Annotated in this window: 104 protein-coding genes, 1 other RNA gene and 1 pseudogene (1 of these 106 cut by a window edge); 37 read left to right on the top strand and 69 right to left on the bottom strand. The window is 70.6% G+C overall.

Translation table 11 applies throughout. The annotated features are described in order from the left end of the window. The 3 genes from FV234_RS01345 to FV234_RS01335 form a co-directional block, all read left to right on the top strand. Positions 1–550: the 3' portion of a 50S ribosomal protein L11 methyltransferase gene (locus FV234_RS01345; RefSeq protein WP_147752448.1), read on the top strand. It extends 386 nt beyond the left edge of the window; 550 of the gene's 936 nt are visible here — the last part of the coding sequence; the start codon falls outside the window, past its left edge; it ends in the stop codon at positions 548–550. A gap of 67 nt (positions 551–617) precedes the next feature. Beyond that, positions 618–2423, top strand: coding sequence for an aminopeptidase P family protein (locus FV234_RS01340; RefSeq protein ID WP_147827880.1), 1806 nt, complete (start codon positions 618–620; stop codon positions 2421–2423). A gap of 120 nt (positions 2424–2543) precedes the next feature. Beyond that, positions 2544–4703, top strand: a complete 2160-nt coding sequence (locus FV234_RS01335) for a protein-disulfide reductase DsbD domain-containing protein (protein WP_147827879.1) — start codon at positions 2544–2546, stop codon at positions 4701–4703. Here the strand turns inward: FV234_RS01335 and phoB are convergent. The 6 genes from phoB to pstS all read right to left on the bottom strand — a co-directional run bounded on the left by phoB (position 4700) and on the right by pstS (position 10208). After that, positions 4700–5401, bottom strand: a complete 702-nt coding sequence (gene phoB, locus FV234_RS01330; protein ID WP_147752451.1) for a phosphate regulon transcriptional regulator PhoB — start codon at positions 5399–5401, stop codon at positions 4700–4702. The two genes, FV234_RS01335 and phoB, sit on opposite strands and share 4 nt — an antisense overlap. A gap of 62 nt (positions 5402–5463) precedes the next feature. Beyond that, on the bottom strand, positions 5464–6177 hold the full coding sequence (gene phoU, locus FV234_RS01325) for a phosphate signaling complex protein PhoU (protein WP_147752452.1): 714 nt from the start codon (positions 6175–6177) through the stop codon (positions 5464–5466). A 31-nt stretch (positions 6178–6208) separates the two neighbouring features. Next, positions 6209–7027 (bottom strand): phosphate ABC transporter ATP-binding protein PstB, encoded by an 819-nt coding sequence (gene pstB / locus FV234_RS01320; RefSeq protein ID WP_147752453.1) that lies wholly within the window; start codon positions 7025–7027, stop codon positions 6209–6211. A gap of 50 nt (positions 7028–7077) precedes the next feature. After that, complete coding sequence (pstA, locus tag FV234_RS01315; protein ID WP_147827878.1) at positions 7078–7968, bottom strand: phosphate ABC transporter permease PstA; 891 nt, start codon at positions 7966–7968, stop codon at positions 7078–7080. A gap of 11 nt (positions 7969–7979) precedes the next feature. Then, complete coding sequence (pstC, locus tag FV234_RS01310; RefSeq protein ID WP_147827877.1) at positions 7980–8960, bottom strand: phosphate ABC transporter permease subunit PstC; 981 nt, start codon at positions 8958–8960, stop codon at positions 7980–7982. A 207-nt stretch (positions 8961–9167) separates the two neighbouring features. Continuing rightward, complete coding sequence (gene pstS, locus FV234_RS01305; RefSeq protein WP_147827910.1) at positions 9168–10208, bottom strand: phosphate ABC transporter substrate-binding protein PstS; 1041 nt, start codon at positions 10206–10208, stop codon at positions 9168–9170. Positions 10209–10520: 312 nt separating this feature from the next. Between pstS and FV234_RS01300 the strand changes: the two genes are divergently transcribed. Then, on the top strand, positions 10521–10778 hold the full coding sequence (locus tag FV234_RS01300) for a hypothetical protein (RefSeq protein WP_147752456.1): 258 nt from the start codon (positions 10521–10523) through the stop codon (positions 10776–10778). A gap of 90 nt (positions 10779–10868) precedes the next feature. Here the strand turns inward: FV234_RS01300 and FV234_RS01295 are convergent, their stop codons facing one another. The 12 genes from FV234_RS01295 to FV234_RS01240 form a co-directional block, all read right to left on the bottom strand. Further along, the gene (locus FV234_RS01295; RefSeq protein WP_147752457.1) at positions 10869–11081 is read right to left on the bottom strand and encodes a hypothetical protein; all 213 of its coding nucleotides are present in this window, start codon (positions 11079–11081) and stop codon (positions 10869–10871) included. A 133-nt stretch (positions 11082–11214) separates the two neighbouring features. Then, a complete protein-coding gene (recN, locus tag FV234_RS01290; protein ID WP_147752458.1) occupies positions 11215–12888 on the bottom strand; it encodes a DNA repair protein RecN in 1674 nt (557 codons plus the stop codon). 179 nt (positions 12889–13067) lie between these two features. After that, positions 13068–13946 (bottom strand): outer membrane protein assembly factor BamD, encoded by an 879-nt coding sequence (locus FV234_RS01285; protein WP_147752459.1) that lies wholly within the window; start codon positions 13944–13946, stop codon positions 13068–13070. Positions 13947–14196: 250 nt separating this feature from the next. After that, positions 14197–15144, bottom strand: coding sequence for a UDP-3-O-acyl-N-acetylglucosamine deacetylase (gene lpxC / locus FV234_RS01280; protein WP_147827876.1), 948 nt, complete (start codon positions 15142–15144; stop codon positions 14197–14199). Between the two features lie 489 nt (positions 15145–15633). Next, entirely contained in the window at positions 15634–17343 is a 1710-nt protein-coding gene (gene ftsZ / locus FV234_RS01275; RefSeq protein ID WP_147827875.1) for a cell division protein FtsZ, read from the bottom strand. 103 nt (positions 17344–17446) lie between these two features. Next, a complete protein-coding gene (gene ftsA, locus FV234_RS01270; RefSeq protein WP_147753368.1) occupies positions 17447–18769 on the bottom strand; it encodes a cell division protein FtsA in 1323 nt (440 codons plus the stop codon). A 70-nt stretch (positions 18770–18839) separates the two neighbouring features. Further along, a complete protein-coding gene (locus tag FV234_RS01265) occupies positions 18840–19826 on the bottom strand; it encodes a cell division protein FtsQ/DivIB (protein ID WP_147753367.1) in 987 nt (328 codons plus the stop codon). Then, entirely contained in the window at positions 19793–20716 is a 924-nt protein-coding gene (locus FV234_RS01260) for a D-alanine--D-alanine ligase (RefSeq protein WP_147753366.1), read from the bottom strand. Before FV234_RS01260 ends, FV234_RS01265 begins: the two co-directional genes overlap by 34 nt. Positions 20717–20757: 41 nt before the next feature. Further along, positions 20758–21708, bottom strand: coding sequence for a UDP-N-acetylmuramate dehydrogenase (murB, locus tag FV234_RS01255; protein ID WP_238270188.1), 951 nt, complete (start codon positions 21706–21708; stop codon positions 20758–20760). Continuing rightward, the gene (murC, locus tag FV234_RS01250; protein WP_147827874.1) at positions 21705–23111 is read right to left on the bottom strand and encodes a UDP-N-acetylmuramate--L-alanine ligase; all 1407 of its coding nucleotides are present in this window, start codon (positions 23109–23111) and stop codon (positions 21705–21707) included. Before murC ends, murB begins: the two co-directional genes overlap by 4 nt. 69 nt (positions 23112–23180) lie before the next feature. Continuing rightward, positions 23181–24290: an undecaprenyldiphospho-muramoylpentapeptide beta-N-acetylglucosaminyltransferase gene (gene murG, locus FV234_RS01245; RefSeq protein WP_147753364.1), complete on the bottom strand. Its 1110-nt coding sequence runs from the start codon at positions 24288–24290 to the stop codon at positions 23181–23183. Then, entirely contained in the window at positions 24287–25453 is a 1167-nt protein-coding gene (locus FV234_RS01240) for a putative peptidoglycan glycosyltransferase FtsW (RefSeq protein WP_147753363.1), read from the bottom strand. The genes murG and FV234_RS01240 overlap by 4 nt, the downstream gene beginning before the upstream one ends. 217 nt (positions 25454–25670) lie before the next feature. Between FV234_RS01240 and FV234_RS01235 the strand changes: the two genes are divergently transcribed. Then, positions 25671–27146: a PAS domain-containing methyl-accepting chemotaxis protein gene (locus FV234_RS01235; protein WP_147827873.1), complete on the top strand. Its 1476-nt coding sequence runs from the start codon at positions 25671–25673 to the stop codon at positions 27144–27146. 55 nt (positions 27147–27201) lie between these two features. Here FV234_RS01235 and murD read toward each other — a convergent pair whose 3' ends face one another. From murD to gloA, 9 genes are all read right to left on the bottom strand, one after another. Continuing rightward, complete coding sequence (murD, locus tag FV234_RS01230; RefSeq protein ID WP_147827872.1) at positions 27202–28578, bottom strand: UDP-N-acetylmuramoyl-L-alanine--D-glutamate ligase; 1377 nt, start codon at positions 28576–28578, stop codon at positions 27202–27204. Between the two features lie 204 nt (positions 28579–28782). Continuing rightward, positions 28783–29868: a phospho-N-acetylmuramoyl-pentapeptide-transferase gene (gene mraY, locus FV234_RS01220; RefSeq protein WP_147753360.1), complete on the bottom strand. Its 1086-nt coding sequence runs from the start codon at positions 29866–29868 to the stop codon at positions 28783–28785. 89 nt (positions 29869–29957) lie between these two features. After that, positions 29958–31424, bottom strand: coding sequence for a UDP-N-acetylmuramoylalanyl-D-glutamyl-2,6-diaminopimelate--D-alanyl-D-alanine ligase (locus FV234_RS01215; RefSeq protein ID WP_147827871.1), 1467 nt, complete (start codon positions 31422–31424; stop codon positions 29958–29960). Positions 31425–31521: 97 nt separating this feature from the next. Beyond that, a complete protein-coding gene (locus FV234_RS01210; RefSeq protein ID WP_147827870.1) occupies positions 31522–32985 on the bottom strand; it encodes a UDP-N-acetylmuramoyl-L-alanyl-D-glutamate--2,6-diaminopimelate ligase in 1464 nt (487 codons plus the stop codon). Continuing rightward, positions 32982–34757, bottom strand: a complete 1776-nt coding sequence (locus FV234_RS01205) for a penicillin-binding protein 2 (RefSeq protein ID WP_238270260.1) — start codon at positions 34755–34757, stop codon at positions 32982–32984. The genes FV234_RS01210 and FV234_RS01205 overlap by 4 nt, the downstream gene beginning before the upstream one ends. 173 nt (positions 34758–34930) lie before the next feature. Beyond that, positions 34931–35347, bottom strand: a complete 417-nt coding sequence (locus tag FV234_RS01200) for a hypothetical protein (RefSeq protein WP_147753936.1) — start codon at positions 35345–35347, stop codon at positions 34931–34933. Further along, a complete protein-coding gene (gene rsmH / locus FV234_RS01195; RefSeq protein WP_147753935.1) occupies positions 35344–36390 on the bottom strand; it encodes a 16S rRNA (cytosine(1402)-N(4))-methyltransferase RsmH in 1047 nt (348 codons plus the stop codon). The genes FV234_RS01200 and rsmH overlap by 4 nt, the downstream gene beginning before the upstream one ends. A gap of 537 nt (positions 36391–36927) precedes the next feature. Further along, an RNA gene (gene rnpB, locus FV234_RS01190) (RNase P RNA component class A) lies at positions 36928–37337 on the bottom strand. A gap of 133 nt (positions 37338–37470) precedes the next feature. Continuing rightward, positions 37471–37911 (bottom strand): lactoylglutathione lyase, encoded by a 441-nt coding sequence (gene gloA, locus FV234_RS01185; protein ID WP_147753934.1) that lies wholly within the window; start codon positions 37909–37911, stop codon positions 37471–37473. 154 nt (positions 37912–38065) lie between these two features. On the opposite strand from gloA, the gene pepN reads away from it, so the two are divergent. Next, the gene (gene pepN, locus FV234_RS01180) at positions 38066–40681 is read left to right on the top strand and encodes an aminopeptidase N (protein WP_147827869.1); all 2616 of its coding nucleotides are present in this window, start codon (positions 38066–38068) and stop codon (positions 40679–40681) included. Between the two features lie 172 nt (positions 40682–40853). Next, on the top strand, positions 40854–43226 hold the full coding sequence (locus tag FV234_RS01175) for a PAS domain-containing sensor histidine kinase (RefSeq protein WP_147827868.1): 2373 nt from the start codon (positions 40854–40856) through the stop codon (positions 43224–43226). Between the two features lie 40 nt (positions 43227–43266). Here the strand turns inward: FV234_RS01175 and FV234_RS01170 are convergent, their stop codons facing one another. The 3 genes from FV234_RS01170 to FV234_RS01160 all read right to left on the bottom strand — a co-directional run bounded on the left by FV234_RS01170 (position 43267) and on the right by FV234_RS01160 (position 45290). Beyond that, entirely contained in the window at positions 43267–44052 is a 786-nt protein-coding gene (locus FV234_RS01170; RefSeq protein WP_147827867.1) for a creatininase family protein, read from the bottom strand. Between the two features lie 291 nt (positions 44053–44343). Next, a complete protein-coding gene (locus tag FV234_RS01165; protein WP_246686097.1) occupies positions 44344–44868 on the bottom strand; it encodes a protein phosphatase CheZ in 525 nt (174 codons plus the stop codon). Positions 44869–44906: 38 nt separating this feature from the next. Beyond that, a complete protein-coding gene (locus tag FV234_RS01160; protein ID WP_147729619.1) occupies positions 44907–45290 on the bottom strand; it encodes a response regulator in 384 nt (127 codons plus the stop codon). A 368-nt stretch (positions 45291–45658) separates the two neighbouring features. Here FV234_RS01160 and FV234_RS01155 point away from each other — a divergent pair, with 368 nt between their 5' ends. Continuing rightward, positions 45659–46597, top strand: a complete 939-nt coding sequence (locus tag FV234_RS01155) for a hydroxyacid dehydrogenase (protein ID WP_147827866.1) — start codon at positions 45659–45661, stop codon at positions 46595–46597. Positions 46598–46760: 163 nt separating this feature from the next. Next, positions 46761–47492, top strand: a complete 732-nt coding sequence (gene lexA / locus FV234_RS01150) for a transcriptional repressor LexA (protein ID WP_147827865.1) — start codon at positions 46761–46763, stop codon at positions 47490–47492. On the opposite strand, the gene FV234_RS01145 is transcribed toward lexA, so the two are convergent. Then, complete coding sequence (locus tag FV234_RS01145; protein WP_147827864.1) at positions 47486–49819, bottom strand: ComEC/Rec2 family competence protein; 2334 nt, start codon at positions 49817–49819, stop codon at positions 47486–47488. The two genes, lexA and FV234_RS01145, sit on opposite strands and share 7 nt — an antisense overlap. Before the next feature lie 243 nt (positions 49820–50062). On the opposite strand from FV234_RS01145, the gene gltX reads away from it, so the two are divergent. Both gltX and gltA read left to right on the top strand, forming a co-directional pair. After that, positions 50063–51490, top strand: a complete 1428-nt coding sequence (gene gltX, locus FV234_RS01140) for a glutamate--tRNA ligase (RefSeq protein WP_147827863.1) — start codon at positions 50063–50065, stop codon at positions 51488–51490. Positions 51491–51698: 208 nt separating this feature from the next. Continuing rightward, positions 51699–52988 (top strand): citrate synthase, encoded by a 1290-nt coding sequence (gene gltA, locus FV234_RS01135; protein WP_147750515.1) that lies wholly within the window; start codon positions 51699–51701, stop codon positions 52986–52988. A 44-nt stretch (positions 52989–53032) separates the two neighbouring features. Here the strand turns inward: gltA and lpxB are convergent, their stop codons facing one another. The 9 genes from lpxB to FV234_RS01090 all read right to left on the bottom strand — a co-directional run bounded on the left by lpxB (position 53033) and on the right by FV234_RS01090 (position 64822). Further along, a complete protein-coding gene (gene lpxB / locus FV234_RS01130) occupies positions 53033–54181 on the bottom strand; it encodes a lipid-A-disaccharide synthase (RefSeq protein WP_147827862.1) in 1149 nt (382 codons plus the stop codon). Beyond that, positions 54178–55059 (bottom strand): UDP-2,3-diacylglucosamine diphosphatase LpxI, encoded by an 882-nt coding sequence (gene lpxI, locus FV234_RS01125; protein ID WP_147827861.1) that lies wholly within the window; start codon positions 55057–55059, stop codon positions 54178–54180. The genes lpxB and lpxI overlap by 4 nt, the downstream gene beginning before the upstream one ends. 8 nt (positions 55060–55067) lie before the next feature. Then, positions 55068–55886: an acyl-ACP--UDP-N-acetylglucosamine O-acyltransferase gene (lpxA, locus tag FV234_RS01120; protein ID WP_147827860.1), complete on the bottom strand. Its 819-nt coding sequence runs from the start codon at positions 55884–55886 to the stop codon at positions 55068–55070. After that, positions 55883–56347, bottom strand: coding sequence for a 3-hydroxyacyl-ACP dehydratase FabZ (gene fabZ / locus FV234_RS01115; RefSeq protein ID WP_147750511.1), 465 nt, complete (start codon positions 56345–56347; stop codon positions 55883–55885). The genes lpxA and fabZ overlap by 4 nt, the downstream gene beginning before the upstream one ends. 153 nt (positions 56348–56500) lie before the next feature. Further along, positions 56501–57559, bottom strand: a complete 1059-nt coding sequence (gene lpxD, locus FV234_RS01110; protein WP_147827859.1) for a UDP-3-O-(3-hydroxymyristoyl)glucosamine N-acyltransferase — start codon at positions 57557–57559, stop codon at positions 56501–56503. Between the two features lie 57 nt (positions 57560–57616). Beyond that, positions 57617–60196 (bottom strand): outer membrane protein assembly factor BamA, encoded by a 2580-nt coding sequence (bamA, locus tag FV234_RS01105; protein WP_147827858.1) that lies wholly within the window; start codon positions 60194–60196, stop codon positions 57617–57619. A 417-nt stretch (positions 60197–60613) separates the two neighbouring features. After that, positions 60614–61768, bottom strand: coding sequence for an RIP metalloprotease RseP (rseP, locus tag FV234_RS01100; protein ID WP_147762661.1), 1155 nt, complete (start codon positions 61766–61768; stop codon positions 60614–60616). Positions 61769–61997: 229 nt separating this feature from the next. Beyond that, entirely contained in the window at positions 61998–63596 is a 1599-nt protein-coding gene (locus FV234_RS01095; protein ID WP_147827857.1) for a DHA2 family efflux MFS transporter permease subunit, read from the bottom strand. 5 nt (positions 63597–63601) lie between these two features. Then, a complete protein-coding gene (locus FV234_RS01090; RefSeq protein ID WP_147827856.1) occupies positions 63602–64822 on the bottom strand; it encodes an HlyD family secretion protein in 1221 nt (406 codons plus the stop codon). 128 nt (positions 64823–64950) lie between these two features. On the opposite strand from FV234_RS01090, the gene FV234_RS01085 reads away from it, so the two are divergent. Further along, positions 64951–65592 (top strand): TetR/AcrR family transcriptional regulator, encoded by a 642-nt coding sequence (locus tag FV234_RS01085; RefSeq protein WP_147750505.1) that lies wholly within the window; start codon positions 64951–64953, stop codon positions 65590–65592. A gap of 173 nt (positions 65593–65765) precedes the next feature. On the opposite strand, the gene dxr is transcribed toward FV234_RS01085, so the two are convergent. From dxr to pyrH, 5 genes are all read right to left on the bottom strand, one after another. Continuing rightward, on the bottom strand, positions 65766–66944 hold the full coding sequence (dxr, locus tag FV234_RS01080) for a 1-deoxy-D-xylulose-5-phosphate reductoisomerase (RefSeq protein ID WP_147827855.1): 1179 nt from the start codon (positions 66942–66944) through the stop codon (positions 65766–65768). 14 nt (positions 66945–66958) lie between these two features. Continuing rightward, positions 66959–67819 carry a phosphatidate cytidylyltransferase gene (locus FV234_RS01075; RefSeq protein ID WP_147827854.1) on the bottom strand — a complete coding sequence of 287 codons (861 nt, stop codon included), beginning with the start codon at positions 67817–67819 and terminating at the stop codon, positions 66959–66961. Between the two features lie 174 nt (positions 67820–67993). After that, positions 67994–68560 (bottom strand): ribosome recycling factor, encoded by a 567-nt coding sequence (frr, locus tag FV234_RS01070; protein ID WP_147750502.1) that lies wholly within the window; start codon positions 68558–68560, stop codon positions 67994–67996. A gap of 153 nt (positions 68561–68713) precedes the next feature. Continuing rightward, positions 68714–69271 carry a BLUF domain-containing protein gene (locus FV234_RS01065; RefSeq protein WP_147762656.1) on the bottom strand — a complete coding sequence of 186 codons (558 nt, stop codon included), beginning with the start codon at positions 69269–69271 and terminating at the stop codon, positions 68714–68716. 80 nt (positions 69272–69351) lie between these two features. Then, positions 69352–70074 (bottom strand): UMP kinase, encoded by a 723-nt coding sequence (gene pyrH, locus FV234_RS01060; RefSeq protein ID WP_147750500.1) that lies wholly within the window; start codon positions 70072–70074, stop codon positions 69352–69354. A gap of 183 nt (positions 70075–70257) precedes the next feature. On the opposite strand from pyrH, the gene FV234_RS01055 reads away from it, so the two are divergent. Next, positions 70258–70530 (top strand): BrnT family toxin, encoded by a 273-nt coding sequence (locus FV234_RS01055; protein WP_147827908.1) that lies wholly within the window; start codon positions 70258–70260, stop codon positions 70528–70530. Next, positions 70499–70777, top strand: a complete 279-nt coding sequence (locus tag FV234_RS01050; protein WP_147827853.1) for a helix-turn-helix domain-containing protein — start codon at positions 70499–70501, stop codon at positions 70775–70777. The genes FV234_RS01055 and FV234_RS01050 overlap by 32 nt, the downstream gene beginning before the upstream one ends. 90 nt (positions 70778–70867) lie before the next feature. Here FV234_RS01050 and tsf read toward each other — a convergent pair whose 3' ends face one another. The 11 genes and pseudogenes from tsf to FV234_RS00995 all read right to left on the bottom strand — a co-directional run bounded on the left by tsf (position 70868) and on the right by FV234_RS00995 (position 80853). After that, positions 70868–71788 carry a translation elongation factor Ts gene (gene tsf / locus FV234_RS01045; RefSeq protein ID WP_147762654.1) on the bottom strand — a complete coding sequence of 307 codons (921 nt, stop codon included), beginning with the start codon at positions 71786–71788 and terminating at the stop codon, positions 70868–70870. Positions 71789–71909: 121 nt separating this feature from the next. Further along, a complete protein-coding gene (locus FV234_RS01040) occupies positions 71910–72977 on the bottom strand; it encodes a 30S ribosomal protein S2 (protein ID WP_147750497.1) in 1068 nt (355 codons plus the stop codon). Positions 72978–73101: 124 nt separating this feature from the next. Then, a complete protein-coding gene (locus tag FV234_RS01035) occupies positions 73102–74364 on the bottom strand; it encodes a diguanylate cyclase (protein WP_187273543.1) in 1263 nt (420 codons plus the stop codon). Positions 74365–74554: 190 nt separating this feature from the next. Beyond that, positions 74555–75256: pseudogene (locus tag FV234_RS01030) on the bottom strand (pseudouridine synthase); the annotation flags it as partial. Between the two features lie 28 nt (positions 75257–75284). Continuing rightward, positions 75285–76205, bottom strand: a complete 921-nt coding sequence (locus FV234_RS01025) for a methyltransferase (RefSeq protein WP_147827850.1) — start codon at positions 76203–76205, stop codon at positions 75285–75287. 221 nt (positions 76206–76426) lie between these two features. Further along, positions 76427–77425, bottom strand: coding sequence for a GTPase Era (gene era, locus FV234_RS01020; protein ID WP_147750522.1), 999 nt, complete (start codon positions 77423–77425; stop codon positions 76427–76429). 5 nt (positions 77426–77430) lie between these two features. Then, positions 77431–78225, bottom strand: a complete 795-nt coding sequence (gene rnc, locus FV234_RS01015; protein WP_147827849.1) for a ribonuclease III — start codon at positions 78223–78225, stop codon at positions 77431–77433. A gap of 8 nt (positions 78226–78233) precedes the next feature. Further along, positions 78234–79031 carry a signal peptidase I gene (gene lepB, locus FV234_RS01010; protein ID WP_147750492.1) on the bottom strand — a complete coding sequence of 266 codons (798 nt, stop codon included), beginning with the start codon at positions 79029–79031 and terminating at the stop codon, positions 78234–78236. A 139-nt stretch (positions 79032–79170) separates the two neighbouring features. Continuing rightward, complete coding sequence (acpS, locus tag FV234_RS01005; RefSeq protein WP_147750491.1) at positions 79171–79584, bottom strand: holo-ACP synthase; 414 nt, start codon at positions 79582–79584, stop codon at positions 79171–79173. After that, a complete protein-coding gene (locus tag FV234_RS01000) occupies positions 79581–80342 on the bottom strand; it encodes a pyridoxine 5'-phosphate synthase (RefSeq protein WP_147827848.1) in 762 nt (253 codons plus the stop codon). The genes acpS and FV234_RS01000 overlap by 4 nt, the downstream gene beginning before the upstream one ends. Before the next feature lie 235 nt (positions 80343–80577). Then, on the bottom strand, positions 80578–80853 hold the full coding sequence (locus FV234_RS00995; RefSeq protein ID WP_238272603.1) for a hypothetical protein: 276 nt from the start codon (positions 80851–80853) through the stop codon (positions 80578–80580). Between the two features lie 518 nt (positions 80854–81371). Between FV234_RS00995 and rpsF the strand changes: the two genes are divergently transcribed. The 6 genes from rpsF to FV234_RS00965 all read left to right on the top strand — a co-directional run bounded on the left by rpsF (position 81372) and on the right by FV234_RS00965 (position 86197). Continuing rightward, positions 81372–81845: a 30S ribosomal protein S6 gene (gene rpsF / locus FV234_RS00990; protein WP_147762646.1), complete on the top strand. Its 474-nt coding sequence runs from the start codon at positions 81372–81374 to the stop codon at positions 81843–81845. A gap of 3 nt (positions 81846–81848) precedes the next feature. After that, positions 81849–82115, top strand: coding sequence for a 30S ribosomal protein S18 (gene rpsR, locus FV234_RS00985; protein ID WP_147725733.1), 267 nt, complete (start codon positions 81849–81851; stop codon positions 82113–82115). A gap of 146 nt (positions 82116–82261) precedes the next feature. Continuing rightward, positions 82262–83296 (top strand): hypothetical protein, encoded by a 1035-nt coding sequence (locus FV234_RS00980; RefSeq protein WP_147762645.1) that lies wholly within the window; start codon positions 82262–82264, stop codon positions 83294–83296. Between the two features lie 50 nt (positions 83297–83346). Beyond that, complete coding sequence (gene rplI / locus FV234_RS00975) at positions 83347–83919, top strand: 50S ribosomal protein L9 (RefSeq protein WP_147750486.1); 573 nt, start codon at positions 83347–83349, stop codon at positions 83917–83919. A 273-nt stretch (positions 83920–84192) separates the two neighbouring features. Further along, positions 84193–85680 (top strand): replicative DNA helicase, encoded by a 1488-nt coding sequence (locus FV234_RS00970; protein ID WP_147750485.1) that lies wholly within the window; start codon positions 84193–84195, stop codon positions 85678–85680. 34 nt (positions 85681–85714) lie between these two features. Then, entirely contained in the window at positions 85715–86197 is a 483-nt protein-coding gene (locus FV234_RS00965; RefSeq protein ID WP_147827846.1) for a DUF29 domain-containing protein, read from the top strand. 9 nt (positions 86198–86206) lie between these two features. Here the strand turns inward: FV234_RS00965 and FV234_RS00960 are convergent, their stop codons facing one another. Next, positions 86207–86524, bottom strand: coding sequence for a cupin domain-containing protein (locus FV234_RS00960; RefSeq protein WP_147762643.1), 318 nt, complete (start codon positions 86522–86524; stop codon positions 86207–86209). Positions 86525–86718: 194 nt separating this feature from the next. On the opposite strand from FV234_RS00960, the gene alr reads away from it, so the two are divergent. The 8 genes from alr to FV234_RS00920 all read left to right on the top strand — a co-directional run bounded on the left by alr (position 86719) and on the right by FV234_RS00920 (position 95273). Next, on the top strand, positions 86719–87804 hold the full coding sequence (gene alr, locus FV234_RS00955; RefSeq protein WP_246686096.1) for an alanine racemase: 1086 nt from the start codon (positions 86719–86721) through the stop codon (positions 87802–87804). 47 nt (positions 87805–87851) lie between these two features. Beyond that, positions 87852–89291: a DNA repair protein RadA gene (gene radA, locus FV234_RS00950; RefSeq protein ID WP_147827844.1), complete on the top strand. Its 1440-nt coding sequence runs from the start codon at positions 87852–87854 to the stop codon at positions 89289–89291. 219 nt (positions 89292–89510) lie between these two features. Further along, a complete protein-coding gene (locus FV234_RS00945) occupies positions 89511–90119 on the top strand; it encodes a CvpA family protein (RefSeq protein ID WP_147750480.1) in 609 nt (202 codons plus the stop codon). Positions 90120–90303: 184 nt separating this feature from the next. Further along, positions 90304–91782: an amidophosphoribosyltransferase gene (gene purF, locus FV234_RS00940; RefSeq protein WP_147827843.1), complete on the top strand. Its 1479-nt coding sequence runs from the start codon at positions 90304–90306 to the stop codon at positions 91780–91782. A gap of 10 nt (positions 91783–91792) precedes the next feature. Continuing rightward, positions 91793–92539, top strand: coding sequence for an SDR family NAD(P)-dependent oxidoreductase (locus FV234_RS00935; protein WP_147827842.1), 747 nt, complete (start codon positions 91793–91795; stop codon positions 92537–92539). Positions 92540–92576: 37 nt separating this feature from the next. Next, a complete protein-coding gene (locus tag FV234_RS00930; RefSeq protein WP_147750477.1) occupies positions 92577–92984 on the top strand; it encodes a dihydrofolate reductase in 408 nt (135 codons plus the stop codon). A 58-nt stretch (positions 92985–93042) separates the two neighbouring features. Next, positions 93043–94167 (top strand): carboxylate-amine ligase, encoded by a 1125-nt coding sequence (locus FV234_RS00925; protein WP_147827841.1) that lies wholly within the window; start codon positions 93043–93045, stop codon positions 94165–94167. Positions 94168–94202: 35 nt separating this feature from the next. Further along, on the top strand, positions 94203–95273 hold the full coding sequence (locus FV234_RS00920) for an SGNH/GDSL hydrolase family protein (protein ID WP_147827840.1): 1071 nt from the start codon (positions 94203–94205) through the stop codon (positions 95271–95273). A gap of 1 nt (position 95274) precedes the next feature. On the opposite strand, the gene der is transcribed toward FV234_RS00920, so the two are convergent. From der to FV234_RS00905, 3 genes are all read right to left on the bottom strand, one after another. After that, the gene (gene der, locus FV234_RS00915; RefSeq protein WP_147827839.1) at positions 95275–96618 is read right to left on the bottom strand and encodes a ribosome biogenesis GTPase Der; all 1344 of its coding nucleotides are present in this window, start codon (positions 96616–96618) and stop codon (positions 95275–95277) included. 124 nt (positions 96619–96742) lie between these two features. Next, positions 96743–97453, bottom strand: a complete 711-nt coding sequence (locus FV234_RS00910; protein ID WP_147827838.1) for a tetratricopeptide repeat protein — start codon at positions 97451–97453, stop codon at positions 96743–96745. Between the two features lie 94 nt (positions 97454–97547). Then, entirely contained in the window at positions 97548–98153 is a 606-nt protein-coding gene (locus FV234_RS00905) for an NnrU family protein (protein ID WP_147827837.1), read from the bottom strand. Between the two features lie 165 nt (positions 98154–98318). Between FV234_RS00905 and FV234_RS00900 the strand changes: the two genes are divergently transcribed. After that, complete coding sequence (locus tag FV234_RS00900; protein WP_147827836.1) at positions 98319–99521, top strand: hypothetical protein; 1203 nt, start codon at positions 98319–98321, stop codon at positions 99519–99521. 62 nt (positions 99522–99583) lie between these two features. Continuing rightward, entirely contained in the window at positions 99584–99895 is a 312-nt protein-coding gene (locus FV234_RS00895; RefSeq protein ID WP_147827835.1) for a cupin domain-containing protein, read from the top strand. A 60-nt stretch (positions 99896–99955) separates the two neighbouring features. Here FV234_RS00895 and FV234_RS00890 read toward each other — a convergent pair whose 3' ends face one another. Together FV234_RS00890 and FV234_RS00885 are read right to left on the bottom strand one after the other, a co-directional pair. Then, complete coding sequence (locus FV234_RS00890; protein WP_147750469.1) at positions 99956–100405, bottom strand: hypothetical protein; 450 nt, start codon at positions 100403–100405, stop codon at positions 99956–99958. Between the two features lie 2 nt (positions 100406–100407). Continuing rightward, the gene (locus tag FV234_RS00885) at positions 100408–100995 is read right to left on the bottom strand and encodes a hypothetical protein (RefSeq protein ID WP_147827834.1); all 588 of its coding nucleotides are present in this window, start codon (positions 100993–100995) and stop codon (positions 100408–100410) included. Positions 100996–101345: 350 nt separating this feature from the next. On the opposite strand from FV234_RS00885, the gene glyA reads away from it, so the two are divergent. The 5 genes from glyA to FV234_RS00860 all read left to right on the top strand — a co-directional run bounded on the left by glyA (position 101346) and on the right by FV234_RS00860 (position 105273). Beyond that, a complete protein-coding gene (glyA, locus tag FV234_RS00880; protein WP_147750467.1) occupies positions 101346–102650 on the top strand; it encodes a serine hydroxymethyltransferase in 1305 nt (434 codons plus the stop codon). 135 nt (positions 102651–102785) lie between these two features. Then, positions 102786–103298, top strand: a complete 513-nt coding sequence (nrdR, locus tag FV234_RS00875) for a transcriptional regulator NrdR (RefSeq protein WP_147750466.1) — start codon at positions 102786–102788, stop codon at positions 103296–103298. Positions 103299–103315: 17 nt separating this feature from the next. Continuing rightward, positions 103316–104410, top strand: a complete 1095-nt coding sequence (gene ribD / locus FV234_RS00870) for a bifunctional diaminohydroxyphosphoribosylaminopyrimidine deaminase/5-amino-6-(5-phosphoribosylamino)uracil reductase RibD (protein WP_147827907.1) — start codon at positions 103316–103318, stop codon at positions 104408–104410. Between the two features lie 3 nt (positions 104411–104413). Continuing rightward, positions 104414–105043, top strand: coding sequence for a riboflavin synthase (locus FV234_RS00865; protein ID WP_147750465.1), 630 nt, complete (start codon positions 104414–104416; stop codon positions 105041–105043). After that, positions 105040–105273, top strand: a complete 234-nt coding sequence (locus FV234_RS00860) for a hypothetical protein (RefSeq protein WP_147827833.1) — start codon at positions 105040–105042, stop codon at positions 105271–105273. The genes FV234_RS00865 and FV234_RS00860 overlap by 4 nt, the downstream gene beginning before the upstream one ends. 100 nt (positions 105274–105373) lie before the next feature. Here the strand turns inward: FV234_RS00860 and FV234_RS00855 are convergent, their stop codons facing one another. The 4 genes from FV234_RS00855 to FV234_RS00840 all read right to left on the bottom strand — a co-directional run bounded on the left by FV234_RS00855 (position 105374) and on the right by FV234_RS00840 (position 108921). Then, a complete protein-coding gene (locus FV234_RS00855; protein WP_187273545.1) occupies positions 105374–105787 on the bottom strand; it encodes a PaaI family thioesterase in 414 nt (137 codons plus the stop codon). Between the two features lie 91 nt (positions 105788–105878). Further along, positions 105879–106823, bottom strand: coding sequence for a prephenate/arogenate dehydrogenase family protein (locus FV234_RS00850; RefSeq protein WP_147750462.1), 945 nt, complete (start codon positions 106821–106823; stop codon positions 105879–105881). Then, a complete protein-coding gene (locus tag FV234_RS00845; RefSeq protein ID WP_147750461.1) occupies positions 106816–107931 on the bottom strand; it encodes a histidinol-phosphate transaminase in 1116 nt (371 codons plus the stop codon). The genes FV234_RS00850 and FV234_RS00845 overlap by 8 nt, the downstream gene beginning before the upstream one ends. 99 nt (positions 107932–108030) lie before the next feature. Further along, positions 108031–108921, bottom strand: coding sequence for a chorismate mutase (locus tag FV234_RS00840; RefSeq protein ID WP_147827832.1), 891 nt, complete (start codon positions 108919–108921; stop codon positions 108031–108033). 239 nt (positions 108922–109160) lie between these two features. On the opposite strand from FV234_RS00840, the gene FV234_RS00835 reads away from it, so the two are divergent. Further along, positions 109161–110366 carry a homoserine O-acetyltransferase gene (locus FV234_RS00835; RefSeq protein ID WP_147827831.1) on the top strand — a complete coding sequence of 402 codons (1206 nt, stop codon included), beginning with the start codon at positions 109161–109163 and terminating at the stop codon, positions 110364–110366. A gap of 65 nt (positions 110367–110431) precedes the next feature. After that, on the top strand, positions 110432–111073 hold the full coding sequence (metW, locus tag FV234_RS00830; RefSeq protein WP_147750519.1) for a methionine biosynthesis protein MetW: 642 nt from the start codon (positions 110432–110434) through the stop codon (positions 111071–111073). 83 nt (positions 111074–111156) lie between these two features. On the opposite strand, the gene FV234_RS00825 is transcribed toward metW, so the two are convergent. The 3 genes from FV234_RS00825 to FV234_RS00815 all read right to left on the bottom strand — a co-directional run bounded on the left by FV234_RS00825 (position 111157) and on the right by FV234_RS00815 (position 113192). Next, positions 111157–111612 carry an RES domain-containing protein gene (locus tag FV234_RS00825; protein ID WP_147827906.1) on the bottom strand — a complete coding sequence of 152 codons (456 nt, stop codon included), beginning with the start codon at positions 111610–111612 and terminating at the stop codon, positions 111157–111159. 45 nt (positions 111613–111657) lie between these two features. Continuing rightward, positions 111658–112083, bottom strand: a complete 426-nt coding sequence (locus tag FV234_RS00820) for an antitoxin Xre-like helix-turn-helix domain-containing protein (RefSeq protein ID WP_147827830.1) — start codon at positions 112081–112083, stop codon at positions 111658–111660. A gap of 104 nt (positions 112084–112187) precedes the next feature. After that, entirely contained in the window at positions 112188–113192 is a 1005-nt protein-coding gene (locus tag FV234_RS00815; RefSeq protein ID WP_147750457.1) for an alpha/beta fold hydrolase, read from the bottom strand. Between the last annotated feature and the right edge of the window lie 293 nt (positions 113193–113485).

The raw sequence follows: 113485 nt of genomic DNA, 5'->3' as shown, positions 1-113485 counted from the left end.
GGCGGCGCTGGCCTTCGGCACCGGCCACCACGGCACGACGCTCGGCTGCCTCAAGGCCCTGGTGGACGTGCTCAAGCGTGGCCGCCCCGGCCGGGTGCTCGACGTCGGCACCGGCACCGGCATCCTCGCTTTCGCCGCCGCCAAGGCCCTGCGCCGCCCGGTGATCGCCGGCGATCTCGACGGCGAGGCGGTGCGCACCGCCCGCGCCAACGCCCGCGCCAACGGGCTCGGACCCTACCTCAAGCTCTACGAGGGCCCGGGGGTGCGCAACGCCATGGCCGCGCGGACGCGCCACTTCGACGTCGTCTTCGCCAACATCCTCGCCCGCCCCCTGCGCGGCCTGGCGCCGACGCTCTCGGCGGTGGTGGCCGAGGGCGGCGTGCTGGTGCTCTCGGGGCTGATCGAGCGCGACGTGGCCGGCGTGCTCTCGGCCTACCGCCACCAGGGCTTCCACCTCGCCTCGCGGGGGACGATCGAGGGTTGGGTCGCCCTGGTGCTGCGCCGCGGCGGGGCGGCGCAGCGGCCGCTGGCCGGGTCCGCCCGGCGCTGAGCCCGATCCGAGGCGGACGGCCCGCGTTCGGTTGCCCGCGGGGTGCCGCCGGCGATACCGTGGGCGCATGAACCGCACCCGATTCCAGACCTTCGACGACCCGAGCCACCGCAAGGGGCCTGAGCGCGTCGCCGCCCTTCGCGCCGCCTTGCGCGAGGCCGGAATCGACGGCTTCGTCGTGCCCCGCGCCGACGAGCACCAATCCGAATACGTCCCGGCCAACGCCGAGCGGCTCGCCTGGCTCACCGGCTTCACCGGCTCGGCCGGCACCGCCGTGATCCTGGCCGAGGCCGCAGCACTCATGGTCGATGGGCGCTACACCATCCAGGCGCCGGAACAGGTCGATCCGGGCGTCGTCACGGTCGTGCCCCTCGCCGAGAGCACCGCCGAGGCCTGGATCGGCCGGACCCTGCGGCGCGGCGCAGTGCTCGGCTACGACCCGTGGCTGCACACCCCCGACGGGGTCGCCCGCCTCGAGCATGCCGCCGCCAAGGCCGGCGCCTCGGTGAAGGCGCTATCGGAGAACCCGGTGGACGCGGTCTGGGCCGGCCGCCCGAAGCCGCCATCGGGCCGCGTGATCGCGCATCCGCTCGACTTCGCCGGCGAAACCGCGAGCGACAAGATCGCGCGCATCCGCGTGGAGCTGGAGGCCGGCCAGTGCGACGCGCTGGTGATCTCCGATCCCCACAACCTCGCCTGGGCGTTCAACCTGCGCGGCGGCGACGTCGGGCACACGCCGCTGGCGCTGGGCTACGCCATCCTGCCGCGCGAGGGCCGGCCGCGGCTATTCCTGGTGTCGCACGACGTGACGGAGGAGGCGCGGGCGGCGCTCGCCCCGGTCGCCGACATCGCCTCGCGGGACGACTTCGAGCCGGCGCTCGGCGAGCTCGCCGGCAAGCGCGTGCGCCTCGACGCCGCCACCGGCGCCGCCGCCCTGAAGGAGCGCGTCGCGACGGTGGGCGGCACCCCCGATGTCGGCCCGGACCCGATCACCGCGATGAAGGCGGTGAAGAACGCCGCCGAGATCGCCGGCGCCCGCGCCGCACACCGGCGCGACGGGGCGAGCGTGGTGCGTTTCCTCGCCTGGCTCGACGGGCAGAGCCACGTCACCGAGGTCGCCGCGGTGGAGGCGCTGGAGGACTTTCGCGCGGACGGCGGCGACCTGCGCGACGTCTCGTTCCCGACGATCTCCGGCTCCGGGCCGAACGGCGCGATCGTGCATTACCGCGTCACCCGCGCCACCGACCGGCGGGCGGAGCCGGGCGAGCTGTTCCTGATCGATTCCGGCGCGCAATACCCCGACGGCACCACCGACATCACCCGCACGGTCGCGGTGGGCGCGCCGAGCGCGGAGATGCGTGATCGCTACACCCGCGTGCTGCGGGGCCACGTCGCCATCAGCCGCGCGGTCTTCCCCAAGGGCACCACAGGCGCGCAGATCGACACCCTTGCGCGCCTGCCGTTGTGGGAGGCCGGCCTCGATTTCGACCACGGCACCGGCCACGGCGTCGGCGCCTTCCTCTCGGTGCACGAGGGCCCGCAGCGCATCGCCAAGACCGGAACCGTCGCCCTGGAGGCGGGGATGATCCTCTCCAACGAGCCGGGCTACTACCGCGCCGGGGGCTACGGCATCCGCATCGAGAACCTCGTCCTCGTCGAGCCCCGCGAGGTGCCCGGCGGCGAACGCCCGGTGCTCGGCTTCGAGACCCTGACGCTGGTCCCCTACGACCGCCGCCTGATCGTGCCGGAGATGCTGAGCCCCGCCGAGCGCGCCTGGATCGACGCCTACCACGCCCACGTCCGCGACGTGCTCGACCCGGACCTCGACCCGGAGACGCGAGCCTGGCTGGAGCGGGCGACGGCGGCACTCTGAACCCAGGATCGATCCTCCGCGCGGCACCCGGACGCGCCGTCGCGATTTTACCCTCCGCCGGTTCGCGCCTATGACCAGAGCAGCGTGAAACCGTCGTGGACGGTCGCGCGAAGGGACCGCATGCTCCGTCTTCTCGCCCTCCTCCTATCGCTGCTCGCCGGGCCCGTCGCGGCCCAAGGCTTCAAGCCGCCGGCCGACCTCGTGCGGGCGAGCCTCGTGGCGGAGCCTGCGGCAATGGCCGGCGCCACGCCGTTCACCGTGGCCATCCGCATGGCGATGAAGCCGGGCTGGCACGTCTACTGGCGCAACCCCGGCGATTCGGGCCTGCCGCCGGAGGTGACCTGGACGCTGCCGGCCGGCTTCTCGGCCTCGGCGATCCAGTGGCCGGCACCGCACCGCATCCCGATCGCGACGCTGATGAACTTCGGCTACGAGGGCGAGGCGATCCTGCTCGTGCGGGTGACGCCGCCGCCAAGCCTCGACCCGGCAGCCCCCGTGACGCTTGCGGGCAAGCTCACCTATCTCGTGTGCGAGAAGGAATGCATCCCCGGCTCGGCCGACCTCACCCTGACCCTGCCGGTCGCCCGCGAGGCCGCGGCCGATCCGGCCAACGCCGCGCTGTTCGTGCGTGCCCGCGCCGCCCTGCCCAAGGCCTCGCCGTGGCCGGTGCGGCTGTCGAGCCAGGGCGACCGCCTCGCCCTGGACCTCGACGCGCCGGGCCTCGCCGCGGACAGGCTCCGCGCGGTGGCGTTCTTTCCCTATTCCGAGACGGCGATCGAGAACGCCGCGCCGCAGCCCTTCACCGTGGACGCGGCCGGCCTCCACCTGACGCTGACCCGCGCGACGCCCACCGACGCCGCGCCCGAGAGCCTGCCCGGCGTGCTGGCGATCGAGGAGGAGACCGGCGACGGTCTCGTCCGCCAGGCCTTCGCGCTGGGCGACGAGGCGCCGCTCGCGGCCGGCAGCGCGATGCCGAGCGTGGCGCCGGCGATCCCGCGCACCGAGCCGGCCGAGACCCTGACGCTCTGGACCGCGGCCGGCCTCGCGCTGCTGGGCGGCCTGATCCTCAACCTGATGCCCTGCGTCTTCCCGGTGCTGTCGATCAAGGTGCTCAGCTTGGTGAAGCATTCCGGCGAGGCGCCGGGGCGGGTCCGCCTGCACGGGCTCGCCTACACGGCGGGCGTGCTGGCGGCGTTCCTGGCGCTGGCCTCGCTGCTGATCGCGCTGAAGGCCGGGGGAGCCGGGATCGGCTGGGGCTTCCAGCTGCAATCGCCCACCGTGGTGGCCGCCCTGGCCTACCTGCTCTTCGCCATGGGCCTGAGCCTGTCGGGCATGCTCCACCTCGGCGGGCGGCTCGCCGGGCTCGGCGACGGGCTGACCCGGCGGGCCGGACTCGAAGGCTCGTTCTTCACCGGCGTGCTCGCGACCGTGGTGGCGACGCCCTGCACCGCCCCCTTCATGGGCTCGGCGGTGGGCTTCGCGCTGACGCAGTCGACGGCCGCCGGCCTCGTGGTGTTCGCGAGCCTCGGCTTCGGCCTCGCCCTGCCCTTCCTGGCGTTGACCCTGTGGCCGGCGGCGCTCCGCGCCCTGCCCCGCCCGGGTGCCTGGATGGACGTGCTGAAGCAGGCGCTGGCCTTCCCGATCTACGCCACGGTCGCGTGGCTGGTCTGGGTGCTGGCCCAGCAGGTCGGGCCGCAGGGCCTGCTCGCCGCGCTGATCGGACTGGTGCTGCTCGGCTTCTCCGCCTGGGCGTGGGAACTCGGCCGCGACGCGCGCCCGGTGCGGGCGCAGCTCGCCCGCGGCCTCGCGGTGCTCGCCGTCGTCGGCGTGGCGGCGCTCGCCCTCACCCTCGACCGCGACCGGATCGCGCCGGGCGCCCAGACCAGGGCCGAGGGCGTCGAGCCGTTCACGCAGGCGCGCCTCGACGCGCTGCTGGCCGGCGGCCGGCCGGTCTTCGTCGACATGACCGCGGCGTGGTGCATCACCTGTCAGGTCAACGAGCGCACCTCGCTCGGGACGGCGGCGGTCGGCGCAGCGATGCGCGCCCGCGACGTCACCTACCTCAAGGGCGACTGGACCAACCAGAATCCGGAGATCACCCGCCTGCTCGAGCGCCACGGCCGCAGCGGCGTGCCGCTCTACCTGCTCTACGCAGGGCCAGGCGAGCCGACGGTGCTGCCGCAGATCCTCACCGAGGGCACGGTGCTGAGCGCGCTGGACGCCGTGACGGCGACGGGCCGCAGCGCGGGGCTCGCGGGCGCGGGAACGAAGGTGCCCTAATCCTCGCCCGAAAACGTCTCGTCGAAGGCGTAGCCCGAGCCGCGGACGGTGCGGATCGGGTCGGTCTCGCCGGTGCGGTTCAGGGCCTTGCGCAGGCGGCCGACATGCACGTCGACGGTGCGTTCGTCGATGTAGACGTCGTGGCCCCAGACGCCGTCGAGGAGCTGCTCGCGGGAATAGACCCGGCCGGGGCTCTGCATCAGGAATTCGAGCAGCTTGAACTCGGTCGGCCCGAGGTGGATCTCGCTGCCCGCCCGGCGCAGGCGGTGGCTGTCGCGGTCGAGCTCGATGTCGCCGGCCTCCAGGAGGTTCGCGACATGGGTCGGCTTGGCCCGGCGCAGCAGCGCGCGGACCCGGGCCAGGAGCTCCGGCACGGAGAACGGTTTGACGATGTAGTCGTCGGCCCCAGTCCCGAGGCCGCGGATGCGGTCGCCCTCCTCGCCGCGCGCCGTCAGCATGATGACCGGCAGGGACGCCGTCTCGCGCCGCGCCCGCACCCGGCGGCACAGCTCGATCCCCGAGAGGCCGGGCAGCATCCAGTCGAGCAGGATCAGGTCCGGCACCTGCTCCTGCAGGCGCAGCTCGGCCTCGTCGCCGCGGGCGGCGGAATCGACCTCGAAGCCCTCGGCTTCGAGGTTGTAGCGCAGGAGGGTGGTGAGCGCCTCCTCGTCCTCGACGATCAGGATCCGCGTACGCATGCAGGGCACTCCCGGGCGGGCCGCCCGACTTCCTTGGCCGCCGTGAGACGCCGACAGGCGTCTCAGGCGCCGGGCGTCACCGTCGCGTAGTTCGACGCGTCGTTCTTCGGGCGGTCACCGGCGAGGTTCTCGCCGGTGGCGAGATAATGGATCGTCTCGGCGATGTTGGTGGTGTGGTCGCCGATGCGCTCGACGTTCTTGGCGCAGAACAGCAGGTGCGTGCAGAACGAGATGTTGCGCGGATCTTCCATCATGTACGTCAACAACTCGCGGAACAGCGAGTTGTAGAGCGCGTCGATCTCGCCGTCCCGCTCCCAGACGTTGTGCGCCGCCGAGACGTCGCGGCTGGCATAGGCGTCGAGCACGTCCTTGAGCTGCTCCTGCACCAGGTCGCTCATGTGCTGCACGCCGAGCACGATCTTCTGCGCCTGGGCCTGGTCGCTGATCGCGACGACGCGCTTGGCGATGTTCTTGGCGAGGTCGCCGATGCGCTCGAGGTCGCCCGAGACGCGGATCGCCGAGATCGTCTCGCGCAGGTCGATCGCCATCGGCTGGCGCCGGGCGATGAGCAGCACCGAGCGCTCCTCGATCTCGCGCTGAAGGGTGTCGAGGCGCTTGTCGGCGAGGATCACCGCCTGAGCGAGCTGGGTGTCGCGGCGAACGAGGGCGTCGGTCGCCTCGGTCATCATCTTCTCGGCGACGCCGCCCATCTCGGAGATCGAGCGGCGCAGGTCCTCGAGGTCGGTGTCGTAGGACGTGACGATGTGGCCGGGCATGGGCTTGGTCCTCGATCGATCCGTATGCGGCTCAGCCGAAGCGGCCGGTGATGTAGTCCTGGGTCTGACGCACGGTCGGGTTCATGAAGATGCGGTTGGTCGGACCGACCTCGATGACCTCGCCGAGATACATGAAGGCGGTGAATTGCGAGATGCGCGCGGCCTGCTGCATGTTGTGGGTCACGATGACGATCGTGAACTCGCTGCGCAGCTGCTCGATCAGCTCCTCGATGCGCCCGGTCGAGATCGGGTCGAGGGCCGAGGTCGGCTCGTCGAACAGGATCACCTCGGGGCTCTGGGCCACCGTGCGGGCGATGCACAGGCGCTGCTGCTGGCCGCCGGAGAGGCCCATGCCGGACTGCTTGAGCTTGTCCTTCACCTCGTCCCACAGGGCGGCCTTGCGCAGGGCCGACTCGACGCGGCCGTCGAGCTCGGATTTCGGCAGCTTCTCGTAGAGGCGCAGGCCGAAGGCGACGTTGTCGTAGATCGACATCGGGAACGGCGTCGGCTTCTGGAACACCATGCCGATGCGCGAGCGCAGCTCGTTCAGGTCGACGTTGGCGTCGAGCACGTTCTGGCCGTCGAGCAGCACCTGCCCCTCGGCGCGCTGCTCCGGGTAGAGGCTGTAGATCCGGTTGAAGGTGCGCAGCAGGGTCGACTTCCCGCAGCCGGACGGGCCGATCAGGGCGGTGACCTGGCGGTCGTGGAAGTCGAGGTTGATGTTCTTCAGGCTATGGAACTGCCCGTAATAGAAGTTCAGCTCCCTGGCGGCGATGCGGATGGGCGCGTGCTCGTCGGCCGGGTTCCGGCCGTCGAACTGGGAAGCGCTGATCGCGGGGGCGGCGTTCATCGTCGTGTTCCTCGTGGGTGCCGGCGGCGGGTTCTGGGTCCCCATGGACATCAGCGCGCGGTCTGCGGCTTGATGACGACGCGGGCGACGACCGAAAGCAGCAGGATCGTCATGGTGATCAGGAGCGCGCCGGCCCAGGCGAGCTGCTGCCAGTTCGGATAGGGCGAGAGCGCGAACTGGTAGATCATCACCGGCAGGTTCGCGACGCCGCCCATCAGGTCGCGGCTGAACCACGAGTTGTTGTTGAGCGCCGTGAACAGCAGCGGCGCGGTCTCGCCGGCGATGCGGGCGAGCGCCAGGATGATGCCGGTGACGATGCCGGCCGACGCCGCCCGCCACGTCACGCTGCGGATCACCGTCGACATCGGGGCGCCGAGCGCGACGCCGGCCTCGCGCAGCGTCCCGGGGACGAGGCGCAACATGTCCTCGGTGGTGCGCACGATCACCGGCGTCGCGATGATCGCCAGCGCCACGCCGCCGGCCCAGCCCGAATAGCTCCCCATCGGCCGCACCATCAGGGTGTATACGAACAGGCCGATCAGGATCGAGGGCGCGGAGAGCAGGATGTCGTTGAGGAAACGGATCACCTCGGCGAGCTTCGAGCCGCGGCCGTACTCGGCGAGGTAGGTGCCGGCCATCAGGCCGATCGGCGTGGCGACGAGGATGCCGATGCCGGTGAGCACCAGGCTGCCGAGGATGGCGTTGGCGATGCCGCCGCCTTCCGAGCCCGGGCCGGGCGTCGGCTGGGTGAACAGCAGCGGCGAGAACCCGCGCGCGCCCTCGATGATCAGCATCAGGAGGATCGAGCCGAGGACGACAGCGCCGAGCACGGTGGCAAGGAGGCAGGCGAGGCGCAGGGTGCGGTCGGCGACCCGGCGGCTGCCGCGGATGCGGGTCGGCTTGAGGGCCGGCGCGGGACGGATCGTGTTGTTGGCGTCCACGACGGGCTCCCTCAGGCGACCTTGACGCGGCGCGTCAGGAAGCGGGCGATGATCAGGACGACAAAGGTGATCGCGAACAGGATGCAGCCCAAAGCCATCAGCGAGTTCAGCTGCAGGCCGTCGGCCTCGTTGAACTCGTTGGCGATGCGCGAGGCAATGGTCGAGCCGGGGTCGAACACCGAGGCCGAGAGCCGGTTGGCGTTGCCGACCACGAAGGTCACCGCCATGGTCTCGCCGAGCGCGCGGCCGAGGCCGAGCATGATCGCGCCGATGATCGAGACGGAGGCCTGCGGGAGCAGGACGTGGCGGACCACCTCCCAGGTGGTGCAGCCGATGCCGTAGGCGCTCTCGCGCAGGATCGTCGGGATCTGGTCGAGCATGTCGCGGGCGATCGAGGCCACGAACGGCACGATCATGATCGCCAGGATGATGCCGGCGGTGAGCACGCCGACGCCCGAGGGCACGCGGGCGTAGAGCAGCGTGCCGACGATCGGCAGGCCCTCGACGACGTTCGAGACCGGCATCTGCACGAAGCGGGCGAAGAACGGGGCGAAGATGAACAGGCCCCACATGCCGTAGATGATGCTCGGCACCGCCGCGAGCAGCTCGATCGTCATGCCGACGGGCTTGCGCGCCCAGCCGGGGCAGAGTTGCGTCAGGTAGATCGCGATGCCGAGCGAGATCGGCACGCCGATCACCAGGGCCAGCAGCGCCGAGGCGAGGGTTCCGGTGACGGCGACGAGGGCGCCGTACTGCTCCGTGCCGATGTTCCAGGCGCTGGAGGTGAGGAAGCCGAAGCCGAACTCGCGGAAGGCGGGCCAGCCGCCGTAGAGGATCGACCCAAGGATGCCGGCGAGCACCACCAGCACCAGCAGGGCCGAACCGTAGGAGGCGGCGCGGAACAGGGCGTCGAGGCCCTTGCTCGGCCCCTTTCGCGAGCGCGTGCTCGTGCCGGAGCGCGTCAGGGCGATCTGTTCGGTCAAGGCGGTCATCCGCGGTTCTTTTCACCGTCTGGGGTGGTAGCGCGCCGTGCGGCCGGGCGCGAGGGCGAGACCGGATGCGAGTGAGACCGGATGGGAGTGAGACCGGATGGGAGGAAGCCGGTCCGCTCGGGGGTCGGGCGGCCACCGTGGTCCCGGTGGCCGCCCGACGAGTCGACGATCGAGGCGCGCGGTGGAGTCCGCCCCGCGCCGTCGGCCTCACATGCCGAGGACGGGCTTCCCGTCCTTGCCCTTCACCTGGTTCCACTCCTCGTGGATCAGGCCGACGACGGCGTCCGGCAGCGGAACGTAGTCGAGGTCGGAGGCGAGCTTGTCGCCGTTCTTGTAGGCCCAGTCGAAGAACTTCAGCACGTCGGCGGACTTCGCCGGGTCGGCGGCCTCCTTGTGGACGAGGATGAAGGTCGCGGCCGTGATCGGCCACGCATCCTCGCCCGCCTGGTCGGTGAGCGTGATGCCGAAGCCGGGCTGGCTCTTCCAGTCGGCGCTGGCGGCGGCGGCCTGGAACGCCTTGTCGTCCGGCTGCGGGAACTTGCCGGCCTTGTTGCGGATCAGCGCGTAACTGAGCTTGTTCTGCTTGGCGTAGGCCGACTCGACGTAGCCGATGGCGTTCGGGACCTGCTTGACGGTGGCGGTGACGCCCTCGTTGCCCTTGCCGCCCTGGCCGGCGGGCCAGCTCACGGTGGTGGCGGCGCCGAACTCCTTCTTCCAGCCCTCCGAGACCTGGCTGAGGTAGGTGGTGAAGATGTTCGTCGTGCCCGACGCGTCCGAGCGGTAGACCGGGGTGATGTTGGCGTCGGGCAGCTTCAGCCCGTCGTTCAGCGCGGCGATCTTCGGGTCGGACCACTTGGTGATCTTGTTGGCGTAGATGTCGGCGATCACGTCGCCGGTGAGCTTGAGCTTGCCCGGCTCGATGCCGGGGATGTTCACGACGGCGACGACACCGCCCATCACGGTCGGGAACTGGACGAGGCCGTCCTTCTCCAGGGCCGGACCTTTCAGCGGCGCGTCGGTGGCGCCGAAGTCGACCGTCTTGGCCTGGATCTGCTTGATGCCGCCGCCCGAGCCGATCGACTGGTAGTTCAGGCCGGTGCCGGTGTCCTTGCGGTAGGCTTCCGCCCACTTGGAATAGACCGGGAACGGGAAGGTCGCACCGGCGCCGGTGATGTCGGCGGCGAGCGCCGGGAAGGCGAGCTGGGCCGTCGCGAGGCCGAGGGCGAGCGCGTAGGTGAAGGGTTTCACATCGATCTCCGTCATCCGTCGAGCGCGTCCGAGGGGCGCGGATCCGCAGGTGCGGAATCGCGCCGGCCGTCCGGCAGTCCGGCGGCCGCAGCCGCCTGGCTCGACACCGCCGCGGTTAGGACACGCAGATGACAGCCGCATGACATGGGCGGCTTCGGCGCCGCGGCGACCGGGATCGCCGCGAAATCAGCTTGGGATCTGTTCGGGATCGCTTGGCGATGGCACGCTTTGCCGGGTTCGCGCGTTCTCCGTTCGATCCGGGCTCGGTCGTCGGCATTCCGCCGCGGCTCGCCCGGTCGGAAAGACGTTCCCGTGCCCCACGATTCGCCTGCGGCGCCGACGCGTGCGCCGCGTCCCGACGACGGCGCCTTCCAGGCCCTCCACGCCGAGCGCGAGGCCTTGGAGCGCGACTTGGCCCTGGCGAAGGCGCGGCAGAACTTCAGCACCGAGCCCGGCGAGGCCGAGCGCGCCCGAGCCGACGAGGCTTCGATGCTGATGAGCCTGGACCGCTTGCTGACGCGCATCCGCGCCGCCGAGTATCAGCGGCGCCCGGGCGCCAAGCGCTGGTAGATGGCTTGAGGCGTCCTTACGGCTCGCTGCGATGAGCCAGAAAGGTTGCGTCGGATCGCCTTGCGGCCCGGACTTTGCCCCCTGCCCGCTTCAGGCGCTGCGGCGCAGGTCGCGTTCTTTCTGGCGCAGGCGCAGCAGCAGGTCGACCTGGGAGTCCGGAATCGGCTGCTTGTCGACGCTGCCCTCATAGACGGTGCGTAGGGTCTGCCCGAGATGATGGGTGTCGACGCTGGCAGCGCCGCGATGCGACGCGAGGCCCTCGCGCGACGGGAGGACTTCGAACTTGGCTGCGGCCTGATGCATGGTCCCCCCCGAAGTAGGACGTTGCCGGCGTACGCGAATCGCTGTCGCCACCGGATCGCATCAGTGTCGGTCCCGATGGTTAAGAAGGTGTTAACCTTAACCGACGGTTTGCGGGGATCGTCGGAGCGTCCCCCTAGACGGCCGCGCCTTCGAGCAGGCGGGCCGCCGCGGCGCGGGCCTCGTCGGTGACGGTGGCACCCGCGAGCATGCGGGCGATCTCCTCGCGCCGCGCGGCGACGGGGAGCGAGGCGACGCGGGTGGCGACGCGGCCGGCGCCCTTCACCGCATCCTTAGCGATGAGGAAGTGCGTGACGGCGCGCGCCGCGACCTGGGGCGCGTGGGTCACCGCCACGACCTGCACGTCCCGCGACAGGCGCGAGAGCCGCGCGCCGATCGCGTCCGCCACCGCGCCGCCGACGCCGGTGTCGATCTCGTCGAAGATCAGCGTCGGCGCCGAACCCTTGTCGGCGAGCACCACCTTCAGGGCGAGCATGAAGCGGGACAGCTCGCCGCCCGAGGCCACCTTCATCATCGGGCCGGCCTTGGTGCCGGGGTTGGTCTGCGCCCAGAACGCGACGCGGTCGATCCCGGCGGGGTCGCGCGATTCGGGATCGGTGACGATCTCGGTGATGAAGCGCGCGCGCTCGAGCTTGAGCGGCGGCAGCTCGGCCTGCACCGCCGCGTCAAGCGCCTTGGCCGCCCGGCGGCGCCCGGCGCTGAGCTTTTCCGAGGCCTTGGCGTAGGCCGATTCGGCCGTGGCCAGCGTCGCCTCGAGACCGGCCAACGCCTCTTCGCCGGCATCGATCGCCGCCACGTCCGCCTCGTAGCGCTCACGCAGGGCCGCGAGGTCGTCCGCGGCGACGTCGTACTTGCGGGAGGCCGCGCGCAGGGCGAACAGGCGCTCCTCGACCCGCTCCAGCTCGCGCGGATCGAACTCGGCCTCGGACACCGCGGCGTCGAGGACGGCGCGGGCTTCGTCGAGGGCGACGAGGGCGGCGTCCAGCGCCGCGACGCAGGGCTCGACCAGCGCCGGCAGCTGCGCGGCGCGGCGCTCGAGCTTGCGGATGGCAGAGGAGAGCTGTGGCACGCTCGAATGCGAGCCGCCGACGGCGGCCAAAGCGTCGTTCAGCTCGCGCGCGACCTTCTCGCTCTGCTGCATCACCGTGCGGCGCTCGGCCAGCGTCGCCTCCTCGCCTGGCTTCGGATCGAGGGCCGCCAGCTCCTCGACCGCATGGCGTAGGAAGTCGGCTTCGCGGCGAGCGGTCTCGACCCGGGCGCGGTGCTCGGCGAGCGTCGTGCGGGCGGTCTTCACCGTCTTGGCCGCCTTCGCCACCGCGTCGAGCGGGCCGCTCAGGCCTCCGAAGGCGTCGAGGATGGCGCGGTGGGTGGTGACGTCGGCGAGCGCCCGGTCGTCATGCTGGCCATGGATCTCGACCAGGGCCGCGCCGATCGCGCGCAGGACCTGCACGCCGACGGGCTGGTCGTTGACGAAGGCACGGGTGCGCCCGTCGGCCATCTGCGTGCGCCGCAGGATCAGGTCGCCCTCGGTGTCGATCTCGGATTCCGCGGCGATCCGCCGGGCTGGGTGGTCGAGGCCGACGTCGAACACCGCGGTGATGCCGCCCTGCGCCTCGCCGTGGCGCACGAGGGAGCCGTCGCCGCGCCCGCCCAGCGCCAGGCTGAACGCGTCGAGAAGGATCGACTTGCCCGCGCCGGTCTCGCCGGTGAGCACGCTGAGCCCGCTGGCGAAGTTCAGGTCGAGCTTGTCGATCAGGACGATGTCGCGGATCGCGAGCTGCACCAGCATGCCGCGCCTTCGTGCCTCCGGCTCCCCGTCCGTCGATCCGGACGGGTGCCCTAAACTTTACGGGAAATACGAAGCCGTCATGTAGGCCGATGCCGGGCCGATCGCACCCCCGAAATGCGAAACGGGCGGAGCCGAAGCCCCGCCCGCGCTTTCGCGTCCCGTCGTGATGCGCGGGCGGCCTACTGGGCGGCCGCGGTCCGGCCCATCACCGAGGTGTAGATCTTGCTGAGGAACGAGCCCTTCTCCTCGCGCGGCTCGAGGCCGCCGTTCTGCAGGAGGGCGTGCGCGTCCTTGTACCAGGGGCTGTCGGGGAAGTTGTGCCCGAGCACGGCGGCCGAGTTCTGCGCCTCGGCGACGATGCCGAGCGCCATGTACGCCTCGGTCAGCCGCTCCAGCGCCTCCTCGGCGTGGCGGGTCGTCTGATACTTGCTGACCACGTCGCGGAAGCGGTTGATCGCGGCGGGGAAGTTGCGGCGCTCGAGGTAGTAGCGCCCGACCTCCATCTCCTTGCCGGCGAGCTGGTCGCGGGTGATCTGGATCTTGGCCTTGGCGTCGGTGGAGTATTCCGAGGTCGGATACTTCTGGACGAGCTCCTGCAGCGCGACGAGCGCCTTCTCGGACCGGTCCTGGTCGCGGGTGACGTCGGGGATCTGCTTGTACTGCGACATCGCCATCAAGTACTGGGCGTAGGCCGCGTCCTTGCTCGCCGGATGCCGCTGCAGGTAGCGCTTCGAGGCGGTGATCGCGTCGTCGTACTTCTGGCCCTCGTAGTTCGCGTAGGCCGTCATCAGCAGCGCGCGGCGCGACCAGTCGGAATAGGCGTACTGCTTGTCGAGCGAATCGAACTTCTTGACCGCGCCCTCGTAGTCGCTGTCCTCGATCTTCGCCAAGCCCTCGCTGTAGAGTTTGTCGGCCGGCGTGTCCTGCACGACCTCGGGCTTGTACTTCTCGGCGAACAGGTTGGTCGGGTCGAGGGCGTCGCAACCGCCGAGACCGAGGCCGAAGGCGGTGATGAGCACGGCCGCCGCCGCTCCGCGGGTCCGAAGGGTCACAGGCATTGGCGGTTCTTCCCCCGAACGGGCGCGTCCTCGCTTCGGAGCGCCGTTGAGCCATCATGGGTTCATGTCGGCGCCGGCACTCTACCGGGTCCGGGCGGCCACCGCATCCCGGACTGCCGCGCACTTCACGGACGATTCACCGTGGCGGCAGATTCGGGCATGAAAGCGGCGGTTCCGCGCCCGCGCGGATCGGCGGGCGGCTGTGTCTTGCAGGCCACATCGCCCGGAGGCGGCAGGCCGGAAGGGTCTCTCAGAGGTCGCCGGCGAAGGCGGCGATGCCGAGCCCGGCGCCGAATTCGGCGAGCGCGGTCTCGCGGCGGGTCCCCTGCGCCTCGACGATCGCGTAGTTCGCGCGGTCGGCGAAGAGGGCTTCGAGGATGCCGACGTTCATGCGGTGGCCGCCGCAATAGGAGCGGTAGGCCCCCTGGAGCGGCAGCCCGGCGAGCGCCAGGTCGCCGACGGCGTCGAGGAACTTGTGACGGACGAACTCGTCGGCGAAGCGCAGGCCCTCGGGGTTGACCACGTCGGTCTCGCCGACGGCGACGGTGTTCTCGAGGGACGCGCCGAGGGCGAAGCCCGCCTTCCAGTAGCGCTCCACGTCCTTCATCATGCCGAAGGTGCGGGCGGGCGCGATCTCGCGGCGGTAGGCGGCTGCGGTGAGGTCCATCGCCTTGCGCGAGCGGCCGATCACCGGGCTTTCGAAATCGATCTCGACGTCGAGGCGGAAGCCCCGGTCGATCGGGCGGAGTTCGGCGAAGGCGGCGCCGGCCTCGATGCGGACGTGGCGGAGGACCTTGATCCAGCGGCGGGCGGTGCCGGTCTGGGCGATGCCGACGGCGTCGATCGCCTTGACGAAAGGAAGCGCGCTGCCGTCGAGGATCGGCATCTCGGGCCCGTCGATCTCGACGAGCGCGTTGTCGACGCCCAATCCGTAGAAGGCGGACATCAGGTGCTCGATCGTGGCGACCGCCCCGGAATCGACGTCGCCGATCACGGTGCAGAGCTCGGTCGCGGAGACGCAGGCGTGGTGGGCCTTGATGAGTCGGTCGTTGCCGGAGGCCATTCCGGTGCGGAGGAAAGCGATACCGTGGTTCGCGGAAGCCGGGCGCAGCGTGATCGCAACCGGGTTTCCGGAATGGACGCCGATGCCGCTCAGCACGGCCGCGCCCTTGAGTGTTGTTTGTTGGTTCGTCCGCATTCCTTAGCCCTCGGCCGCGATCCGGCCACGCCACCGCGCGTATCGCGTTGTGACGACGCCTTCCGATCCGTCCGCTGCTTGAAGCCCCTGCGTGCGGCGTCGGTCCGAAAACCGCGCCGCTATTCGTTCGTTCGAGATTTTTATAGCTGCGGCGCACAGCCCGGCCAAATCACGCTTTCTTACGCTGTGTTACAGACACGCTCGCGCCGCGATCTCCGGAATATCGTTCCAGTTCAACACGTTAAGGAATGGTTAACACGCCTACAACCAAGCGCTCGCGCTGTGTCCTGCGCGCACCACGCCCCCCGCCCGAACGCCGGGACGGGGCCGCGCCGAGCGGTTTTGCGACGAAAATCACCGGCGGCGCCCGGAAAATAGGCCACTCCATGTTGCAACGCAAAACGCCCCGGCACGGGTGCCGGGGCGGAAATCGCGTCGCGCGATGAGGTCCGCGGGCGTTGGCCCGCGGGGCTTCGGGGGATCGCCGGATCAGTTGGCCTGGCGGCGCAGGAAGGCCGGGATCTCGAGCTGGTCGTCGTCCATCATCCGCGGCTGGGGCGCCATGCGGCCTTGCGCGTCGAGGTTGCCCTGCGCCGGGCGGTAGGTCGGGGCGACCGGAGCCTGGACCCGCGGGGCCGGCGGCATCGGAGCCTGGACCTGCGGCTGGGCGCGGGGCGCCGGCGCCGGCTCGGCTTCCTCGCGGCGGCCGCCGAAGCCGACGGTCGCGAGGCGGCGGAGCAGGCTGGTGCGCTTGGTGTCGCCGTGGTTCTCGACATGCTCTCCGCGGCTTGCCGCGATCTGGGTCTGGGCGATCGGCGGCAGCTCGTGGATCTGCGGCATCCGCGGGGCGCGGGCGAGCGGGGCGGCCGGGCGCGGCGGCATGAACGGGCCGGCATGGGCCTGCGAGACCGGCTCGGGCGCGGGCGCCGGGACGGGCACGAACGGGGCGGCGGCGCGGGGCTGGGCCTGGGTCAGCATGATGTCGTCGCGCATCACGGGCGCCGGCTCCATCCGCATCTCGGGCTGATGCACCGGCTCGGGCGCCACCTGGCGCACGGGCTGGACGGGGGCCGCCTGAACCTGGGTCACGGCCGGCTCGGCCGCGGCGCGAAAGCTCGGGGCGTTCTGCGCGGCGCGCGAGCGGGCCTCGGAGCGAAGGCGCTCGGCGACCTCGGCGATGCGCTGCTCGGTCTCGGCGATCTCCTTGTTGTTCGGGGAGTTGGCCGAGATCAGCGCCGGCTCGATGCCGGTGGCGACCACCGAGACGCGGATGATGCCGTCGAGGCTCTCGTCGAAGGTGGCGCCGAGGATGATGTTGGCTTCCTGGTCGACCTCCTCGCGGATGCGGGTGGCGGCTTCGTCCAGCTCGTACAGGGTCAGGTCGGCGCCGCCGGTGATCGAGATCAGCAGGCCGCGGGCGCCCTTCATCGAGACGTCGTCGAGGAGCGGGTTGGCGATGGCGGCCTCGGCCGCGCGGCTGGCGCGCTTCTCGCCGCTCGCTTCGCCGGTGCCCATCATCGCCTTGCCCATGCCGCGCATGATCGCGCGCACGTCGGCGAAGTCGAGGTTGATCAAGCCTTCCTTGACCATCAGGTCGGTGATGCAGGCGACGCCCGAGTAGAGCACCTGGTCGGCCATCGCGAAGGCGTCGGCGAAGGTGGTCTTCTCGTTGGCGACCCGGAACAGGTTCTGGTTCGGGATCACGATCAGGGTGTCGACGGCGGCCTGGAGCTCCTGGATGCCGGCTTCCGCCGTGCGCATGCGGCGCAGGCCCTCGAACTGGAACGGCTTCGTCACGACGCCGACGGTGAGGATGCCCATGTCGCGCGCCGCCCGGGCGATGACGGGGGCGGCACCCGTGCCGGTGCCGCCGCCCATGCCGGCGGTGATGAAGCACATGTGCGCGCCCGAGAGCTGGTCGCGGATCTCGTCGATCACCTCGTCGGCGGCGGCCGAGCCGACCTCGGGGTGCGAGCCGGCGCCGAGCCCTTGCGTCACGCCGAGGCCCATCTGGATCACGCGCTCGGCCTTCGAGGAGGTCAGCGCCTGGGCGTCGGTGTTGGCGACGACGAACTCGCAGCCCAGCAGGCCCGACTCGATCATGTTGTTGACGGCGTTGCCGCCGGCGCCGCCGACACCGAACACGGTGATGCGGGGCTTGAGTTCGCGGATGTCAGGCGCCTGGAGAGAGATGGCCATGGTGTCGAGCCCTTCGTGACCTTTAACGCGTTGTCCGGAGCGCCTCCGTCGAGGAGACGCCGATTCGTCGAGGCCGGGCGCGAGAGGGCGCCCGGGAAAACGCCTAGAAACCCTGCTTCAGCCACTCGTAGACGCGGCCGATGTACCCGTCGGTCCCCGTGCCGGCGAAGGCGCGCTGGCCCCGCGGCTCGAAGTGCTCGGCATGCGCCACCTGCGGGTAGACCAGCAGGCCGACCGCGGCCGAGAAGGCCGGACCCTTGGCCGCCTCGGGCAGGCCGCGGATGCCGAGCGGACGCCCGATCCGGACCTGGCCCTGCATCACCCGGCGGGTAACCTCGGGCAGGCCGACGAGCTGGCTCGCGCCGCCCGTCAGCACCACACGGCGCCCCGCCTGGGCGGCGAAGCCCGCGGCGCGCAGGCGGTCGCGGACGAGTTCGACCACCTCCTCGACCCGCGGCTTGATGATCCGCACCAGCTGCGAGCGCGGAACGTGGTTCGGGGTCTCGCCCTCGTCCTCGCCGACGCCGTGGACCGCGATCATGTCGCGCTCGTCCGAGGGGGTGGCGATGGCCGAGCCGTAGAGCGTCTTCAGCCGCTCGGCCGCAGCGACCCGGGTGGAGAGCCCGCGGGCGATGTCCATGGTGACGTGGTGGCCGCCGACGGCGATCGCGTCGGTGTGGACGAGGTGCCCGCCGGAGAACACGCCGAAGCTCGTGGTGCCGCCGCCCATGTCGACGACGCAGACGCCCATCTCGGCCTCGTCGTCGACGAGCGCCGAGAGGCCGGCGGCGTAGGGGGTGGCGATCACCGCCTCGACGCCGAGATGGCAATGCTCGATCGCCAGCATGACGTTGCGGGCGGCGGCGGCCTCCGCGGTGACCACGTGGAGGTCGACCCCGAGGGCCTCGCCGATCATGCCCGAGGGGTCGATCACCGCACCCTGGCCGTCCAGCGCGTAGCCGGTCGGCAGCGCATGGAGCACGGCGCGGCCGGGGCTGACGCCGTGGGCGCTTGCGGCCTCGAGGACGCGCTCCACGTCGGCGCCGGTGACCGTGCCGGTGCGGACGTTGACCCGCGCCTGGAAGTGCTGCGAGGCGAGGCGCCCGCCGCTCATGTTGACGATGACCGACTGGACCTCGACCTTGGCCATCCGCTCGGCGGCGTGCACCGCCTGCCGGATCGCGCCCTCGGCGGCTTCGAGGTCGACGATCGCGCCGCCCTTCAGCCCGTGCGAGCGCTGGTGGCCGATGCCGATGATGCGGGCGAGGTGCGTGCGGCCCTTCAGCGTCGAAAGGGCCTCGGCCGGCTGCAGCTCGGCGATGAGGCAGACCACCTTGCTCGTGCCGATGTCGAGCACCGACAGCGTGGTGCTGCGACGCGCCGAGAGCGGTTTCAGGCGGGGCGTGAGGCCGTGTTGGGAATGCATCAGCGCTGACCGGCGAAAGACGGGGAACGGGCGGGGCGGCGGGTGGTCGAAAGGAGCGCCTGGGCTGGGCTCACGTCGCCGTCCCCTTCTTCGTCTTCTTCGAGGCCTCGGCCCGGGCGGCCGCGGCCTCCTCGGTGAGGCGGACCACGACCCGGTCGGGCATCCGCAGGTCGACGGCGATGATGTCCTTCTCCAGCAGTCGGTTGGCGCGCTCGAGCTCGACGAGGCGCGCCAGCGCGGCGCCGGGCTCGACCTCCGGCAGGCGGATGTCGACGCCGTCGAGCTTCAGCGTCCAGCGCCGGCCCGAGACGTAGGTGCCGGCGCGGATGCGGTCGGCCAGCGGGCCGGCCGCGGCGACCAGGGCGAGATACTCGCCGAGCTTGGTGTTGGCGTCGTCGCCGACGACGAGCGGCAACGTCGCATAGCGGTCGTCGCGCATCGTATCGATGATCGTGCCGTCGGCGGCGATGACGCTGATCTCGCCGTTCATCTGCCAAAGGGCGGCCGGCTCGCGCTCGACCTGGTTGATGACGATCTCGCGGGGATAGATCTTGCGCACCGAGACGGAGGCGATCAACGGCACCCGCAGCAGGCGGGCGCGCACCTCGGCGACGTCAAGGAAGGGAACGGACGCGCGCCAGTCGATGCCGGCGGCGGCGAGCACCTCGCGCTCGTACATCCGGGAGATGCCCGAGATGGTGACGCGCTCGACGCCGAAGCCGGCGATGCGCGCGAGGATGTCGAAGGGGCGGCCGTTCTCGGCGACGAAGGCGTCGTAGCGGCCGCTGGCGACGAAGCCGGCGAGCGCCAGCGCGCCGAAGGCCGTGCTGAGGCCGAGGGCGCCGACGCCGCGCGGCAGGCGCTCGGCCATCGACGGGCCGGGCCGACCGCGGCGCAGGGAATCGGACCGGCGCAGGAAGCGCGGAAGCCGGGAGAGGACGCTACCGGCCAGTCCCTGCCCGGCCAAGCCCTGCCCAGCGAAGCGCGCGGCAGGACCGGTCGCGCCGGGAAACCCAGCGGGGCTCAGCGGCCCAGAGACGCGTCCTCCACCATCCATCGTACGAACTCACCGAAACGATACCCAGCATGGGCGGCCATGTCCGGCACAAGGCTGGTCTGGGTCATGCCGGGTTGCGTGTTGACCTCCAGGACGACGAGGGCACCGGTGCCACCCGGTGTGTCGTCGTAGCGAAGGTCGGCACGGCTGACGCCCCGGCAGCCCAGTGCTTGATGCGCCGTTAACGACAACTCTTGGACACGCTGGTAAACATTTGGTTTAAGTTCGGCCGGCAGGACGTGGATCGAGCCCCCCGGCGCGTACTTGGCGTCGTAGTCGTACCACCCCCCCGACGCGGCCTTGATCTCGATGACGCCGAGCGCCCGGTCGCCCATCACCGCGCAGGTGAGCTCGCGGCCCGCAACGTAAGTCTCCACAAGGACGTCCTCCCCGAAGACCCACTCCTCGGAGGTCAGGATCTGGGGCGGATGCGAGCGCCCGTCGCGCACGATGATGACGCCCATCGACGAGCCTTCGGAGACCGGTTTGACGACGTAGGGCGGCGCGATCGGGTGTGACTTCGCGGCATCATGCCGGTTAACGACCCGGCCCTCCGGAACGCTGACGCCGGCCGCCCGCATCACGACCTTCGCCCGCTCCTTGTGCATGGCGAGCGCCGAAGCCAGCACGCCGGAATGCGTGTAGGGAATGCGCAGGATCTCGAGCAGCCCCTGGATCGTGCCGTCCTCGCCCGCCGGCCCGTGCAGCGCGTTGAAGGCGGCGTCCGGCCGAAGCTCCGACAGCACGGCGGCGACGTCGGCCCCGACGTCGACGCGGGTGACGCGGTAGCCCTCGCCCTCCAGCGCGTCGGCGCAGGCGGTGCCGGAGTTCAGCGAGACCTCGCGCTCGGACGAGGTGCCCCCCATCAGGACGGCGACGTGCTTGGACATGGGCGGCTCCGTGGCGCGTATCGAAGGAAGACGAACGGATCTCAGGTGAAGGTCGGCGTCGAGCCGTCGGCGGAGACGCCGATCCGCTTGATCTCCCAGTGCAGCGCGACCCCGCTGGTCTCGTGCACCCGCCGCCGCACCTCTTCGCCGAGCCCCTCGATGTCGGCCGCCGTGGCGCCGTCGCGGTTGATCAGGAAGTTGCAGTGCATCTCGCTGACCTGGGCGCCGCCCCGCGTCAGCCCGCGGCAGCCGGCGGCGTCGACGAGCTGCCACGCCTTGCCGCCCGGCGGGTTCTTGAAGGTCGAGCCGCCGGTGCGCTCGCGGATCGGCTGGGCCGCCTCGCGGGCCTCGGTCACCCGCGCCATCTCCGCCTCGATCGCAGCGCGGTCGCCGGGGCGGCCGCGGAACAGCGCGCTCGTGAAGATCACGTCCTCGGGCGCCGCCGAATGACGGTAGGTGAAGCCCATCGCCTCGTGGGTGAAGCGGCGAAGCGCGCCGCGCCTGTCGACGCCGCGGGCCTCGACGAGCACGTCGGTGGTCTCGCCGCCATGGGCGCCGGCGTTCATGCGCAGCGCCCCGCCGACCGAGCCCGGGATGCCGCGGAAGAAGGCGAGCCCGTCGAGCGAGGCTTCGGCCGCGGCCTTCGCCAGCCGCATGTCGGGCACGGCGGTGCCGGCGCGCAAGGTGTCGCCGTCGATCTCCACCGCGCCGAAGGCCTTGCCGCCGAGCCGGATCGTGACCCCGGGGATGCCGCCGTCGCGCACGATCAGGTTCGAGCCGAGCCCGATCACCGTCACCGGGATCTCGGGGTCGAGCCCGGCCAGGAGGTGAGCCAGGTCCTCCTCGTCGGCGGGCGTGAACAGCGCCTGCGCCGGCCCGCCGACGCGGAACCACGTCAGGTCGGCCAGCGACGGGTTCGCCAGCAGCCGACCGCGCAGGTTCGGCGCGCCGGCGCGGATCGCGGGCGTGATGTCGGGGAAGGCGACAGTCACGGCTTCAGCGCCGCCAGCTCCGCCGGCAGGGCGTAGGCCCATTGCGTGATGTTGCCGGCGCCGAGGCAGACGACGTAGTCGCCGGGCATCGCGTGCGCGGCGACCATGCCGGCGAGGTCTTCCGGACGCTCCAGCGCCTGCGCGTCGCGGTGGCCGCGGGAGCGCAGGCCTGCGACGAGGCCGTCGCGGTCGATGCCCTCGATCGGCGCCTCGCCTGCGGCGTAGACCGGGGCGACGATGACCGTATCGGCGTCGTTGAAGCAGGTGCAGAAGTCGTCGAACAGCGAGGCGAGGCGCGAGTAGCGGTGCGGCTGCACGATCGCGATCACCTTGGCCTCGGTGGAGGCGCGGGCGGCCTTGAGCACCGCCTTGATCTCCACCGGATGGTGCCCGTAATCGTCGAAGATCTGCGCGCCGTTCCACTCGCCGGTGCGGGTGAAGCGGCGCTTGACGCCGCCGAAGCCCGCGAGCGCCTTGCGGATCGCCTCCGGGGACACGCCCAGCTCGTGGGCGACGGCCAGCGCCGCGGTGGCGTTGAGCGCGTTGTGCTTGCCCGGCATCGGCAGGACGAGGTCTTCCATCTCCATGCGGAAGCCGGGGCGGCGGTCGCGGATCATCACGCGGAAGCGGCTCTGGCCGCCGCGGAGGTCCACGTCGATCAGGCGCACGTCGGCCTGCGGGTTCTCGCCGTAGGTGATGATGCGCCGGTCCTCGATGTGGCCGACCATGTCCTGGACCACGGGATGGTCGATGCACATCACCGCGAAGCCGTAGAACGGGATGTTGTCGATGAAGCGCCGGAAGGCGTCCTTCACCGCGTCGAACGAGCCGAAATGGTCGAGGTGCTCGGGGTCGATGTTGGTGACGATGGCGACGTCCGCCGGCAGCTTGAGGAAGGTGCCGTCGGATTCGTCGGCCTCCACCACCATCCACTCCCCCTCGCCCATGCGGGCGTTGGTGCCGTAGGCGTTGATGATGCCGCCGTTGATGACCGTCGGGTCCATGGCGCCGGCGTCGAGCAGCGTCGCGACGAGGGAGGTCGTCGTGGTCTTGCCGTGGGTGCCGGCGATGGCGACGCAGGACTTGAAGCGCATCAGCTCGGCCAGCATCTCGGCGCGGCGCACCACCGGGAGCCGGGCCTCGCGGGCGGCCATCAGCTCGGGGTTGTCGCGCTGGATCGCGGTGGAGACGACGACGAGGCCGGCATTCTCGACGTTGCCGGCGGCGTGGCCGACGAAGGTCTTCATGCCCTTGTCGGCGAGCCGCCGCACGTTGGCGTTGTCGGAGGCGTCGGAGCCCTGAACCGTGTAGCCGAGGTTGTGCATCACCTCGGCGATGCCGGACATGCCGATGCCGCCGATGCCGATGAAGTGGATGGGACCGAGCTTGTCGGGCAGCTTCATGGCAAGAACCGTTTCATAGGAAGAACCGTTCGATGGCGGGACTGCGCCGAGGCGTGCGTCCCGGAAGACTCAGGTGCGGGCGGCCGTGTCGACGACCACTGTGGCGAGCCGCTCGGCGGCGTCGTGGATGCCGGCGCTTTTCGCCGCGTCGGCCGCCGCGGTCAATTTTTGAGGATTCTCGAAGGCGTCGACGAGTTCCGCGGTGAGGCGGTCCGGCGTGAACGCGGTCTGGGCCATCGCCAGCGCCGCGCCGATCTTGGCGAGCGTCGCCGCGTTGGCCGCCTGGTCCTGGTCGAGGGCTCCGGGCAGCGGCACGAGGATCGACGGGCGGCCGATGGCGGCGAGCTCCGAGACCGTCGAGGCGCCCGAGCGCGCGACCACGAGGTGGCTCGCCGCCATCCGCCCGGGCAAATCCTTGAAGAACGGCGCCGCCTCGAGGCCGGCGAGCCCCATGGCGAGGTAGTCGTTCTGCACCGCGGTCAGGTCCTCGGGGCGGACCTGCTGCACGAGGTGCAGGCGGGCGCGTAAGGCAGCCGGCAGCTGCGCCAGGGCCTTCGGCACGACCTCGCCCATCACCCGCGCGCCCTGGCTTCCACCGAAGACGAGGAGGTGCAGGACGTCCGTCGGCCCGAGCGGCGGGTAGGCGACCTTGGCGGCCTCGATCACCGCCGGGCGCAGCGGGTTGCCGGTGTGGATGCGCGGCGCGCGCGCCTTGTCGGGGACGCCGCGGACCTCCTTGAAGCCGGTGGCGATGGTGCGGGCGCCGCGCGCCAGGAAGGCGTTGGCCCGGCCCATCACCGCGTTCTGCTCGTGGATGATGGTCGGCACCCGCAGGATCTGCCCGGCGAGCATCGGCGGCACGGTCGGGTAGCCGCCGAAGCCGACGATCGCCGCAGGGTTGATGCGCTTGACCGCCTTGGCGGCCTCCGCGAAGCCGCGGCCCAGCGTCAGCACCGCGCCGGCCCGGCGCAGCATCGAGCGGCCCGACGGCGTCGCCGAGGTGATCGTGACGACCTCGGAGGCCGGGAAGCCGCCCGCGATGGAATCGACCCGCGCGTCGGTGGCGAGCACCACGCGGATGCCGCGGGCGCGGAGCGCGTGGGCGAGGCTCTCGGCCGGGAACAGGTGGCCGCCGGTGCCGCCGGCGCAGAGCAGGATGGTGGGCGTGAACACCGTCACCGCATCACCCCGGCGACGGTGGCCGGCGCGGTGCCGGGAGGCTTCTGGCTCAGCATCGTGGTGCGCGGGCGCTTGCGGGTGAGGGCCACGAGGAAGCCCATGCCCAGCGCCAGCGAGATCAGCGACGAGCCGCCGTAGGAGACGAACGGCAGCGTCATGCCCTTGGCCGGCATGAGCTGGGTGTTCACCGCCATGTTGATGCAGGCCTGGAGGCCGAAGAGGGTGATCAGACCGGTGATGGCGAGCCTCGAGAAGGTGTCGTCGGTGCGGCGCGCGAGCTTGAGCCCGCGCAGCACGATGTAGGCGAACAAAGCGACGAGGCAGAGGCAGACCAGGACGCCGAATTCCTCGCCGGTCACCGAGAAGATGAAGTCGGTATGCGCGTCGGGCAGGTGGCGCTTGGCGATCCCCTCGCCCGGGCCGGTGCCGAACCACCCGCCGGAGCGGAACGATTCCTGCGACCAGAAGGTCTGGAAGCTGTCGCCGGAATCCTTGTCGAGGAAGCGGTTGAAGCGCTCGCGCACGTGGTGGAAGAACGTGTAGGCGGCAAACACCCCGGTCAGGCCGAGGACGCCGAGCACCGCCACCCAGATCAGGTGCAGGCCGGCCACGAAGAACAGGGCGCACCACACCAGCGTGATCAGCATCGTCTGCCCGAAATCGGGCTGCAGCAGCAGCGGCACGATGGTGATCGGCAGGAGCAGGATCGCGAGGAACCCGCCCGGCATGTCGCGGCGCTGCGCGCCTTCCGAGAACGCCCAGGCGGCGACGATGACGAAGGCGGGCTTCACGAACTCCGAGGGCTGCAGGCCGAACGAGCCGAACTGGATCCAGCGGTGGGCACCCTTGATCTCCGGGCCGAACTTGCCGGCGAGCAGGCACAGGGCGACGCCGACGAGCCAGGTGCCGAGCGCGAGCCGGCGGATGCCGCGCAGGCTCAGGAACGACACCGCGCAGATCAACCCGATCGTCGGGGCGAGGTACATCGCCTGGCGGTTGAGGAAGTAGAAGGTCGGCAGGCCGATGCGCTCGGCCACCGGCGGGCCGCCGCCCATCAGGAAGACCAGGCCGGCGACCATCAGGGCGGCCAAGGCCGCGAGCAGGCCGCGGTCGACCGTCCACCACCAGTCGGTCAGGGGCGTGCGTTCCGCGCGGGACATCATGGGCGTGCGACGACCTTCGAGCGGTCGCGCAGGAGCACGCGACGGTCGGGAGCGATCCTGTCCGCGAATGGTAAAGGCATCCTTGCCAAACCCGCCAGGCGGCCCGGCCCGCCAGCCGATCCGTAGTGAATACGAAATGTTAACGGCGAAATTGCAATCTTGAATTGCACTCACGACGGCGCCTCCTTCCGAGTCGCCACGCCGGGACGATCCGCCCATGTTCGCCGCACGCAAGACCGTCGAAGCCGCCGCCAAGCTCGCCGCCCTCGACCGCGTCCAGGGGGTGATCGAGTTCGACCTGTCGGGCCGAATCCTCGACGCCAACGCGAACTTCCTTGCGGCCGTCGGCTACACGCTTCCCGAACTCGTCGGGCAGCCGCATGCGATGCTGGTCGACCCGCAGTACCGGGACTCGGCGGAGTACAAGGCGTTCTGGGATCGACTGCGCACCGGCGCGTTCAGCGCAGGCCAGTTCCGGCGGATGGCGAAGGGCGGCCGCGACCTCTGGATCGAGGCCTCCTACAACCCGATGATCGGGCGGAACGGCAAGCCCTACAAGGTGGTGAAGTTCGCCACCGACATCACGCGCCAGAAGGCCGAGGATGCCGACCGGGCGGGCCAGATCGCGGCGATCGACAAGGCGCAAGGGGTGATCGCCTTCGATCTCGACGGCACCGTCCTCGATGCCAACGCGAACTTCCTCGCAGTGGTGGGCTACGACCTGTCGGAGGTTCGCGGGCGCCCGCACAGCATTTTCGTCGAGCCGGCTTACCGGCAGAGCGCCGAGTACGCGGCGTTCTGGGCGGCGTTGAAGCGTGGGGAGTACCAGGCGGCGCAGTACAAGCGCATCGCGAAGGGCGGGCGCGAGGTCTGGATCCAGGCGACCTACAACCCGATCTTCGACGCCGCGAACCGCCCCTACAAGGTCGTGAAGTTCGCCACCGACGTCACCGACCAGGTCATGCTGCTGGCCAACCTTCGCCGGCTGATCGAGCGCAACTTCACCGAGATCGACCAGGCGATCGGCCGCTCGGCGGACGGGTCCGGCGCGGCCTTCGCCGCCGCGGAGACGACCTCGAGCAACGTGGCGATGATGGCGGCGGCGTCTGAGGAGTTGGCCGCCTCCGTCGCCGAGATCTCCCAGAGCATGGGACATTCGCGCAGCGCGACCGACGCCGCCTTCGAACGGGTCCAGGCGGCCGGCGGGTTCACCCAGCGCCTCACGGAGGCTGCCGGGTCGATGACCGGCATCGTCGGCCTGATCCAGTCGATCGCCGCGCAGATCAACCTGCTCGCGCTCAACGCCACCATCGAGGCGGCGCGCGCCGGAGAAGCCGGACGTGGCTTCGCGGTCGTCGCGAACGAGGTCAAGAACCTCGCCAACCAGGCCGCCCGCGCGACGGAGCAGATCGGTGCCGAGATCAACGGCCTGCAGGGCCTGTCGAGCGAGGTGGTCGGCGCGCTGGATTCGATCAGCGGCTCGGTCGACATCATGCGCGAGAACGTCGTCGCGACGGCGAGCGCGGTCGAGGAGCAGAGCATCGTCACGCGCGACCTGTCGCAGAACATGCAGGCCGCGGCCCAGGCCGTGGCGGCGATCACCGCCAACATCAGCACGATCTCGGCCTCGGTGACGGAGGTCTCCGTGGCGGTCACGACGACGCGCGAGGCGGCCAGCGTGCTGGCCCGGTAGGGCCACACGTCCGGCACGAGGCGCGCAGCGAGCTGCCGCGCCTCGAAGCGGCGGCTCAGGGCAGCGCGCGCACGAGCTCTCGGAACACGTCGCCGCGCTGCTCGAAGCTGCGGAACTGGTCGTAGGAGGCGCAGGCCGGCGAGAGCAGCACCACCGGCTCGGGCGCACCCGACGCCGCCGCGCCCTCGGCCGCCGCCTTCACGGCGACGTCCAGGGTCTCGCAGCGGGTGTAGGGCACGGCGCCCTCCAGGGTGGCGGCGAAGGCGTCGGAGGCCGCACCGATCAGGTAGGCGTGGGCGATGCGCTCGAAGTACGGGACGAGCGGGAAGATCCCGCCGTCCTTCGCCTTGCCGCCGAGGATCCAGTGGATGTCGCGGAAGGCGGTCAGCGCCTTCTCGGTCGAGTCGGCGTTGGTCGCCTTCGAATCGTTGACGAACAGCACCGGCCCGCGGACCCGAACCTCCTCCATCCGGTGCGGCAGGCCGGGGAAGCTCGCGAGCCCGGCCTGGATCGCGTCGGCCGCAAGACCGAGGGCGCGGGCGACCGCCACGGCCACGGCCGCGTTCTGCCAGTTGTGCGCGCCGCGCAGCGACCGGATCGCCGACACGTCGGCGAGCGGCGCGCCGTCGCGGTCCGAGACGATCCCGTCGCGCACGGTGACGGCGTCGGCGGTGAGCGCGGCGTCGCGCGGCACGTGGATGCGCGTCGACCGGTCGGCGCCGCCTTCGGCGAACCGGTCGGCGATGGCGCGGCTCGGCCCGTCGTCGATCCCGACGACGGCCTGGTCCGAGCCCTGGATCAGCCGCTCCTTGATCGCGGCGTATTGCGCGAAGGTGCCGTGGCGGTCGAGGTGGTCGGGCGTGATGTTGAGGAGCACGCCGACGCTCGGATCGAGCGAGGGCGTCAGGTCGATCTGGAACGAGGACAGCTCGACCACGTGGATGCGATTCGTTGCCGGCGGCTCGAGCGAGAGGATCGCGGTGCCGATGTTGCCGCCCATCTGCACGTCGCGGCCGGCAGTGCGCAGGATGTGGGCGATCAGCGCCGTGGTGGTCGACTTGCCGTTGGTGCCGGTGATCGCGACGAACGGCGCCCCCGGCGCCAGGGCGCGCCGCTCGCGGCAGAACAGCTCGATGTCGCCGACGACCTCGATGCCGGCCGCCTTGGCGAGCGCGACGGTCCAGTGCGGCGCCGGATGGGTCAGCGGCACGCCGGGCGAGAGGATCAGCGCCGAAAAGCCCGACCAGTCGGCCCCGCGCAAGTCCGCGGTCTCGATCCCCTGCCCGGCCGCCTTCGCGACGCCGTCGGCGTTGTCGTCCCAGGCGACGACCTGCGCGCCGCCGGCCTTGAGGGCGAGCGCGGTGGCGAGGCCGGAGGCGCCCAGGCCGAACAAGGCGACCGCGCGGCCGGCGAAGGTGGTGATTGGGGTCATCGGAAACTCGGAACCGGTCGGCGATCGGGGCTCGTCCCAACCCTCCCCCTTATCCTGAGGTGCCAGCGTCAGCGGGCCTCGAAGGAGCCCTCCAGACCGCACCGAAGTTTCTGGAGGGCTCCTTCGAGGCGCCCGCTTCGCGTGCGCACCTCAGGATGAGGGTCGGGGTGGGAGTGGCGTTGCGGAGCCGACTTCTACCACAGGTCACCGCAGCTTGAGCGTGGCCAGGCCGGCGAGCGCCAGGATCACGGCGATGATCCAGAAGCGGATCACGACCTGCGGCTCCTTCCAGCCCTTCTGCTCGAAGTGGTGGTGGATCGGCGCCATGCGGAAGACGCGCTTGCCCGTCAGCTTGAACGACGCGACCTGGATGATCACCGACATGATCTCGAGGACGAACAGGCCGCCGACGATCGCCAGGACGATCTCGTGCTTGGTCGCCACCGCGACGACGCCGAGCAGGCCGCCGAGCGCCAGCGACCCGGTGTCGCCCATGAAGATCTGCGCCGGCGGCGCGTTGAACCAGAGGAAGCCTAAGCCCGCCCCGATCACCGCGCCGGCCACCACCGCGAGCTCGCCGGTGTCGCGCACGTAGTTCACCTGAAGGTAGCTCGCGGTGAACGAGTTGCCGACGAGGTAGGCGATGACGCCGAAGGTGCCGCAGGCGATCATCACGGGGACGATGGCGAGCCCGTCGAGGCCGTCGGTCATGTTCACCGCGTTGCCGGCGCCGACGATGACGAAGCCGCCGAACAGCACGTAGAACCAGCCGAGGTTCAAGAGCGCGTCCTTGAACACCGGGAAGGCGAGCTGGTTCTGCAGCGTGGACGGCGAGAAGTACGAGATCGCGTAGCAGGCCGTGATCGCGATCAGGGCCTCGAGCCCGAGGCGGAGCTTGCCCGAGAAGCCCTTGTGCGACTGCTTCGTCACCTTGAGGTAGTCGTCGTAGAAGCCGATCGCGCCGAAGCCCAGCGTCACGGTGAGCGTGATCCAGACGTAGTGGTTGCGCGGGTTGGCCCAGAGCAGGATCGCGACGATGGCGCCGGCCAGGATCATCAGGCCGCCCATGGTCGGCGTGCCGCGCTTGGTCAGCAGGTGGGTCTGCGGCCCGTCCTCGCGGATCGGCTGGCCCTTGCCCTGGCGCAGGCGCAGCAGCGAGATGATCAGCGGCCCGAACCAGAACACGAACAGGCCCGCCGTGAACAGCGCGCCTCCCGTGCGGAAGGTGATGTAGCGGAAGACGTTGAAGGCCGAGAGCGTGCCGCTCAGGTCCGACAGGAGATACAGCATCCGGGGGGCTCGGCGGCTTGGCTCACACGAAGAAGGGCGCCGACGGGACGCGAACGGTCCCGGCGCCTCGGCGGACGATCAGATGCCGGTCACGGCCCGGCGGTCGGGGCCGGCGCGTCGCGGCGCACCGGGGGGTTCGCGTAGCGGGCTTTGAGCGCCTCGACAATCCGGCCCATGCGAATACTGTTTGAGCCCTTGACCATCACGGCGTCGCCCGGCCGCAGGATCGCGGCCAGCGGCTCGACGAGGTCGGCCGAAGTCGCGGCGGCGACGCCCCGGCGCGAGACCGGGAGCGCCTCGAACAGGTGGTTCATCAGCGTGCCGGCGGTGAAGACGAGGTCGACCGCGTGGTCGGCGACCGCGCCGGCGAGGTCGCGGTGGTGGGCGTCCGAGGTCGGCCCGAGCTCCAGCATGTCGCCGAGCACGGCGATGCGGCGCCCGCGCGGCCCGGTCTCGATCGCGGCCAGCGTCGACAGCGCGGCGCGCACCGAGGCCGGGTTGGCGTTGTAGCTCTCGTCGACGAGGAAGGCCTCGCCGTCGCGGATCTGGAGGGCGGTACGCTCGCCGCGCCCGGCCGGCGGGCGCAGCGCCGCGAGCGACAGGGCGGCGCGGGCCAGATCCGCGCCGAGGCTGTGGACCACCGCCATCACGCCGAGCGAGTTCATCGCCGTGTGCCGGCCCGGCGTGCCGAGCTGGTAGGTCACCGGCTGGCCCATCACCACGGCGTCGACCACGGAAAGATCGGGGCGCAGCACGATGCGCCTGGCGCGCACGTCGGCCTCCGCGTGCTCGCCGAAGGTGACGATGCGGCCTGCCCGCGAGGCGAGCGCGTGGGCGTGCAGGCGCGCGAAGCTCGGGTTGTCGCGGTTGATCACCGCGACGCCGCCGGGCGCGAGCCCTGAGAAGATCTCGCCCTTGGCGTCGGCGATCGCCGACACCGAGGCGAAGTGCTCGATGTGGACCGGCTCGACGGTGGTGACGAGGGCCACCTCCGGGCGGACCTGGGCCACCAGCGGCACGATCTCGCGCGGGTGGTTCATGCCGACCTCGAACACGCCGAAGCGGGTGTCGGCCGGCATCCGCGCCAGCGTCAGCGGCACGCCCCAGTGGTTGTTGTACGAGGCGACGGAGGCGTGGGTCTGCCCTTGCGCCGACAGCACGTGGCGCAGGGCCTCCTTGGTGCCGGTCTTGCCGACCGAGCCGGTCACCGCCACGACCTGGGCCGCGGTGCGGTCGCGGGCCGCCTTGCCGAGGCGCGTCATCGCGTCGAGGACCGGATCGGGCCCGTCGCCGGGCACGGCCAGGACCGGGCCGTCGAACGACGCCGCGCGGTCGGCGGCGACCACGGCCGCGCCAGCCCCCTTGTCCAGGGCGGCGCGGACGAAGTCGTGCCCGTCGCGGGCCTCGCCCCTGATCGCGAAGAACAGGTCGCCGGGCTGCAGCGTGCGGGTGTCGATCGAGGCGCCGGCGACGGCGCCGCGCGACCCGTGAAGCGTGCCCCCGGTGGCGGCCTCGAGTTCGGCCGCCGTCCAGAGCGGCTTGGCGTTCGGGCTCATGCGGCCTCCGGTCTGACGGTGCGCGGACGCGAAGCCCCCTCCCCCTCTGCGGGGAAGGGAGAGGCGCGGACTTCGTCGTGCTTCGGGGAAGACGCGTTCATCGCGAAAACTCGTCGATCGCCGCCCTCAGGACCGCGTGGTCCGAGAACGGCAGCACCCGGTCGCCCACGATCTGGCCGGTTTCGTGGCCCTTGCCGGCGACCACGAGCACGTCGCCGGGTCCGAGCCCGCGCACCGCCGTGCGGATCGCCTCGGCGCGGTCGCCGATCTCGGTGGCGCCCGGCGCCTCGGCGAGGATGGCGGCGCGGATCGCGGCGGGTTCCTCGGAGCGCGGGTTGTCGTCGGTGACGATGACCGCGTCGGCGAGGCGCGCGGCGATCGCCCCCATGATCGGGCGCTTGCCGCGGTCGCGGTCGCCGCCGCAGCCGAAGACCACGACGAGGCGCCCGGAGGCGAAGGGGCGCAGAGCGACGAGGACGCCCTCCAGCGCCTCCGGCTTGTGAGCGTAGTCGACGAGGCACAGCGCGCCGTCGGCCTCGCCGACGCGCTCCATGCGACCGGGCACGCCGACGAGGTGTTCGAGCGCCGCGAACACGCCGTCGGGGTCGGCGGCGCCGGCGGGCGTGGCGAGAACGAGGCCGGCGGCGACGAGCGCGTTCTCCACCTGGAACCCGCCGACCAGCGGCAGGCGGACCCGGCGCGGGCCGTGGCGGCCGTCGAGGTCGAGCACCTGCGCGAAGCCTTCGGTGCGGGCGTCGCGCAGGCGGATCTCGGAGCCGGCGCGGCCGGTGGTGCGGACGTCGTGGCCGGCCGCGGTCGCGGCCGCGATGACACGGTCGGCGTAGGCGCCGTCGGCGTTGACGATCGCGGGCGCACCCGCCGGCAGGAGCGTCGTGAACAGGCGCAGCTTGGCGGCGAGGTAGTCCTCGATGGTCGCGTGGTAGTCGAGGTGGTCGCGCCCGAGGTTGGTGAAGCCGGCGGCGGCGAGCTGCACGGCGTCGAGGCGGCGCTGCTCGATGCCGTGCGAGGAGGCCTCCATCGCGAGGTCCGTGATGCCGTCGTCGGCGAGCCGCGTCAGCGTCGCATGCAGCGTCACCGGGTCGGGCGTCGTCAGCGAGCCGTAGGCGGCGCCACGGTCGGTGACGATGCCGACGGTGCCGACGCTGGCGGACGCGCGCCCGATCCGCGACAGGATCTGGCGGACGAAGTCGGCGACCGAGCTCTTGCCCGCGGTGCCGGTCACCGCGACGATGGTCGCGGGCTGGCGCCCGGACAGGCGCGCGGCGGCGAGCGCCAGCGCCCGGCGTGGGTCGGCGACGGCGATCCAGGCGCAGGCCGGCGGCAGGTCGGCGGGGCGGTCGCCCTCACCGACCACCGCGATCGCGCCGGCCGCGGCGGCCTTGGCCGCGAACAGGCGTCCGTCGGCCTTCGTCCCCGGCACGGCGACGAAGACGCCGCCCGGCACCACGTTCCGGCTGTCGGCGGTCAGCCCGGCCACCGGCCGGTCGGCCTCCGCCGCCCCGGCTTCGGGGAACAGGGCGCCCAGCGTCGCCGCGCTCACGGGCCGCCGACCATGTTGGCGTGGTAGGCGTTGAGCTTGACCATCAGCGGGAAGGGCTTGGCCGGCGGCTCGAATTGCGGCGGCAGGCCGAGGATCGGCGCCACGCGCTCGATCACCTTGCCGGTGACGACGCCGGAGTTCCAGGCGGCGGTGGCGTAACCGCCGCTCTCCGGCAGTCCCTGGGGCTCGTCCATGATGGTGACGAACAGGTATTTCGGCTTGTCCATGGGCGCGGCCGCCATGAAGGTCGTGAACAGGCGGTTCTTGTTGTAGCGCCCGCCGATCACCTTCTCGGCGGTGCCGGTCTTGCCGCCGACGAAGTAGTACGGGATCGCCGCCTTCTTGGCCGAGCCCTCGACGGCGTTGAGGCGCATGATGAAGCGCATCGCCTCGCTCGTCTGCGGGCTCAGCACCGTCGTCGCCTTGGCCATCGCCTCCTTGACGTCGGTCTTGAGGAAGGTCGGCGTCATCAGGAAGCCGCCGTTGGCGATCGCGGCCACCGCCGCCGTCGCCTGGATCGGCGCCACCGCGAGGCCGTGGCCGAAGGCGATGGTGATGGTGTTGATCTCGGTCCAGCGCGGCGGGACGATCGGCATGGCCGATTCCGGCAGCTCGGTCCGCATCCGGTCGAGCAGGCCCATCTTGCGCAGGAAGGCCTTGTGGCCGGGCACGCCGACGCCGAGGGCCATCTTGGCCGAGCCGATGTTGGAGGAGTGGGTGAACACCTCCGGCATGGTGATGACGCGGTTGGTGCCGTGATACTCGTGGATCTTCTGGCGGCCCCAGTTCAGCACGCCGCCGCGGGTGTCGAAGGTCGAGTTGACGTTGTACTTGCCCGATTCCAGCGCCATGGCGAGGGTCATCGCCTTGAAGGTCGAGCCCATCTCGTAGACGCCGACGTTCATGCGGTTGATCTTGTCGTCGGACAGGGCGTCGACCGGGTTGTTCGGGTCGAAGTCCGGCATCGAGACCAGCGCGATCACCTCGCCGGTCTGGACGTCGAGGATCATCGAGGCGCCGGCCTTGGCCTTGAAGTGCTCGATGCCCTTGGCGAGCTCGTCGCGCACCGCGAACTGCGCCCGCAGGTCGACGGAGAGCTGGATCGGCTTGAGGTCGGTCTGCTTGGCGACGAAGCCGAAGTCGTTGAGGGCCTTGTTGCCCTGGTTGTCGATGTACTTCTCCATGCCGGCGATGCCGATGCCGTCGAGGTTGGTCGCGCCGATGATGTGGGCGGCCGCGACCCCGTTCGGGTAGACGCGCTTGTGGTCGGGCAGGAAGCCGATGCCGGGGATGCCGAGGCGGTGGACCTCGGCCTGCTGCTTCGGGGTCAGCTCGCGCTTGACCCAGACGAAGCCGACGCCCTTCTTGCCGGGCTTCTGGGTGAGCTTGGCGCGCAGTTCCGTCGCGTTCAGCTCGGGCAGGACGGCGGTGAGGAGTTCCACCGCCTCGTCCTTGTCGTAGATGTTGCCGGGCTCGGCGAAGACCGAAACGGTACGGATGTCGGTGGCGAGGATCTCGCCGTTGCGGTCGATGATGTCGGGCCGAATGGCGGTGGTGGACGCGGCCGCCACCCGGTGCTCCTGGCTCGGCGGCGCGCCGAAGATCGCGATCGACAGCAGCCGCACGCTGATCGCGCCGAACACCGCCACGAAGGCGAGTCCGACGAGCGCGACGCGGGTGTGCGAGCGCTCGATCGCGAGGCGGAACATCGCCCGGAACAGGCGCACGCCCGGATGCACGCGGGGCTCGGCCGCGACGACCGGCTCCTCGATCGCCAGCCGCGCGGCGGCCGGCGTCTCGTCCGCGTCGCCGTGGTGCGCAGGCTCAGGCGCGGCATGCCCGATGCCGGCCGCGTCGTCGGCCGCGAAGTGGGCGTCTCGGGCTTCGTGAGCCGCTTGAGCGTCGTGCGCCTCTCGGGCGTCGTGGGCGTCTTGAGACACGGGGACTACCTCGATGCCGGGTTCGGCGTGCGGGTCGTGACGACGGTGCGGGTGATCGAGCCGGTGGTGCGGGGCTCGGAGGCCGGCCCCTTCTCCTTCGGCGTCGCGGTGGCCGCGAGCAGGCGGCCGATCTCGTCGCCGCGCTCGGGCCGCGCCGGCAGGTCGGCGAGGCGCCCGAGGTGGGCGGTGCCGATCGGCTCGAGGGCGAGGTGCTTCTCCACCGCCGCCTGCAGCCGGTCCGGCCGGGTCAAGAGCTGCCATTCGGCGCGCAGCACCGCGATGGCCTGACGCTCGGCATGCAGGCCGGCCTTCAGCTTCGAGACCTGACCGCCCTGGTAGAGCGTGTCGTACTTGATCGAGTAGGCGTAGATCGCCGAGGCGACGAGGCCGGCGACGGCCAGCAGGTTGAGCAGGCGGATCACCGGCGTGCGCCTCCGCGCGGGGCTTCGGGAAGCGCAGCGAGCGCCTGGATCGCGGCGAGCGGCGCCGGCACGGGTGCGTCCGTGCGCTCGGCGGCGCGAAGCTTGGCCGAGCGCGAGCGCGGGTTGCGCGCCGTCTCGGAATCGGAGGGCAGCACCGGGCCCTTGGTCACCGGCGTGAAGCTGCGGGCGGCCGTGGGCTCGCCGCCGGGCAGCGCGCTCGGCATGTGGCGCGAGGCCTGGACGGCGCGGCCGCTGCGGGCGGAGAAGAACTGCTTGACGATGCGGTCCTCGAGCGAATGGAACGTCACCACCGCGAGCCGCCCGCCCGGCCGCAGCATCCGCTCGGCGGCGTGCAGCGCCTGGACCAGCTCGCCGAGCTCGTCGTTGACCGCGATGCGCAGGCCCTGGAACGTCCGCGTCGCCGGGTGGATGCCGCTGCCGGGCTCGGTCCGCACGACCCCGGCGACGAGGTCGGCGAGCTGCGCCGTGGTCTCGATCCGGCCGCGGCGGCGCGCCTCGATGATGGTGCGGGCCACCGCCCGCGAGCGGCGTTCCTCGCCGTAATGGTAGATGATGTCGGCGAGCTCCACCTCCTCGGCCTCGTTGACGAGGTCGGCGGCGCTGAGGCCGGTGGCGGCCATCCGCATGTCGAGCGGGCCGTCGTTGCGGAACGAGAAGCCGCGCTCGGGCTGGTCGATCTGCATCGAGGAGACGCCGATATCGAGCACGATCCGGTCGGCCTGCGCCTCGCCGAGATCCGCCAGGTGCGCGTCGAGGGCGCCGAATCGGCCCGGAACCAGCGTGAGGCGCCCGTTCGACGCGGCGACGAGCGCCGCGCCGCCGGCGATGGCCGAGGGGTCTCGGTCGATGCCGACCACGCGGAGGTCCGGGTCGGCGGCGAGCATCGCGCGGGTGTAGCCGCCGGCGCCGAAGGTGCCGTCGACGGCCAGCGTCGTACCGGGAAGGTCGAGGGCGGCGAGCACCTCGTCGAGCAGCACCGGGACGTGCGGGCCGCACGGTTTCTCGATGGGTTTGCGCGTCATCGCCGCGGCCCGTTCGGGCGAAGGCGCCGGGCCGCGTGCGGCCGAGGCGGCCCGCCGGGGATGGGGGGAACGGTTCGGCTCATGGCTGCCTGCACCCGGCCGCGGCGACGCGGCGCGGTCGGTTTGGGCGATCCCGCTCGTGCGGTGGCCGAAGGCCCGCGCGCGGACGATCCCCGCACGGCCGCGGCGAGCGTGGCCGCTGGGGGCGTCCGCCGATCCGGAAATCGCCGATGACGAGATGTTGGCGGGTACCATGGGCCTCTGACGATCGTCAACGCAAGCGAAGACCCGCATCGCGGACGTCCGATGTGACCTCAGCAAGGTTAACCGACGGTCAATTTTTCGCCCCGCCCGCCGACGTTCGGCGCACGGGCGCCGGCGATCCTCGGGACCTGCGCGCGTCTGCTGGCGAAAGCTTCGCCGCGATGCGCCGACCGGCGGCACATATTCCGCAGGACCGTGCTTCGCGCGGCGGATCGGCACGCTCCGTCAACGGCTTAGCCGGTGCCGTGGCTCTGCGTCCGGACAGGCAGGAAGCGGATCAGCCGGCCTATAAGCCGGGTTCTGTAGGGCCCGGAGGCGCCGAGGCGCATCCGGACGTGGCGGCCATTCCTCTGGGACGATCGTTGCCGACCGCCTCGAGCAACCAACCCGGGCGACTGGCCTGGAGAGCGGGCCTGCGCCTCTTCCTGCGAGGAGACGCGCGCCGCCCCTATTCGGTCTTGCTCCCGGTGGGGTTTGCCGTGCCGTCCGCGTTGCCGCGTCCGCGGTGCGCTCTTACCGCACCCTTTCACCCTGACCCCGCGACCTCGCGGTCCGGGGCGGTCTGCTCTCTGTGGCACTGTCCCTGGGGTCGCCCCCGCCGGACGTTATCCGGCACCGTCTCTCCATGGAGCCCGGACTTTCCTCCCCAAGCCGAAGCTCGGAGCGGCCGCCCGGCCGACTGATCCGGCGCGGATGTGGGCCGGATCGCCCGCCCGGGTCAAGCGGACGGCCGCGCGTTCAGGCGTCGAGGCCGCCCAGGACCGAAATCCTCGTCTGCCCACGCCGTGCGGCTTGCCCCGGACCGTCGCGATCCGGCTACCAGGTCCCGGTGTTCTCCATGGAGGACCACGGCTCCTGCGGCTCCTTGGCGCCGCCCTTCTGCAGGATCTCGATCGAGATGCCGTCGGGCGACTTCACGAAGGCCATGTGCCCGTCGCGCGGCGGCCGGTTGATGGTCACGCCCTTGTCCTTCAGCCGGGTGCAGAAGGCGTAGATGTCGTCGACCTGGTAGGCGAGGTGCCCGAAGTTGCGCCCGCCGGAATAGGTCTCCGGGTCCCAGTTGTAGGTCAGCTCCACGAGGGGCGACTTGGTGGTCTCGGCCCGCGCCGCGTCCCCGGGGGCGGCGAGGAAGACCAGGGTGAAGCGGCCCTTCTCGTTGTCGATGCGGCGCACCTCCTTCAGCCCGAAGGTGTCGACGTAGAACGCCAGCGCCTTGTCGAGGTCGGCGACGCGCACCATCGTGTGCAGGTATTCCATGGGTGTTCTCGTGCTCCGCTGATGCGGGCCTATCTGGGCCCGGGCCGGACCCCGTCAACGGGCTCGGCCGCGCCGCGGCGGACCGCGAACATCCCCTTCGACGCCCCTTCGACGTCCCTTCGACGTCCCCTCCGGCCAGCCGAGCGATGCCCCGATGCGAACCGACACGCCCGTCCAGATCCGCCTCGAAGACTACCGGCCGAGCGACTTCCTGATCGACCGCGTCGACCTCGACGTGCGGCTCGCCCCGCACGACACGCGGATCACGGCGCGGCTGGCGCTGCGGGCGAACCCGGCGGGCCGGGCGGGCGCGCCCCTGGTGCTCGACGGCGACGACCTGACGCTCGACGGCATCGAACTCGACGGCGCGCCGCTGTCCGCCAAGGCCTACGCGGCGAGCCCCGCGGGGCTGACGCTGCACGCGCCACCGCAGGGACCGTTCGAACTGACGATCCTGACGCGGGTGGACCCGACCGCCAACACCAAGCTGATGGGGCTCTACCGCTCGAACGGCGTCTACTGCACCCAGTGCGAGGCCGACGGGTTCCGCCGGATCACCTACTTCCTCGACCGGCCCGACGTGATGGCGGTCTACACCACCCGAATCGAGGCCGAGCGCGCCGAATGCCCGGTGCTGCTCGGCAACGGAAACCCGGTGGAGGCCGGGGAGATCGCCGGCACCGGGCGGCACTTCGCCGTGTGGCACGATCCCCACCCGAAGCCCGCCTACCTCTTCGCCCTCGTCGGCGGCGCGCTCGACCGGGTGGCGCAGGACTTCACCACGATGGAGGGCCGAACGGTCGCGGTCGCGGTCTACGTCGAGCCCGGCAAAGGGCCCCGCGCCGCCTACGCCCTCGACGCGGTGATCCGTTCGATGCGGTGGGACGAGGAGGCGTTCGGGCGCGCCTACGACCTCGACGTGTTCAACGTCGTCGCCGTGTCGGACTTCAACATGGGCGCGATGGAAAACAAAGGCTTGAACGTGTTCAACGACAAATACGTTCTGGCCTCCCCCGAGACCGCCACCGACGGCGACTACGCCGCGATCGAGCGCATCATCGCGCACGAGTACTTCCACAACTGGTCGGGCAACCGCGTCACCTGCCGCGACTGGTTCCAGCTCTGCCTCAAGGAGGGGCTGACCGTCTTCCGCGACCAGGAATTCTCGTCCGACATGCGCTCGCGCGCCGTCCACCGCATCGGCGAGGTCCGCAACCTTCGCGCCCGGCAGTTCCCGGAGGATGCCGGCCCGCTCAGGCACCCGGTCCGGCCGGGTGCCTATGCCGAGATCAATAACTTCTACACGGCCACGGTCTACGACAAGGGCGCCGAGATCGTGCGGATGCTGCGCACCCTCGTCGGCGCCGACGCCTTCCGGGCCGGCATGGACCGGTACTTTTCCGACAACGACGGCACCGCGGCGACCGTCGAGGATTTCCTGGCGGCCTTCGCCGCGGTGACCGGGCGCGACCTCCAGCCCTTCGCCCGCTGGTACGAGCGCCCCGGCACGCCGGCCCTCGCGGTGACGCGCGCCTACGACGCCGAGGCCCGGCGATACACGCTGACCTTCCGCCAGAGCCTCGAGGCGGCGGGCCCTCCCCTGGTGATCCCGGTCGCCCTCGGCCTCGTCGGCGAGAACGGCCCCCTCGCCGGGGCGACTTCGACATCGGTCTCCGACGGCGTCTTCGTCCTCGACACCGGGACCGCCACCGTGGTGTTCGAGTGCGTCGCCGAGGCGCCCGTGCCCTCGGTGCTGCGCGGCTTTTCCGCCCCGGTGCGGCTTGAACTCGACCTGACCGACGCCGAGCGCCTCGTCCTGCTCCGGCACGACACCGACCCGTTCAACCGCTGGCAGGCGGCGCAGGGGATCGCGATGCGGCTGATCCTCGAACCGGCCGCACCGGGCGCGGGCGAGGCCTTCGCCGACGCGCTCGGCGCCTTCCTCGACGGCGAGGCCCTGGCCGACCCGGCCTTCGCCGCCCTGGTGCTGTCGCTCCCCGGCGAAGGCGAAGCCGCCAACGAAATCGCCGCCGACCTCGACCCGGACGCGATCCACGCGGCCCGAACCGCCCTTCGGAAAGCGCTGGGCACGCGGCTGCGCCCGCGCCTCGATGCGCTGGCCCTGGCCCTGCGGGCGTCTCAGGACGCCCCCTACAGCCCGGACGCCGCCTCGGCCGGCCGCCGCTCGCTCGCCAACGCCTGCCTCGACCTGATCGCCGCCGCGGACCCGGCGGCCGGCACCGAAGACGCCCTCCTCCAGCTTCGCGAGGCGCGCAACATGACCGACCGGCTCGCGGCCCTCGGCGTGATCGCGGCGATCCCAGGGGAGGCCCGCGAGGCGGCGCTCTCGGCTTTCGGCGCCACCTATGCCGACGAGCCGCTGGTCCTCGATAAGTGGTTCGCCGTCCAGGCGACGATCGCCGAGGACGGCACGCCGGCGCGGATCGCGGCGCTGAGCCGGCACCCGGCCTTCGCCATGACCAACCCGAACCGGGTGCGGGCGCTGATCGCCAACTTCGCAATGGGCAACCCGACCCAGTTCGCGAGGGCCGACGGAGCCGGCTTCGCCCTCGTCGCCGAGCGGATCGAGGCCCTCGACCGGATCAACCCGCAGCTCGCCGCGCGGCTCCTCACCGCGTTTTCTTCCTGGCGGCGGTGGGAAAATTCGCGACGGGAAAAGGCCGCCGAAATCCTCAACCGGATCAAGGCGATCCCCGCCCTTTCCCGGGACGTGGCCGACATCGCCGCCCGGACGCTCGAAGCCGGTTAACCATCGCTTAACATTGGCGATTCTCTGCTGATTCCGAGTCGGTAGTCGGGGCTTGGAGTCAAGCCGCGCTGTAAAAAATCCGTGGACAAACCACTCGGGAAAGTGATGAATTGAATTCAGATTCGGGGCCGGCGCAGCAAGGCCCGGACGCTTCCAGTGCACGAGGTCGACCATGCCGGAGGCGGATTCCGCTTCCTTCTCCGCGCGTGCGGATACGATTCTCGGCATCCACTGGCCGACGCGCGCGCCGGCGAGCCGTTTCGTGCAGGCCGAAGCCTGGCTGCGTTATGCGGTGCCGGCCTTGCTCGCGACCTTCCTCGCCTGCCTGGCGGGGCTGACGGCCCTCCACCTCCAGACCCAGCGCGAGGAACTGCTCGCCACCGCGAGCGCCGACCTCGAGTCCTTCACCCGCCTCTCGGCCGGAGCGCTGGCGGGCCACGCCCTCGGCGACGCGGCGGCCCAGGCGAGCCTCGTCGACTTATTTCCCGCGGGCACCCTGCCGGCCGGACGCCGTGTGATGCTCGTTTCACGAGGCGACCGGATCGTCGCGGCCAGGCCCCCACTGCCGCCCGGCACCGAGACCCTTCAGAATGCGCTCGGCGAGTCGGAGGCACTCTCGACGCTCGGCGAGCGGGCGGGCGTGATGCGCCTAGCACTCTCCGACGGCGAGACCGCCTTCGCGGCGATGCGCCGCCTCCCCGGCGGCGAAAGCCGCATCGCGGTGATGCAATCGCTTGGACCGCTGACCGCGAGCTGGACCGGCCGCGCCCGCCACCAAGCGATCCTGGTCGCCGCCGCCGCCCTCGTCATCGTCGGGGTGGGCCTCGCCTACGGGCTGCAGAGCCGCCGGGCGAAGGCGATCGACAAGGTCTGCGAGCAGATCCGCCGGCGCCTTGACACCGCGCTCGGCCGCGGCGCCTGCGGCTTGTGGGACTGGGACATCCCACGCGGGCAGATCTACTGGTCGGATTCGATGTACGCGCTGCTCGGCTACCGCCGCGAGCGCGAGTTCCTATCCTTCGGCGACGTCAACGCCCTGGTCCACCCCGACGACGGCGACCTTTACAGCCTCGCGCGCGGCCTGGCCGCGAGCCAGACCGCTGTCGACCACGCCTTCCGCATGCGCGGGGCGAACGGCGCCTACATCTGGCTGCGCACCCGCGCCGAGGTGGTGCCGGACGTGACAGACGGCGGCCGCCACCTCGTCGGCATCGCCGTCGACGTCACCGAGCAGCAGCACCTCGCCGAGACCAGCGCCACCAACGACATGCGCTTGCGCGACGCCGTCGAGGCGATCTCGGAAGCGTTCGTCATCTGGGACACGAGCAACCGTCTCGTGCTGTGCAATTCCAAGTTCCGCCACCTGCACGCGCTTTCCCCCGAGGACGCGCAGGTCGGCCGCCGCTACGACGAGGTGATGGGCCGCGGGGTACTGCCGCAGATCCGGCGGGAGATGCCGGAGACCGATGCGGCGAGCGCGACGGCCCGTACCTTCGAGGCGGAACTCACCGACGGCCGCTGGCTGCAGATCAGCGAGCGACGCACCAAGGACGGCGGGTACGTCTCCGTCGGCACCGACATCACCAACCTGAAGCGGCACCAGGAGCAGCTCGTTGCCTCGGAGCGCGAGCTGATCGAGACGGTCAAGGACCTGAAGCGCTCGCGCCGCACGCTGGAGTTGCAGACGCAGCAACTCGCCGACCTCGCCGAGCGCTACCTCGACCAGAAGGCGGCGGCCGAGTCCGCCAACCAGGCCAAGTCCGAGTTCCTGGCCAACATGAGCCACGAGCTGCGCACGCCGCTGAACGCGATCATCGGCTTCGCCGAGCTGATGTCGAGCGAGCTCTACGGGCCGCTCGGCTCGCCGCGCTACGCCGAATACTGCGCTGACATCCGCGGCAGCGGCGACTACCTGCTCTCGATGATCGACGACATCCTCCACATGTCGCGGATCGAGTCCGACCGCGTGCGCCTCGCGCGCCGCGAGGTCGCCGTCGAGGCCGCGGTCGCCGGGGCGCTGAAGCTGGTGTCGGAGCCGGCGCGGCAGAAGAACCTCCACATCGCCATAGACTTGCAGCCCGGCCTCGCGCTGCTCGCCGACGAGCGCGCCCTGCAGCAGATCCTCGTCAACCTGCTGCAGAACGCTGTGAAGTTCACGCCCGGGCACGGCCGCATCGCGGTGCGCGCGCGCGCCGCCGGGGACCACGCCCACCTGTTCATCGAGGATACTGGGATCGGTATCCCGAAGGCGGCGCTGGCGCGCCTCGGTGCGCCGTTCTCGCAGGTCGAGACCAACCTGACCCGCAGCCACAAGGGCTCGGGCCTCGGCCTCGCCATCGCCCGCTCCATGGCCGAGCTGCACGGCGGCTCCCTGCGCATCCGCTCCGAGGAGACGGTCGGCACCATAGTCCTGGTGCGGCTGCCCCGCCCGACCGGCGAACGCCTCGCGGCGGCGGCGGCCGAAGATTCCGGGCAGCAGGCCGTCGCGGCGCTGCGCGAGGCCTCCGGGGCGAGCGTTCGGCAGCCGCAGCCGGCCGGCGCCTGAGGACGCGCCGCGGGGCCGTCGCACCGCGGGCTGCGGCGCGCTACCTGCCCAAAAGGTCGAACCGCGCCACGTCGTGCAGCAGCGCCACGAAGGCCCGCGCGCCGTGGTCGAGGGCAGCCTCCCCGGCCTCGGCGGTGCCGAGCCTGGCGTCGCCGATCGCGCCCGACGGATGGAGGTCGCCGGCCTTCCAGGCAAAGGCGGCCGGGCGCCCGGCGCGCAGGTGCGTGAAGTCGCCGACCATGGCGCGGGTGCGCGAGGGGAAGTCGGCGACGGCCTCGCGCCGCACGAGATCGGGGCGCAGGGCCAGAATCAGCGCGGTCTCGACCCCGCCGGCATGGATGCCGTGGACGATCTCGTCCTCCGGGAAGCATCCGTCCGGGTAGCCGAAGCGCGCCCAGGCGGTCGTCACCGCCACCATGCCGAAGCGGGCGCGCAAATCCCCGGCCACGAGGTCGATCAGCGCGCTGTTGCCGCCGTGCGAGGTGACGATCACCAGCCGGCTGCAGCCGGCGCGGTGCACGCCGGCGCCAATTTCGCCCCAGGCGGCGAGCGCGGTCGCGGTAGTGAGGGAGAGCGTTCCAGGAAAGGCGTCGTGCTCGTCGGACTTGCCGACCGACTGCACCGGCAGGACCAGCACGTCGAGGTCGGCCGGCACCAGGGCGCAGGCGCGCGCGAGGTAGCCATCCATGATCGCGACGTCGGTGCAGAGCGGCAGATGCGGGCCGTGCTGCTCGATCGCCGCCACCGGCAGCACCGCGACCGTGCGGCCCATGTTCCGCGCGGAGACATCCCGCGTGGTCAGGTCGGACCAGAGCCGTGCCGCCATGCTTTGCCTCGATGCGTCCGCTTAAGCCATACGCTTTAGCAGGCTGCTGAAAAAGTCCCGAGATGGAGAAAGACGTTCTCCTGCCGCAGGCACTCGCGGGCCGAGCCCCCACGATCGAGAACCGTCGAGACGCGAGAACCGCCCCATTCTCTAACAAATGGTGTGATTCGGAGATGATTGTTCTACCTCGCCCGACTTTTTCAGCAGCCTGTTAGAGCATTTTCTTCACGCGAGCCGGCATCCACCTCGCTGGAAAATGCTTTAGCGGGGGCGGCGCCGGCCCGTCGAGGGTCAGGCGAACAGGGCGTCGATGTCGTCCTGGGCGGTGGCAGGGCCGTTCGGCTGCGGGCCGTTCAGGAGCAGGCGCTGGGCGCGCTCGTTGCGCTCGGCCTCGGCCGGATCCTGGCCGGCCGCGTCCCGTGCCCGCACGGCGCTGGAGAAGCGCGCGAGCCGCACCTCGAACTGCTGCAGGGCGGCGACGACCTTGCCGATCCGCTGGCCGGTGATGTCCTGGAAGGCGCAGGCCTCGAAGATCGTGCCGATGCCGCTTTCGACTGCGTCGCGGTAGCCGGGTCCGTCCGGCAACGCCAGCATCGACTCGGCCGCCTCCATGATGGAGTTGGTGGCGCCGGCAGTCGCGGCCAGGACGTTGCCGAGCTCCTCGTGCGCCATCGGGATGCGGTCGTGCGTCAGCTCGTTGGCGCGCAAGGCCGCGATCTCGTCGCGCACGTGGGCGATGTAGTCCGCGATCTCCATCAACTCGGTGACCATCGTCGCCGGGTTGATCGTCGCGCCGAGCGGTCTTTGCACACCCATCGTCAGCACTCCTCCGCGTGTCGGCCCCGAGTGGCCGCTCAGGCGCCGCAGACCGCTTCGATCTTGCTCTTCAAGGTGGCGGCGTTGAACGGCTTGACGATGTAGTTGTTCACGCCGGCCTTCTTGGCGGCGATGACGTTCTCTGTCTTCGATTCCGCGGTGACCATGATGAACGGCGTGGTGCGCAGGCCCTCGTCGGCGCGGACGTGGCGAAGCAGCTCGTAGCCGGTCATCGGCTCCATGTTCCAGTCGGAGATGACCAGGCCGTACTTGCGGCCCTTGAGGCGCGCCAGGGCGGCCGTGCCATCGGAGGCGTCGTCGACCTCCTCGAAGCCGAGCTGCTTCAGGAGGTTGCGGATGATGCGGACCATCGTCTGGTAGTCGTCGACGACCAGGATCGGCATGCTGAGGTCGAGGGCCATGGTGAAACTGCTCCGGTGTCTCCGAATCGCCGGCTCGGGTCGGCGTCGGTCACGCATTGTCGAAAGGCGCCGCCGCCGGCCGCACCTCATGGGTCCAAACCTAAGCCGGTTTGCCTTGCGAAGCGGTTAATCACGCGCCGGTCCAGCGCCGCCCGGGGCGGCGACGCCCGAATACTGATGTGCGGGACACGAATGCCGTCCGAGCCCAAACGGCACCGCGTCGCCCCGCCCGTTCCCTCGCGATGAGCCGGCGCGGCCTTTACCGATGCGTCCCAACGCAGGATGACGGCCCCGCAGGCGGGCACGGCGCCCGACGGGAACGCCCGCGGGGGAGGCTCGGCCGCCGCGCGAAACAGGATCGGCACGCGATGCTCAAGGTCGTCATCAGCGAGTTCATGGACGAGGCCGCGATCCGGGCGGAGCTCGCCGGGTTCGAGACGCTCTACGATCCGACCCTCGTCGACCGGCCCGACGCCCTGCGCGCGGCGCTCCAAGAGGCGGCGGGGCTGATCGTCCGCAACCGCACGCAGGTGCGCGGCGACCTGCTGGCAGCGGCTCCCGACCTCAAGGTGGTGGGCCGCCTCGGCGTCGGCCTCGACAACATCGACCTGCCGGCCTGCGCCGCCCGCGGGATCGCGGTCCATCCCGCGACCGGCGCCAACGACGGCGCGGTGGCCGAGTACGTGATCGGCACGGCCCTGCTGCTGCTGCGCGGCGCCTACGGTGCCAGCGCGCAGGTGGCGGCGGGGGCGTGGCCGCGCAACGCGTCGATGGGGCGCGAGATCGCCGGCAAGCGCCTCGGCCTCGTCGGCTTCGGTGCCATCGCCCGCGAGACCGCCCGGCGCGCCGCGGCGCTCGACATGGCGGTCTCGGCCTTCGACCCGTACCTGACGCCCGAGGACACCGCGTGGCGCCCGGCCCACGGCTCGGTGACGCGTGCCGAGCTCGACGCGCTGATCGCATCGAGCGACGTGCTCTCCCTGCACGTGCCGCTCACCGAGGCGACGCGGGGGATGATCGGCTCCGACGCGATCACCCGGATGCCGCCGGGCGCGATCCTGATCAACGCCGCCCGCGGGGGCGTGGTGGACGAGCGCGCAGTCGTCGACGCGCTCCGGTCGGGCCATCTCGGCGGGGCGGCGCTGGACGTGTTCGCGGAGGAGCCGCTGGATGCTATGGGCGGGGCACTGTTCGCCGACGTGCCGAACCTGATCCTGACGCCGCACATCGCGGGCGTGACGCAGGAATCGAACGTGCGCGTCTCCGCCGTCACGGCCCGCGCCGTGCGGCGAAGCCTGGAGGGCTGAACCTCGCCTTGCCGCGCTGGCACCGTCGCGTAACGAATTCGTCTGTCCGCGCAGCGCGTCGCGACAAGAACCCTTGCGGAACACTTGACGAACGTTTAACGTGTTCGTGTTTTGTTTCTGCGGCTTCACCTTCGTGCGGCCGCACTTTCTCGCGAGCTCGCCAATGCTGACCCGTAAACAGCTGGATCTCCTGCGATTCATTGATGAGCGGATGCGCGAGGACGGCGTCCCGCCCTCGTTCGACGAGATGAAGGACGCCCTCGACCTCAAGTCGAAATCGGGCATCCATCGGCTGATCACCGCCCTCGAGGAGCGCGGCTTCCTGCGCCGGCTTCCCAACCGCGCCCGGGCGATCGAGGTCCTGCGGATGCCCGACGGCGCCGGCCGCATGGCGGCGCCCGCTCCGGTGGCGGCGCCCGCGCCACGCCGCTTCACCCCGAGCGTGGTGGAGGGCGGGCGCGCCAAGGCGGTGCCGCCTCGGCCGACGACGCAGATGGTCGATGACAGCGGTCGCTCCGTGTCGATCCCGGTGATGGGCCGGATCGCCGCCGGAACTCCGATCTCTGCGATCCAGAACCAGAGCCACGCGATCACCATGTCGCCGGACTTCCTCGCCGGCGGCGAGCACTACGCACTGGAGGTCCGCGGCGATTCGATGGTCGAGGCCGGCATCCTCGACGGCGACCTCGTGGTGATCCGCAAGCAGGACACCGCCAACACCGGCGACATCATCGTCGCGCTGATCGACGATGAGGAGGCGACGCTGAAGCGCCTGCGCCGGCGCGGCTCGTCGATCGCACTGGAAGCGGCCAACCCCGCCTACGAAACCCGCGTGCTCGGGCCGGATCGCGTCCAGATCCAGGGGCGGTTGGTCAGCCTCGTCCGCCGTTACTGAAGCGTCTCCGCCGGCATCTCGGCGTCGGTGCCGTCCGCGACCGGGTCGTCGGGCGCCGGTTCGGTCCGCGGATTCGGCGGCGCCATGCCCTGGAAAGGTACGTACTTCGGCTTGATCTCGCCGGGTAAAGGCGATTGTGGCACCGGCTGGTCGGCTGGCTTGGCCGGCACGCGGGCTTGGGCCGGTCGCCACGGCAGCGTCCGCCCCGGCTCGCGGGTCCGACTCACCGTGAAGCCGTCCGGCTGCAGGCGGATCGCAACCGCGCCGTGGGCGGCGAGGTAGGCGCGATCGATGACGAGGGCTGCGGCGCAGCTGGGCGGCGCGGAGAGCGGCGTGATCAACACCGCGGCGTTGGCGCAATCCTGGGCGAAGCCGCGGCGGTCCTTCAGAAGGGCCACCGCGCGGCCGTCGGCGAGCCGCAGGACGCACCCAATCCGGTCGCAGGTGGGACCACCGGTCGCCTGCGCGCCGGTCCGGCCGTCGCCGTCGGCCTTCAGCCATTGCTCCAGCACGAAGTTCGACGGCTTGCCGAGGGCGACGAGGCTGCCGTCGATCCGGCGCACCGCGGCACCGCTGCCCTGGCGATCGACGTAGATGTCGAAGCGGGCCGGCGCCGTCGCGAGGCCTAGCCCGAGCAAGGCGGGCGGCAAGGCAAGCCAGCGCAGGCGCGAGACCGGCAGCGTCGCGAGCAGAAGCGCCGCGGCGAGGCACCCGAGCGCGCCGGTGCCGAAAGCCGGCACCACCACGTTGGCGCGACCGAGCCCCTCGATCCAGCCGGAGATCGTCAGCATCCCCCGCACTGCCAGGCCCATCAGCCACCAGACCGGCTGATCGAGGGCGAACGGGTAGGCGACGATGCCGAGCACCGCCGCCGGCATCACCGCGAGCGAGACCAGCGGCAGCGTGAGCGCGTTACCGATCAGCCCGAAAGGCTGCACCGTCTGGAAGTGGTAGGTCGCGAAGGGTGCGGTGGCGACCTGGGCCACCAGCGTCGTGCCGAGCGTGCCGACGACCGTCGTCAGCCCCAGGGCGATCAGCCGGCCGATCCGCCCGGCGCCATCGCGGCGGAACAGGCGCCCGTCGATCAGCCGGGCGCAGGCGATGAGGCCGGCCACCGCCCCAAACGACATCTGGAAGCTCGGGCCGAGCAGCCCCTCCGGCTCGTGCGCCAGCGCGATGAGCGCGGCGAGGGCGAGGTTGCGCATGCTCAACGCCGGGCGGTCGACCAGGATCGCGCCGAGCATGATCAGGGTCATGACGAGGGAGCGCTCGGCGGCGATGTCCCAGCCGGAGAAGACGCAGTAGGCGGTGACGCCGACCATCGCCAGCGCCGCGGCGATCTTCTTGATCGGCCAGGCCAGCGCGAGGAACGGCACCAGCGCGAGCCCGGCCCGCACGAGCCAGAACACGACGCCGGCGGCCAGCACCATGTGGAGTCCAGAGATAGAAACGACGTGATAAATTCCGGCCGCCCGCAAGGTGTCGTTGGTCGCCGGCGCGATCAGCCCGCGCTTGCCGGTCACGAGGGCGGCCGCCACCGCGCCGGCCTGGCCGCCGTTGGCGTCGGTGATCCGGCGGGTGAGCGCGTTTCGGGCGTCGTCCACCGCAGCCGCAAGGCGGAGCGACCACGGCACCGGCTCCGGCGGCGGCTTCACCGCGATCTTTCCCAACAAGGACCCGACCGCGCCGATGCCGCGGAAGTAGGCGTCGCGGGCGAAGTCGTAGCCGCCCGGCCGCGCCGCCTCCGGGGGCGGCAGCAGGCGGGCGGTGGCGGCGATGAAGTCGCCCGGGCGCAAGGGCGGCGCCTTCTTGAACGAGACGCGCACGCGGACCGGGCGCTCGGCCGCCGCCATCGTGCCGAGGCTCGCGACCCGGACCACGACGCGGGCGCCCTCCTCCCGCTCCTCCAGCGACTCGATCAGCCCTTCGAGCGGCGCGATCATCGTGCGGTTCAGCACGGGCGCGGCCACTCGCGACACCCGCAGGGCGCTCGCCGAGAACCCGAGGAGCGCTGCGGCAAGCCCGAGCGCAATCGCCAAAGCCACCGGCCGACCACCGAGGAACGGCAGGGTCGCGGCGCAGGCCGCCGTCGCAGCGAGGGGGGCCCAGAGCGCGGGCATCCCGTCGGTGGCGGTGAAGAACACAAGGATGCCGGCGCCGAAGGCGACCGCGAGCCAGGGGAACAGCCGGCGCTGCTCGGCCTCGATCACAAGGCCGCTGATGACCCAGCCGCGCAAAGCCGGCCCGAGCACGGCGGGCGCGAGGAAGCGCCCGAGAGCCGGTCCAGCGACGGCCCGTCCCGTCGATCGTACGATGTCCCGCGCCATGATCGGCACACCGGCCGGCGCGAGGCCGCTGCGCCGTCGCGGATTGTTAACGCATCCGCGCGGGCGTGCTAGAGCCGTCCGAACCGGGTTCCGGTGCAGGTCCCCAGCTTTGCGTGCGTCGTCGCGGACGCCGAACCGCCTTTCCCTTCGCCGCGGAGCGATCTAGACGCGCGCAACCGGATCGGTCGATCCGCGCCACGACCAGAGTGCTCCTCGCCCCTTCACCAGAAGATCCATCGTCCGATGTCGTCAGCCGTCGTCACGCGCTTCGCGCCCTCGCCCACGGGCTACCTCCATATCGGCGGTGCCCGCACTGCGCTGTTCAACTGGCTCTACGCCCGCCGGATGGGCGGCCGGATGCTGCTGCGGATCGAGGACACCGACCGCGAGCGATCGACGCAAGGGGCGATCGACGCCATCCTCGACGGGATGCGCTGGCTCGGGCTCGACTGGGACGGCGACGTGGTGTTCCAGTACGCCCGCGCCGAGCGCCACCGCGAGGTCGCCGAGAATCTGCTGGCCTCGGGCAACGCCTATCGCTGCTACGCGACGCAGGACGAGCTGACGCAGATGCGTGAGCAGGCGCGGGCCGCCGGCAAGCCGCTGCGCTACGACGGGCGCTGGCGCGACCGCGACCCGTCCGACGCGCCGGCGGGGGTGAAGCCGGTGATCCGGCTGCGCGCCCCGAGCGAGGGCGAGACGGTGGTGGACGACGCGGTGCAGGGCCGCGTCACCTGGGCCAACCGCGACCTCGACGACCTCGTACTGCTGCGCTCGGACGGCAACCCGACCTATATGCTCGCCGTCGTCGTCGACGACCACGACATGGGCGTGACCCAGGTGATCCGCGGCGACGACCACCTCACCAACGCGGCCCGCCAGAGCCAGATCTTTGCAGCGCTGGGCTGGGAGGTGCCGCGGATGGCGCACATCCCGCTGATCCACGGGGCCGACGGGGCCAAGCTGTCCAAGCGCCACGGCGCGCTCGGCGTCGACGCCTACCGCGACCTCGGCTACCTGCCGGCGGCGCTCCGCAACTACCTCGTCCGCCTCGGCTGGAGCCACGGCGACCAGGAGGTGTTCTCCACCGAGGAGATGGTGGCGGCCTTCGACCTCAAGGCGATCGGCCGCTCGCCGGCGCGGTTCGACTTCGCCAAGCTCGAGAACCTCAACGGCCTCTACATCCGCGGCGCAGCGGATGGGGACCTGGTCGACGCGATCGAGCGCATCCTGCCGAACGTCGGCCCGGAGCGCGGCCTCGTCGCCCCCCTCGCGCCGGACCTGCGCGAAAAGCTCGTCGCGGCGATGCCGGGGCTGAAGGAGCGGGCCAAGACCCTGATCGAGCTGCTCGACAGCGCCTACTACCTGACCGCCGCGCGTCCGCTGGTACCGGACGAGAAGGCCGCCGCCCTCCTCACCGACGAGGCCCGCGCACGCCTCGCCGCGATCCTGCCGGCGCTCGAGGCCCTGCCCGAGTGGAGCGCCGCCGCGACGGAAGCCGCGGTGCGGCTCTTCGCCGAGACCGAGGGGCTGAAGCTCGGGCAGGTGGCGCAGCCGCTGCGGGCGGCGCTCACCGGCCGCACCACCTCGCCGCCGCTGTTCGACGTGATGGCGGTCCTCGGCCGCGAGGAAAGCCTCGCCCGGCTCGCCGACCGGATCACGAAAAGCTGAGCGGTTTGCCGCATCGCACGCGCGGCCCGGTTTTCGCTTGGCGTCGGGGCGTGGTTGTCATCCGCGCCGTTGCTGGCGCCCGGCCGATCCGCTAACCGGTGGGCCTGTGAGCACCTGCAGCAAAATGCAGGTGACTTCGGGTCCAGGGCGGCGCGGAGCCGAGCCTTGGGCCGGCACCGATTCGTTGCCAGGAAAGGGTCCACGTTCCATGAGCGCAGCCAGCACCATCACCGTGGACGGCAAAGAGGTCTCTCTGCCGGTCAAGAGCGGTACGATCGGCCCCGACGTCGTCGACATCGGCAAGCTCTACGCGCAGACCGGCGCCTTCACCTTCGATCCCGGCTTCACCTCGACCGCCTCGTGCGAATCGAAGATCACCTACATCGACGGCGACGAGGGCGTGCTGCTCTATCGCGGCTACCCGATCGAGCAGCTCGCCGAGCAGGGGGACTTCCTCGAGACCTGTTACCTGATGCTGTTCGGCGAGCTGCCGACGCCGGGTCAGAAGGCCGACTTCGACTACCGCGTCACGCGCCACACCATGGTGCACGACCAGATGAACCGGTTCTTCACCGGCTTCCGCCGCGACGCGCACCCGATGGCGGTGATGGTCGCCTCCGTCGGCGCGCTCTCGGCCTTCTACCACGACTCGACCGACATCACGGACGAGAGCCAGCGCATGATCGCGTCGATGCGCATGATCGCCAAGATGCCTACGCTGGCGGCGATGGCCTACAAATACTCGATCGGCCAGCCGTTCGTGTATCCGAAGAACGATCTCGACTACACCTCGAATTTCCTGCGGATGTGCTACGCCGTCCCGTGCGAGGACTACCAGGTTAACCCGATCTTTTCGAAGGCCCTGGACAAGATCTTCATCCTGCACGCCGACCACGAGCAGAACGCCTCGACCTCGACGGTGCGGCTCGCGGGCTCGTCGGGCGCGAACCCGTTCGCCTGCATCGCGGCCGGCGTCGCCTGCCTGTGGGGGCCGGCGCATGGCGGCGCCAACGAGGCGGCCTTGAAGATGCTGATGGAGATCGGCACGCCGGACCGCGTCGATCAGTACGTCGCCAAGGCCAAGGACAAGAACGACCCGTTCCGCCTGATGGGCTTCGGCCACCGGGTGTACAAGAACTACGACCCGCGCGCGCGGATCATGCAGAAGACCACCCACGAGGTGCTGAAGGAACTCGGCAAGAACGACGATCCGCTGCTTGAGGTCGCGATGAAGCTCGAGGAGATCGCGCTCAAGGACGAGTACTTCATCGAGAAGAAGCTTTACCCGAACATCGACTTCTACTCGGGCATCACCCTGAAGGCGATGGGCTTCCCGACCGACATGTTCACGGTGCTGTTCGCGGTGGCGCGCACCGTCGGCTGGATCGCGCAATGGGCCGAGATGATCGAGGACCCCTCGCAGAAGATCGGCCGCCCGCGCCAGCTCTACGTCGGCCCGACCAAGCGCGACTACGTCGGCATCAACGAGCGCGGCTGACGGCTGGTCTACCCTCCCCCCTCTGCGGGGGAGGGATGAGACGCTCAGCCCTTGATCGCAGCCAGAACCACCCGCGCCGCGCTGCGGCTCGGCGCCTCGTCGCCGGGGAGCCGCATCAGGCCGTCGATGCGCTTCAGGGCCGCCACCTGGCGGTCGCGCGCGGTGCCGCCGGTGACGAGGGGGGCGAGCGCCGCCGCGAGGCGGTCCTCCGTGCATTCCGCCTGAACGAATTCCGGCATGGCGTTCTCCGACAGGATCAGGTTCGGCAGCACGATGGTCGGCACCTGGATCAGGCGCCGGGCCACCGCTTCCTCCACCCGCGAGACCTTGTAGGCCACCACCATAGGCACCCCCGCCAGCGCGAGTTCCAGCGTCACCGTGCCGGAGGCGGCGAGCGCGGCCCGCGCCTGGCGGAAGGCGGCGTACTTCGCGCCCTCGCCCGCGACGATGCGCACGGGCGCGTCCCAGGCGTTCGCCATGCGCTCGATCAGGGCGCGGTGCCGGGTGACCGCGGGCAGCACCGCCTCGATCGGGCCGACGTCCCGCGCCAGCCGCGCCAACGTCCGGCCGAAGACCGGCATCAGCCGCTCGATCTCGGAGCGGCGAGAGCCCGGCAGCACCACCACGCGCCACGGCACGGCCTCCCGCAGGGCGGCGTCCGACGCGTCCGGCCGCAGCTCCGAGAACCGCTCGATCAGGGGGTGGCCGACATAGGTGCAGGGCGGCCCGTTCAGCCGTAGGTGCGCCGCCGGCTCGAACGGCAGCAGCGCCAGCACGTGATCGACGAACCCTCGCATCGAGGCCGCCCGCCACGGCCGCCACGCCCACACGCTCGGCGAGACGTAGTCGACGATCGGGATCTCCGGGGCGCGCTTGCGCACGCGCGAGGCGACCGCGTGGGTGAAGCCGGGGCTGTCGATGATGACGAGCACGTCTGGGCGGTTGGCGACCACGTCGTCCACGGTCTGGCGGATGCGGCGCAGCAGCGTGCGTAGGCGCGCCAGCACCGGCAGGTAGCCCATCACCGCCACGTCATCGAGGGGGAAGAGCGAGGTCAGCCCCCGCGCCGTCATCGCCTCCCCGCCGACGCCGCCGAAGGTTACCGGGCCGGGCGCGGCCTCGCGCAGCGACGCCATCAGCTTGGCGCCGAGCTGGTCGCCGGAATCCTCGCCCGCCACGAGCCAGATCTTCATGGGCCGACTCCGATGCCGATCAGGAAGAGGCCGAGCCGGTCGGCCTCGGCGATCGTTTCCGGGCGGTCGATCAACAGGGTGCGGCCAGCCTCGACCGCGAGGCCGACGCAGCCGGCGGCGGCCGCGTTGCGGACGGTCCGCGGGCCGATCGCCGGCAAGTCGATGCGCAAGTCCTGGCCGTCCTTGGCGCACTTCACCAGGACGGTCGCAGGCAGCGACCGCATGCGGCCCCAGGGCAACAGATCCCAAGGCTTCCGTGCGAGCGCGCGGGCGCGGGCGAGCATGCGGTCGGTGCCCTCCGGCCCCTCGACCGCGAGCACCCGGTCGGCCGCCACCACCACCGCTTGGCCGACATCGAAGGACGAGAGCGCGGCCAGCACCGCCCGGCCGGTCGCGATGGAGGCCTCACCCGCCGCGTCCGGCCGGTGGCCGCCGATCGTGCCGGCGGGGCTCAGCAGGTCGGGAGCGACCTCGTGGACGCCGCAGACGGTGTGGCCGTTCTCCTCCAGCAGCGCGAGGGCGCCGCGCAGCAGCCGGTCGTCGCCGCCGTCGGCGAGGTTTCGGAGCGCGACCCGGTTGCGGAAGGCGGCGGCCGCGTTGAGGATCGCGGCGGGGCTCGGCCGCGCGACGCCGCCGGCCGGCACGACGGTGGCCGGCCCCCAGCCTTCGAGGATGCGCAGGGTCTCGCCGATGTCGAGGAGGTCGACCGTGGCGTCGGCCCGCGCGCGCAGGGCGTGGTCGGTGAAGCCGCGCAGCGCCAGCACCTTGAAGGCGCGGCCGGCACGATCGAGGGAGTGGGCGACCTGTTCCGGCAGGCGCCCGGCGCCTGCGACCAGCACCAGCCTCGCGTCCGGCCGTGCGGCCCGAGGAGCCGACATCGGCGGGCTCAGGCGCCGCCGACGGGAGCCGGCGCCTCGCGCGGCGTGCAGATCGAGCGCTTGCCGCCGGCGCGGATGAAATCGAGGATCTCGCGGACCGCCGGGTGGCTGTCGAACTCCGAAGCCACGTCTTCCACCCGCTCCATCAGCGTGCCCTCGGCCGCGAAGAGCGAACGGTAAGCGCGGCGCAGCGCATGGATGTCTTCGCGGGCGAAGCCCCGTCGCTGGAGGCCGACGATGTTGAGGCCCGAGAGCGAAGCGCGGTTGCCGAGCGCCATGCCGTAGGGGATGCAGTCGTTCTCCAGGGCCGACAGACCGCCGACGAAAGCATGCGCGCCGACGCGGGCGAACTGGATCACCGCGGCGCCGCCGCCGAGGATCGCGTAGTCGCCGACGCTGCAATGGCCGGCGAGCATGACGTTGTTCGAGAAGATCACGTCGCTGCCGACATGGCCGTCATGGCCCACATGGGCGTTGGCCAGGAAGGTGCAGCGGTCGCCGACCACGGTCTCCAGGCCGCCGCCCTCGGTGCCCGGATTCATGGTCACGCCCTCGCGGATCAGGCAATCGGAGCCGATCCGCAGCGTCGAGGCCTCGCCCTTGTACTTCAGGTCCTGCGGCGGGTGGCCGATCGAGGCGAAGGGATAGATCTTCGTCCGCGCGCCGATCCGGGTGTCGCCCGCCACCACCGCGTGGCTCACGAGCTCGCAATCGACGCCGAGCACCACCTGCGGGCCGACATGGCAGAACGGCCCGATGCGGCAGCCATCGCCGATCTCGGCGCCGTCCTCGACGATCGCGCTCGAATGGATCGCGGGCGCGCTCACGCGGTCACCAGCATGGCCCCGATGTCGGCCTCCGCCACGAGGACGCCGTCGACGCGGGCCTCTCCGTGGAACCACCACATCGTCTTGCGATTGTTGGTCTTCTTCATGTGGAAGCGGACCTGGTCGCCCGGCACCACCGGCTTGCGGAACTTGCACTTGTCGATGGTCATGAAGAACACTTGCTTGGTCTGCACGTTGCTCTCCATGATGTGCCGGCAGCAGATCGCGCCCGCCGTCTGGGCCATGCCCTCGATCAGCAGCACCCCGGGGAACACCGGCATGTTCGGGAAGTGCCCGGTGAATTGCGGCTCGTTGACGGTGACGTTCTTGATGCCGATGCAGCTCTCGTCGCCGTCGATCTCGATGATCCGGTCGATCATCAGGAACGGGTAGCGGTGCGGCAGCAGCTCAAGCACCTTCTGGATGTCGGCCGAGCCGAGTTCACGCGCCGTCTCACTCATCGATCTCTTCGATCCTCGCCTCGACGCCGCGCATCCGCGCCCGCCCGTCGTCACCGATCCCCGTCCTTTCGACCCAAACGGCGCCCGGATGCAAGCGCGGCCGACGCCGGATCTTGGACGATCAGGGCCTTGGACGATCGGGAGCTTGGACGATCAGCCCTTGTCGGCAGGCTCGTCGCGGCCGCTGCGCTCGGCGAGGCGGGCGAGCGTGGTCAGCTCGCGGAACCAGGCGCGGACGGGCTTGGCCGGCGTGCCACCCCAGCGGCTGCCGGGCGGCACGTCGCGGTTGACGTTGGAGGAGCCGGCGATCTGCGACCCGCGGCCGATGCGAAGGTGGCCGACGACCCCGACCTGCCCGCCGAGTACGACGTAGTCCTCCAGCGTCGTCGAGCCGGAGATGCCGACGCCCGAGACGATCACGCAGTGGCGGCCGATCACCACGTTATGGGCGATCTGCACGAGGTTATCGATCTTGGTACCCTCGCCGATCACCGTGTCGCGCGAGGCACCGCGGTCCACCGTCGTGTTGGCGCCGATCTCGACGTCGTCCTGCACGATCACCCGGCCGACCTGCGGCACCTTGAGGTGGGTCGCGCCCATGTGGAACCCGAAGCCGTCCTGGCCGATGCGGGCGCCGGGATGGAGGATGACGCGGTTGCCGATGAGCGCGTGGCTCAAGGTGACGCCGGCGCCGACGGCGCAATCCCGCCCGATCCGCACGTTGGGACCGATGCTGGCGCCGGGGCCGATCACCGTGCCCGCGCCGACCTCGGCCCCGGGGCCGACGACCGCGCCGGGATCGACCGTGACGCCGTCTTCCAGGCGCGCGTCGGGGTGGACGTGGGCGCCCGGCGCGACGCCACGGGCGCCGAACTGCGAGCCGGGGCGGAGTGCGTCCGGATGCAGACGGCCGAGGAGATCGGCGTAGACGCGGTAGGGATCGCGCATGACGAGCCCGGCAGTGCCGGCGGGGACGCGGGCGGCGAAGCGCGGGGCGACGAGGCAGATGCCGGCCCGGGTCGCGGCGAGCGCCTCGCCGTAGCGGGCGTTGTCCATGTAGGCGAGGTCGTGCGACCCCGCGGTTTCCAGGGGCGCGGCGGCGTCGACCCGATGCGCCGGATCGAAGCCCTCGGGCACGAGAAGGCCCGCCGCCTCGGCGACGTGGCCGAGGGTCAGACCGGGCTGTGGGATGAAGAAGACGGGATCAGGCATGCACGACAACGCGCCGCCCCGGGAAACCCGAGGCGGCGCGTGACCTTTTTTCCGAGATCAGAACCGCGAGCCGCCGGAGAAGCGGAACGCCTGCGTCTGGTCCGCGCCGATATGGCCGTACTTGCCGAGCGTCGGCACGAAGACCTTCACACCTTCGTCCTTGCTGAGGGCATAGGCGTAGTCGAAGCGGATCGGACCGAGCGGCGAGTTCCACAGGATCGAGGCGCCGACCGACGAGCGAATCGTGGTCTTGTCGCGGACGTTCACGCATTCCGGCTCGACGCCGATGCTGAAGGCGTTGAAGTTGCAGGCGCCGCCGGGCGCGGTGCCGTTGATGAAGTTGTCGCCGTTCACGTCGAAGTTCGTGCGGCCGTGATAGCCGAACAGCGTGCCGGCGTCGGCGAAGACCGCGCCCTTCAGGCCGAGATCACGCGGCACGTAGGGGAGCGGGAACTGGATCTCGAGGGTGCCGCCGACGTAGGTCGAGCCGCCGATGGCGTTGGAGCGGGCGTCGGTGGTGCCGACGTCGCGCGGTCCGATGCCGTTGGGGGCGAAGCCGCGGACGAGCGACGGCCCGAGGAAGAACTGGTCGGTGATGCGCAGCGGGTTGCTGTCGAGTGCTTCGATGTGACCGCCCTGGATGCGGACGAAGCCGACGACGTCCTCGTAGAGCTCCTTGTAGTACCGGGCGTCGCCGGTGACGCGGAAGAACTTCGAGTCGCCGCCGAGACCCGCAAGGTCGGGCTTCAGCTCGGCGTAGAGGCCGTTGCGCGGCGCGCCGATCACGTCGAGCGTCGAGTAGGCCAGCGTCAGGCCGGCGAGCGAGGTGAGTGTGTTTCCCTGCGAGCCCTTGATCGCGATCGACGCTTCACCGTTGTAGGCGCAGTTCGGGTAGGAGGCGAGGCCGACGCGGCTCCGGCCGGTCGCGGGATCGACCGTCCCACGCGCGTCGTTGGCGGTGTAGACGTCGGTGAGGCCCGGGATCGGGTTCGAGCAGTCGTTGTAGGGCTGCTTGATCGAGTTCGGGACCTTCAGCTCGGTGTTGTACAGCGAGTAGCGCAACGTGACGCCGAACTGCTCGGTCACCGGCAGGCCGATGCGGAGCTGGCCGCCGTAGACGGTGGTCTCGTAGCGCGAGTAGCGGGTCAGGTCGCTGTACTTGTAGAACGCGTCGAAGCCGGCGGCGAGGCGGTAGCCGAGGAAGTACGGCTCCGTGAACGAGAAGTCGACGCCGCGGGAATACTGACCGCCGGTTCCGGCGAGGCGGACGTACTGGCCGCGGCCGAGGAAGTTCGACTCGGAGACCGAGACCTCGCCGATGATGCCGTCCTGGGTGGAGTAGCCGCCGGCCACCGAGAACGAGCCCGTGGGCTGATCCTCGACGTCGATGTTGATCACGACGCGATCGGGCGAGGAGCCCGGCTCGTTCGAGAAGCGGACCTTCTTGAAGAAGCCCAGGCCGTTCAGGCGGCGCTCGGCCCGGTCGGTCAGCACGCGGTTGTAGGCGTCGCCCTCGGCGATATCGAGCTCGCGGCGGATGACGTAGTCGCGCGTGCGGGTGTTGCCGCGGATGTTGATGCGCTCGACGTAGACGCGCGGGCCGTCCTCGACGACGAAGCCGAGGGAGACCTGGTGGGTCGCGCGGTCGCGCTGGCCGGTCGGGCGGACCTGGGCGAAGGGGTAGCCGGCACGCGCCACGTCGTTGGTCAGGCCCGACAGGGTCTTCTCGACGTCCTCGGCGTTGTAGATGTCGCCGACCGCGGTGCGGACCTCGCCATCGAGGCGCGTCGTGTCGAGGCCCGGCAGGCGGGAATCCACCGCCACGGCGCCGACGGTGTACTGCTCGCCTTCCTCGACGGTGACCGTGATCACCCAGCCGTTGGCATCCGGGCCCTCGACGTAGCGGGCGTCGGCGTTGACGATGCGGAAGTCGGCGTAGCCCTTGCGCAGGTAGTAGCGGCGGACGAGGTCGAGGTCGTTGGCGATGCGATCGGGATCGTAAACGTCGGAGGTCTTGATGAACGACAGGAAGTTCATCTCGGACGAGGAGACCAGCCCCTTCAAGGTCCGCTCGCTCACGGCGCTGTTGCCGACGAAGCTGATCGACACGATGCCGGTCTTGTCGCCCTCGTCGATCTGGTAGATCACGTCGACCGAGCCGTTCGGCAGATCGACGGTGCGGTAGGTGACCTTGGCGGTCCCGCGGCCGGCGCGGCGGTAGACTTCCTTGATCCGGGCCATGTCGGACTTGACCACGGCCTCGTTGAAGGCGCCGCGAGCTTTCGCCTCGACCTGACCTTCGAGGGTCGCCTTCTCGATCTTCTTGTTGCCCTCGAACACGACCCGGTTGATCAGGTTGTTCTCGCGGACCGTCACGACGGTGCGACCGCCGCTGGCGGCGACCCTCACGTCGGCGAACATGCCGCTCGCCAGCAGGTTGCGGCGGGCTTCCTCGGCGGAGCCTGATGCGGTGCCGGTGACGTAGGAACGGATGGTGTCGGCGTCGACGCGCCGGTTGCCCTGGACGACGATCTGCTGGGCCTGCGCGACCCCGGTCAGCGCAATGCCCGCCGCGGCGGCTAGGACGATGGTCCGCTTCACCGACTTACGCCGGTGCTTCCCCGTCATCGACATCATCTATTCGCCCGTCTGTCTTATTATCGGATCGGGTTCGCACCCGCCACGGGCGGCCGTTGACCGGCCGTCCCGTAATACCTGGTCCAAGCGTAGCTCTTACCGGGATTCCCGAGCCAAGCAAACGGCGCGGGAGGCCCCATGACCTGGATTTTGGAGGGCCGTGGCCTTCAGGCCACTTAACGGTGACGCGAAGTTCCCGTCCAATTCGTCGCAGGGTAAACGAACGGTAAATCCCTGCCGCATCACGACATTCCTGGCGCGAATGGGATCGCCGCAACGCCTTCGAAACCATCTGGAGGCGTCTCGGCGGGTGCGGTGCCGCGGCCCGATCGGGCGCCCGGCAAGGCTCCAGCGGGCCCAATCACGGCGGGAATGCGGCGCCCCGCGCCGGGCGCCCGCCGAAGGGCGCCGCGACGCTCAGGTCGCGCGCCAGGAGGCGCCGAGATTGAGGATGTCGTTCCAGGCCGCGAAGATCATCAGGACCAGCACGAGCGCGAGCCCAAGTCGGAAGCCGATCTCCTGCGCACGCTCGCTCAGGGGGCGGCCGCGCACCACCTCGAAGGCGTAGAACAGCAGGTGCCCGCCATCGAGCAGCGGCACCGGGAACAGGTTGAGCAGGCCGATCGAGACCGAGAGCAGCGCGATCAGCCCGATCAGCCCGCCGATGCCGCCGACCTTGGCGACCTCGCCGGAGACGCGGGCGATGCCGATCGGGCCGGAGAGCTGGTCGGCGGATTCGCGGCCGGTCACCAGCTTGCCGAGATAGGAGAAGGTCCGCTCCACCACGAACGCGGTCTCGTGGACGCCGAGCCCGAGGGAGGCGACGGGGCCGTAGGTGACGAGCTTCGCCTCGGAGGCTGCCGGCGAGCGGATGCCGAGGCGCCCGATCCGGTGGCGGCCGAACTTGGTGCTCTCCTCGTAGACGGCCGGGGTCGCGACGATCGGGACGTCGGCCCCGGCGCGCTCGACGACGAAGTTCAGCGGCGTCCCGGCGCTGCCGGTGACGATGCGGTACATCGCGTTGAAGTCGGCGACCGGCTCGCCGTCGATGCTCTTCACGAGGTCGCCGGGCTGGAAGCCGGCCTGCGCGGCGGCGCTGTTGGGGTCGATCGCCGAGACCCGGGCCGGCAGCTCCATGCGGCCGCCGAGCCAGATCGCGCCGGCGAACAGCAGGATCGCCAGGATGAAGTTTGCCACCGGCCCTGCGACGACGATCGCCGCGCGCTTGGCCACCGGCTGGGTCGGGAAGCTGGTCGCCCGCTCCTGCGGGGTCATCCGCGAGATCGCCTCGGGCGAGGGTACACTGGCGCCGTTGGCGTCGCCGTGGAACTTGACGTAGCCGCCGAGCGGGATGGCGCAGAGCTTCCAGCGGGTGCCATGCCGGTCGTTAAAGCCGACGAGCTCCGGCCCGAAGCCGATCGAGAAGGCGTGGACGCCGACGCCGCACCAGCGGCCGACGAGGAAGTGCCCCATCTCGTGGACGAAGACCACGACGGTCAGAACGAACAGGAACGGGATCACCGCACCGAAGAAGCCGGTGGCCGTGCCGCCCATCGCGGTCAGGAAATCCATGCGTCGATCCTCGGGCCGCGCGCGGGCCCAGCGTTCCGTCCTAGCAGATCGGTGCCGTGGTGATCCAACGCAAACCTGCGCGACCCGATCTCAAGCGTGGCACGAGCGCGCGCGCGCCGCGACGCCTGCGGGGCGCAGGCCGTGGTTTTCCCCGCAATCCCGTTCTTCGAACGCCGCTTGCGAACGCAGCCTGCGAACCCAGCTTTCGAACGCAGCCTGGACCGATGCGTCAGTGCGCGCCGCCGGCGACGGCCGCCGGCTTACGGATCAGGGGGGTGGCGAGCGCCATCGTCAGGAACAGGCCGGTGAGCACCAGGAACACGTCCTCGAAGCTCATCACCAGGCCCTGCATCCGCACGGTGTTGGTCATCGCCTTCAAGGCCATCTTCTCCGCGTCGCCCCCGGTCGCCTCGAACTGGCGCCGCATCGCGTCGAGGCGCTCCAGGGCCGCGCCGTTGGCCCAGGTGAAGCGCTCGTGCAGGCGGGCGAGGTGCAGGTCCCAGCGGTCGTTGAGCAGGGTGTTGATCAGCGCGAGCCCCACCGCGCCGCCAAGGTTGCGGGTGAGGTTGTAGAGACCCGACGCGTTCTTGATCCGGGCCGGCGGCAGGGTGCCGAGCGCGATGTTGTTGATCGGAATCATGCACAGCATCAGCGAGCAGCCGCGCAGCACCTGCGGCCACAGCAGCTCCCAGAAGTCCCAATCCTTGGTCAGGCCGGTGACGATCCAGGTCCCGGCGGCGAAGCCCGTGAACCCGATCGCCATGAGGATGCGCGGATCGACCTTGCCGGAGAAACGCCCGGCGATCGGTGCGGTGGCGAACATGCACAGGCCCGAGACGAACATCGTCTCGCCGATCTGCAGCGCCGAGTAGCCGCGGACCCGGGCGAGGTAGACCGGATAGAGGTAGGTCAGCCCATACAGGCCGATGCCGAGGACGAAGCTTGCGGCGCAGCCGGCGGCGAAGTTCCGGTCGGTGAAGGCGCGCAGGTCCACGATCGGTTGTTTCGCGGTGAAGACCCGCCAGAAGAAGCCGACCGCCGACACCACGCCGATCACGGTGCAGATCGCCACCGCGTCGTCCTGCAGCCAATCGTGGTTCGGTCCCTCTTCGAGAACGTATTCGAGGCAACCGAGGAAGCCGGCCATGCCGGCGAGCCCGTACCAGTCGAAGCTCTTGAACAGGTCGAGGTTCGGCTCGTCGAAGTCGACGAGGACGTAGGTCGAGACCGTGACGGCGATACCGGGCACCACGTTGATCAGGAACAGCCAGTGCCAGGAGCCGAGATCCGTCAGGTAGCCGCCCACCGTCGGGCCGATGGTCGGCGCCAGCGTCGCCACGAGGCCGATCATCGGCGAGACGATCGAGCGCTTGGACGGGGGGAAGATGGTGAAGGCGGAGGCGAACACCGTCGGGATCATGCCGCCCCCGATGAAGCCCTGCAGCGCGCGCCAGACGATCATCTCGTTGATCGACGAGGAGGTGGCGCACATCACGCTCATCAGCGTGAAGCCGCCGGCCGAGATCACGAACATCCACCGGGTCGAGAGCACCCGCGAAAGGGTGCCCGAGAGCGGGATCGAGATCACCTCGGCGATGAGATAGCTGGTCTGGACCCAGGGGATTTCGTCGCCCGAGGCCGAGAGGCCCGCCTGGATCTCGTTGAGCGAGGCCGAGACGATCTGGATGTCCAGGATCGCCATGAACATCCCAAACACCATGCACAGGAACGCCACCATCCGGCGGCGGTCGAGCGGCGGCTCGGCCGCCACCGCCGGCACGGCGGGGATCGGGCCGCGGCCGGGGCCGACGGCGGCGCTCGCGGCCATGGGCGTCAGTCCTGCTTGTGCGCGGTGCGAAGCAGCGGCGCGTCGGCGCCGTCGCGGGTGTCGATGCGGACCGTCACCGACAGGCCGGGCCGGAGCAGGCCTTCGGCGGCCATGTCGGCCGGCACCTTCACCCGAACCGGCAGGCGCTGGACGATCTTGGTGAAGTTGCCCGTGGCGTTGTCGGGCGGCAACAGGCTGAAGACCGAACCGGAGGCGGGCGAGAGCGACTCGACCTCACCCTCGATCTCGCGGCCGGGATAGGCGTCGACCTCGACCTGGACGCGCTGCCCCGGGCGGACGCGCACGAGCTGCGTCTCCTTGAAGTTCGCATCGATGCGTACGCTTTTCAGCGGCACCAGAGCGGCGACGCGAGAGCCCGGCGCGACGTAGGCGCCAGCCTCGACAGCCTTGTTGCCGACGACGCCGTCGAACGGAGCCCGGATCGTCGAGAAGGCCACGTCGCGCTTGGCGCGATCGACGGCGGTGCGCAGTTCGGCGGCCAGGCTCTCGGCCTCGCGCTGTTGGGCATGCAGCACCTCGACGTTGGCCTTCGCCGCGATCAGCCCAGCCTCTGCGCCCTTCACCGCGGCGTCGGTCCGGTCGCGGTCGGCCTTGGCCTGGTCGAGGCGGGATTTGGCGACGTAGTCGGATTGCATCTGCGTCGCGCGGTTGTAGTCGGCGAGCGCGCGCACCGCGTCGGCCTTGGTGGCGTCGATCTGTGCGGCCATCTGCGCGACCTGCGCCTGGGCTGCGTCGGCCTGCCGGCCGATCCGCACGATCGTGCTTTCCTGGGTCGCGAGCTTGTCCTGCGCCGCCTGCTGCGCGAGCCGATAGTCGCCGTCGTCGAGCCGGGCGATCACGTCGCCCTTCTTCACCGACTGGCCGTTCACCACCGGCACCGCTTCGAGGTAACCGGACACCTTGGCCGCGAGCACCGAGATGTCGGCCTGCACGTAGGCGTCGTCCGTGGACACGAAGAACCGCCCGACCGTCCAGTACTGCCAGCCCTGGTAGCCGCCCCCAGCGAGGACCGCACAGAGCAGGCCGGCCAAGACCAGCTTCTTGCGCGAGCGCGTCTTTGCTGCCGGCGGCTCGGCGACCTTCGGGGCGGCGGGCGGCGGCTCAACCGCCTTCTGGGCAGCACGCGGCGCCTCGGCGCGGTCGTCCCGCACGGCGTCTGTCGTCTCGATCGCATCGATCCGGTCGCCATCCTCGCGCAACGACATGCCCGAAATCCCAGTCTCGTAACTTGCTGACCGAACCGTTCGGTCATCGGCGCTAAAAGTTTGACGTCTGCCGATCCAACGCGGTAAATACCATTGACCGAACGGTTCGGTCAATCAGGATCGGCAAGATGCCCGCGACCTCCGCCACGCTGGAACGAGATGCCGCGACGCCGGAAAGCGACAAGCGCCGCCAGATCCTCGACGGCGCGCGCCAGGTCTTCATGGGTGCGGGATTCGACGGGGCGAGCATGGGCGAGATCGCCCGCACGGCTGGGGTCTCGAAAGGCACGCTCTACGTCTACTTCGACAGCAAGGAGGCGTTGTTCGAGGCGCTGACCCTGGAGGAGAAGCGCGGCCTCGCCGAGGCGCTGTTCAGGCTCGACGCCGACGACCCCGACGTCGCCGCCGTGCTGACGCGGCTCGGCACCACCTACCTCATCGAGATGGTCCGCCCCGAGCACGTGGCGGTGATCCGCATGGTGATCGGGGCGTGCGAGAAGTTTCCGCGCTTCGGCCAAGCCTTCTTCGAGGCCGGCCCGGCGATGGGCGTGGCGCGGCTCACCGCCTACCTCGACGCGCAGGTCACGGCCGGGCGCCTGAAGGCTGACGACACGAACCTCGCCGCCAAGCACTTCCTCCACCTCTGCCAGGCCGGCCTGCTGACGCGGTTGCTGTTCAACGCCGGCGATCCGGTGACGCGGGACGAGATCGACTATCGCATCCGGGAAGCCGTGCGGGTGTTCTTCGCGGGGTACGGCCCGGAGCGGTGACGAGCCGCGTTTGGGTATGATCGGCGTCGATGCTTACCGCATCCGCTCCATCATTCCGGGGCTGCGAAGCAGAACCCGGAATCCAGAACCCTAGGTCGTGATCGAGATGGCACCGTCGGCGGCTCTGGATTCCGGGCTCGCCTGCGGCGCCGCGGAATGACGGCGGAGACGGCTTACCCCGCCGCGCGCAACCGCGGCAGCGCCGCCGTGCTCCAGGCCCGGACTTCGGCATCGATGGCCAGGGCCTCCTCGACGCCGTCCGGCGCCGTGCGGTGGAGGCCTGAGAAATGCGCGATGGCGCGCTCGACGAGGTCGGCGATGCCGTAGAACGGGATCGCGCCGGCGATGAAGACCGCCACCGCGATCTCGTTGGCCGCGTTCATCACGGTCGGCGCGGCGCCGCCCTCGGCGAGCGCCGCGCGGGCTAGCGCCAGGCAGGGGAAGCGCGCTTCGTCGGCCGCCTCGAAGGTGAGGCTGCCGAGGGCCACGAGGTCGAGGGGCCGGCCGCGGGCGATGGTCAGGCGGTCACCGAGGCCCAGGCAGTGCGAGATCGGAACCCGCATGTCGGGCAGCGCCAGCTCGGCGGTGACGGCGCCGTCGAGCCAGTAGATCATGCCGTGGATCACCGATTGCGGATGCACCACCACGTCGAGGCGGTCCGGCTCGATGCCGAACAGGTGGTGCGCCTCGATCAACTCCAGCCCCTTGTTCATCAGGGAGGCGGAATCGATGTTGATCTTCATGCCCATCGACCAGGTCGGGTGGGCGGCGGCCTCGGCCGGCGAGGCGGCCGCGATGCGTTCGCGTGTCCAGGTCCGGAAGGGGCCGCCGGACGCGGTGATCATCATGGTGCGCACGTCCGCGAGCGGCCGCCCGGCCATCGCCTGGCTGAGCGCGTCGTGCTCGGAATCCATCGGCAGGATCGTCGCGCCGTAGCGCTTGGCGTCGCGCATGAAGGCGTCCCCGGCGCAGACCAGGCTCTCCTTGTTGGCGAGCGCGACCCGTCGCCCGAGGCGGAGCGCCGCGTGGGTCGGCTTCAGCCCGGCCGCGCCGCTGATCGCGGCGACGACGATGTCGGCGTCCTGCGCCACCGCGTCGAGGACCGCCGCCTCGCCCGCCCCGCTCGGGATGCCGGAGCCCGACAACGCCTCGGCGAGCGCCGGCCCGCCGGCCGGGTCGGCCAAGGCGGCGAAGCGCGCCCCGGTCTCGCGCGCGACCTTGGCCAGGGCGGCGGCGTCGCGGCCGCCGACGACGGCGCCGACCCGGAAGCGGTCCGGGTGCTGGGCCACCAAGTCGGTGGTCGAGCGGCCGATCGAGCCCGTGGCGCCCAGGATGGTGACGGTGTGGGTCACGGCGTAAAACTCCGTCAGGCCGCGAGGCGGCGCAGGATCAGGTAGAGGCCGGCCAGCAGCGCGACGGCAAAGAACCCGTCGAGCCGGTCCATCACCCCGCCATGGCCGGGGATCGACGCGCCGGAATCCTTCACGCCGTAACGGCGCTTCAGGCCCGATTCGACGAGGTCGCCGCCCTGGCTCAGGACGGAGGCGACGGCGCTGGCGAGCCCGACCCAGACCAGCGAGGTCGCGGCGAGCGGGCTCCAGCCCTGTGCCCGGGCGAGCATGACGACGCCGATCCCGGCGGCGACCGCCCCGGCGAGGCCGCCGAGCGCGCCGGACCAAGTCTTCTTCGGCGACACCCGCGGCATCAGCTTCGGGCCGCCGAGCGTCCGGCCGGTGAAGTAGGCGACGACGTCGGTCGACCAGACCACGGCGAACATCCAGGCCGGCCCGAGGATGCCGATCGTCGGCGCATCGCGCAGGGCCACCGGCACCAGGGCGATCACGGCGCCGCCGGACAGCGCACCGAGCGCCCGCAGGCGTCCAGCATTCCCCTGCGCCAGGACGAGGCAGAGCACGGCGCCGAGCACCAGGATGGCCGCCACTGCGTAGCGCGGCGCGGCGCCCTCGAAGCATGCGGCTGTCAGGATCAGCGTGCCGGCGACGACGGCGAGGAGCGCGCGGCGCGGCACCGTACGGCTCATGCCGATCCACTCGGCGGCCCCGACGATGCCGGCCACGAGCCAGATCGCGGCGAACGCCCAGCCGCCGAGCACCAGGGCGGCCACGACGATCGCCGCCAGCACCAGCCCCGAGACGACGCGAAGGCCGAACTCACGGTTCGCGAAAGGGTTCTTCCGGGCGCCAGCGGTGGCGTCGGGGACGGCCATCAGCGGATCTCCGGCCCTCGAAACCGCACGAGGGCAAGATGCGCAAAATGCTTCTCGTCCACGCCGCCCAACTCCGTCACATCGTCGTTTCGGACGCGATCGATCCCGGCGCCACACATCTCGGAAGCAGTCACGGGTTCGTTCTCCACTTGGGAGATTGAGCCGCAAGCCGCCTCACACCTGCATGATTTCCTTTTCCTTGGACGCCAGCACCCCGTCGACCTCGCCGATGTACTGGTCGGTGACCTTCTGCACTTCGGTGGCCTGGCGCTTCTCGTCGTCCTCGGAGATGGCGCTGTCCTTGAGCAGCTTCTTGAGGTGGTCGAGCCCGTCGCGGCGCACGTGGCGGACCGCGACGCGGGCCTCCTCGGTGTACTTGTGCGCGACCTTGACCATTTCCTTGCGGCGTTGCTCGTTCATCTCGGGGATGCGCAGGCGAATGGTCTGGCCTTCCGTCTGCGGGTTGAGGCCGAGGTCGGATTCGCGGATCGCCTTCTCCACCGCCGTGACCATGCCGCGGTCCCAGACCGAGATCGAGAGCAGGCGCGGCTCGGGCACGCTGACGGTGGCGACCTGCGCCATCGGCATCGAGGCGCCGTAGGCGTCGACCTGGATCGGGTCGAGGATGCTGGGGGTCGCGCGGCCGGTGCGCAGCGATCCGAGGTCCTTGGAGAGCGATGCGACGGCGCCCTGCATGCGGCGCTTGATGTCGGACAGGTCGAAAGGGGTTGGTGTAGCCATGCGGGCGGTATTCCGACGCGAAGATCAGGAGTGAGATGGGCCTTGGGGCCGTTCGGGCGTTTCCATGGACCAAAATCCGACTCGCCGCAAATGGCGTCCGTCCGGATCGGGACCGCGATCGGAGCCTCTCGGCTCGGCAGCGGGCGCGGGTTCTCAAGCGCCCCGGCGGGCCGGGTCTTTCGGCACGATCGGCCCAGCCCCGGACTTCTGGACGAAATGGCCGCCGTCGAGATGCGCGAAGGCACGCAGGAGTTTGATGGCGCTCTGGACCGGCATGTCGCTCGGGTCGAGCTTCGGGGTCGCGCCGTAATCCATGTAGATCGCGTCGAGGGCGTCGGAATGGCCGGCGAAGCCCACCATCCAACCCTCGAAGTCGCGCTGCTCGATGGGACGGCTCGACATGAGCACCATGCCGCTGTGGCGGTTGTCTGCGGCGAGCTTCCAAAGCTGTTCCGAGATCGCCGCCCTCTCCCCCTCCATCGCCTGAAGGAAGAAGTGATCGTTGAAGACCAGGGCCCCGGTCAGCCCGGACACGCGATCGTAGCGGTTGCAGGCAGTCAGGATGTCCTTGACCATCTCGCGCATGGAGCCACCGGCCAGCCTGATCTGATTTCGACTGAAAAACACGATTTGCGAAAGCGGCATTCGACGGGTCCGTCGTTTCCGCGCAAAGCTTATCCCGCGCGACGCGCCGGAATTAAAACCCTTCAACCCTCACCAAACCGTCACGACGAACTTCGCCCGCTGGTTGTTTTTCGCGGGCGTGCCCGAGCCGACCCGCGGGTGCCGTCTCAAGGCACGACCAGGGTGGAGGGCGCCTGCCCCGTCAGGATCGCGGTGATCGAGGACGGCGGGTGCACCGAGCCGACGACGATCGACAGCCGGCTCTCGCGGGCGAGGGCGAAGGCCGCCGTATCCATGATCTTGAGGTCACGACTGATCGCCTCGTCGTGGGTGATGCGGTCGTAGCGGGTCGCGTCGGGGTGGGTCTTGGGGTCGGCCGAGTAGACGCCGTCCACCTGCGTCGCCTTCAGAACCGCGTCGCAGCGCAGTTCCGCGGCACGGAGCACGGCGGCCGTATCGGTGGTGAAGAACGGGTTGCCGGTGCCGCCGGCGAGCACCACCACCTGGCCCTTGTCGAGGTGGTGCAGGGCGGGCTGGCGCGCGTAGGTCTCGCAGATCGTCGGCATCGACACCGCCGACATCGTGCGGGCGGGCACGCCGGCCGCGTTCAGCGCGGTCTCAAGCGCCAGCGAGTTCATCACCGTCGCCATCATGCCGAGCGAATCGCCGGTGGCTCGATCGATGAAGCCGGCCTGGGAGATCCGCGCGCCGCGGATCATGTTTCCGCCGCCAACCACCAGCGCGACCTCGATCCCGGCCTCGATGGCGCGGGCGATGTCCTCGGCGAGCCCCGCCAGCGTCGGCGGATGGAGCCAGTACCCGTCCGGGGCGGCCAGCGCCTCGCCGGAGAGTTTGACCAGCACGCGGCGAAACGGCGTCGTCTCCGGCATCGTCCACCTCATAGGGTCCGGCGACACGGCCGCACCTGATCCAGAACCGAGGGGCTTCTACGTCACCCCGCCCCGGACCGTCGAGGGCTCGGAGACCCGGTCGGCGAACCGCTTCCGAAAAATCGGCGGCCGACCACGAGGATGAACTTGCCAGAAGTACGGAAATTCCGCACTCATCATCGGATGAACGAGCCGTTCGATCCCGGCAAGGACGCGATCAACCGCGAGCGGCACGGCCTGTCGCTCGCATTCGGCGACAGGATCATGCCGGACGAAGCCCACCTGATCATTCCCTCTGTCCGCCCGCAGGACGGGGAGGAACGCTTCAAGGCCGTGGGGTCGGTCGAGGGCAAACTACATACGGTCGTGTTCACCTGGCGGAACGGGCGACCGCGGTTCATCTCGGTCAGAAGGAGCAACGCCGGTGAAGGACGAGCCTGCCATTCTGGCCTCTGAGACCAGAGACCCGGAGGATTTCGACGTCTCGGCCACGGCTTTGGATCGGGCGCAGAAGGCTCGGCTGATCCGTATGGCGCGCACGAGCCTCGGTTTATCGCAAGGCAAGTTCGCTCTGCGCTTTCGGGTGTCGCTCGGAACCTTGCGCGATTGGGAGCAGGCGCGGACCACGGCACCCGATTTCGCGGTCGCCTACGTCCGCGTCATCGCCCTGCATCCGGACATGGTCGCCGCCGCCATCGCCTGAGGCGAACGCCGGCAGCCACGCCGTTCGACGGTACAACGCAAAAAGCCCCGGCCTTGCGGCCGGGGCTTCCCGAAACGATCGTGCTGCGGCTCAGCGCGACATGGCGGCGACTTCGCTCGCGAAGTCGGGGCCCTCTTCCTTCTCGATGCCGTCGCCGAGCGCGTAGCGCACGAAACCGGTGAGCGCGACCGGGGCGCCGGCCTTGCCGGCGGCCTCCTTGATCACCTGGCTGATCGTCTTCGAGCCGTCGTGCACGAAGGGCTGCTCCAGGAGAGTGACCTCCTTGTAGTAGCTCTTGAGGCCGCTCTCCACGATCTTGGCCATCACGTGGTCGGGCTTGCCGGCGTTCTTCTCGCGCAGGATGTTCGACTCGCGCTCCAGCGTGGCGGCGTCGACGCCGGAGGCGTCGAGCGCAACCGGGTTGGTGGCGGCGACGTGCATGGCGATCTGGCGGCCCAGCGTCGAGAGGTACTCGACGTCCCCCTCGGACTCGAGCGCGACCAGCACGCCGATCTTGCCGAGGCCCTCGGAGATCTGGCCGTGGACGTAGCTCGCGATCACGCCCTTGCTCACGTCGAGCTTGGCGACGCGGCGCAGGTTCATGTTCTCGCCGATGGTGGCGATGAGGTTCTGCAGCTTCTCCGAGACGGTCTCGCTGCCGCCGGGGAAGTGGGCGGCCTGCAAGCTGTCGAGGGTGCCGTCGGAGTCGAGCGCCATCTTGGCGGCCTCGCGGGCGAAGGCCTGGAAGGCGTCGTTGCGGGCGACGAAGTCGGTCTCGGAGTTGACCTCGACGATCGCGGCGTGGTGGCCGGCGGACTCGACGGCGACGAGACCTTCCGCGGCGACGCGGCCGGCCTTCTTGGCGGCCTTGGCGAGACCCTTGGTGCGCAGCCAGTCGACGGCGGCCTCGAGGTCGCCCTGCGTCTCGTTGAGCGCGCCCTTGCAGTCCATCATGCCCGCGCCGGTCTTCTCGCGGAGTTCCTTCACCATCGCGGCGGTGATGTTGGCCATGGCCGGTCCTTTCGTATCGTTCAGATGAGAGGAGCCCGACGTTCAGGGGTGAACGCCGGGCCCGAATGTGATGGTGCGGATCACGGCGCCCCGGACGGGGCCGCCGCGATCCAGCGGGCGATCAGGCGGCGGCCTGGGCCTCGACGAAGCCGCGAGCCTGGGCGACCCAGCCGTCACGGCTGAAGCGGTCGTTGAGCTTCAGGTCAGCGTCGACCTTGGCGACGTCCTCGGGGCTCATCGCCGCGATCTGCCAGTAATGGTAGATGCCGCCTTCGTTGAGCTTCTGCACGATCTGCGGGCCGGCACCGTGGAGCTTGGACAGGTCGTCCGGCGCGCCGCGGGGGGCGGCGAGCAGCTCGAAGTGCTCGGTGGTCTCGGCGAGCATCGCCACGTCGGCCGGGTCGAGGGCGCCCGACTCCACCGAGACGGCGGCAGCCTCCTCGCCGGGAAGCTCCTCGGCCATCGGCTCCTCGGAGGCGCCGAGGTCGACGCCCGACGTGCCCTGGCCGCGGGAGATGCCGTCGATGGCGGCGCGGGCGATCAGGTCGCAGTAGAGCGCGATGGCGCGGCCGGCGTCGTCGTTGGCCGGGACCACGTAGGTGATGCCGTCCGGGTTGCAGTTGGTGTCGACGATGGCGGCGACCGGGATCCCGAGGCGCTGGGCCTCCTTGATCGCGAGCTGCTCCTTGTTGGTGTCGATCACGAACAGCAGGTCGGGCACGCCGCCCATGTCCTTGATGCCGCCGAGCGCCTTCTCGAGCTTGTCCTTCTCACGGGACAGCATCAGGCGCTCCTTCTTGGTGAGGCCCGGGCCGCCGGTGTCGAGGGTCTCGTCGACCTTGCGCAGGCGCGAGATCGAGCCGGAGATGGTCTTCCAGTTGGTCAGCATGCCGCCGAGCCAGCGGGAGTTGACGTAGTACTGGGCCGAACGCTTGGCGGCCTCGGCGATCGTGTCGGCCGCCTGGCGCTTGGTGCCGACGAACAGCACGCGGCCGCCCTTGGCGACCGTGTCGCTCACCGCCTGCAGCGCGGTGTGCAGGGCCGGCACCGTCTGGGCGAGGTCGATGATGTGGATGTTGTTGCGGGTACCGAAGATGTAGGGCTGCATCTTCGGGTTCCAGCGGTGCGACTGGTGCCCGAAGTGGGCGCCGGCCTCGAGGAGCTGGCGCATGGTGAAATCGACGGCCATGAGTGTTCGCTTTCTTTCCGGTTTATGCCGCCGCGGAGGTAGCGACCGGCTGAAGCTTCAGCCGATCACCGGAAACGCCCCATTCAGGCATGGGGCCGGCTCCGCGTGTGGAATGGGCGGGGCCTTAGCAGAGGATCGCCGCCGGGGCAACGGTGTCGCCGGGCTCCGACCGGTGCGAGGGAGGACCGTCCTGCTCCGCCGCCACGGGGACGGGGCCGGGAAGCGCGCGGTTGCGGCCGGCCCGCTTGGCGGCATAGAGCGCGGTGTCCGCGGCGGCGACGAGGTCGCTCAGCGCGATGCCCGGCACGAGGCCGCCGGCCACGCCCAGGCTGGCGGTGACCACGCGGCCGGCCCCGAGCGCCGGGTGCGGGATCGCGGTCGCCTCGATGGCCGCCCTCACCGCCTCCGCCAGCTGCATGCCGTCGGCCAGCTCCATGCCCTGCACCAGGATCAGGATCTCCTCGCCGCCGAATCGGAAGGTCACCCCGCCGCGCCGGGCGGCGACCGCGGCGACGCCGGCGCTCACCCGGCGCAGGCAGTCGTCGCCCTCGATATGACCGCGGCTGTCGTTGAAGGCCTTGAAGTGATCGATGTCGAGCAGGATCGCCAGGATGGTGCGGACCGGCGGCGATGGGGCCAGGGCGTCGAAGTATTCGGCCAGGTACCGCCGGTTGAAGAGGCCGGTCAGCGCGTCCGTCCGCGCGGCGCGCGTGATCTGCTCGCGAAGCAGGGTGGCATGGAGCCCGAAGAGGAAACTCCTGCGCTCGTGGTATTCGATGATGTAGGCCGCGATCGAGAGGTGGATCAAGCACGTCGAGTAGAACATGACGATCGCCATGGAGTTGGCGACGTCGAACATTCTCCACCAAAATATCACACTGAAATGGATGGCGATACTCGATACGAGCGCGATGAGCGCGTATCGAAAGCGGTTCTGCTGGACCACCGCTACGAACATCATGATGAGAACGTTCGTGTACCGATAATTGAGCTTGAAGACGCTGTCGCTCTGCGCCAGGACAAGTGTCGGCAACAGCAGGGAGAGCAGGCCGCAGACCACCGAGCTGCCTTCCATCCGAAACCGGGTCGGGTGCCGGCGTGCGATCCACAGCATTCCGAGCGCGAACGGCGTGAAGATCCCGATCCGGGCGACGACCATCATCGCGAAGACGTCGGGCAGGAGGATCTGGTCCAGCACGAGGAACAGGTCGTAGACCAGCACCCCGACGAGGGTCGTGATCGTCATGACGCGGGCGCGGGCCTCCCGGCCGTTCCGCTCGAACAACGTCTCGATCGGCCGCGCGAAGGCGAGCCGGCGGCTTCCCGCCGCGATTTCACGCTCGACGATGTCCGGCTGCAAGCCCTCGCCGATATCGTAGGATTGCATCGACGCGTACCTCGGCCTCTCGGCGACCACCTTAGGTCTAGATACCTTTCGAAGCGTTTTCATCGTCGATCGACGCCGTCGCATCGTCGGCGCCTGCGACAAGATGGACCACGCATCCGCAGGTGGGCGCGTAGGACCGACCGCCGGGCAACTCCGCCGCCGCGAAGACCGCTGCGATCGCGAGCGAATCCATCACCCGATACGCCCCCGCCGGCAGGTCGGCCGGCAGGTCGAGCCCGCCGACGCGGTCTCGGTGGAGGGCCGTGACGTGGTTGCCCATCGCCGCGAACATGCGGCGGACCTGATGGTAGCGGCCCTCGTGCAGGGTCACGGTGGCGTGGGTCGCGTCGTCGGCGGAGAATCCCACGGGGAGGAGCGGCTTGTCGTCGTCCTCCAGGGTCAGGGTGCCGGCGGCGAGGATCGCGCCTTCGTCGCCCCGGAGCGGGCGATCCAGCGTGACGCGGTAGCGCTTGGCGACGTTGGCCTTGGGCGCGATGATCCGGTGCAGCAGCGCGCCGTCGTCGGTCAGGAGCAGCAGGCCGGAGGTTTCCTTGTCGAGGCGGCCGACGGTGGAGAGCGCCGGGTCGCGGCGGCGCCAGCGCTCGGGCAGCAGCCCGTAGACCAGCGGGCCGGCCTCCTTGTGCGAACAGGTCACGCCCAGCGGCTTGTGCAGCATCAGCGCGAGGCCGGGCGGCGGGTCGATGCCTTCGCCGTCGACGGTCAGGCGTGCGGGCAGGTCCAGGGTCACGGCGATGCGGGCGCCCGCGTCGTCGAGGGACGCGCCGTCGAGGACGATGCGGCCGGCCCGCGCCAGGCCCGCGATCTCGCGGCGCGAGCCGTAGCCGAGGTTGGCCAGCAGCTTGTCGAGCCGGGCGGTCGGGACCTTGCTCATCGAAGACCCCGACTCGGACGAATCCGCCTCACTTGCGCGCCTCGAACACCTTGTAGCCGTGGGCCGACGCCTTCACCGTCACCGCCTTGAAGGCCTCGCCGAGAACGCGCTCGTAGGGCAGGTGCGCGTTGGCCGTCAGCCACAGGCTGCCGCCGGGGCGAAGCGCCTCCGCGGCGCGGCGGATGAAGACCTGGCCGAGCTTCTGGTCCTCGGCACCCCCATCGTGGAAGGGCGGGTTCGTCACCACGAAGTCGAGGCGCGTCAGGCCCAGGTCGGCGGCGCGGATGTCGGCCCAGCGGATACTGCTACGCGGGTCGCCGACGTTGCGGCGCGCCATCTCGACGGCGCGGCGGTCGACGTCGACCAGCGTCAGCGCGGTGACGGCGGGCGAGGCCAGCACCGCGCGCGCCAGGATGCCGAGGCCGCAGCCGAGGTCGGCGCCGGCGCCCTTCAGCGCAGGCAGGGTCGCGAGCAGCAGTGCGCTGCCGGGATCGAGCCGGTCCCACGAGAAGATGCCGGGCTGCGTGCAGAGCGCGAGGTTGTCGATGTGGCGCGGTGCGCCCTCGGAGAGCGCCGCGTCCAGCGGCAACGCGCCCTCGGGCCGGACGACGCGGCAGATCCGGTGGTGGCGCCTGGCCTCCTCGGCGCTGCCGCAGCCGAGGTCGGAAAGTTCACGCGCGAGCCGCGCCCCGCCGCGATCCTTCGGCGCCAGCGCCAGGAGGTCGCCGCCGGGCCGGAGTGCGCGAAGCGCCTGCGCCAGGACGAAGCGGCGCTCCACGGTCCCGGGCGGCGCGAGCATCCAGACCCGCGCGAGGCTCAGGTCGGCGCAATCCTCCAGTCGGGCCGACCCGGGAACGAGGGGCGAGACCTGGACGGCGCCGGGCGGAACGTCGGCGAGCTCCGCGGGCGGTAGGCCGTAGACGGCATCGGATAAGGACGTGTCGGACATGGGTGTCGTGAATTTCGGTGTCGCGGATTTCGGTGTCAGTCGACGGAAGAGGCCATGGAGGATGCGGGCGACGCCGCGATGCGGCCGCTCCGCGCGGGAACGGCTCGGGATACGCGGTCGGCTCGTCGTCGCGGAATCCGCTCACCGCCGGGTCGGCACGGGGAGCCCGACGCATCAACACGCCGTTTCGCGCGATTCGAAAAGGCGCGCGCCGAAAAGAATCAGCCGCGCGGGAATTCCAGGCCCATCTCGCGGTAGCGGGCCGGGTCGTCGGCCCAGTTCTCGCGCACCTTCACATGCAGAAACAGATGCACTGTGGTCTCGGCCACCTCGGCGATCTCGCGGCGGGCCGCCGTGCCGATCGCCTTGATGGTCTGGCCGTCCTTGCCGAGCACGATCGAGCGCTGGCTCTCGCGCTCGACGAAGATGGTCTGCTCGATGCGCACCGAGCCGTCCTTGCGCACCTGCCACTGATCGGTCTCGACGGTGGAGCGGTAGGGCAGCTCCTCGTGCAACCGGTCGTAGAGCTTTTCGCGGGTGATTTCCGAAGCGAGCATGCGGATCGGCGCGTCCGAGACCTGATCCTCCGGGTAGAGCCAGGGGCCGGCCGGCATCAGCTTGGCCAGAGCCTGCTTCAGCGTGGCGATGCCGTCGCCGTTCAGCGCCGAGATCATGAAGGTGTCGGCGAAGGGGATGCGCTTGTTCAGCTCCTCGGCCAGCGCGAGCAGCTTCTCGCGCAGGATGAGGTCGATCTTGTTGAGGATCAGGATCTTGTGCCGGCGCACGTCCGGCAGGCGCGCCAGGATCGTCTCCAGCTCCTCGTCGATCCCCTTGCGGGCGTCGACCAGCAGGCAGACCGCGTCGGCGTCGGCCGCCCCGCTCCAGGCGGAGTGGACCATCGCCCGGTCGAGCCTGCGCTTCGGCTGGAAGATGCCGGGCGTGTCGACGAGCACCACCTGGGCCGAGCCCTCGATCAGGATGCCGCGCACCAGCGCCCGCGTGGTCTGGACCTTGCGCGAGACGATCGAGACCTTGGTGCCGACGAGGCTGTTCAGGAGCGTCGACTTGCCGGCGTTGGGCACGCCGATCAGGGCGACGAAGCCGGCCTTGGCATCGGTGGGCGTGCCCGGCAGCAGGCTCGGGGGCGCCCGCTCCGGCGCCGCCTCGAACGCGTCCTCGGAATCGTCCTGCGGGTCGTCCTGGGGCTCTTCTTGGGCCATCGCGCTCATGTTCGGTCCTCGCTCGGCCGCTCGCCGACCCCGTGCCTTGCCTCGTGCCCGCCAGGGCCGCCACCCTCGACGATGCCCTCGCGGCCCAGTACGGCGCGGGCGGCGTCCTGCTCGGCGAGGCGCTTCGAAGGCCCCTCCCCGATCCCCGCCTCCAGCCCGGCGACGCGGGCGGCGATGCGGAAATGCGGGGCGTGGTCGGGGCCGGAGCGCTCGACGACCTCGTAGACCGGGATCGCGAGGCCGCGGCCCATCGCCCATTCCTGCAGCGCCGACTTCGCGTCGCGGCCGCGGGGCGCGCCGGTCGGCTCGGCCGGGCGGAAGGCGGATTCGATAAGCGCCCGGGCGGCCTCGTAGCCGGCATCCATGTAGACCGCGCCGAGGATGGATTCGCACACGTCGGCCAGGATCGTCTGGTTGCGGCGCCCGCCGCCCAAAACCTCGCCCTGCCCGAGGACGAGGTGGGGGCCGACGTCCCAGGCGGTGGCGACGGCGGCGCAGGTCTCGCGCCGAACCAAGCCCGCGAGGCGCCGCGAAAGGTCGCCCTCGTCGGCCTCCGGGAAGGCGGCGTAGAGCCTGTCTGCGATGGCGAGGCCGAGGACGCGGTCGCCGAGGAACTCGAGGCGCTGGTAGCTGCCGACGCGGCCGGCCGCCTTGCTGACATGCGTCACCGCGCGGACGAGCAGCGACGGGTCGGCGAAGCTGTGCCCGATCCGCGCCTCCAGCGCCGACAGGTCGGGCCTGGGCCGCGCCTTGCGCCGGGCGCGGGCGGAGGGGCGCGCCTCGTCGGCCAAGGCGGAGGTCAGTGGATCGTCGAGAACAGGCGGCCCCAGCGCACGTGGGCCGGCCAGTTCCAGATCTGCCAGGCGGGCGTACCCTCGTCGATCGAGAAGAAGATCATCTCGGCGCGGCCGACGAAGTTCTCGAACGGCACGTAGCCGACGTTGGCGAGGTCGCGCGAATCGGTCGAGTTGTCGCGGTTGTCGCCCATCATGAAGAAGTGGCCCGGCGGCACGGTGTAGAGTTCGGTCTTGTCCCAGAACCCGTTGTCGCCGTCGCGCTCGATTGTGTGGTGCACGACGCCGTTCGGCAGCGTCTCGTTGTACTGCGGCACCTTCGTCGCCTGGCCGTAGGGGTCGATGGTCTCGTAGTCGGCGATGCGCTCGCGCTTGACCGGCTTGCCGTTGATGTTGAGCACGCCGTCGATCATCTGGATCTTGTCGCCGGGCAGGCCGATCACCCGCTTGATGTAGTCGGTGGCGTTGTCCTTGGGCAGCTTGAACACCGCGATGTCGCCGCGCTTGGGCTCGGCCGCCCAGACGCGCCCTTCCGACTTGATCGGAAGGTACTCGCTCAACGGCAGGGAGTATTTCGAGTAGCCGTAGGAGTACTTCGACACGAATAGGTAGTCGCCGATCAGCAGCGTCGGGATCAGGGAGCCGGAGGGGATGTTGAACGGCTGGAACAGGAGCGTGCGCACCACGAGCGCGATCAGCAGCGCCTGGATCCCGACCTTCAGCGTCTCGCGGATGCTGGCCCAGGTGCCCGGCTGCGTGCGGACTTCGTGCTTTCCGTCCCGATCCAAGCGCGCGCGTTCCATCTGTCGATCCGTCTGGCGATCCGTCCGGGACGAGGCCGACGGCCCGCGCGGGCGCCGCCCGCGGCGCCCCACCCGTGTCCGTTGCGTCGCGGGGGTCTAGACCAACCCGGGTTCCCCCGCAACGCGCCGGGATCGCGCGTCAATCCCGTCCGGTACCCTCCGGCACGGCCTCGATGATCACGAAAGCTTGTGCCATCGGCGGATCGTCGGTGAGCGTGACGTGGACTTTGGCCCCGTGGCCGGCCGGAAGCATCGCGGCGAGCCGCTCCTGGGCACCCCCGGTGAGGCGGAGGGTCGGCTGACCGCTGGGGAGGTTCACCACCTCCATGTCGCGCCAGAACACGCCGTTGGCGAGGCCGGTGCCGAGCGCCTTGGCGCAGGCCTCCTTGGCGGCGAAGCGCCGGGCGTAAGAGGGCGCGCGAGCGGCCTTGCGGTCGCATCGGGCGCGCTCGCCGTCGGTGAACACCCGGTGGGTGAAGCGCTCGCCGAAGCGCTCCAGCGAGCGCTCGATCCGGCGGATGTCGCAGAGGTCGGAACCGATCCCGAGGATCATCGGCCCCGGCCTCCGGCGCGGGCCTCATCCATCGCGGTGCGCATGTCGCGGATCGCCTGGGGCAGCCCGACGAAGATCGCGTCGGCGATGAGGGCGTGGCCGATGTTGAGCTCGCGGATCTCCGGGATCCGCGCGATCGGCCCGACGCTGCCGGTGGTGAGCCCGTGTCCGGCATGGATCTCGAGACCGAGACCCTGCCCGTGCGCGGCCGCGCGGACGATCCGGTCGCGCTCGTGCGCCGTGGCCGCCGCGTCTCCCGCGATCGCGGCCTCGCAGTAGCTGCCGGTGTGGAGTTCCACCACTGGCGCGCCCAGCGCGTGGGCCGCTTCCATCACGGCGGGGTCGGGCTCGACGAACAGCGAGACGCGGATGCCGGCCTCGGCCAGCGCCCGGATGCGGGGCGCCAGGTGCGCGCGCCCGCCGACGATGTCGAGGCCGCCCTCGGTGGTGCGCTCCTCGCGCTTCTCCGGGACGAGGCAGGCGGCGTGCGGCTTCAGCTTGAGCGCCAGCGCCACCATCTCGTCGGTGGCGGCCATCTCGAAGTTGAGCGGCACCGTGAGCGTGCGGGCGAGCGCCTCCATGTCGGCGTCGCGGATGTGCCGCCGGTCCTCGCGCAGATGCGCGGTGATCCCGTCGGCACCGGCTTCCACCGCCAGATGCGCGGCCTTCACCGGATCGGGATAGGCCCCGCCGCGGGCGTTGCGGACGGTGGCGACGTGGTCGATGTTCACGCCGAGGCGGAGAGGCTGTGCCGACATACGCCGACCTTTATCAGAGGGCATCGGGTTGGACGCGTCGTCCATAGCCCAGATCGCGCCGCCGTGGCGCCTCGCCGGAGCGGAAAATCCGCCGCATCGCCGGGGCTTCGAAGGCGGATGCGCCCGCCGGCGGATCGTCGCGCCCTCCCTCGAAGGCGCCCTCGAACGCGAAAAGGCCGGGCGCGATACGCCCAGCCTTTCCGAAGATGCCGAAAGACTCGGCGGTATGCAGAGCTTAGCGAACCGGGTTGGCGCCGGCGTTGCCCGGAACCGTGCGGGTGCCGTCCTCGCGGGCGGCCGGCATCGTGGTGGCGGCGCCCGCGGCGCCCGGAGCGGTGCCGGTGGTGGCCGGCATGTCGCCGCGCACGGTACCACCCTTCTCCATCGCCTTCTCGGAGTTGCTCTTCACGCTGCCGGGGTTGTTCATGTTGCCGGTGGCGGACTGCGCGAACGCTGCACCCGACAGCGCGAGCACGAGCGCCGTGGCGGAGATGAGGGTCTTACGCATCAGATGTATCCTTTATTTGATCGATGTGGATCAGGAACGTTGCGCGACACCGATAGTTCGGAAGAATTTTTTCGCGGCGATGCCCGGCCACAGGGAACCGGGCCTAACCATCTGTCCACATTTCGATTTTCGCGACTGATAAATCACTGTCGCCGTCCCGAAGCGCTTCGCGCGGCGCGATCGCTACCGGGCAAGCATCCGTGCGACCCGGCGGGTGCGCCTTCTCGATCCGGCCTTGCGGGCGGGCCTTGCGATTTTCGGCGAAACCGACTATCGGCCCCCTTCGCGTTCGCTCCGGCTGGGGGCTGAACGGACGGTGCCGTTCGCGGCACAGGCTTTCTTCGCGTCGCCTCGGGCGACATCCGAATGAGCCGTCGTCCCGTGTCTCCGCCTTCGATCAACCGCTCGGGCCCCTTAAACGGCTCGGAGGGCTTGGCGCCGGGCGATCTCGCGAACCGAACCGGCCCGGAACTCATCGTGCATCTGCATGTCCGGGCCTCATTCAAGCTGAAGGGCCCGTAATGCCTCTCTACGAGCACGTATTCCTGGCACGCCAGGACGTGACGTCCCAGCAGGTCGAGACGATGATCGAGACCTACAAGGGCGTCATCGAACAGAACGGCGGACGTTTCGAGAAGATCGAGATGTGGGGCGTCAAGTCCCTCGCCTACCGGATCAAGAAGAACCGCAAGGCGCACTTCACCCTGCTCAACATCGACGCCCCCCCGGCCGCCATGGCCGAGATGGAGCGCCAGATGCAGATCTCGGAAGACGTGCTCCGCTTCATGACCATCCGCGTGGAAGAGCTCGAGCACGAGCCGTCCGCGATGATGCAGAAGCGCGACCGCGACGACCGCAAGGATCGTGAGCGCGGCCGTCGTCGCGACGACGAGGGCTTCGGTGGTGGCGGCGGCGGCTTCGGCGGCGACCGCGACCGTGGGGATCGCGGCGATCGCGGCGACCGGCCCGAGCGCAACTTCGGCGGGGAGAACTAAGCCATGGCATTCGGTGCAAGTGCTGGTGGAGCCGCCGGCGGCGGTGGCCGTCGTCCGTTCTTCCGTCGTCGCAAGACCTGCCCCTTCTCCGGCGCCAACGCGCCGAAGATCGACTACAAGGACGTGAAGCTGCTGTCGCGTTACGTCTCGGAGCGCGGCAAGATCGTCCCGTCCCGCATCACCGCGGTCTCGGCCAAGAAGCAGCGCGAGCTCGCCCAGGCGATCAAGCGCTCGCGCTTCCTCGGCCTGCTCCCCTACGTCATCAAGTAGGCTTTTCACGAGGTTCGCCGGTCCGGTCTACCGAGCCGGCGGCCTCGATTCCCGGGCGGCGGACATCACCGCCGCCCGATCGTTGGGGCGCTTCCTGCCTCTAACCCCGCCCGCATTTCGAGCGCGGCGGCGGGACAGCGGATTTCATGGTCCAGAACCTCGGCATCGGTATCGGCGCGGGCCTCGTCTCGGCACTCCTGTTCGGAATGCTGCTGAAGGCCACCCCGCTCGCGATCGTCCTCTACCTCCTGGCGCCCCTGCCGATCCTCATCGTGGGTCTCGGCTGGAATTCGCGCGCCGCGCTCGCGGCGGCCGCCTCCGGCAGCCTCGCGCTGGCGCTCGTCGTCTCCCCTTATCTCGGCCTGGGCTTTGCGGCCTACCTCGCGGTGCCGGCCTGGTGGCTGGCCTACCTCGCCCTGCTCGGCCGCCCGAACGCCGACGGCACCCTCGAATGGTATCCGACCGGGCGCCTGCTCGGCTGGACCGGAGCCACGGCGGCGCTCGCCTTCATCGCCATCGCCGTGATGTCGGCGCCGAGCCACGAGGCGTTCGAGGGGCAGCTCAAGGGCTTGGCCGGAACCATCGTCCGCGCCCAGATGCGCGACCTGCCGAGCGCGCCGGCCAAACCCGGTACGGACAAGCCGGGCGCCGACACGGCCACCGCCGACAAGGCCGAAGCTGGCAAGCCCGGCGAGACCGCCGACGCCGCGCCCGCGGCCGCGGAAGCCCATGCCGAGCTGGTCGACGCGCTGGCCCGCACCGTGCCGGCCTTCGCCGCGAACGGTCTCGCCCTGCTCCTGACCTTCTATCTCTGGGCCTCCGCCCGCATCGTCCAGCTCTCGGGCCGCCTGCCGCGGCCCTGGCCGGACATCCCTGCGACCATCATGCCGCGCACCATGCTCGGCCTGCTGGCGGTGGCGGCGGTCCTCGCCTTCGCGCCGGGCTACGCGGGCGTCCTCGGCACCGCACTCGTCGGTTCGGTGAGCGCGGTCTTCGCGCTGCAGGGGCTCGCCGCCTTCCACGATCGCAGCCGCGGCCGGCCCGCCCGCGGCATGATGCTGTTCGGCCTCTACCTGATCCTGTTCTTCACGCAGGGCATCGCCCTGATCGTGCTCACCCTGTTCGGCCTCGCCGACACCGCGCTCAACCGCCGCCGTCGACCCGACGGCGCGGCCCCTTGAGACCCCGGCCGGCCCGCAGCGGCGGCCCCACTGAGAGAAGGACGAAGACCATGGAAGTGATCCTGCTTGAGCGCGTCGCCAAGCTCGGCCAGATGGGCGAGACCGTGAACGTGAAGCCGGGCTTCGCCCGCAACTTCCTCCTCGCCCGCGGCAAGGCGCTGCGCGCGACGGAGGGCAACAAGAAGCACTTCGAGACCCAGCGCGCCCAGCTCGAGGCGAAGAACCTCGACCGCAAGAAGGACGCCGAGGCCGTCGCCGAGAAGCTCGACGGCCAGACCTTCGTGCTCATCCGCCAGTCGGGCGAGTCCGGCGTGCTCTACGGCTCGGTCTCCACCCGCGACCTCGCCGAGGTCGTGACCAAGGACGGCTTCACCGTCGAGCGCGGCCAGTTCACCCTGAACCAGCCGATCAAGACGCTCGGCCTGCACGTGGTCCCGGTGGTGCTGCACCCCGAGGTCGACGTGAAGGTCACCGTCAACGTCGCCCGCAGCCCCGAGGAGGCCGAGCGTCAGGCCCGCGGCGAGTCGGTCACCGAGCGCGAGGCGTTCAACCTCGACGACCTCGGCCTGGAAGTCGGCATGGCGCTGGCCGAGGCCGGCGAAGGCGCCGACGACCGCGGCTGATCGCGCCGCCCTCCCGCCTCCTGCGATGGAGACGGAGGGCTGTGGATGGCGGTGACAGCGGGGACGGCGCCCCAAGAGGGTTGACGCGTTCATCGTTTGTTCCAAGATGGACGCCCGTTCCTCGAACCGAGGGGCGGGCGTCCTCGCGTTCCGGGCTACCGTGACGCGGACGTCGGCGGCTAAGCATCGGTCAACCCTACCGGTGCCATGGTCGTCGGATCTTGTTCGGGATGCGGGGCCGGCCCGGCCCGCATCGATTCGGAGCGACCGCCGATGGCCCTGCCCAATGCCCTAGCGGCCAAGCTCGAAGCCGTGCAGGCGGAGTACCGCGTCGCGCCGCACAACATCGACGCGGAGCAGGCGCTGCTCGGCGCGATGCTGGTGAACAACGACGCCTACTACCGCGTCTCGGACTTCCTGCTGCCCGAGCACTTCATGGAGGACGCCCACCAGCAGATCTTCCAGGTGGCGACCTCGCTGATCAAGGCAGGCAAGCTCGCGACCCCGATCACCCTGAAGACCTATCTCGGCGACGCCGACTTCGGCGGCCAGACGGTGATGCAATACCTCGCGCGGCTCGCCGCCGACGCCACGACCGTCATCAACGCCGGCGAGTACGGCCGCACGATCTACGACCTCGCGATCCGCCGCCGGCTGATCACCATCGGCGAGGACCTCGTCAACGGCGCCTACGAGGCGCCCGTCGAGCAGGCGCCGCGCGACCAGATCGAGGAAACGGAGCGGCGGCTCTACGAGCTGGCGGAAGCCGGCCGGTACAGCGGCGGCTTCCAGAAGTTCTCGGACGCGCTGACCACCGCCGTCGACATGGCGGCCAAGGCCTACCAGCGCGAGGGCAAGCTATCGGGGCTGGCCACGGGGCTCTCGGACCTCGACGCCAAGATGGGAGGCCTGCAATCCTCCGACCTGATCATCCTCGCCGGCCGTCCGGCCATGGGCAAGACCTCGCTCGTGACCAACATCGCCTTCAACATCGCAAAGGCCTACCAGGGCGAGAAGCAGGCCGACGGCACGATCAAGACCAAGAACGGCGGCATCGTCGGGTTCTTCTCGCTCGAGATGTCGGCCGAGCAGCTCGCCACCCGCATCATCGCCGAGCAGTCGGGCGTGCCCTCCTACAAGATCCGCCGCGGCGACATCCGGCCGGAGGACTTCTACAAGATCACCGACGCCGCCCGCGACATGCAGACGATCCCGTTCTACATCGACCAGTCCGGCGGCATCTCGATCGCGCAGCTCGCCGCCCGCGCCCGGCGCCTCAAGCGCCAGAAGGGCCTCGACGTGCTGATCGTCGACTACCTGCAGCTGCTCGCCGGCTCCGGCAAGCGCTCGGACAACCGCGTGCAGGAGATGACCGAGATCACCACCGGCATGAAGGCGCTGGCCAAGGAGCTGTCGGTGCCGATCATCGCGCTGTCGCAGCTGTCGCGCCAGGTCGAGAACCGCGACGACAAGCGCCCGCAGCTCTCGGACCTGCGTGAATCGGGCTCGATCGAGCAGGACGCCGACGTGGTGATGTTCGTGTTCCGCGAGGAATACTACGTCAACAACAAGAAGCCCCGCGAGGGCACCGAGGAGTTCTTCGCCTGGGAGGCGGAGATGAACCGCGTCCACGGCAAGGCCGAGGTCATCCTCGGCAAGCAGCGCCACGGCCCGACCGGCACGGTGGAGCTGCAGTTCGACGCCAACATCACCCGGTTCTCCAACCTCGCCCAGAGCGACCGGCTGCCGGACCAGATGTGATAGGCTGTGACCGCGCGAATGAAGGAGGACGACCGTGGCGGCGCCGAGACGCGTGGAGAGCCCGAGATCCGGAACGGCATACGAGGCCGACCTCGCGGCCTGGTCGCTGGAGCAGGCCGCGCACCTGCGCGCGGGCACCTGGGATCGCCTCGATCTCGCGCATCTCGCCGATGAGATCGAAGCCTTGTCCCGCACGGAACACCATGCCCTGACGAGCGCCCTGCGCGTGATCCTGCTTCACCTGCTGAAATGGGATCACCAGCCCCAGCGGCGCACGTGCGGCTGGGCCACCTCGATCAAGACGCAGCGCCTCTCGGTCGCCGAACGGATCGAGGACTGCCCGAGCCTCGTGCCGCTGCTTCCGCAATTCCTGGCTCGCGCCTACCGCCGGGCTCGGATCGAGGCCGCAGGCGAGACCGGCCTCGACGAGTCGGTGTTCCCCGCCGCGTGCCCGTATCCCTACGAGGCGATCATGACCCGCGCGATCGCGTGGCCGCCCGAACCCGAGGTCTCGTAGGCGTTTGCGCTACAGCGTCACCAGCGCACCGGGCTGCTTCACCTCGATCTCGACGAAGGCGATCGGATGATCCGAGCCGTTCATCACGTCGTGGCGGATGCCGGCCGGGCGACTGTAGGCCTGCCCCGCGGCGAGCGCGGTCTCGCCGACCTTCTCGCCGTCGTGGACCCGGAGCGTCCCGGCCACCAGCATCACCACGAAGTAGGGCCAACCGTGCTCGTGCCAGCCGGTCACCGCGCCGGGGGCGAAGTCCCACCGGGTGATGCGAAGCGTCGCATCGTCCTGCTGGACGGTGGGAATCGCCGGGATCGTGCAGGCGAACGCCATTCTCGGTGATCCTTCCTCGCGGGCCTTCGACGCGCCGACGGCTCCGGCGTCGGCGGGAGCCCAGCCTTGCAGGCGCCGTGCCTTCCGGCCGCTGGCGCGTTAATGGCATGCCTTGCGGGTCGCCCGCACGCATGGCGAATCGACCGCACGTTTGGCAAAAACCTCGGAGCTCGACGATTTCCCGAGACAGCACCGTGACAGATGCCACCGGGCACGGCGCCCGCCTCACCGTCGATCTCGGCGCCGTCGCGGAGAACTGGCGGCGGCTCGCGGCCGAGGCGCCGGGCCGCGCCTGCGCCGCGGTGGTGAAGGCCGACGCCTACGGCTGCGGCTCCGACGCCGTCGTGCGGGCGCTGTGGACGGCCGGCTGCCGCACGTTCTTCGTCGCGCATCTCGGAGAGGCCGCACGGGTGCGGGATGCGCTGCCGGAGGCTGCGATCTACGTCCTGAACGGGCTGCTGCCCGGCGCGATGCCGGCCTATGCGGCACTGGACCTTCGCCCGGTGCTCGGCTCGGTGCAGGAGCTGTCCGATTGGGCCGCCTTCGGAGGCGGGACGCGGGCCGCCGCGCTGCACGTCGACACCGGCATGAACCGCCTCGGGCTCTCCGTCCCGGACGCGTTGGCGCTCGCCGGCGACCCGCGGATCGCGGCCGCCGGAATCGACCTGATGATGAGCCACCTCGTCAGCGCCGAGCTGCCCGGGGAGCCGGTCAACGGCCGGCAGATCGCCGACTTCGCACGCGTGCGCGCGGCGTTCCCCGGCATTCCCGGCTCGCTCGCGAACTCGTCGGGCGTCTTCCTCGACGGGGCGACGCATCACGACCTGCTGCGCCCGGGCTACGCGCTGTTCGGCGGCAACCCGACGCCCTATCGCGCCGCCAACCCGATGCGGCCGGTGGTGCGGCTGGAGGCGACGATCCTGCAGATCCGCCACGTCGAGGCCGGCGCGCAGGCCGGCTACAACGGGCGGTGGACCGCACCCGCCCCCCGGCGCCTCGCGACGCTCTCGCTCGGCTACGCCGACGGCTATCCCCGTGCCGCGAGCGGCCGCGGTCATGCGCTCGTGGCCGGCATCCTTTGTCCGATCCTCGGCCTCGTCTCGATGGACCTGATCATCCTCGACGTCACCGAGGCGCCCGAGGCCGCGCGCGGCGGCGTCTCCACGCTGATCGGCGACGCGCTCGACGTCGATACGGTCGGACAAGCCGCGGGCACGATCGGCTACGAGATCCTGACGGGGCTGGGTTCCCGTTACGTTCGCACGTATATCGGGGGCTGACGCCGTCCTCCGCCACGGAGCCGGACCCGCTGATTCGTCGCGAGCGCATGGCAAAGATCCACCAGACCTTCATCTGCCAGGCCTGCGGCGCGGTCTACAACCGCTGGCGCGGGCGCTGCGAGGCCTGCAACGGCTGGAACACGATCGTCGAGGAGACGCCCGGCGGCTCCGGCCCGCAATCGGGACCGGCCGCGACCCGGCCCGGCCGCGCCCGCGGGCGCGTGTTCCCCCTCGAAGGCCTGACCGGCGAGGCCCGCGAGGCGCCGCGCATCCCGTCCGGCATCGGCGAGCTCGACCGCGTCACCGGCGGCGGCTTCGTGCGCGGCTCGGTGATCCTGCTCGGCGGCGATCCCGGCATCGGCAAGTCGACCCTGCTGATGCAGGCCTCGGCCGCCATGGCCGGGACCGGCGAGCGCGTCGCCTACATCTCCGGCGAGGAGGCGGTGGGGCAGGTGCGCCTGCGCGCCGAGCGCCTCGGACTGTCGGGCCACCCGGTGGAGCTGGCCGCCGAGACCAACGTCGAGGACATCGTCGAGACCCTGTCGCAGGGGCGCCCGCCCGCGCTCGCGATCATCGACTCGATCCAGACCATGTGGACCGAGACCGTCGAGTCGGCGCCCGGCACGGTCACGCAGGTGCGCTCCTCGGCGCAATCCCTCATCCGCTTCGCCAAGACCACGGGCACGGCCGTGATCCTCGTCGGCCACGTCACCAAGGACGGGCAGATCGCCGGCCCGCGCGTGGTGGAGCACATGGTCGACGCCGTCGCCTCGTTCGAGGGCGACCAGGGCCACCACTTCCGCATCCTGCGGGCGGTGAAGAACCGCTTCGGGCCGACCGACGAGATCGGCGTGTTCGAGATGACCGACATGGGGTTGGCCGAGGTGCCGAACCCCTCCGCCCTGTTCCTGGCCGGCCGGGACCACCAGGCCGCCGGCACCGCGGTCTTCGCCGGGATGGAGGGCACGCGCCCCCTGCTCGTGGAGATCCAGGCGCTGGTCGCGCCCTCGTCGCTCGGCATGCCGCGCCGGGCCGTCGTCGGCTGGGACCCGAACCGGCTCTCGATGGTGCTCGCGGTGCTGGAAGCCCATGGCGGCATCCGGCTGGGCACGCACGACGTCTACCTCAACGTCGCCGGGGGCCTGCGCATCTCCGAGCCTGCGGCGGACCTGGCGGTCGCGGCAGCCCTCGTCTCGTCCCTGTCGGGCGCGGTGCTGCCGCCGGAGACGGTGTATTTCGGCGAGATCGGCCTATCGGGCGCGATCCGGCCGGTGGCGCAGGCCGGCGCACGCCTCAAGGAGGCGCAGAAGCTCGGCTTCGCGAAGGCGATGACCCCGCAGGGGCGCGGCGAGACGGTGGATCGGGCGTTCGCGACGGAGTCGCTGCGCCACATCGCCGACCTCGTGGCCGGAATCGCCGCCAACGGGCCGCGACGGGTCGGCTCGGGCAAGCGCCGCCACACAGCCCACGACGAAGACGAGGATTGAGCGCCCGGCTCTATCCCGCTCGACGAACCATCCGCGCTGGGTTGTGGATTTCAACCAAGCCGCAGAAGCCTGTCTGCAACCGGCGGTTCCGGCGGCCGGCGGTCGCCGCCGAGGGTGACGGCCGAGTTTCACCGCGATATAAAGCGCGCGCGGTCCCAGGGGAGCCGCAGACCGCATCGCTTTCGTCGTGGCATCTCCCCATCCGATCCGAACCCGCAGATGCCGTTTTCCGTCCTCGACCTCGTGGTGCTCGGCATCGTCGTGATCTCCGCGCTGCTGGCGGCCGTCCGCGGCGTCACGCGGGAGGTGCTGGCGATCATCGCCTGGGTCGCCGCCGCCGCGGTGGCGTGGTCGCTCTATCCGATGCTGCTGCCGACGGTGAAGCAGCACGTGACCAGCGACACCGTGGCCCTCGTCGCCTCGATCGCGGCGATCTTCCTCGGCACGCTCATCGTCGTCTCCATCATCACCGTGAAGATCTCCGACGTGGTGCTCGATTCGCGCATCGGCGCGATCGACCGCTCGCTCGGCTTCCTGTTCGGCGCCGCCCGCGGCTTCCTGATCTGCGTGATCGGCTGGGTGTTCCTGTCCTGGCTGGTCCAGGGCAAGGTCCCGACCTGGGCCGCCGAGGCGCGCACCCGCCCGATGCTCGAGAAGTCCGGCGACGCGCTCGTCGCACAGCTGCCCGAGAACCCGGAGGGCTTCCTCAAGCAGTTCAAGAAGCCGAAGGTCGACACCCCGCAGAACGAGCCGGTCGACGCGCCGGCCGAGACCGAGACTCCGGTGGTGCGTCCGACCACCCCGGCCGTGCCCGCGCCGCGGCGCTGAGGCCGCCTCCGCATGCTTATGTCGCCGCGGTCACCCTGACCTGCGTTCGATCCGGCTTGGTTGCGATGCCGCGAGCGCTCAGATAACGCCTTGACGACGGCGCCGCGGGCCGACCGCGCGGATCCGCTCCGGGCGGCCCCTTGCGGCATTCCGGCGGACGGCAACCAGGGATCGACCTCAGGCCATGTCACACCACGCCGCAACCGTGGATTCCGTGTTCGATCCCGAGACCGATGGCGACACGCTCCGCGAGGAATGCGGCGTCTTCGGCATCTTCGGCCATCCCGACGCCTCGGCGATCGTCGCGCTCGGGCTGCACGCCCTGCAGCACCGCGGCCAGGAGGCGGCGGGCATCGTCGCCTTCGACGGCGAGGTCTTCCATTCCGAGCGCCGCCCCGGGCTCGTCGGCGATTCGTTCTCGGACGGCGGCACGATCGAGCGGCTGAAGGGCCGTGCCGCAATCGGCCACGTGCGCTACTCGACCACCGGCGGCACCATCCTGCGCAACGTCCAGCCGCTCTTCGCCGAACTCGCCGGCGGCGGGCTGGCGGTGGCGCATAACGGCAACCTCACCAACGCGCTCTCGATCCGCCGCGACCTCGTGCGCGACGGCGCGATCACCCAGTCGACCTCGGACACCGAGGTGATCCTGCACCTGGCCGCGCGCTCGCGGAAACCCCGGATCGTCGAGCGCTTCATCGACGCGCTGCAGGCGATCCAGGGCGCCTACGCCATCGTCGCGCTCACCAACAAGAAGCTGATCGGCGCCCGCGACCCGCTCGGCATCCGCCCGCTGGTGCTCGGCGAGCTCGACGGCCGCTACATGCTGGCCTCCGAGACCTGCGCGCTCGACATCATCGGCGCGAAGTTCGTGCGCGACGTCGAGAACGGCGAGGTCGTGGTGATCTCGGAGGACGGCATCGAGTCGATCCGCTTCGCCGACAAGGTGCCGATGCGGCCGTGCATCTTCGAGTATATCTACTTCGCCCGGCCGGATTCGGTGGTGAACGGCAAGAGCGTCTACGCCGTGCGCAAGAACATCGGCGTCGAGCTTGCCCGCGAGGCCGCGGTGCCGGCCGACGTGGTGGTGCCGGTGCCTGATTCCGGCGTGCCGGCCGCCCTCGGCTTTGCCCAGCAGACCGGCATCCCCTTCGAGATGGGGATCATCCGGAACCACTATGTCGGCCGCACCTTCATCCAGCCGACGCAATCGGTGCGCGAGCTCGGCGTGCGGATGAAGCATTCGGCCAACCGCGCGGCGATCGAGGGCAAGCGCATCGTGCTCGTCGACGACAGCCTCGTGCGCGGCACCACCTCGGTGAAGATCGTGCGGATGATGCGCGAGGCCGGCGCGGCGGAGGTGCATTTCCGCATCGCGAGCCCGCCGATCACCTATCCCGACTTCTACGGCATCGACACGCCCGAGCGCGAGAAGCTGCTCGCCGCCACCCACGACCTGGAGGGCATGCGCCGCTACATCGGCGCGGACTCGCTGGCCTTCCTGTCGATCCCCGGCCTGTACCGGGCGATGGGGGAGAACGAGCGCGTCGAGGCCTGCCCGCAATACACCGACCATTGCTTCACCGGCGACTACCCGACCGGCCTGACGGACCTGGCCATCGCCGGCCCGAAGCGCCTCGCCATGCTCGCCGAAGCGGATTGACCGTCCACGCATGACCGAAACCAAGACCCTCGACGGCCGCGTCGCCGTCGTCACCGGCGCCTCCCGCGGGATCGGCCGTGCGGCGGCGCTCGCGCTCGCGGAAGCCGGCGCGCACGTCATCGCCGTGGCGCGCACGCAGGGCGCGCTGGAAGAGCTCGACGACGCGATCCGCCGGGTCGGGTCGAGCGCGACCCTCGTGCCCCTCGACCTCACCGACTACGACGGCATCGACCGGCTCGGCGCGGCGATCAACGACCGCTGGAAGCGCCTCGACATCGTCGTCGGCAACGCCGGCATCCTCGGCAACCTCATGCCGATCGGCCACATCACCCCCAAGGTGTGGGGCCAGGTGATGGACGTCAACGTCACCGCGAACTGGCGGCTGATCCGCTCGCTCGACCCGCTGCTGCGGATGTCGGATGCGGGCCGGGCGATCTTCGTCACCTCCGGGGCGGCTTCCAAGTGCAAGGCCTATTGGGGGCCCTACTCCGTGTCCAAGGCGGCGCTCGAGGCCCTGGTGCGGACCTACGCGGCCGAGAACGCGACTACGGCCGTCAAGGCGATGCTGCTCAATCCGGGACCGTTGCGCACCGACATGCGCCGCGCTGCGATGCCGGGCGAGGACCCGGAGACGCTGCGGACGCCGGAAGACCTCGCGCCGCACTTCGTCCGGCTGGCGAGCCCCGGATCGACGGATTCCGGCACCATCTACGACTTCCCGACCGACCGCATCCTGACCTCGCAAGCGACGCGCTGACGGGTCCGGACGGCGCCCGCACCATTCGGATATCCTGATGATCGACGTGCGCTGCATCTGCGCGATCGGCCAGCGCGGCCAGCTCGGGCTGAACGGCCAGCTCCCCTGGGAGGGCAACACCGATCCGCTCTTCGTCGAGGACGTGACGCGATTCTTCGCGCTGACCATGGGCCACGTGCTCATCGCCGGCCCGAAGACGGTGGCCTCGGTGCCGGCCTTCGCGTTCGAGGATCGCACCATCGACGTGATCCGCTCGCACGAGGACCCGGAGGCGGTGCTGGCGCGATATCCCGGCCGCCGCGTCTTCGTCGGCGGCGGCATCGCGGTCTGGAACGTCTACGCCAAGTACATCCAGAACTGGGACGTGACCCGCCTCCCCTACGACGGCGACGCCGACCGCTGGTTCGACCCGGCCTGGCTCGTCGGCGGGGCGCTGCGCGGGTGACGGCATCCTTCGCGGACCCGGCGCGTTTCAGCGGACGTGCCGAACGCGAAGGGATGCGATGACCACCGAGAGCTACCGCTTCGGCATCGAAGAAGAGTACTTCCTGGCCGACGCGGAGACGCGCGGCACGCCGCGGCGCTCGGTCAAGCCGTTCCATGTCGAGGCGGCCGAACGGTTGCCCGAGGCGGGGCGCGAGTTGCTGCAGTGCCAGGTCGAGGTCTGCACGCCGCCCGTCACCGATTTCGCCGAAGCAAGAGATTCGCTCGCCCGGCAGCGTGGGGCGCTCGCGGACCTCGCCGCCGAGCACGCGCTTCTGATCTTCGCCGCCGGCACCCATCCGGTGGCCGACTGGTCGCGGCAATTGCCGACCAAGGGCGACCGCTACCGCGGCATCCTGCGCGACGTCGGCTTGGCCGGGCGGCGCAGCCTGATCTGCGGCATGCACGTCCACGTCGAGGTGCCGGACCCGGAGGCGCGCGTCGACCTGATGAACCGGCTGCTGCCGTTCCAGCCGCTGCTGTTCGCGCTCTCGGCTTCCTCGCCGTTTTGGCAGGGCAAGCCCACGGGGCTCGCCGCCTATCGCCTCAGCGCCTTCGGCGAGCTGCCGCGCACCGGCCTGCCCGAACTCTTCGCCGACGCCGCGGCCTACGCGCGCTACGTGCGGATCATGACCGAGGCGGGGTCGATCCAGGATGCGAGCTTCCTGTGGTGGTCGCTGCGGCCCTCGATCAAGTTCCCGACGCTGGAGTTGCGCATCGCCGACAGCTGCACCCGGCTCGCCGACGCGCTGACCATCGCCGCCCTGTTCCGCTGCCTCGTGCGCCTCGTGGTGCGCCGGCCGGACCTCAACGCCGGCCTCGACGGGGTCTCGCGGGCGCTCGCCGACGAGAACCTGTGGCGCACCCAGCGCAGCGGCGTCGGCGCCGAGCTGATCGACGAGACGCGCGAGGCGGGCCTGCCCTTCGCCGACGCACTGGAGGCGGTGCTCGACCTCGTCGCCGAGGATGCGGCGGCTTTAGGCTGCGCGGCCGAGGTCGCCCACGCCCGGACCATCGCCACCGAGGGCACCAGCGCCGACGGCCAGATCGCCGCCTTCGAGGCGGCACGGGAAGCCGGCCTCAACAACCGCCAAGCCCTCGACGCCGTGGTGGATTGGCTGTCTCGAACGACGCGGGGTGCGTGAGCGTGCCGTCGCCCGGTGCGACTCCCGTTGCGCCCGTGCGCGTCCTCTGCCTCGGCTACAGCGTCACCGAGGAGGTCGGCTACGTGGAGCGGGCCGGCGAATGCGCCGCCGCGGAGGGGGCCGACCTCGTCTTCCTGAAATCCGGCTGGGGCGGGCACAGCGTCCACGCCATCGCCTACATGATCGATGAGATCCTCGACACGATCGCCTGCGATCGGGTCCTGCTGGAATTGTTCACCGGCAACGTGCGCTACTACGACCGCCGCGCGCTAAGCTTCTTCCTCGACCAGATCCTCGCGGCGACCGCCCGCCGCGGCCGGCCCGTCGCCTTCCTCAATCTGTATCAGGGCGGGGTCGACTACACGTCGGAGACGGTCGCCGGCCTCCTCGACGATTACGAGGCCTGCCTCGGTATCCCGATCCTCGATCTCGCCCGGCCCGTGGCCGCATCCGGCCCGGAAGAACGCGCGCTCTGGCTGAAGGACGGCACCCACGTGACGCCTGCCGGCGCCGACCTCTACGGGCGGCAGGTCTACGACTTCGTGCGCGGGCGCGGCTTCGGCGCGGCCTACATCCACCGCTACCGGGCGTTGCCGAGCCTGTTCACGCCCCTCAGGCTGGTGGCGATGCCGGACTGCTCCTGCCCCTTCGCGATGCAGCGGAACGGCATCCCGCTGCACTATGCGACGATCCCCGAGAACACGTCGCTCTCGATCGATCTCGGGCGCCGCGCCGACGTGCGCGCGGTCATGACGACCTACGGCCCCCTGAACGGGACGCTGCGCTTCTCGAGCCCGTCCAGCGAACGCACCCGCGACGTGCTGCTCTACGACCGCTTCAGCTACTACGCGCGCTCGATCGTCATGAACGTGAACCTCAAGGGCATCCGGACCCTGACGTGCTTCCAGCGCGACATCGTGCCGGACATCGAACTCGCGAAGGGCGAGAAGAACACCGGGCCGCGGATGGGCTACGTCTCGCACGTGTTCCTTCACCGGCGACTGACGCCGACGGAATGGCTGCGCCATCACCGGCACCGCGCGTTCTGGGGCATGCACCGCCTGCGCCGTGCCATCTCTCACTCTCGCAAGAGAACCGGCGCGTGACCTAACCCTTGTCGAACGGGTTCGACGAGGTCCGCAGGCTCCAGCGGATCGGCGTGCCCGGCAGGTCGAACGATTCGCGCAGGGAGTTGGTGAGGTAGCGCTGGTAGCTCTTCGGCAGGGCGTTGAGCTGGTTGCCGAACAGCGCGAAGTGCGGCGGGCGGCTCTTCACCTGGGTGGCGTAGCGGATCTTGATGCGCCGGCCCGACACCGCCGGCGGCGGGTTGCGCTGCGTCGCCTCGGAGAGCCAGTCGTTGATCCGCGACGTCGAGATGCGGGTATCCCAGACATCCGCCGCCTTGATCACGGCCTGCATCAGCTTGTCGAGGCCGTCGCCGGCGAGCCCCGAGAGCGGCACCACCGCGACGCCGCGCACCTGCGGCAGCAGCCGGGTGCAATCCTCGCGCAGGGTCTTGAGCAGGCCCGGCTGGTCGGCGACGAGGTCCCACTTGTTGAGGCCGATCACCAGGGAGCGGCCCTCGCTCTCGACGAGGTCGACGATGGTGAGGTCCTGCTTCTCGAACGGGATCGTGGCGTCGAGCAGCACCACCACCACCTCGGCGAAGCGCACGGCGCGGATGCCGTCCGACACCGCGAGCTTCTCGAGCTTGTCCTCGATCCGGGCGCGGCGGCGCATGCCGGCGGTGTCGTGCAGCTTGATCCGGCGGCCGTGCCACTCCCAATCGAGCGAGATCGAATCGCGGGTGATGCCGGCCTCCGGGCCGACGAGCAGTCGGTCCTCGCCGAGCATCCGGTTGATCAGCGTCGACTTGCCGGCGTTCGGGCGGCCGACGATGGCGACCTTGAGCGGCTTGCCGCGCGGGTCGTCGTCCTCCTCGTCCTCGTCGGATTCCGGCAGGTTCTCCTTCAGCGCCTCGTGCAGCTCGCCGATGCCCTCGCCGTGCTCGGCCGAGAACGGGATCGGGTCGCCGAGGCCGAGGCGGAACGACTCGTAGGCGCCGGCCATCCCGGCGCCGCCCTCGGCCTTGTTGGCGATGAGGATCACCTTGCAGCCGGCCCGGCGCACCAACTCGGCGAAGGGCTGGTCGGCGGGCAGGATGCCGGCGCGCGCGTCGATGACGAACAGCACTACGTCCGCTTCGAGGATCGCGGCCTCGGTCTGCATCCGCATCCGGCCGAGCAGCGTCGCCGAATCGGCCTCCTCGAGGCCCGCGGTGTCGATGATGCGGAAGTTCAGGCCGCCGAAGGCGACGTCGCCCTCGCGGCGGTCGCGGGTGACGCCGGGGCGGTCGTCGACCAGCGCCAGCTTCTTGCCCACGAGGCGGTTGAACAGGGTCGACTTGCCGACATTCGGCCGTCCGACGATCGCGACGGTCGGCAGTTCCATGGGGTGGTCCGTTCTATGATCGGTCGAGCCGCCGGGCCGGCCCGGCGGCGAAAGTCTGGAGAATGCCCAAAACCTCCGGTGCGAGCCAGTCGCACCGGAGGTTTTGGGCCAGCATCTTGGGCGATCAGCGGGTGATCGGCGGCGGGGGCGCGGCGGGCTCTGGCTTCGCCTGTGTCACAGTCACCGGGCCGCCGGCCACCAGTGCGACGTAGACCTCAATGCGCTGGCGCAGGTTCTGCGGCGTCTCGGGGTCCATGTTGAGCTGGTCGAACCAGCGCCCGGCCTCGTCGTACTGCCCGTTCTTCAGGGCGGCGAGCCCCAGCATTTCGCGGGCCGTGAAGCGGAAGGGCGAGCCGGCGGCCAGGCTCTGCAGGCTCGCCAGCGCCGGCGCCGGGTCCGGCAGGTCGAGGCGGATCAGCGCGGCACGAAGCCGGGCCAGGTCGCGCAGGCCGTCGCCGAGCGCCGTGTCGCCGGAGATGGCGTCGAAGGCGCCAGCGCCCGCGGCCGGGTCGCGCTTGGCGGTCTCGGCAGCCGAGCGGAAACGGGCGAGCAGGCGGTAGCCGGCCGGCCCCTGCGTGCCGAGGACCTCGTAGGCCTTGTCGGCCTCCGCGACCTTGCCGTCGCGGGCGAGGCGGTTGGCCTCGTCGAATTGCTGCGAGGCGGCCTCGGCAGCGTTGCGCTGGGCCGTCTGCCAGTAGCGCCAGCCGCCGACGCCGGCCACCACCAGGATCGCCACCGCGATGATCACGCCGCTGTAGCGGCGCCAGATCTCGGCGACCTTGTCCCGGCGATAGTCCTCGTTGACCTCGCGGATGAACTCGTTGTTCTCAGCCATCGTATCCCGGTCCGGCGCGTGAGCCGGACGACCTGAAGCGTCTCGATCGGCCCGCGCCTAGCACGCGGGCGCCGGTTTGGCGACCGGGCAGGCCTCAGGCTTGGCCCGGCCAGGCGTAGACGCCGATCAGCAGCGGGTGGAGGTACTTGCCGAACACGAACCAGGCGACGACGCCGACGACCACCGCGATCGCGTCGTTGCGCCAGCCCGCAGGCGCCGCGGCGCCGCCGTGCTGCGCGACGACCTGGCCCGCGGTGAGTGCCCGGCGCTTGGCGCTGATCCGTGCGACCACCGCCCAGGCGAGGAACGAGCCGAACAGCAGGATCGAGCCGAGGTCGCCGTTGGCGAGCAGGTGCGCGGTCGCCCAGATCTTCACCGCGAGCAGCATCGGGTGCTTGGCCTTCGCCCGGATGTGACCCGGCAGGTAGGCCGAGGCCAGCACGACGAAGGCGAGCAGCACCAGGACCAGGGACAGGTGGCGCGTCCAGACCGGCGGATCCCAGACCGCGATGTAGCCGGCGGCGCGGTAATTGTGGAAGCCGACCCCGATCAGCACCAGGCCGAGGACGGACAGGAGCATGTAGCCGAGCTTGTACTTGCCCTCGCCGACCTGGCCGACGACCTCCGAGCGCTTGGCGCGCAGCATCGAGAAGGCATGGGTGCCGAGGAACAGCACCAGCCCGAGGATCAGGATCAACATGGAAGGGGACACTCGGCTGGGGAGGATCGGACGCCCCGCACCGGCGGGAAGCCATTCTGTAACGGTTCTGAACAGAAACTCCGGTGGTTTGTCCAGGCGCGCAGGGTCTGCTTCAACCGCGCACGTCGTCCACGCGCGCTCTGGGCGCAACCACCGGTCACCCGCATGCGCCTCCGCCTCGTGCTCGCCGTCCTGTCGCTGCCGGCGCTCGCGCAGGCGGCGGCCGAGCCACCGCTGTCGAGCCTGACACTGGTCGGTCCGCCGGCCATCGTGTTCAAGGCCGGGCGCGACGCCTGCGACGGCGCCGACGTGCCGGACGCCTCGGCCCGCGCGTTCCGGGACGCCACCGGCGCCGTCGCCCTGTTCGGGATGCACTACCGCAACCGGGCCTTGCGCGGGCCGGACCTCGACCGGCTCAAGCTCGACTGCAAGGTGGTGCTCGACTCGGGCGAGAAGGCCGACCCGGCGCTCTACGACGACCGCTCCTGGATCACCGCCACCTGGACCGAGGACGGCACGGCGATCGCCGCGCTCGTGCACCACGAGTATCAGGCGAACGAACACCCGGGGCGCTGCACCGCCAAGGGCTACGAGGCGTGCTGGTACAACACGATCACCGCCGCCGCCTCCACGGACGGCGGCCGCAGCTTCCTGCGTACGACCCCGCCGGCGGTGGCGATGGCGGCCCCGTTCCGGCAGGAGGTCGGCCAGGGGCGCCACCGCGGCTTCTTCAACCCCTCGAACGTGTTCGCCGACGGGCGCTTCCGCTATGTCTTCGTCTCGACCACCGGCTGGGACCGTCCCGGCGACCAGGAGGCCGGCGTCTGCCTGTTCCGCACCGCGACGCCCGCCGACCCGGCGAGTTGGCGCGCCTGGACCGGCACCGGCTTCACCGCCGCCTTCCCGGACCCGTACCGCACGAAGGCCGCAGCGAAGGGGACCGAGACCTGCAAGCCGGTGGCGCCGTTCCCGACGCCGGTCGGCGCCGTGGTGCGCCACCGCGGCACGGGCGCCTTCGTCGCGGTCTTCATGGCCAAGAAAGGCGACATGGCCAAGAAAGGCGACGGTCCGGCCGGCGCGAATTTTCCGGAATCCGGCTTCTACTGGACGAGCTCGCGCGACCTGCTCAGCTGGGACGTGCCGCGGCTGCTCGTCGCCGGGACGACGCTCTACGACGACCCCTGCGCGGCGGCGGGCGGCCTGATCGCCTACCCGTCCCTCCTCGACCCCCGCGCCGAGGGCCGCAACTTCGACGACGTCGGCGACACCGCGATCCTCACCTACGTCACGCTGAAGACCGAGGGCTGCACCATCACCTCGGACCGCGACCTGCTGCGGCGGCCGGTGGCGATCAAGGTCTGGCCGTGACCGGTTCGTGACTTGATGGGCCGCGGGCTCGGCGGCATCGTGACGCCAGCAACGGAGCCGCCATGACCGCCCACCTGATCACCTGGGACGAATGCGACGCGAGCGTCGCCGCCAACGGCGTCGCCAAGCGCACGATCCCGGGCGCGGGCGCCAGCCTGGTGCGGATCGTCGTCCCCGCCGGCACCTCGGCCCCGCGGCACAGCCACGCCCACGAGCAGTTCGTGCAGGTGCTCTCCGGCTCCGGCACCCTGGAGACCGAGCAGGGCCGTGCGGCATTCGGCCCCGGCAGCGTGTTCCACTTCCCCCCGGAGGCGTGGCACGCGGCAGAGTTCACGACCGAGACCGTGCTGGTGGAGATCAACTTATCGGCGTGAAGTCCGGCGGACAGGTCGTTCGATGCCGCCCATATCGTCAGCACCTTGGACATTCGGCACTCAGGATGTCGTGCGACCAACCTGCCCTGATTCGATCTGATCGACCCCGTTTTCGGTATCCTGCGCATAGCGCACGGATTCTCTGGCACGAAGAATTTTTCCCTCTTGTGGGTCGAAGGCTATGCCATCGGTCAGCGCCAGGCAGGCGGCCAGTGCCAACCAAGTGCCGGCGCAGCCCGGCAGGGTCGCGAAATTGAAGGCGTAGGTGTAAGGCCACGGCCCACCGAGATCGATGTCTTCATAGGTCTCCGCCAATTCTGTGAATGCGCAAGCGCCGAACTCGAACCCGGCCTCCCGGCCACGCCAGAGCGCCGGAAGGTGTCCTCGATGATATGCGAGATCCCGAGCCGGTTTCAATTTCAGATCGAACCCGAGGGCATCGATCGATGCCTGCCATTCTTCGATCGAGCCGATCGGACGCGCACAAAATGCGTAAGCTTCCATCGTCATGATCAATATTCCTGAGTTTTTACGATTATTGCCGCGACGAATTTTGAAAACAATACCGAGGCATGCTTTACGGATATGCCGTGACTGATATGAATTTCGATGATTGGCACATCCAGGCCAATTCCCAGGCTACTGCGAAGATCTCGAATTCGAGACGGCGTCAGGAGAGCACCTCCTGTCTTGAAGTCCCATACTGCCAGGATCGGCGAAGATTCGGTTCTACCATCGCGTAGAACGACATCGGTGCGGACGCCACCATCCAAACCGTATCGGACGGTATCTCCAAGACTGAAGCTTTGCTCAATTCCATGTCGACCGATGCCTGGAATATCGAGATCACGAAGCATTGCTGCCGTCGTCGTGTGCACTTGAACACCGTAGGCCGCGCCACTGCCTTCACCACCGATCGAGACGGCCTCCTTGACGACGTCGACGAGAAGCTCGGTTTTCGCGTCGATCCTTGCATTCCCCGTTTTATCTATTCGCGTGCATACGATCTGGCCGGCGCCGCCGATCCAGCACCCGTCTGGGCCGCGAGGCTGATCCTGTCGAAAGCCGGCTTTGAGGGAATGGCTGAGCGCAGTCAGCATCGCGATCCGCTTCGGTCTCTGCGACCCTGTGCTTGAGCCGATGCCAGTCTCGTTGCTCGCTCATTGCAGCGCTCCCTCGCAAGAGAGGCCATGGCATAAAGTCCTATTATCGTCAATATTCCTATGCTTCAGACCTTCTGGAGGGCTGCCCGATCCCCCGGCAATGGTTCCGACGCGCAACCGGTGCCGCGGCCGGTCCGACCTCAACTTTTCTTGCCCCCCGCGGCAAAAAGGCCTGTGTTGGCGGGTCTCGTGCACGTGTGTAAAGAAGACGGCTACGAAGGCTCGTCCGTGCACGCCGACGGGACGAGAGCGCCGATTTCGCCCGCATACAAGAACAGAGGCCATCCATGAGCGCCGGTACCGCTGCCGACAAGCATTTCTCGAATTCGTTCTTCGCGGCCTCGCTGAGCGACGCGGACCCTGAGATCGCCAAGGCCGTCGATCAGGAGCTCGGACGCCAGCAGCACGAGATCGAGCTGATCGCCTCCGAGAACATCGTCTCGCGCGCCGTGCTCGAGGCGCAGGGCTCGGTGCTGACCAACAAGTACGCGGAGGGCTATCCCGGCCGCCGCTACTACGGCGGCTGCCAGTTCGTGGACGTGGCCGAGAACCTCGCCATCGAGCGCGCCAAGCGCCTGTTCGGCGTCGGCTTCGCCAACGTGCAGCCGAACTCCGGCTCGCAGGCGAACCAGGGCGTGTTCCTGGCGCTGATGCAGCCCGGCGACACCTTCCTCGGGCTCGACCTTGCCGCCGGCGGCCACCTCACCCACGGCGCCCCGCCGAACGTGTCGGGCAAGTGGTTCAAGCCTGTCTCCTACACCGTGCGCCGCGACGACCAGCGCATCGACATGGAGCAGGTCGAGGCGCTGGCCCACGAGCACAAGCCGAAGGTGATCATCGCCGGCGGCTCGGGTTATCCGCGCCACTGGGACTTCGCCAAGTTCCGCGAGATCGCCGACGCGGTCGGCGCGTACTTCTTCGTCGACATGGCCCACTTCGCCGGCCTCGTCGCCGCCGGCGTGCACCCGTCGCCGTTCCCGCACGCGCACGTCGCCACCACCACGACCCACAAGACGCTCCGCGGCCCGCGCGGCGGCATGATCCTGACGAACGACGAGGCGCTGGCCAAGAAGTTCAACTCGGCGATCTTCCCCGGCATCCAGGGCGGTCCGCTGATGCACGTCATCGCCGGCAAGGCGGTCGCCTTCGGCGAGGCCCTGAAGCCCGAGTTCAAGATCTACGCCCGCCAGGTGATCGAGAACGCCAAGGCGCTGGCCGACACGCTGATGTCGGGCGGCTACGACATCACCTCGGGCGGCACCGACAACCACCTGATGCTGGTCGACCTGCAGCGGAAGGGCCTCACCGGCAAGGCGGCGGAAGCCGCGCTGTCGCGGGCCGACATCACCTGCAACAAGAACGGCGTGCCCTTCGACACGCAGAAGCCGACGATCACGTCGGGCATCCGCCTCGGCACCCCGGCCGGCACCTCGCGCGGCTTCGGCGTCGCCGAGTTCAAGCAGATCGGCGGCTTCATCGTCGAAGTGCTCGACGGCCTGGCGGCCAAGGGCGAGACGGGGGATCCGGAGGTCGAGGCCTCGGTCAAGACCCGCGTCCACGCGCTCACCGACCGGTTCCCGATCTACGGCTGACCGGAACGCCGCCGGCACCTCACTTCCGGCGTGCACCGCAACACGATAGAGACGGCCGCGGATCGCCACGATCCGCGGCCGTTTTCGTTTCGCGAGAGGCAGCCGTCTTTCCGGCTCGATGAAAAGGTCCGCCCGATGCGGTGTCCCTATTGCGGCGGCTCCGAGACGCAGGTGAAGGATTCGCGGCCGAGCGAGGACGGGGCCGCGATCCGCCGCCGCCGGGTCTGCCCGGATTGCGCCGGCCGGTTCACCACCTTCGAGCGGGTGCAGCTGCGCGAGCTCGTGGTGCTCAAGCGCTCGGGCAAGCGCGTCCCCTTCGAGCGGGACAAGCTCCAGCGCTCGATCGGCGTCGCCCTGCGCAAGCGCGCGGTCGACCCCGAGCGGATCGAGCGGCTAGTCAGCGGCATCACTCGCCAGCTCGAGAGCGGCGGCGAGGCCGAGATCACCTCGGAGGCGATCGGGGAGCTGGTGATGGAGGGCCTGAAGGGCCTCGACGACGTCGCCTACGTGCGCTTCGCCTCCGTCTACAAGAACTTCCGCGAGGCCAAGGACTTCGAGGACCTGCTCGGAACGCTCGCAGAGGCCGGGGTCGCCCCGCCCGAGGGCGTCGTGGCGGGCAAGCCGCGCCCGGCGCGGTCCCGGTCGTGATCCCCGACGTGCGCTTCATGCGCCTCGCCCTGGCGCTCGGGCGGCGCAACCTCGGGCGGACCTGGCCGAACCCCTCGGTCGGCGCCGTGGTGGTCGCGGGCGAGCCGGGCGCCGAGCGGATCGTCGGCCAGGGCGTCACCGCCCCGGGCGGCCGGCCGCACGGCGAGCCGCTGGCCCTGGCGGATGCCGGCGAGGCCGCCCGCGGCGCGACGCTCTACGTGACGCTGGAACCCTGCTCGCATCATGGCCGCACCCCGCCCTGCACCGACGCGATCGTCACGGCTGGCATCGCGCGGGTGGTCAGCGCGATGGAGGACCCGGACGCGCGGGTCTCGGGCCGCGGCCACGCGCTCTTGCGCGACGCTGGCATCCCGGTCGAGACCGGGCTGCTTCGGAGCCAAGCCCGCCGCGACCATGCCGGGCACGTGACGCGCGTGACCCTCGGACGGCCGCATCTCCACCTCAAGCTCGCGCGCACGCAGGACGGGTTCGCCGCCGCCTCCGACACGGAGCGGCTGCGCATCACCGGCGCGATCGCCGACGGGGCGGTGCACCTGTGGCGGGCGCATGCCGACGCGATCCTGGTCGGCATCGGCACCGCCCGCGCCGACGACCCCTCGCTCACCGTGCGCCTACCCGGGCTCGCCCCCCGCTCGCCGCTGCGGGTGGTGCTCGATTCGCAGCTGCGGCTGTCGTCGTCGAGCGTGCTCGTGCGCAGCGCCCACGACGTGCCGACGCTGGTCGTGACGACGCGCGGCGCCCCGGCCCATGCCAAGCGGATGCTCGAATCGCTCGGCGTCGAGGTGGTGCGCGTGCCGGCGGACGAGCGCGGGCGGGTCGACCTGCACGCGGCGCTCGCGATGCTCGGCGAGCGCGGATTGACGCGGCTCTGCAGCGAGGGCGGCCCCCACCTTGCCGACGCGCTGGCCGAAGCCGATCTCGTGGATACCTGCACCCTCATCACCGGTCCCGGCACCTGCGGGCCGCAGGGCGGCCTGCCGGCGGTCGGCCCGCATCTCGGGGCGATGCTGGACGGCGAACGGTTCCGGATCGCCGAGTCCCTCGACCTGGGGGCAGACCGGGCGACGACCTACGAACGCAACGAGGCTTAAGCGATGTTCACCGGTCTCGTCAGCGACGTCGGCACGGTCCTCTCGGTCTCGGGCGACGCGCGCATGCGCCGCCTCACCATCCGCGCCGCCTACGACGCGGCTTCGATCGCGCTCGGCGCCTCGATCGCCTGCTCCGGCCCCTGCCTCACCGCGGTGTCGATCGAACCCTCCGACGGCGGCTGCGTCTTTGCGGTGGACGCCGCCGCCGAGACGCTGGCGTTGACCACGGTCGGCGCCTGGGAGGCCGGCACCCGGATCAACCTGGAACGGTCCCTCAAGATCGGCGACGAGCTCGGCGGCCATCTCGTCACCGGCCACGTCGACGGCGTCGCCGAGATCCTCGAGCGCGAGACCGTCACCGCCGGCGCCTGGGGCGCGAGCGAACGCTTCACCCTGCGGGCGCCGGCCGACATCGCCCACTTCATCGCCAAGAAGGGCTCGGTCTGCCTCGACGGCACGTCGCTGACCGTCAACGCGGTCGAGGGCGACACCTTCTCGGTCCTGCTGATCCCGCACACGCTGGAGGTGACCACCTGGGGCGAGCGCCGGGCGGGCGACCACTTGAACCTCGAGGTCGACCTGATCGCCCGCTACGCCGCGCGGCTCTCGGAGGGGCGCGGAAGAGCGGCATGAGCCTCGTCTCGAACGAGCGGATCACGCCGTCCGCGTCCTACCTGAACACCGCCGCGGGCGGCCCGTTCACCGCGGGCGTCATCGCGCCGCTCGCCGCCACCGTCTTCGGCGTTTCGGCGCAGACGAGCCTGTCGGCGTTGACTCTGGCAGTCGGCATCGCGAACTTTCTTCTCGCGAGCGTCGCGCTTTACACCTGTGCGCGCGTCGTTCTCGCAAGGCTGAAATTATGACCGATATTCAGATCGTCGCCTTCGTCGTGGCGCCGCTGATGGCGGTCGCCGTCGGCTTCGGCGTCACGCTCTGGTCCCGCTACGCCGATCGGTAGGTCCCTCACCGCGGCGGGATCGAATACGTCCCGTTCGCCTGCGCCACGAGGTCGTCCGAGCCGGGCGCCGTGATCCGCACCTCGCCGACGGCGAGGCGCCGGCCGAGCTTCAGCAGCGCGACGTCGGCGACCAGTACCAGCCCTGCGGGCTTCCTGAGGAAGTTGAAGGTGAGGCTCGTCGTCACCGCGAGCGCCACCGGGCCGATCTGGGCGAGGATCGCCGCGTAGAGCGCGTAGTCCGCCAGCGCCATCATCGCAGGGCCGGACAGCGTGCCGCCCGGGCGCAGGAAGCGGTCGTCTCCATCGAGCCGCATCCGCGCGGTCAGCGGTCCGACGGCCTCCAGGTGGAAGGCGCGACCGCCCGCCTGCATCTGCGGAAACTCCCGGTCGAGGAAGTCGCGGGTATCAGTAAGGGTCATCGCGGTCATGGAAGGGTCATCGCGGTCATGCCAGCCGTTGCAGCATGGCGGCACGGCGGCGGCAAGACGAACGGCCCGCCGTCCAGGCGAGCTACCCTGCGTTCGGGACGCCCTCCGCCGCCCGCGCGCGGCCGAAATCGGCCTCCGCCGTCTCCTGACCCTGTGCGACGATGCCCCGGCGGATCGCGCGGGTGCGGGTGAAGAGGTCGTGCAGCGCGTCGCCGTCGCCGTAGCGGATCGCCCGGGTCAGCACCGACAGGTCCTCGTTGAAGCGCCCGAGCATTTCCAGCACCGCCTCGCGGTTGGTCAGGAAGATGTCGCGCCACATGGTCGGATCGGACGAGGCGATGCGGGTGAAGTCGCGGAAGCCGCCGGCCGAGAACTTCATCACCTCGGATTGCGTCACCTGCTCGAGGTCGGCGGCGGTGCCGACGATGTTGTAGGCGATCAGGTGCGGCACGTGGCTGGTGATGGCGAGCACGAGATCGTGGTGCTCCGGCGTCATCGTCTCGACGACGGCGCCGAGCCCCTGCCACAGGGCGCGCACCCGCTCGACCGCGGCCTCAGGCGCGTCCTCCGGCGGGGTGAGGATGCACCAGCGGTTGGAGAACAGCGTCGAGAAGCCGGCATCCGGCCCGGAATACTCTGTGCCGGCGACGGGATGGCCCGGCACGAACACGATGCCGTCGGGCAGGTGCGGGCTCACGGCCGCGACGACCGAGGCCTTCACCGAGCCGACGTCCGAGACCACGGCGCCGGGCTTGAGGTGGGGGGCCATCACCGCGGCGACCGGGCCGATGGCGCCGACGGGCACGCACAGGATCACCAGGTCGGCCTGCGCCGCGCCGGCCGCGGCATCGCCGGTGACCGCGTCGGCGATGCCGAGGTCGAGGACCCGCGCGCGGACGGCTTCGTCCGCATCGATCGCGACGATGCGCTCGGCCAACCCGTAGCGGCGGGCGCCGCGGGCGATGGACGAGCCGATCAGGCCGAGGCCGACGACGGCGAGGCAGCCGAGCGGCGCGGCCTCAGGCATGGTCGCCTCGCATGAAGGCGCCGAGGGCGGCGAGGAAGGCTTCGTTGCTCTCCGCGCCGCCGATGGTGACGCGGAGCGCGTTCGGCAGCCCGTAGGCGGTCACCCGCCGCACGATCACGCCGTGGGCGGTCAGGAAGGCGTCGGCTTCCGCCGCCGAGCGGCCGGGCGCGTCCGGGAAGTGCACGAGCATGAAGTTCGCCACGCTGGGCGTCACGGTGAGGCCGAGCGCGCGGGCACCCTCGACCATCCGCGGCAGCCACTCGGCGTTGTGGGCGGCCGCAGCCGCGGCATGCGCCTCGTCGGCAAGCGCCGCCGCGCCGGCCGCCATGCCGGCGGTGGACAGGTTGAACGGCCCGCGGATGCGGTTGACCGCCTCCATCACGTGGGCCGGCCCGACCATCCAGCCGATCCGGAGGGCGGCGAGACCGTGGATCTTCGAGAAGGTACGGGTCATCACGACGTTGTCGGCGTCGCGCGCGAGCTCGAACCCGGCCGAATAGTCGTCCGCCTGGACGTATTCGGCGTAGGCGCCGTCGAGGACCAGCAGCACGTCGCCCGGCAGGCCGGCATGCAGGCGGCGCACCTCGGCGAGCGGCAGGTAGGTGCCCGTCGGGTTGTTGGGGTTCGCGACGTAGACGATCTTCGTCCGCGGGGTCACGGCGGCGAGGATCGCGTCGACGTCGGCCGTGAGATCGCGCTCGGGGACGACCACGGCGGTGCCGCCCGCCGCCAGGATGGCGATGCGGTAGACCAGGAACCCGTGCTCGCAGAACACGCCCTCGTCGCCGGGGCCGACATAGGCGTAGGCCAGCAGCGACAGCAGCTCGTCCGAGCCGGCGCCGCAGACGACTCGGCTCGCATCGATGTCGTGGCGCGCAGCGATGGCGTTCCGCAGCAGGGCGGAGGTGCCGTCGGGGTAGACCTCGAGCTTGGCCGTCGCCGCCTGCATCGCCGCCACCGCCGCCGGGCTCGGGCCGAGCGGCGTCTCGTTCGACGAGAGCTTGTGGATCTTGGCATGGCCCGGCGCCCCGCTCTTGCCGGGAACGTAGAGGTCGATCGCCAGGACGCCCGGACGGGGCACCGGGCGGAGACGGGGAGAGGCGGACATTCTTGTTCGCAGTCTGAAGAAGAAACGCGTGAGGCGCCCGTCTACAGCATTTCGCGCGCCGATGAAGCGGGGCGCGACCGGATTAGGGCGCCGAGGCGCTCACACCCGGAAGCGCGCCGCGTGGCTGCCGGTCTCGTCGAGGCTCGACGCCGCCGCGCCCGCGCCGTCGAGCGCGTCCGCGAGTTGCCGCGCGCCGACGCCGCCGGGCACCGCCAGAAGAAGACGCTCGGCTTCGCCCTTGGGCCTGCCCCGCGCCACCACCTCGCCGTAGAGCCCCTGCACGGCGCGCTCGGCCTCCTCCGTCCAGGCGGCACAGCGGACCGCCCACAGCACCCAGTCGCGCTGCGCCGCCGCCGGGTCGTCCAGCGGTTTGGCCACCACGAAGACCGGGGTGCCGGCCGGGTGGGCCGGCCGCTCGATGAAGGGCAGCCGGGCGATCACCTTCGGGCGGCCCTCGCCGATCAGCCCCTCCCACCAGGCCTCGCCCTTGCTTGGCCCCTTGCCCCGCCCCTTGCCAGGCGCTTGGGCGGCCCGCGGGTCGAAGCGGAAGATGCCGAGGTCGCCGCGCGAGGCAGCGACCGCCTCGATCACCGCCGCGCAGGTCGGGTGCGGGCGGTAGGGCACCGTGAAGCCGAAGTGGAACCGGGCGGAGTCGCGCATCGCCGGGTCGCCGGCGGAGATGTCGGCATGCACCGAGAACGGCGCCTGGACGTAGGTGAAGGTCGCGATGATGACCCGCCAGATCCCCTCGACGGTGTCGAGCGGCAGGAGCCCGCGGTGGCGCTCGGCCACGCGCCGCATCATCGCGGCCTCGCGGCCCGGACGGAAGGCGGAGCCCGAGGCCGAGGTGCCCTTCACCGCGATCAGGCGGTCGATGATCCCGCCGCGCTGGATCAGCAGCGCGTGCATCTCGGCGTCGATCCGGTCGATCTCGGCCCGGAGGGCGGCGAGGTCTTCCATCGGCGGCGCGGCTCGTTTGGGGAAGCGCATGGTTCGACAAGCTGAGAACGGGGCTGCTCGGGCGTGTTTACGGCCCGCCGCGCCGAAGGGCCAGCGTGCGCCCGCCGCAGGATCGACAACCGGCTGCGGATGAACGGGCCTGCCGGCCGCCCGCTTCGTTGACGCTCGACGGCGCGCACACTACCTCGGGTGTTGCGGCGGGCGCGGGAAGCCGACGATCTCGCAACCTTCGTCAGCGCCGCGCGCGGGAAGCCGTTTCCAGCAGCCTCATGGACAATCCCCTCGACCCGGCCCTCGCGGCCACCCCCGCGACGGAGCCGGAGACCCGCAGCCGCGAGCCGTCGCAGGCCCGCGACCCGGCGGGGCTCGTCGCCCGGTTCGAGGCCGACCGTCCGCTGACGATGGATTCGGGCGCCGAACTCGCACCGTTCCAGGTCGCCTACCAGACCGCGGGCACGCTCAACTCCGCGCGCACCAACGCGGTGCTGATCTGCCACGCGCTCACCGGCGACCAGCACTTCGCCCACCCGCACCCCGTCACCGGCAAGCCGGGCTGGTGGACGACCCTAGTCGGCCCGGGCAAGCCGATCGACACCGACCGCTACTTCGTCGTCTGCTCCAACGTGATCGGCTCGTGCATGGGCTCGACCGGGCCGGCCTCGATCGATCCGGGCACGGGCGCGGCCTACGGCCTCGACTTCCCGCTCGTCACCATCCGCGACATGGTCCGCGCGCAGGCGATGCTGCTCGACCATCTCGGCATCGACGACCTTTTCCTGTGCGTCGGCGGCTCGATGGGCGGGATGCAGGTGCTGCAATGGGCCTCGCTCTACCCGGAGCGGGTGTTCGCGGCGATGCCGATCGCCACCGGCGCGCGCCACTCGGCGCAGAACATCGCCTTCCACGAGGTCGGCCGGCAGGCGATCATGGCCGACCCCGCCTGGGCCGACGGGCGCTACCTCGAGGCCGGCACCCGGCCCTCGAAGGGCTTGGGCGTCGCGCGGATGGGCGCGCACATCACCTACCTCTCCGAACCGGCGCTCCACCGGAAGTTCGGCCGCCGCTTCCAGGGCGGCTCGGCGCCAACCTTCTCGTTCAACGCCGACTTCCAGATCGAGAGCTACCTGCGCCACCAGGGCCTCTCCTTCGTCGAGCGCTTCGACGCCAACGCCTACCTCTACCTCACGCGGGCGATGGACTATTTCGACCTCGCCGCCGACCATGGCGGCGTACTCGCCAACGCCTTCAAGGGCACCAAGACGCGGTTCTGCGTGGTCTCGTTCACCTCCGACTGGCTGTTCCCGACGGCCGATTCCCGCGCGATCGTCCACGCGCTGAACGCGGCCTCGGCCCCTGTCGCCTTCGTCGAGGTCGAGAGCGACAAGGGCCACGACGCCTTCCTCCTCGACGAGCCGATGCTGTTCTCGGCGGCCCGCGGCTTCGTCGACGCGGCCGCACGGGCGCGCGGGCTGTGAGCGGGCGCGACGACCTCGCCTTTGGCGACGCCGCCTCCGGCACGCCCTGGGAGGCGGCCAACGACCTGCCGCGCACGCCCGAATCCGGGGCTGCCCGCGTCGATCACCTCGTGGTCCTCGGCCTCGTGCCGCCGGGCGCCCGCGTCCTCGACATCGGCTGCGGCGACGGCTCGCTGCTGGCGCTGCTGCGCGACCGCCGCGGCGTCGACGGGCGCGGCATCGAGCTGTCGCGCGAGGGCGTGAACGCCTGCCTCGCCCGCGGCCTGCCGGTGATCCAGGGCGACGCCGACACGGATCTGGAAAACTACCCCGACGACGCGTTCGACGTGGTGGTCCTGTCCCAGACCATCCAGGCGACGCGCAACCCGCGCATCGTGCTGGAGCACCTGCTGCGCATCGGCCGGCAGGTGGTGATCTCGTTCCCGAACTTCGGGCATTGGCGGGTGCGGGCGGAGCTCGCCTTCCGCGGGCGGATGCCGATCACCAAGATCCTGCCTGAGGCCTGGTACGAGACCCCGAACATCCACCACTGCACCATGCGCGACTTCGTGGAGCTGTGCCACGCGGTCGACGCCCACATCGAGAAGGCGGCGGCGCTCGACGCCCGCGGCCGCCCGATGCGCTTTTCGATGCCGTGGTGGTTCTGGAACCTGATCGGCGCGCAGGGGGTGTTTTTGCTGCGGCGGGGTTCGCCCGGCAGAGCGTGAGCGGATGCAGGATGCCGGGTCCGCCGATCCTTCGGGTCGGTGGCCCGTCCACAGAGACCCGACATCCCGTGGTTGAGCGCAGATCAACGCGATGGAAACATACGTTGATCCCACCAGACCGGGCGATGTAGGCTGTATGCGATCCGATTGAATTCAGCGTGTCGCGGATTGATCAGAATGTTGTTCGCGACCCGCGCAACCACGCTGGGCACGAAGAGCAGGAGCGAACGCCCCTCGTGGAGCCATTCCTCGCCGTAGGCTTTCGATACCGCACAATCGGGATGATCCCACCCTGGAACGGCCGCCTGGTTCAGCATCTCGTACGATAGGCCGACGGAGAGCGTGATCTCGACGAAGTGTTGGTTCGGCGGTAGCGCACCGCTTCCGTGAACGAGCTTCTCCAGTAGTACCGTCGCATAGTCTGCGGCGGCGTAGATCATCGGGCTTGCCGGCGTGTTCCAACGTCCGGGAAACAGGCCGGACCCGGTGGCATCGAAGATCGGATGGCTGCCGTCGGGATCACCGATGCGATAGGCCATCTGAACCTGACGGAGCGTCTGCCCCGTCACGCCTCCGAGCCGTATTTAAGGCGCCCGAGCACGGCCTCGACCCCGTGGGCCGCCGAACTCCGATTCTAGAACCACGTCGATCGGGGGCCGCCCTTCTAGAAGCGGATGCGGCCGACGCAGGAAGTCGCGGGCCGCGTCATCGTCCTTCCAGACCTCGCAAGCCATCTCCCAGACGCGCGCCACGCGGACGACCTTGGCGCCCTCCAGCGCGGAAAGCGTCGCATCGCCTGTCGATGCGGACCGCCGCCGATGCAGGGTCGCCCGCTTCACCAGATGAAAGGCAAAGGTCCGGTCGTCGGGCGCCACCGCGGTGGCGACGCGGGCGACGGCTCCGATCGGCAGGCCAGCATTGATTCGGGCGACCATTTCGGATTGCGGGATGGCGCCGGAAGCGTACGGCGCGATGCCGAGCAGATCGGCAAGAGCGGACTCGTTTTTCATCGGATGCTCCGAAACCAGATGAGACCATAACAGGTCTCATTCGAGACTTTTGCCACCCGTAGCGCTTCAGATTCAGCTACTCGGGGCCGCGCCTCCCAGCGCCCTCAATGCGCATTCAAGAAATCCAGCATCGCCGCGTCGAACCGGTCAGTCGCCTCCATGTGGACGAGGTGGCCGATGCCCTCGAACACGATCGCCCGGCCGTTCGGCATCTTCGCCGCCAGCGCCGTCGCGTTGTCGGCGTTGCGGCCCATCTTGGCGGCGAGTTCCGGCGGCGCGAAGGGCTTTCCGGGCGCGTTGTGGTCGGCGCCGCCCATGATGAACAGCGTCGGCATCGGAAGCAGCGGGATCTCGTGCACCACCGGCTGGCCCCAGATCATCGTGTAGGAATTCACGAACGATTGCAGCCAGCGCGGATACTCGCCCGCCTCCTTCACCCGCTCGCGCACTGCGACGAAGGGCTCGATCGCGGCTTCCGGCAGGGACAGCGCGTAGCTCGTCATCAGCTGCCGGCGGTAGGCGGCCGCCGTCAGCTCGCCCTCGCGCTTGAGCAGGGTCTCGTTGCCGACCGGCGGCACGCTGTATCGGTAATCCTCGAGCCCGATCGGCGCTTCGAGGACGAGGCTGTTGACGCGCGCGGGCGCGTTGCGCGCCAGCCGCACCGCCAGCATCCCGCCCATCGAGTGGGCGACCACGTCGACCCGTGGCAGGTTGAGGCGGTCGAGCAGCGCGACGGTGTCGGCGGCCATCGCGTCGAAGGTGAACGGGCCGACCGGCTTCGAGGACTTGCCGAAGCCGAGCTGGTCCGGCGCCACCACGCGGTAGCCCGCTCCGGTCAGCGCCGCGATGACCGGGGCCCAGTAGCTCGCCGGAAAGTTGCGGCCGTGCAGCAGCAGGGCGGTACGGCCGTTGGCGGCGCCGGTCGGCGCCACGTCCATGTAGGCGAGGCGCTGGGCCTCGCCGTCGCGCGACAGGGCGAGGAAGCGCACCGGATACGGGTAGGCGAACCCTTCCAGCCCGATCCCGAGGGGAGTCGCATCCTGCGCGGCCGCCGCCATCGGCATCAGGGGAAGCAGGGCGAGCAGGAGGGCTGTGGTCCGTGTCGTCATCGGCATTTCGGGGCGTCCCTCGGATCGAAGCGAAGACCCGATGCCGTGTCGCGAAGGCGGAAAAGCGGCGCGCGCGGGAAGGGTCGCACCGCCATGTCACCGGCGCGCTGCTCGATCCTGCGTGAGGCCCCTATGTCCGAAGCGAGGCAGCGGATGCAGGCCGTCGAGGCCGGCGTCGCGAAGCGGGGTTATCGAGGATGACCGAGACGGCCGGATCGTCCGGACGACGCGAGGCCGGCGGCCCGGAGGACGGCCCGCCCCGTGACGGCGGTCCCGTCGGCCCGCCCCCGGCC

The organism is Methylobacterium sp. WL8 (assembly GCF_008040045.1).
GTDB lineage: Bacteria > Pseudomonadota > Alphaproteobacteria > Rhizobiales > Beijerinckiaceae > Methylobacterium > Methylobacterium cerastii.
Note: the sequence above shows the minus strand (reverse complement) of the source record. Positions and strands in the feature narration are given on the sequence as shown.

Coding starts and splice junctions, on each gene's coding strand:
- phoB (WP_147752451.1), bottom strand. CDS start 5,401: ATGCGTACGCGGATCCTGATCGTCGAGGACGAGGAGGCGCTCACCACC.
- pstC (WP_147827877.1), bottom strand. CDS start 8,960: ATGACCGCCTTGACCGAACAGATCGCCCTGACGCGCTCCGGCACGAGC.
- acpS (WP_147750491.1), bottom strand. CDS start 79,584: ATGATCCTCGGGATCGGTTCCGACCTCTGCGACATCCGCCGGATCGAG.
- FV234_RS01235 (WP_147827873.1), top strand. CDS start 25,671: ATGTTCGCCGCACGCAAGACCGTCGAAGCCGCCGCCAAGCTCGCCGCC.
- FV234_RS00930 (WP_147750477.1), top strand. CDS start 92,577: ATGATCGACGTGCGCTGCATCTGCGCGATCGGCCAGCGCGGCCAGCTC.
- nrdR (WP_147750466.1), top strand. CDS start 102,786: ATGCGGTGTCCCTATTGCGGCGGCTCCGAGACGCAGGTGAAGGATTCG.
- FV234_RS01285 (WP_147752459.1), bottom strand. CDS start 13,946: ATGCCTGTGACCCTTCGGACCCGCGGAGCGGCGGCGGCCGTGCTCATC.
- FV234_RS01155 (WP_147827866.1), top strand. CDS start 45,659: ATGCTCAAGGTCGTCATCAGCGAGTTCATGGACGAGGCCGCGATCCGG.
- FV234_RS01170 (WP_147827867.1), bottom strand. CDS start 44,052: ATGGCGGCACGGCTCTGGTCCGACCTGACCACGCGGGATGTCTCCGCG.
- gltA (WP_147750515.1), top strand. CDS start 51,699: ATGAGCGCAGCCAGCACCATCACCGTGGACGGCAAAGAGGTCTCTCTG.
- FV234_RS00970 (WP_147750485.1), top strand. CDS start 84,193: ATGGCCCTGCCCAATGCCCTAGCGGCCAAGCTCGAAGCCGTGCAGGCG.
- FV234_RS00860 (WP_147827833.1), top strand. CDS start 105,040: ATGAGCCTCGTCTCGAACGAGCGGATCACGCCGTCCGCGTCCTACCTG.
- FV234_RS01295 (WP_147752457.1), bottom strand. CDS start 11,081: ATGCATCAGGCCGCAGCCAAGTTCGAAGTCCTCCCGTCGCGCGAGGGC.
- lpxB (WP_147827862.1), bottom strand. CDS start 54,181: ATGAAGATCTGGCTCGTGGCGGGCGAGGATTCCGGCGACCAGCTCGGC.
- FV234_RS01340 (WP_147827880.1), top strand. CDS start 618: ATGAACCGCACCCGATTCCAGACCTTCGACGACCCGAGCCACCGCAAG.
- FV234_RS01335 (WP_147827879.1), top strand. CDS start 2,544: ATGCTCCGTCTTCTCGCCCTCCTCCTATCGCTGCTCGCCGGGCCCGTC.
- era (WP_147750522.1), bottom strand. CDS start 77,425: ATGGCCCAAGAAGAGCCCCAGGACGACCCGCAGGACGATTCCGAGGAC.
- FV234_RS01095 (WP_147827857.1), bottom strand. CDS start 63,596: ATGGCCGCGAGCGCCGCCGTCGGCCCCGGCCGCGGCCCGATCCCCGCC.
- ftsA (WP_147753368.1), bottom strand. CDS start 18,769: ATGCATTCCCAACACGGCCTCACGCCCCGCCTGAAACCGCTCTCGGCG.
- FV234_RS01165 (WP_246686097.1), bottom strand. CDS start 44,868: ATGGGTGTGCAAAGACCGCTCGGCGCGACGATCAACCCGGCGACGATG.
- FV234_RS00825 (WP_147827906.1), bottom strand. CDS start 111,612: ATGGCCTATCGCATCGGTGATCCCGACGGCAGCCATCCGATCTTCGAT.
- FV234_RS00845 (WP_147750461.1), bottom strand. CDS start 107,931: ATGTCCGCCTCTCCCCGTCTCCGCCCGGTGCCCCGTCCGGGCGTCCTG.
- FV234_RS00935 (WP_147827842.1), top strand. CDS start 91,793: ATGACCGAAACCAAGACCCTCGACGGCCGCGTCGCCGTCGTCACCGGC.
- murC (WP_147827874.1), bottom strand. CDS start 23,111: ATGAAGCTGCCCGACAAGCTCGGTCCCATCCACTTCATCGGCATCGGC.
- mraY (WP_147753360.1), bottom strand. CDS start 29,868: ATGCTGTATCTCCTGTCGGACCTGAGCGGCACGCTCTCGGCCTTCAAC.
- FV234_RS01260 (WP_147753366.1), bottom strand. CDS start 20,716: ATGTCCAAGCACGTCGCCGTCCTGATGGGGGGCACCTCGTCCGAGCGC.
- gltX (WP_147827863.1), top strand. CDS start 50,063: ATGTCGTCAGCCGTCGTCACGCGCTTCGCGCCCTCGCCCACGGGCTAC.
- lepB (WP_147750492.1), bottom strand. CDS start 79,031: ATGGAACGCGCGCGCTTGGATCGGGACGGAAAGCACGAAGTCCGCACG.
- FV234_RS00840 (WP_147827832.1), bottom strand. CDS start 108,921: ATGCGCTTCCCCAAACGAGCCGCGCCGCCGATGGAAGACCTCGCCGCC.
- FV234_RS01085 (WP_147750505.1), top strand. CDS start 64,951: ATGCCCGCGACCTCCGCCACGCTGGAACGAGATGCCGCGACGCCGGAA.
- bamA (WP_147827858.1), bottom strand. CDS start 60,196: ATGATGTCGATGACGGGGAAGCACCGGCGTAAGTCGGTGAAGCGGACC.
- FV234_RS00815 (WP_147750457.1), bottom strand. CDS start 113,192: ATGACGACACGGACCACAGCCCTCCTGCTCGCCCTGCTTCCCCTGATG.
- FV234_RS01035 (WP_187273543.1), bottom strand. CDS start 74,364: ATGCAATCCTACGATATCGGCGAGGGCTTGCAGCCGGACATCGTCGAG.
- FV234_RS00865 (WP_147750465.1), top strand. CDS start 104,414: ATGTTCACCGGTCTCGTCAGCGACGTCGGCACGGTCCTCTCGGTCTCG.
- FV234_RS00835 (WP_147827831.1), top strand. CDS start 109,161: ATGGACAATCCCCTCGACCCGGCCCTCGCGGCCACCCCCGCGACGGAG.
- FV234_RS01240 (WP_147753363.1), bottom strand. CDS start 25,453: ATGATGTCCCGCGCGGAACGCACGCCCCTGACCGACTGGTGGTGGACG.
- lpxI (WP_147827861.1), bottom strand. CDS start 55,059: ATGTCGGCTCCTCGGGCCGCACGGCCGGACGCGAGGCTGGTGCTGGTC.
- der (WP_147827839.1), bottom strand. CDS start 96,618: ATGGAACTGCCGACCGTCGCGATCGTCGGACGGCCGAATGTCGGCAAG.
- FV234_RS00820 (WP_147827830.1), bottom strand. CDS start 112,083: ATGAAAAACGAGTCCGCTCTTGCCGATCTGCTCGGCATCGCGCCGTAC.
- tsf (WP_147762654.1), bottom strand. CDS start 71,788: ATGGCCAACATCACCGCCGCGATGGTGAAGGAACTCCGCGAGAAGACC.
- FV234_RS00855 (WP_187273545.1), bottom strand. CDS start 105,787: ATGACCCTTACTGATACCCGCGACTTCCTCGACCGGGAGTTTCCGCAG.
- FV234_RS00960 (WP_147762643.1), bottom strand. CDS start 86,524: ATGGCGTTCGCCTGCACGATCCCGGCGATTCCCACCGTCCAGCAGGAC.
- FV234_RS01075 (WP_147827854.1), bottom strand. CDS start 67,819: ATGGCCGTCCCCGACGCCACCGCTGGCGCCCGGAAGAACCCTTTCGCG.
- phoU (WP_147752452.1), bottom strand. CDS start 6,177: ATGCCCGGCCACATCGTCACGTCCTACGACACCGACCTCGAGGACCTG.
- frr (WP_147750502.1), bottom strand. CDS start 68,560: ATGGCTACACCAACCCCTTTCGACCTGTCCGACATCAAGCGCCGCATG.
- fabZ (WP_147750511.1), bottom strand. CDS start 56,347: ATGAGTGAGACGGCGCGTGAACTCGGCTCGGCCGACATCCAGAAGGTG.
- FV234_RS01160 (WP_147729619.1), bottom strand. CDS start 45,290: ATGGCCCTCGACCTCAGCATGCCGATCCTGGTCGTCGACGACTACCAG.
- FV234_RS01175 (WP_147827868.1), top strand. CDS start 40,854: ATGCCGGAGGCGGATTCCGCTTCCTTCTCCGCGCGTGCGGATACGATT.
- lpxC (WP_147827876.1), bottom strand. CDS start 15,144: ATGCGGACGAACCAACAAACAACACTCAAGGGCGCGGCCGTGCTGAGC.
- pyrH (WP_147750500.1), bottom strand. CDS start 70,074: ATGCCGGAGACGACGCCGTTTCGCCGCGTGCTGGTCAAACTCTCCGGC.
- FV234_RS00945 (WP_147750480.1), top strand. CDS start 89,511: ATGCCGTTTTCCGTCCTCGACCTCGTGGTGCTCGGCATCGTCGTGATC.
- pstB (WP_147752453.1), bottom strand. CDS start 7,027: ATGAACGCCGCCCCCGCGATCAGCGCTTCCCAGTTCGACGGCCGGAAC.
- FV234_RS00890 (WP_147750469.1), bottom strand. CDS start 100,405: ATGACGATGGAAGCTTACGCATTTTGTGCGCGTCCGATCGGCTCGATC.
- FV234_RS00895 (WP_147827835.1), top strand. CDS start 99,584: ATGACCGCCCACCTGATCACCTGGGACGAATGCGACGCGAGCGTCGCC.
- FV234_RS00885 (WP_147827834.1), bottom strand. CDS start 100,995: ATGCTGACTGCGCTCAGCCATTCCCTCAAAGCCGGCTTTCGACAGGAT.
- FV234_RS01265 (WP_147753367.1), bottom strand. CDS start 19,826: ATGGATGGTGGAGGACGCGTCTCTGGGCCGCTGAGCCCCGCTGGGTTT.
- FV234_RS01025 (WP_147827850.1), bottom strand. CDS start 76,205: ATGTCCGACACGTCCTTATCCGATGCCGTCTACGGCCTACCGCCCGCG.
- recN (WP_147752458.1), bottom strand. CDS start 12,888: ATGCTGGTGCAGCTCGCGATCCGCGACATCGTCCTGATCGACAAGCTC.
- FV234_RS01145 (WP_147827864.1), bottom strand. CDS start 49,819: ATGGCGCGGGACATCGTACGATCGACGGGACGGGCCGTCGCTGGACCG.
- murD (WP_147827872.1), bottom strand. CDS start 28,578: ATGACCCCAATCACCACCTTCGCCGGCCGCGCGGTCGCCTTGTTCGGC.
- FV234_RS01000 (WP_147827848.1), bottom strand. CDS start 80,342: ATGTCGGCACAGCCTCTCCGCCTCGGCGTGAACATCGACCACGTCGCC.
- rplI (WP_147750486.1), top strand. CDS start 83,347: ATGGAAGTGATCCTGCTTGAGCGCGTCGCCAAGCTCGGCCAGATGGGC.
- gloA (WP_147753934.1), bottom strand. CDS start 37,911: ATGGAATACCTGCACACGATGGTGCGCGTCGCCGACCTCGACAAGGCG.
- FV234_RS00900 (WP_147827836.1), top strand. CDS start 98,319: ATGCGCCTCCGCCTCGTGCTCGCCGTCCTGTCGCTGCCGGCGCTCGCG.
- rpsR (WP_147725733.1), top strand. CDS start 81,849: ATGGCATTCGGTGCAAGTGCTGGTGGAGCCGCCGGCGGCGGTGGCCGT.
- rsmH (WP_147753935.1), bottom strand. CDS start 36,390: ATGACGCGCAAACCCATCGAGAAACCGTGCGGCCCGCACGTCCCGGTG.
- lexA (WP_147827865.1), top strand. CDS start 46,761: ATGCTGACCCGTAAACAGCTGGATCTCCTGCGATTCATTGATGAGCGG.
- FV234_RS01040 (WP_147750497.1), bottom strand. CDS start 72,977: ATGGCCGTCGATTTCACCATGCGCCAGCTCCTCGAGGCCGGCGCCCAC.
- pepN (WP_147827869.1), top strand. CDS start 38,066: ATGCGAACCGACACGCCCGTCCAGATCCGCCTCGAAGACTACCGGCCG.
- FV234_RS00850 (WP_147750462.1), bottom strand. CDS start 106,823: ATGCCTGAGGCCGCGCCGCTCGGCTGCCTCGCCGTCGTCGGCCTCGGC.
- rpsF (WP_147762646.1), top strand. CDS start 81,372: ATGCCTCTCTACGAGCACGTATTCCTGGCACGCCAGGACGTGACGTCC.
- rseP (WP_147762661.1), bottom strand. CDS start 61,768: ATGGATTTCCTGACCGCGATGGGCGGCACGGCCACCGGCTTCTTCGGT.
- radA (WP_147827844.1), top strand. CDS start 87,852: ATGGCAAAGATCCACCAGACCTTCATCTGCCAGGCCTGCGGCGCGGTC.
- ftsZ (WP_147827875.1), bottom strand. CDS start 17,343: ATGGCCATCTCTCTCCAGGCGCCTGACATCCGCGAACTCAAGCCCCGC.
- FV234_RS00910 (WP_147827838.1), bottom strand. CDS start 97,453: ATGGCTGAGAACAACGAGTTCATCCGCGAGGTCAACGAGGACTATCGC.
- FV234_RS00925 (WP_147827841.1), top strand. CDS start 93,043: ATGACCACCGAGAGCTACCGCTTCGGCATCGAAGAAGAGTACTTCCTG.
- FV234_RS00980 (WP_147762645.1), top strand. CDS start 82,262: ATGGTCCAGAACCTCGGCATCGGTATCGGCGCGGGCCTCGTCTCGGCA.
- glyA (WP_147750467.1), top strand. CDS start 101,346: ATGAGCGCCGGTACCGCTGCCGACAAGCATTTCTCGAATTCGTTCTTC.
- lpxD (WP_147827859.1), bottom strand. CDS start 57,559: ATGCCTGATCCCGTCTTCTTCATCCCACAGCCCGGTCTGACCCTCGGC.
- FV234_RS00905 (WP_147827837.1), bottom strand. CDS start 98,153: ATGTTGATCCTGATCCTCGGGCTGGTGCTGTTCCTCGGCACCCATGCC.
- FV234_RS01055 (WP_147827908.1), top strand. CDS start 70,258: ATGAACGAGCCGTTCGATCCCGGCAAGGACGCGATCAACCGCGAGCGG.
- purF (WP_147827843.1), top strand. CDS start 90,304: ATGTCACACCACGCCGCAACCGTGGATTCCGTGTTCGATCCCGAGACC.
- FV234_RS01090 (WP_147827856.1), bottom strand. CDS start 64,822: ATGTCGTTGCGCGAGGATGGCGACCGGATCGATGCGATCGAGACGACA.
- FV234_RS01215 (WP_147827871.1), bottom strand. CDS start 31,424: ATGAGCCCGAACGCCAAGCCGCTCTGGACGGCGGCCGAACTCGAGGCC.
- ribD (WP_147827907.1), top strand. CDS start 103,316: ATGCGCCTCGCCCTGGCGCTCGGGCGGCGCAACCTCGGGCGGACCTGG.